Here is a 101,492-nt window from a genome sequence, read left to right as displayed (position 1 = left end):
AAGCCGTCGCCCGTGCTGGTGAAGGTCCACAGGGCCGTCTTGTACCGGCCGTCGGCCTGCTTGCCGTTGTTGTACAGCACGGCGATGTCGTCCTTGCCGTCACCGTCGAAATCACCGGCGACGGGCTTGCTGCTCGCCCAGTTCCAGCTGAAGCCGGCGGCGGTGCTGTCCCAGACGCGGACCGGGTTGGTGAAATCGTCACCGGTGCTGGTGAAGGTCCACAGGCCGGTCCGGTAGCGGCCGTCGGCCTGCCTGCCGTTGTTGTACAGCACGGCGACATCGTCCTTGCCGTCACCGTCGAAGTCACCGTGCACGGGCTTGCTGCTCGCCCAGGTCCAGCTGCTGCCGAAATCGGCGATGTTGTCCCACTTCTTCACCGGGTTGCCGAAGTCGGCGCCGGTGCTGTTGAAGGTCCACAGACCGGTGTGCCTGCGGCCGTCCTCGGCGGTCCCGTAGTCGTAGAGCACGCCGACGTCGTCCGCGCCGTCGCCGTTGAAGTCAGTGGTGCTCGGCCTGTTGACCGTGTCGTCGATCCAGTCGGCGATGTCGTCGGTGCGGGTGTTGACGGCGCCGGTGCGGGTCGCGTCGACGCCGAAGCATCCGCCCTGCCAGGAGCGGCTGTTGACGGCGACGAGTTCTGGTGTGCCGTTGACCGTGCGCAGGGCGGGCCCGCCGGCGTCGCCCGGACAGACGGCCGCGCCGTCCTTGCCCGTGATGTTCAGGTCGGCGCCGACCGGGGCGGCGTCGACGGTGAAGGCGCCGGTGTGCAGGCTCAGCGGCGCCCACTCGTCCTTGGTGCGGCCGTAGCCCGCCACGGTGAGCGTGTCGCCGGCCGCGGGCGGGGTGTCGGCGAGCCGGACGGGGGCGATGTCGTTCACCGGTGCGGAGAGCCGGGCGAGGACGAGGTCACGGTCGGCGCGGGGAACGAGTTCGACCACGTCGCGGACGGCGCCCTCGGTGGTGGTCAGGTCGGTGCGGCCGATGGTGGCGGTGGTGGCCTGAGCGGGCTTGCCCGCGGAGACCCCGGTGGGGTCGTCGGCGAAGCAGGCAGCGGAAGTGGCGATCCACATCGGCGCTATCAGCACGCCGGAACAGCCGCGGTCATGCTCGCCCAGGGTGAGCTGAGCGGTGTAGGCGTGGGTGGTGTCGGCAGCGTCCGATGCGGGGCCGGTCACGGCGGCCGCGGGTGCGGCGCTCAGCGCGAGAGGGCTCACTGTCAGGGCAGCGGCCAGCGCGGCGAGGCGCACGGGGCTGTTGTGTCGCATGAGTGGGTTCCTTGAGTGGCGGATCCGTCAGGATTCAGAATTCGGGGGCGGCGGTGACGCGCGTGGCGCCCCCAGGGGGCTACTTGGTGGTCCGGATCTCGACCAGGACGTGCTCCCGGCCGTCAACGGACTCGCCGACTCCCTCCCAGGTCTCCGCGGGGATGTCGTACTCGGCCTGGTCACCCTCGGCGGTCATTTTGAGGTGGGTGTTGTCGGAATCGTCGGTCCGCACCCCGTGCACCGAGTCGAGCTCCAAGGTCAGGAAGCCCTCCTCGCCGGTGACCTTGAAGCACACGTCCTCCCGGTCGCGGGCGAGGAACCTCAGGAGGTTCGCCTCGCTCGCGCAGTCGGCCAGCACGATGTGGCCGTCGCCGCGCTTGAGGAGGAAGCCCTGTTCCGCCAGAATCTTGTCGGCCTGCGGGTAGTTGTAGTCCTCGACGGCATATCCGGGCGCCTCGTCGGCGACGGGTTCGGCGGTGGCGCCGGCGGGCTGGCCCCCGGCCAGCACGGCCCATGCCAGGGCGCCGACGGCGGTCGCGGTGCCCAGAACGCGCGCCAGCGCGCTGCGTGGATTCATCACAGTCCTCCTGGAAATTGACAGTCGGCGGAAGCCGAATGAAGAAAGAAGAGAGAAGAGCGTCACGGCCCCAGCGTGACGTTGAACTCGATGACCTGGGTCTTGGGGGACATCGGCCCGGAGTCGCCGACGACGTCGTCGATGAACGAACCGACGTTGTCGCTCCACCAGTCCGTGTACCCGATGACGGGCGGGTGGGTCGCGGACTCGATGTCCGACTCGTTGAACGCGGTGTACCGCCACACCACGGAGCCGTCCGCGTTCTCGCGGATGGGAGTCATCCTGACGTAGTGCGAGCCCAGGAACGTGTACGCCAGGTTTCCGGTGAGCCCGGCCGTGGAGAGGGTCCCGTAGTCCTGGATGTACTTCCCCGCCCCCTCGAAGCCGCTGAGCGAGTAGTCGTACAGGTAGGTGTGGCCCAGCTCGTAGTTCCCGGTCCGCGTGCGGTCGGCGAAGTAGTCGATCGTCTCCTTCGTGTTCTTGTGATCACGGTAGATGCCGGTGAACTCGTCGTCCGGGCCGAAGCACTGCGAGTCGGGGCCGCCCCCGGTGAGCCAGCTCCACCCCAGCTCCCACGGGTTGGTGTCGTTGTCGGACGGGATGGGGTCGCCGAACGGCGTCAGACAGCTCTCGGCGCCCTCCGGGAGGCCGTTCTCCTCGGGCTTGATGGGAACGGTCGCGTTGTCCAGGGCGTTCTGGGCCGCCTCGCGTATCGCGGCCACGATGACGAGGACCTTGGCCTCAAGCGCTGCTTGGGCGGCGGCGGCAGCGTCCTTCCCCGCGTCGAGCGCCGCCCGCCGGGCAGCCGTCGCCGAGGACCGGGCGTCCGCGGCGTAGGACGCGGCGATCCCGGCGGACCGCACGGCCCGCGTCGCCGCCTGCCGCGCCACGCCGCTCGCCTGACGGGCCGCGGCGGCCGCCTTGCGTGCGGTCTCAGCCGACCGTGCGGCGTCGGCCGCGGACGCTTCGGCGGCCGCGGCGTTGTCGCGTGCCTTCTGCGCGGACTGCCTGGCGTCGTCCGCGTAGCCGTCGGCGCGTTTGGCCCACTCGGTCGCTTCGGCAGCGGCCTGCCGTGCGATGGCCGCCGCCTCGGAGGCCCGAGCCGCGTCCTCCTGCGCGTCCGCGGCGATCTTGGCGGCGCGTGCGATCGCCGCCTGGATCGCGCTGATGTGCGTGGCGTGATCGTGGTCGAGCCGCGCGAAGTGGTGCTGCGTGGTTCCGATGAACCGGCGCAGCATGTGGGTGTCGCCCTCAAGCGCGACCTTGGCCGCCGCCTGGACGTAGGGGCCTCCGTTCGCCAGGAGGGTGGTGGCCGCCACCCGGTCGTCCTCGCGGACGGCCGCGGCGCGTTCGACGTGCAGGAAGGTGTGCAGGGCCTCGGCGGTTCCCGCGTCCAGCGCGGCCTCGGCCTTGCGCCGCACCGCGGGGCCGGTGGAGTCGTCGGCCAGGAGCGTGGTGACCTCGACCTGGTTGTCCTCCTTGGCCGCCTCGACCGCACCGCCCTCGAGGAACGCCTTGATCTTGGCGGGGTCCTCGGTCTTCAGGACCTCCGCGGCCGCCTTGGCCACGTTCGCCGTCGACACCGCGGCGATCGCCGCGACGTTCTCGGCGTTGTCCTGCCGCAGTGCGATGACGCGGTCGGCCTCGATCCAGTGGACGACGTCCTCGTCCGAACCGGCCAGCGCGAACTCCGCGGCCTCCCGAGTCCAGGTACCCGACCGGTCGATGAGCTGAACCGCCGCCTTACGCCCGGCCACCACCGCCTCGGCGGTCTTTCCGCCCTGCAGCGCCGACTCCGCAGAGCTGATGAGCCCCCGGATCTCCTCGGACAGGCGGGCTTCCTGCGTCCGCTCCCGGTTGACCCGTTCGAGCTCGCCGGTCTCCTCGCTCGCCGCGAGCCGCGCCGCCTCGATCGCCTCGTCGGTCTCCTCGGCCAGTCTGGCGGTCTCGGCCTCGCGAGCCGCCTGCTCGACCTCACGTGCCTTGACGACCGCGTCGGCGGCCTTGTTCGCCGCCTCAACGGCGGCCTTGGCGGCGGTCGTGGACCGGTTGGCGTAGTCGACCGACTCACCCGCGTGGTCGGCCGCTTCCTCGGCGGCCGCCGCCGCCTTCTCCGCGTGATCGGCGGCGCTGTTGGCCGCGTCCCGCGCCAGACGGGCCGCGGCGGCCGACTGCCCGGCCAAGGACCGCGACCTCGCCGCGGCCTGAGTCGCCCTGGCCGCGGCGGCCTCCGCCACAGCGGCGGCCTGCCGCGCGGCGGCGGACTCGGACTTCGCCGCACCGGCGGCCACCGCCGCGTCGGCCGACGCACGAGCGGCGGCGGCCGCGTTGACCGCCGAGCTGGCGGCGGCCTCGCCCGCCCGATCAGCCTGGACGGCCGCCACCGCCGCGACCTCGGCCTTCAAAGCCACCGAACGCACGAAGTTGACCATCGTCTTGGCGGCCTGCGCCGCCGCCCTGGCCGCGGACGCCTGCGACGCGTCCTTGGAAGCGGCGATCGCGGCACGATACGCACGCGCCGCAGCCCGCCCCGCCGACGCCGCCGCCGCGGCAGCCGCCTGCGCCGCCGCCACCGCACGCCGCGAAGCGGCCTGCGCCGTCCGCGAGGCCGACACCGCCGTCGACGCGGCCGCGGCCGCGCCCCTGGCCGCCTGCGCCGCCTTGTTCGCCGCCCTCGCCGAAAGCTGGACATCCTGCTCGGCGGCCTCGGCCTCGGCCTTGGCCTCCAGCGCCGCCGCCTTCGCCTTCTGGGCGGCCTCGACCGCCTGCGCGGACAGCTCAACGGCCTCGTCGGTCTTCCGGCCGGCCCGGCGTCCCTCCGACTCCACCGTCTTGACCAGCTGCTGGATCGTCGCCGATTCCTCGTCCCGCGCACGGGCGATGTGCTGACCCGTCTCCAGGAACCACCGGATCGCCCTCGGCGACCCGTCGTCCAGCGCCCGCTCCGCGTACTCACGCACCTGCGGAGACGCCGAGAAGAGCATCGACGTCACCTGCACACGTTCGTCCTCCTCGTGGGCGGTGAACTGCCCGCCGCTGAGGAACGCGCGCAACGCGAAGTCCGAGTCGGCCTCCAGCGCGGCGGCCGCCTCACGCTTCACACCACGCCCACCGTGAGCCATGACCGTGGTCACCGCCACCCTGAGATCCTCACGCACCGCGGTCCGGAAACCGCCCTTCAGGAAAGTCTCGACCGCCGCATCGCCGCCGGACAGCGCCTGACCGATGCCGTCGCGCGTCGACTTGCCCGCCGTGCCCAACGCCTCGAAGAGGGTGAACTTGTTGTCCTCGGCCCGAGCCGCCGGCAACGTCTGGTCGAGGAACGCCGTCACCTCCGCCGCGCTGCCCGCCAGCGCCGCGGCCGCGGCCGTGCGCACGGCCCGACCGCCCGACCTGTACGCCCGGACCGCCTTGGCACGGTCGGTGTCCGGAAGACCAGACCCCTCAGACGTCGCGTTGACGCCCGCCCCGGCCACCGCGTACGCCGGACGGCCCCCGACCGTGACGGCGGACAACGCCGAACCCGCCGCCACCCCGGTGAAAACAGCCAGCATCTGACGCCTGCTGAACACCCTTCGCGAATTTCGTGAGCGCGGTGGCATCACGACTCCCCTCTACTCCACTGGTCCTGACCAGGGCGCGTTCCCGGCCGTCAACCGACTGTCAAGTTCCACATCAAAGACGGATCTTGGACGACGCGTCCAATTCAGAAATCGGACAGAAGCTCGACAACCACGGGAAAAGTACGGTGATCTACACCACGCGCCAGAGCAGTTGCGGCAGTGACGGTCGCGTGCACTTCAGGCGTAGACGCGGCTCGGGACGCGGCGCGCGCCCTGGAGCGCGGCGACGCGGCACGGGCCCGGCAGCTGGTCGGCGCGATGGCGCGGGAGCTCGACGCGCTTTGGTCCTTTCCCGTGGTCTTCGCCGGGTGTCGCAGCGTGCTCCCGAGCGGGCGGCGGCGCGCTGGCTACCGTCCGCGGATGGACACTCTTATCTTCGGCGGCCTGCTCGCCCTCTGGTGGGTGCTGCTCAAGGACCACGGCCGTCCGCTGACGCACCTGCTGTGGTGGGTGCTGCTCGGCGCGGTACTGCTGCTGCTCTCGCACCACATCACCAGCAGCCTGGGCCTCGGACTGAGTTACTGACGTGGCCGCCACGACCGCACCGCTCACGGACCAGGGTCGCCAGGGGGCCCTCAGCCGGGTCCAGTACTGGTTCGCCTGCTTCTTCGCCGCCGGCTGGACCGGCATCGTGTGCGCCGGACTCGGCGTGCAGTTCATCAGCTGGGACTATCCCTGCCCGCTCTGCATGATCCAGCGCATGTTCATGCTGCTCGCCGCGCTCGGCGCCGCGTACATCGTCCGCAGAGGGCTGACCGGCGCGGTCACCGGGCGCGACTACATGATGGGCTGGGGGCTCGCCCTGGTCGCCTGCATCGGCGGCGGCTTCGCGTCCTGGCGGCAGACCATGCTGCACATTCTGCCGGGCGATCCGGGGTACGGGGACCCGGTGCTCGGCCTGCATATGTACGTGTGGGCGTGGATCCTGTTCATGGCCTCCGTAGTGGCCGTCGGCGTCGTCCTCGCCTTCGCCCACCGCACGGCCGCGGACACAGTGCCGACCACCGGGCTCCACCGCCTGATCGGCCGGGCGGTGCTCTGGCTCATCGGCCTGGTGATCGCGGTGAACCTGGTCGCGGTCTTCTGCCTGGAGGGCTTCCACTGGTTCCTGCCGGACGACCCGACCCGGTACGAGCTCTTCTACCAGCTGGGCATCCTGGACTGACGGGGCGCACCCACGGCACCCATGACGCACAGAGGGCAATCGTGTCGCACGCCGACTTACCGTGTACGACATGAGCAACGATGAGTGCGACACCAGATCACGGTTCGCGACTTGCAGCGCAACGCCGCAGCCGTACTGAAGCGCCTCGACCACGAGAACGGCAGCCCAGACAGCCCAGGTCAAGCGCGAACCCGCCAGCCCCGACGGAGACGCCGCCAGCGACGCCCTGCACGCACTGCGCGCACTTGAGGGAGACCGGTGACACTGATCTACCTGACAGCGCCCTCATCCGCCTGCGCCCTAGCGTCTTCGGCAAGGCCGGGCAGCTCCCGCGCACCAGACGCCTGCGCTCACTCGACGCTCTGCACTGCGCCGCCGCGATGAGCCTGGGAAAGGCGCTCACAGCATTTGTGGCCTACGACCACCGGCTCGTCGAGTGCGCCCGGTCGCTGCACCTGCCAGCCGTGAGCCCTGGAGCATCTGACGGTCAGACGTGAGAGCGGTCGGCACCCGCCCCGCCATGCCGACTCGACGACGGTGCGGCGTTCGGCAGGTCCCTCTCGCCCACCACGTCAGGCCCGCTCGTCTCGCCCGTCAGCTCGAAGCCGAGCCCCCGGTAGAACTCCTCGGGCCCGCCCTCGCCCTGCCTCCAGGTGACGGTGATCCGCGTACCGCCCCGGCGGCGGATCTCCTCCCCCACTGCCTCCATAGCGAACCGGCCGTATCCCCTGCCCTGGCGGTCGGCCGCGATGTTCAGCCGCCACACGCCGTCGCGGGGACGGCCGTGAAGGCTGTTCTCCTCGGTGAAGGCGACACCGAAGAACGCCATCACGAACCCGACGACCTCACCGCCGTCCACGATGGCCCGCGGCCAGGCGAGATCCGGGTGCACATACGCCAACGCCAGGGACTCCGCCACCGGCTCGACGAACTTCCGCTGCTCCGGGGCGACCTGGACGCGCAGGACGTCCTCCAGGTTGTCCTCGGCGATCGCCGCCAGGCGAAGCGGGCGGGTCGCCGTCGTTGCGGTTGCCGTTGCCGTTGCCGTTGTCGCTGTCTGCTCACTCACGCGGCCGACCCTAACCGCGCGCGGCCCCGAACGCCGATGATTATTCCGCGCCCGAGTCCGCGTCCGCGTCCGCGTCCGCGTCCGGGTTCGGGTGCGGGTGCGGAGTACGGATGCCGTCGATGATCCGGGTCCACCCATCCGCGCCGCGGCCATCGGCCATGGCTCGGCGGTAGTGCGCCTGCACCGCACGCGGCAGGGCCGTGTCGATGCCCACGGCCTCGCTGGCCGCCTCGATATGGTCCGCCGTGGCGCCCATCATGGCGATGCTGGCGTCCTCCCCCGGATGCTCACCGGCGTCGATCTGTCGGCCGAGGCTGTCCATGCCGTCCGCGGCGACCATGTCGGGGATGGCCCGGAACAGCTGCATCACTTCGGGCAGGAAGGTCTCCGCGGTGATACCGGCGGAACCGACCAGCGCGGTCGCGTGCGTCAGCCCCGACAGCGTCGTGAGGAACACGTCGAGCTGCGCCTGGTACATCAGTTGGGCGCGGCCGGGGTCTTCTCCGAGGAACCGCGGTTCGCCGATGCGGGCGAGTGTCGCACGATGCGCGTCAAAGGCTTCCTCGTCGCCGCTGAAGTACACATACGCGTGGTCGGTGCCGACCATGGGTTCGGGAACCATCACCCCGCCGGTGAGGAACGCCGCCCCGTGCCTGGCGGCCCAGGCCGCGGCCTCGCGGGTGCGGTCCGGGGTGTCGGAGCTGAGATTGGCCAGGGTCCGCCCGGCCAGCGATGCCGTCACATCGTCCCGGCCGTCCAGGATGTCCCACATCGCCTGGTAGTCGGTCAGGCTGAGGATGATCAGATCGCTGGCCGCCAGGGCTTCGGACGGCGTCGCGGCGAGGCGCGCCCCGGCCGCGACGACGCTTTCGGCGCGGCTGGGGGTGCGGTTCCACACGGTGACCGGGTGCCCGGCCTTCAACAGGGCTCGGGCCATCGCCTGGCCCATCGGCCCCAGGCCGAGCACGGTGACGGATGCGCGAGTAGACATGTGTGAATCTCCTTGGAGAAGCCGGAACTTGATACCGCGTCGCTTGCGGATCCAGCCTCTCCACTGCCACCATCAATCGGAAGTACCCACTAAATAGTGGGGTACGTACCAGTTGGTAAGTACCCCGTGCCCCGAAACCGGACGAGGTGCGTATGCCTGACCGTCGCGGCCCCTACATCTGCGGGATCGACGCCGCACTGGACGTCGTGAGCGGAAAGTGGAAGGGCCTGGTCCTCTGGGAGTTGCACACCCATGGCACCCTCCGCTTCGCCGAACTCCGCCGGGCGCTCCCCGGAGTGAGCGAGAAGATGCTCACCCAGCACCTCCGCCAGATGGAAGAGGACGACCTCATCCACCGCGAGGTCTACGCGGAAGTACCGCCGAAGGTCGAGTACTCCCTCACGGAAGCGGGCGCCGCACTCAACGAAGCCCTGCGCCCCCTCGGCGACTGGGGACAGGAACGGCTCCGCCGAAACGGCCTCGAAGTCACGGCCCCCGCCTGAACGGCCCCGGCGCCCGCCTGGCGGCAAGGCGGCGAGGCGGCCTTACGTGCGAGTCGGCGGCCGTCACAAGCGAGACGGAACGACACCAGAAACTTACCTGTTAAAGATCTCCAGCAACGAGCCCTCCGTTGCTACCTCGAGGAGGGTAACGAGGACGAACACGAGAAGCACTCCGAGGGCAACGGCCCAGCCGGTTCCGAGCTCGCCTTCATCTGTGGATACTTTCTCACCGGTGGTGAGGTTCATTACGTTCTGCCGCGCCTTTCCGGGGTGGGTCACTTCGACCCAGTCGCCGTTGGACAGCGAGCCTTTGTGTTTCTCACCGCGGAGCTCGACGGGAACGAGAGGCAGCTTGGTGCCGTCGTCGCTTCGCTGCTCGACTCGGAAGGTGATGACGGTCAGCGGCGTCTTGCGCAGGCGTGGTTCTTGGCGTTGCTGGAGGCAGGTGATCTGGCCCACGACGCCGGTGCCGCTTGGTTGACGGGCCAGCGGCGGGGTGTCGCCCTGGCCGGGGCGGGTAGACGGATGCTGACCTGCGGGCGGGGTGGTGGACTGGCGCAGCCGCGCCAGCGCTTTCCGTGCCGAGGCGTTACCGCGGTCTGCGGCGTCGGCGTAGAACTTCAAAGCAGCGCTGGCGTCGCCGCGCCTTTCGGCGATGCGTCCCAGACCGGCAAGTGCTCGATCATGACCCGGCCGGGAGAGCAGGCAGCCGTTGAATCTCGCTTCCGCGTCCGCGAGGTCCCCGCCGACGAGCGCGACCATCCCCAGTCCGTACAGGCCCTCTGCCGCATGTGCGGAGTGGTCGGTGAGCTGGGCGAACAACGGTTTCGCCTCGGCATATCTCTTCTGGTGGAACAGCGTCCGGGCCTTGACGAGCACCTCGTCCAAAGTGCCGGAAATACCGTCTTCCGCGACCATGTGAACCTCGCTCAGAGCAACCGGCTAGGCCACGTCATTGTCCGTGGGGGAACCTAGGGGCCGGAATATCGTCAATATCGTCGTCGAACCCGCTGCCCGGTATCTGCCCGTAACCGCAGACGGGTATCTGAGGTTCACCGAATCCACTACCGGGTATCGAGTCGGACGCTGCCTCAGACGCCGACTCCAGCAGGTCGGGTCCGGCGCCGGCGATGTGGCCGAACTCCTCATGGAGCTCACCGAGGTCCTCCCCGCGGGGCTCGGGATACGGGGTGTGGGGCTGATAGAGGACAGTCAGGGCAATTCCCGTCAACAATCCACTAATTTGCCCGCCTCCGATCACGTAGCCCGCACTCAAGGGGACAAGGATTTCCTTGACGAGATCGTACCCTGGATCGTCAGGGCCGTTCTGGTCTGGAATGAAGAACGCCTCCTTGGGCATGCCGTTGTCGTCGGTGCTGACTCTGACGTAACCAAGCGGCTGCTCAGAAACTTGCCCTATACCCTTGGCGGTCACGTGGTAGGTGGGCGATTCAGACGATCCAGATATCTGTATGACATCGACCGTGGAATCACCGTAGCCAGCGCTTTCGATGGCATCCGCGAACGAGGACTCAAGGCACTGCTCGAAATGCGCGAAGAATTCGTGTGATGTTTGTGGCGCCATGGAGTTGCCACATCCCTAAGCAGGCCAAGCTCCTAGGCAGGGCCGGGGCCGTCGAACCCACCGAACCCACCGAACCCACCTGCGCCCATGTCCCCAGATCCGCCATCGACATCGGAACAGTCGGTGGCCGCGAAACCAGAGGTAGGATCGAACATCGCGGCACCTGTCATGTCTACTGGCATGTCCGGGAAAAGGTCTGCCCCGAGGTCCGAGTCGATATGAAGATCCGCAGCGTCCCGGCCCGGCGTCAAGTCGATACCAGTCGATTCTGCCGAGGTGCCGGAGTCCAGCAGATCTGCCCCCACGCCGCCACCGCCATCGATGTGAAGATCCGCAGCCCCAGAACCCGGATCACTGATGCGGATGCCAGACACGTCGAACTGCGCACCAAGATCCGCTTCCGGGCTGCTGTCACCGGTGTCTTGCCCCACCGTGCTCGCCACCAGATTCGCGGCCACCCCGTAGGGATCACCTTGCAAGGCGTCGAGCACCGCGTCCTGCAAATCCGGGTCAGGTTCGCCCGGCGGATCCGGACCTTCGACACGCGGCCTGTTGGACGGGCCGAACGCTGACTTGAATGACTGGGACCAGGGGTGGCTTCCTTGACCCATCACTACTCCGCCTCCACGCCCCCACGGACACAATTTCCATCCCCGCGCGACAGACTTACTACTAAAAATGAGCCTTGGGAACGGTTACTGTCAAGCATTGAAGATCCACTGCCGTGAAGTCGCTGGTAGCGGGGCGCATGCTGGGCGGCCGCCGCGACGGCGCCCCGGAACAGCTCAGCCCGACCTTGACCGTGCCCGGCGGCCACCAGCGCCTGCCGCCGCTTCAGCGCCAGGCGCTGGTACTGCGCTGCTACACAGATCTGCCGGTGGTGCGCCACGGGCGAGATCCGTCAGGTGGTGAGGGTGGCGTAGGCAGCGGTGGTGGTGTGGGGGAAGGCGGCCCACATGCGGGTGCCGGTGGTGGGGGCCGGGGCGGGGCCGTAGCCCCACTCGCCCGCGCAGGTGCGCACCAGGCAGGCCAGCAGCCGCAGACTGGCCCGGCGGCGCGCCTCGCAGTGCGCGGCCAGGCGGGGGTTGGCGTGGCGGGGATGGTCGTCGTACAGAGTGATCCGCAGGACCTCGCCGCGGTAGCGCAGGCAGAGGTAGACCTCGGGTGCGGCGGGGCCGGGGGTGCTTCCGCTGAACTTGCAGGCCGTGGCCGTCAGTTCGCCGACCACCTGGACGGCCGGGTCGGCCAGCTCGTGCAGGCCGTGCGCCTGGAGCAGGGTACGCGCCGTCACCCTGGCGATCGACGGAGTCACCAACACCGCGGGCAGCGTGAGGCTATAGGCCAGGGTCTCGGGCGTCGGCGCGACAGGATCCCGCACAGGCGGCGGACAGACGGTCACCCCGCCTCCGGGTACGGCGGGCGCGGCGGCCACGGCGGGCGGGTTGACGTTGAACTCAGACATGACGGACTCCCGTGCGGTGAGCAGTGATTGAGGTCCCACGCGTCAGCGGTCGGTGGCCTGTCTCCCTGGACACGGGACGCCCACCCCCAGGGCAAGGGGAAGCAGGGCACACCCGTGCGATGTGCTTCCACCACGCGATGCGTGAGTGTTGCACTACCGACTGTAGGGCATCACGGGCCCAAATTGGCCCCTGCTGGGGTAACTAGTAGCCCGATGGCAGACTGTCTGCCGTAACGAAGGGAGGGCCATGGCCGCAAGGACGTCACCGACGCAACGACAGAGGAGGCTCGGGGCCGAGATTCGTAAGTTGCGTGTGGCAGCTGACATTTCAGCTGAATACGCCGCTGGGCTGCTGGGAGTTGACCGCAGCAAGATCTCCGGCATTGAGTCCGGCAATCGCGCGATCAGCCCCGAACGGGTACGCACTCTGGCCTGCAACTGCGCGTGCCCCGACACGAAGTACGTCGAAGCGCTGGTCGACATGGCGAGGCCGAGCCCGCGTGGGTGGTGGGAGCGATACCGGGGCAGTCTGCCCAGCGGGCACCTGGATATCGCCGAGCTGGAGTGGCACGCGGTACGGATGCGCTTGGCCCACTCCGTGCACGTACCCGGACTCCTTCAGACCAGCGATCACGCGACTGCGGTCTTCCGCGTCGGAGTCCCCCAACTCCCGGAACACGAGATCGCTCTGCGCGTCGCCCACCGACTGGAGCGCCAGCAGGTACTGGATCGCGAGAACCCTCCCGAGTACGTGGCCATACTTCACGAAGCGGCACTGCGCATGCAGTTCGGTGGGCGGAAAGTCACTCGTGCCCAGCTAGAACACTTGCTCAAGATGTCCGAGCGCGACAACGTACGGGTGCACGTCATCCCGTTCGAGGCTGGAGCGTTCCCCGGAGCAGGTCAGAACGTGATCTACGCCGACGGACCCGTGCCACAGCTCGATACCGCCCAGGTCGACAGCACGCATGGTCCGGACTTCCTACACCAGGAAGCCCAGTTGTCGAAGTACCGAGGCCAACTGGACTGGATGGAACGCCTCGCCCTGCCGCGCACCGAATCACGCGACTGCATTCGTGCCGTCGCCCAACAACTGTGAGGACGCTCAGATGACCGACATCACGTGGGAAGAACCGTTCTGCGCTGAAGGCTCAGCCTGCTTCCGGCTCGGCACGGACACCGACGGCAACGCCTATATCGCCGTCGCCGGGCAGGAGGACCGCTACCTCACCGACACCCAAGACGCCCTGCGCACCATGATCCGCGACATCAAGGCAGGCAAAGCCGACCACCTGCTCTGAGGACCCGGCCGGGCCACCACCCGCGCCCCGTCACCCGTCAGGGCCGGACGGCGTCAACATCGCATGTGTCCAGCGGTGTTGTCACCGCTTCGGGCTTCCGCCCAGTCTTGTAGACCACGGTGAGGTAGCAGCGGGACACCAGGCTGGTGCTCGGGCCACGCCAGAGGCTTCCCGAGTCCTCGTACTCTTCGGCGAACGAGGTGACGATCACCAGTGACTCGCCGTCGGTCCGCGTGTAGGAGACCGTGCGACTGTCCGTGCCGTACTCCCGCACGATACGCGTCGTACGCTCCTTGCCGGGGTAGTCGTTGCGTGCCGTCCAGTCCACGAGGTCACGTGCGTAGGGGCGGGGCATGTCCTGTATGCGTTCGATGGCCGTCTGTTTGTTGCGCTCGGCCGCACGGTCTTGCCGGTAGAACCACAACCAGATGCCGCCTACAGCGAGTACGGGAATCAGCATCAAGGCTATGACGGCGATGATGCAGCCCCAGGACCGTGCGTCGTCACTCCTTGGCGTCTGGTCGGGTTCCAGAGGCGGGTCCGGTGGCGGCCTGTCGGTGAGCGCTGTCTCGGGAACACCCTGCCAAGACTTCCGCGCCCTGACCTGCCGTGTGACCGACCACCAGTTACGCGCCCGGGACCGTGCCCCGCTGGTAGGCGGGACACGGTCGTGGAAAGGGTCGGCCGGGTTCAACGTGCTCGTGCTCCCAACGTCTTCAGGGACGGAGGCCCGAGCGTCATGAACGCTGTGGCGTAAGCGCTGGTGCCGGTCTTGTTCGGGTGGTAGCTCTCCCGGCTGAAGCAGGTTTCTCCCCAGAACCACCAGCACTTCGCGCGTTCGTCGCCGTGGTGGAAGTCGCCGTCACCGTTCGGCCCGGAAACGATGCCGTTGATTCCCTCTGGGGAGTCGCAGAGACGTTTCCCGTCGAACGCGGACTGCGGGGAACGGTAACGCACGCCTTCTGCACTCATGGACATAGCGAGTTCGCGCTGTTTGTCCTCGAAGTACTCGGCCATCCTGTTCAGGATGACGCGCTGGGACGCGCTTACGGCAGTCTGGCATGCCTCGGTACGGCTGAACAGCAGTGGGTAGCCCATGAGAGCGATCGTTGCGTTCGGCGCCTGCTTGTGGATCGCCTCCAGCACGTCCTTGGCACCTGTCGTGTTCGTATCGCCGAACACCGCCAGGTCGATGTCCGCCTTCATTGATGCTTCTGAGGGACACCCGGAGATAACACAGTCAGTGATCTTCTGATCAAACTGTGCGTCGTTTCCACCGATGGTGAGCATGACCAAGGTGGTGTCATCGCTGAGTACCCCGGATTGGAGCTGGGGGTATTCATGGAAGAGACCGTCGGTCCCCCAGTTGGGGTTGTAGGTGTTCATCTGCCATGCCTTGGCTCCGGAGCAGGCGATGAACTGGAAGTCCAGCGCGGAGTCATAGCGGTCCGCCATAGCGCCGACCGTATCGGCCTGGCCCGGCAGCGTCACCTTGCGCGGCCAGGCGTTCTCACTGCGGCGGCAGGCGTTCCAGCTTTCCTCGCCGTGGTCGCGGTCGCTGGCCTTGTTGTAGTCGCCCGCTCCCTCACCGGAGGTGTAGGAGTCGCCCATGGCGACGACGATGTCTTTGGGCTTGCCGGGCAAGGGCTGGAAGGCGACGGCGTCCCATGCGATGTTGTCGTCGGCGGTGCCGTCGGCGGTGCTGTTGGTCAGCTCCACGCGCGGAGTGCCGGTGAACTGGTAGACGCCGAGATCGACCCAGGTGTTCTTGCTGTAGTGGGTGTTCAGGTAGCGGTCTCGGTCACCGCCCTTCACTCCCCTGATCACGTAGTGGGCCTGCTGGGTGCGGGCCCCGGTGTCGGGAAGGTGAACGAAGACCCGCGCCCACTTGTTGAGGCTCTGGCCCAGCGTCCAGGTGCCCTTGACGGTCATCCGGCCTCCCGCGCCGCCGAGGCGCTGGTAGTCGCGGGTGTGCGCGTACCAGAAGTGGCCTTCGTAACCACCGCCGATCTGGCGCAGATCACCCTTGGCCTCATACTCGCCCTCCTGGTCCTGGTAGAACGTGAACCCGAAAGTACCGGCCGACTGGACAGAACCGCACCTGGACCAGGTCGCCGTCCCCGCCGGTACCGATTCCACGACGAGCGCCCCGGACGGCAGATCACTGCCGGTTCCGGTGTCGCCCTTGCAGGTGGGTTCGCCGTACTTGAGGCGGTAGCCGCGTCCCGGCTCCTGACGTTCAGTCACGTACTTGATGTTCTCGTGCCCGCACGTCCGGTCGCAGTCCTCCTTCCACACCGTGTTGGGGTTGGTGTACCAGTACTGGGTGTAGCACGCTTCCGTCTTGCAGTCGGGCGGGCTGCCCGCGTCGCAGCCGTTGGAGTCGTTGCAGAACGTGTCGAGAGGCGGCTTGATCTCGGACCGCATCTCGTTGGTGAGCCACCAGGCGGGGCGGAACCCGGCCGAGGCGAACCCGGACTCGCCGGGCCAGTCCTGACGGCCGGAGGTGGAGTAGGAGTACCCGGCATCGATGGACCAGGCCGAGAAGCCCAGCGCCTTCTCCTCATAGGGCCAGTCCTGCGGGTGCGCCGCGTCGCGGTTGGCGTCCGGGTTCAGGCTGGTGTCCAGGAACGGGCGCCGGTTCGGCGGGTAGAGGGGGTTGGCCGGGTTGTTGTACCAGCCCAGCCCCCACGGGTCACTGGGAGGCCCGGCCGGGTTGAAGCCGAGGTTGTAGTTCCACAACGCGGTGAACCAGTTCTCCGGCTTGGACGGGTCGTCGTCGTTGACCGTGACCTTCTGGCCCTCGGTGTGGATCTCGTTCCACTTGTCCGCGAGGATGTACATGGAAGCGGCGATGTTCACGGTGTAGTCCAGGGCGACGGCCCGCTGCACCTTCGGGTTCAGGCCCGTCTCATGGGGCTTCTCATAGCCTGCGAGGCGCATGCCGTCGGTGACCTGGCCGACGCCGTAGCCGCAGTCGGCCTTGTCCCAGTTGATCTTCCAGTACTCGTCCGACGTTTCACCCTTGTGGCCGTAGAAACCGGCCACGGCGGCGAGCGGGTTGCCCATCTGGCCGGGAATCGTGCCGCGCTCGGCCTGCCACAGGTTCGACTCCTGGGCCAGGACCCCGAGCAAGACGTTGGCTGGGATGCGTCCGCCGCCTTCGAGCCTGGGGGCGGGGAACAGGCCCTGCGGGTCGATCGTGCCGAGCCCGATCTGCGTCCGCCAGCCGCCCTGGTCGACCAGCCCGGCGCGCAGCTTGCCGCGTACGGCCATGTCCACGGCCCACTCGACCTGGTTCGGAGTCGGCTGCAAGGCGAGGCTCTTGCGGTCATTGCGGGGGACGGAACAGCGCCGGTCGGTGTCGACCGGGTTGGTGGAGGACCCAGCGGCCACCAGCTGTACGCGCGCCCCACTGTCCTTCTTCCTGGTGCCGGTGAGGGCAGGAGAGAGCTGCCCGGAACCCGGACCGTCAGCATGCTCCGACGTGACAGGCTGGGTGACCTTCTCGCCCGTCCGGGCCGCCGTAGAGGTGACGGTCAGACGCTCACTGCCGGGCTGATGGCCCTTCTTCCTCGGAGCGGGCTCGGGCACCTGGAAGCTGTCCCGCCCGCTGGCCTTCAGACGCTCCAACCCCGCACGTACCCCAGGAGCAAGGACCGGATCGACAGCGAGACGCCCGTGGCTCGACACATCGGCGTCGACGGGCACGTCGAGCGGAGTGATGCCGGTCCCCTTGGTGCGTGGTGCGCCGGTGGGCTTCCCGGTGAGGAAGACCCGGCCCGAACCTCCCTGTTTCAGGGACAGGTCGCCCAGGTCGCCCGAGGCGACGGAGACCGGGCGGCCCTTCCCCTTCCGCCACAGCTTCGCGTGGGCCGTCCTGCTCCCCTCGCGGTCGAGAAACGCGACCTTCCCCTCACCCACCGCTCGGACCTGGAACGGCGCATGGCCCGTATCGGCGAGGTTCTTCACCTTCCCCGACCGGTTGACGTGCACCAGGTGACGGCCCCGCGCGGCCACCACACCGTCCCTGACGGGCACGGCCGAGGTCACCTGCCCGCGGGCGGTCGTGTCATCCACCGTCTTCCCGGACGTGTCCACGGTGACGAGGCGGCTCTTGCCGCCACGGAAGGCCGTGAACACCGCGGTGCCCGTGTCCGGGTTGCAAGCCGGGTCGAAGTAAGCGAGCGAAGCAGTGAACGCCAGCTTCACCACCTTGCCGGTCTTCACATTGACGACGGCCGCGAACGCCCCACCCCGCATCAGGTCCGGCTTGTTGGTGAACGTACGCGGCGCGTACACGACAGCGGCGTGATCGGCGTCCATGGAGCACTCGTTGCCGATCCACATGCCCGCTCCCATACCGGGCTCGGACAACATGGCCGCCGTCTTCCACGCATACGCCTTGCGCGCATCGGCGGTGAGGATACGCAGGCCCTCACTGTCAGCGGCAGCCGTGACAGCCCGGTCCGGGGACGACTCCCAGCCTCTTCCCAGCGTACTGTCCGGCCTGCTGACCCCAGCTGGGTCGTCTCCCTTCGGCACGGGCGCGGGCCGCACCGGAGGCGTGCCGGTTCCGGGAGCGGCGAGAGCGTAGGCCGGAGGCAGCAGCGAAGCGGCCACAGCGGTCACCGCCACAGCCACCCAACTCCATCTCCCTATTCGATGTCTCAACGGTTCTTCTTCCTTATCGGTGACACACGCGGCCCTGCCGCTCCCGGTGTTCGCCGGGAGCGGCAGGGCCGCGTGGTCAAGCGGGCGTACGATCGATCCTGGTTATCTCGATCCTCGGGTGTACGGGTGTGGGGATGCCGTCGCGAAGGTATTCGCGGAACCGGTCGGCCTCCTTGCGGAACTGCTCCCCCGGTTTGAGTGTTTCGGTGGGGTACGACTCTTCAGCGTCGAAAGCCCCGCCGTCAGCGTCGGTCACCCGCAGATTCACCCAGTACTCGGCAGGTTCGTTCCCGTTGTTCGTGATGACCGTGGTGACCAGAACACCGAGTCTCCTCGGCGCAGCCGCGACTCGTACGTCACGTCTGACCAGGTCCTCTTTACCTACCGCCTCATCAACTGCTGGGAGGTCGTATTCCTTGAACGGCAGGTTGTCCGGTGCCAGCGACGGTGTGGGCGGGGGCGGTTCGGGAGACGGGGAGCCCCGGCGCAGTTCCTCCTCGTCGGGTGCGGTCAGCGGCGGATACACAGGGCCGTTCCCCAGCTTGGCGTCATCCTGGGCTGCTCTGTGTCCCTTGATCCCTGCCATACCGGCTATAACCGCGAGGACGAGCACGGCTACGGTCCCGCAGGCCCATACCAGCCGATGGCCTGCGCGGCGTCGGTGACCAGCCATACCTGACGCTTAGTTGCACCACCCGACACGATTGATACGACTCACGACCATCTTCCCGTCGATCCACATGCGCGAGCGCATCGTCCCGCAGTAGCCGCGCTTCTGGTACACGGGACCGGCGTAGCTGGAGAACCAACCGGAGTTTGTGTCACACCCGTCGGAGGTGTAGTTGCTGCACAACCTGGCCTCCACCTTGTGCCGTTTTCCGGTGTCGTTCCACAAGGTCGCGCAGATCGCCTTGTCGTAGAAGTTCGGCCCGGTCGTCTTCCCCTGCCAGATGTAGACAGTGGCTTTGCGGTTGCTGGGGTACGGCAGGCGCTCCGCGTGCACGAGCGTGGGGTAGCTACTACCGCACACGACACCCGACAGCAGGGCTCGCTGCGGTTTCTGCTCTACGGCCTTCCTCGTCCCCTCCGAGGCCAGGCCAGACACCGGGACGTTCTCCGCGGACACAGTGATGTCGGCGGGAACATCCGGGGCCTCGGCGGCGATGGCCTGCGGCATCGCCGCCACCGCGAGCATGGCGAGCGCGGACGTGGCGAGTGCTGTACGTTTCGCGGTCCTAGTGGCGGACATGACGGGATCCCCTTCCCTGTGGCGGTCAGTGGGCCAGACACAAGAGGGGCGTTGAGATAGCCGCACCGGAAGCTCGACATGACGTTCACTCCCAGGTGGACAGGTAGTTGTACGGCATACGCACTGGCAGCCAGGCCACCAGCCCCTCCCCCTCATGCCACGCCCACCAGGTGTCAGGTCTGAACCTGCGGGCGCGGTAGACACACTAAGCGCACACGTTCGAGCACGCAGAGGAATTCGCCTGTGCACGGCGGGGGTTGGCTGAAACCGTGCAGTGAAGCGGAACCCCGACCAGCACGGCAAAGAGGCTGGTACATCGCGTGTTTTCTGTGTGCCAGCTGTGAAAGTGGCGGAGAAGCCGTGACGAGCCGCCCTGAAGCAAGGGGCTGAATCTACGCGCCCGGCAGCAGCTCTGCCACAAGCAGCTCCCAGCCTTCCGGCTGCCCTATGGGCGACGCGGCGCGCGGCGCATCGCCCACACCGTCGGGCCGTCCCCTGGCAGCCGTACCTCCGCGAGCGCGGTGAAGCCGAAGTGCTCGTAGAAGGGGAGGTTGGACGGCTTCGACGACTCCAGGTACACGGGCAGCCCGGCCGCGTCGGCCTTGGCCAGCCCGGAACGCAGCAAGGCCGCCCCCTGACCCTGGCCCTGGGCGGCCGGGTCGGCGCCGATGACGGCCAGATACCAGTGCGGTTCCTGAGGCGCGTGCTGGGCGGCGGCTTCGACGGTGTCCCGGAACAGCTCGGCCCGGTCGCCGAGGATGTCCCGCAACTCCTGGAGGGTCTCCGCGTCGGGAACGGCCTTGTCCGCAGCCTCCGGAGGCACCCAGAACGCGGCCGCGGCCCCGGCCTCGGCGCGCTCGCACACGCCGTGGCGGACGTACTGCCGGGTGAAAAGCGTGCTGAAGTAACGGCCCAGCGAGGCCTCGCGCGAGGCCTCGTCGGGGAAGAACCAGCACATCATCGGATCGTCGCCGAAAGCACGGGCCAGGATGCGGCTGACCAGCGGCGCGTCATCGATCGTCGCCGTCTTGGACGCGTTCCCCATAGGTATCGACATACAGGTCATTCTGCACCACGGTGATCTTGAGATGAGGTGCGGCCCTGCGAGCCCATACGCGGTTGACCGCCGGGCGATTCGGGGGAACGACTGCGTCCATGCGTACGCACGCACACAATCTGCGAAGTCACAGGTTCTCCGGGATCTCGACCTTGAGCGCCGCAGTGCGTTCGCGCCAGCAGTCGCCCCCTGGATAGCGAGCCGGTGCACCGCCGCCTACACAGCACTACTCACGATCTGTCACTAGGCGCGCGTCTCGCAATGCCCGCGCCACGGGCGGGTGCCGCCCGTCCGCCGCTGGGCCAGGGCACTGCGCCCAGGCGCGGTCGGGGCAGAGCTAGGCTGCGCGGTCTGCGTAGATGGCCGCGCAGCGGGCGAGGTCCGTTAGCCGGTGAGGGTGGTGTAGGCAGCGGTGGTGGTGTGGGGGAAGGCGGCCCACATGCGGGTGCCGGTGGTGGGGGCCGGGGCGGGGCCGTAGCCCCACTCGCCCGCGCAGGTGCGCACCAGGCAGGCCAGCAGCCGCAGACTGGCCCGGCGGCGCGCCTCGCAGTGCGCGGCCAGGCGGGGGTTGGCATGGCGGGGGTGAGCAGGGTACGCGCCGTCACCCTGGCGATCGACGGAGTCACCAGCGCCGCGGGCAGCGTGAGGCTGTAGGCCAAAGTCTCGGGCGTCGGCGCGACAGGATCCTGCACAGGCGGCGGACAGAGAGTCACCACACCCCCAGGCGCACCGGGGTGCACTGGACGTGCCGGACGCGTTGACATGGAACTCAGACATGACGGACTCCCGTGCGGTGAGCGGTACTTGAGGTCCCACGCGTCGACGGTCGGTGGCCTGCCTCCCTGACACGGGCCCACCCCTCCCGGGGAGAGAGGTTCCGGGCAGGCCCGTGCGATGCGCTTCCAACTCCAGCGCGTGCCTTTCTGGTTACCTACTGTAGGGCATGACGGAGTACGTGTACTACCTTTGCGGAAATCGGTTGGTGGACCGATCACTGACCGGCGAGGCAGACTGAACACCGCCGCCAGGCCGGAAGGGAGGGTCATGCCGCCGAGAAGCACGCCGACGGAGCGCCAACGCCGCCTCGGCTCGGAGCTGCGCAAAATGCGCATGGCCGCCGGGATGACAACCGAGTTCGCCGCTGGGCTACTGGGCGTCCCCCGCACCAACATCCCGAACATGGAGTCCGGCCGCTCCGGCATCAGCTCCGAGCGCGTACGCATACTGGCCACCAACTACGGCTGCGCAGACCAGGCGCACATCGAGGCCCTGACCGCCATGGCCGCCGAGCGCGGCAAAGGCTGGTGGGAGCGGTACCGAGGCCAACTCCCGGCCAGTTTCCTGGACATCGCGGAACTGGAGTGGCACGCCAGACGGGTACGCATCGCCCTGACCGTGCACATGCCGGGCCTCCTCCAGACCGAGGAGCACTCCCGAGCCGTGTTCCAGGCCGTCATCCCCCAGCTGCCCGCCACCGAGATCGACGTACGCACAGCTCACCGCATGGACCGCCAGCAGGTACTCGACAAGCCCGACCCGCCCGCCATCGATCTGCTCATCCACGAGGCGGCCCTCCGCATGGAGTTCGGCGGCGGGGCTGTCGCGCGGCGGCAGCTGGAGCACCTTCTGAAGGTGTCCGAGCGCGACACCGTGACTGTGCGGGTCATTCCGTTCAAGGCCGGGAGCTTCCCTGGAGCCGGACAGTCGGTCCTGTACGCCGAAGCCGCCGTACCCTCGCTCGACACCGTGGAGCTGGACAGCACACACGGACCGGAGTTCCTGGACACCGACATACAGCTCCAGAAGTATCGCGCGCAGCTCGAGACGATGGAGGCCGCCGTACTTTCCGAGGCCGCCTCGCGAGACTTCATCCGTACGCTCGCCAACGACCTCTAGGAGACGTCAGCCGTGCCCACCATCACCTGGGAACAGCCCTACTGTGGCGAAGGCGCGAACTGCTTCCGGCTCGGCACGGACACCGACGGCAACGCCTACATCGCCGTCGCCGGACAGGAGGACCGCTACCTCACCGACACCCACGAAGCCCTGCGCACCCTGATCCGCGACATCAAGGCAGGCAAAGCCGACCACCTTCTCTGACCTCACGGCTCCCGCCCGGCCCCCGTCACCCGTACGGGCGATCACCGCCCGTACGGGACACACTGGGGCACACCTGCCTACGATGATGCCCTCGACACCAGCCACCAGGAGGCCGCCATGTCTGCCACCGCAGTCGAGCACCCCTGCGACCGCGAGCCGCTGACCTTGCTCGAAGAGGCCGACAAGCTCATGGAGCAGAACCCTGGCCACCGCGTCGAGATCATCGGAGGCCTGCTCCTCGTGACCCCGCCACCGGACAATCCGCACGCCCGCGCGCTGACGAAGATCATGCGCCCCTTCGTCGCGGCGGGCCTGGACGATGACGGCGGAGCGACGGAGATCGTTCAGGGCATCGGCCTGTGGCTCCCCGACGGCCCCGAGGACTACGCCGTACCCGACTTCGCCGTGGTCGACGCCGACATCGACGAGCACCTCATCGAGAACAACTGCTACGACCCGGCAGCCTTCCAGCTCGTCCTGGAAGTCACCTCCAGCAACTACCAGCAGGACCTGCGCGCCAAGGTCGCCGCGTACGCCATCGCCAAGATCCCGGTTTATGTGATCCTCGACCGCAAGCACCAGCGCCTGCACGTCCTCACGGACCCCATCGCCAACGAGTACGACACCCACCGCGTCCACGCGCCGGGCGAACTGGCCACCCTCCCCGAGTCCATCGGCGCCAAGGTCACCCTCGACGTGGCCGCCCTCCTCAAGGCCGGACAGCCCCGCACCTGAGCCGCTCTCTCCCCGTCCGGGTGATCCGGATCGCCGCCGGGGCCTGGCACGCCGCGCGGCGCTACGGTGGAACCGGGAGCGCACCTCGTACGTCATGCGGAGGCGGAGGACCACGGTGGCAGCGATGACCGACCGGCCCATGACCATAGGCACCCCGAAAGAGGGGACGTTCGAGGCCATGCTCCGCACCGCCGAGGAGCTGGACACGCCAGACGGCTACAAGGCCGAGCTCATCCGGGGGAAGGTCGTCGTGTCATCGTGGTCCAAGCTTCGCTACCTCCGGCCCATGCGGATGCTGCGCAGCCACCTTGAGTCTCACGCTCCCGAGCGTCACATCGTCGAGACCTCCCCCTTCCTGTTCAGCGGGACCTTGCGAGGAACCCCGGTCCCTTTAGGGGTTCGGGAGGAATCGCATCTCAAGATAGGGGTGACCCGCACCGGGGCACGGGGTCTGCGCTGTTGACCTCAGTCGGGACGTTTCTGGTTCTCGATGTACTCCTTGATGGTCGACAAGGGCGCGCCCCCGCAGGAGGCGGCGAAGTGGGACGGGGACCAGAACCGGCCGCCCCACAGGTACTGCTTGATGTGGTCGGGGTACTCCTTGCGGAGGTAGTGGGCGGAGACGCCCTTGAGGCTGCCGACCAGGGCGGACAGCTTGACCTGCGGCGGGTAGTGGATGAGGAGGTGGACGTGGTCGGTCTCGCCGTTGAACTCGCGCAGCTCGGTGTTCGCCTTGGCACACACCTCCCGCATGATCTCTTCGCAGCGCGACAGGATCTCGTCGGTGAACACCTTCCGCCGGTACTTGGGGGTGAAGACCAGATGCGCGTGGAGGGTGCAGACGACGCTACGGCCCCTGCGGATATCGGGGTTTGGTTCCCAGGTGACATAGACGCGACGCTACGGTGATCCATATGAAGCTCGTTGTGCAGGTCAAGCTCACGCCGGATGCCGTGCAGGCACCGGCGATCGAGTCGACCCTGCATGCCGCGAACGAGGCAGCGAACCGGGTGTCCGAGGTGTCGTTCGAGCACTTCGGTCTCAAGGGCTCCGTCCGCGAGCTGCGGAAGCTGTGCTACGGCGAGCTGAAGGTCCGTGGTTTCGGTGCGCAGGCCGCGCAGCACATCATCAAGCGCGTCGCCGACGCGTACACGACGCTGCGGGCAGGCATCAAGGCCGGGAACCTCGGACCTGAGCACTCGAAGCGCCGTCGCAAGGCCGAGTCGAAGCCGGTCATCTTCCGCACGGACGCGGCGCACACGTACGACGACCATTGCCTGAGCTGGAACTACGACGCCCAGACCGTGTCTATCTGGACCTTGAGCGGTCGGGTCAAGAACGTGCAGTTCGCCTGCTCTCCGGCCGCGCTCAAGCAGCTCACCGAGCACCGCAAGGGCGAGTCCGATCTGATCAAGCGGGACGGCAAGCTGTTCCTGGTCGCCACCATCGACATCGCCGAGCCCGAGGTGTTCGAGCCGAAGGGCTGGATCGGAGTGGACCGGGGCATCGACAACCTCGCCACCACCAGCGACGGGGACAACCACTCCGGCCGCCGCCTGGGCCGGTACCGGCGCTGGCAGGCCCGTAAGAAGGCCCAGATCCAGGCCAGGAAGACCCGCTCCTCGAGGCAACTCCTCAAAAAACGTGCCCACCGCGAGGCCCGGCACGCGACCCACGTCAACCACAAGGTCTCCAGGACTGTCGTTGCTGTCGCCCAACGCACCGAGCGCGGCCTGTCCCTGGAACAGCTCCAGGGCATCCGCGAGCGGGTTACGGTTCCCCGCGACCAGCGAGCACGCCAGTCCTCCTGGCCGTTCCACCAACTCGGCTCGTTCATCGAGTACAAGGCCCGCCGTGCTGGCGTGCCGTTCATCGAGGTGGACCCGGCCTACACCTCGCAGCGCTGCCCGCGCTGCGGCCACACCGAGCGCGGCAACCGCCGCACTCGGGACCACTTCTCATGTCGTCGGTGCGGCCTCGCTGGGCCAGCCGACCACGTCGCCGGGGTCAACCTCGCACAGCGAGGGGCCACGGCGTGGGTATTCGTAAACATGCCCCAACCCGACCCCGCATAGCGGGGCCGGGCGATGTGACCCGTGACCGCCCTGCCGTAGGGGGCAGTCGGGAGCATAAGCGGAGCCCCACAGGGACCCAGAGCCTCAAAGCTCGGTCCCTTTAGGGGCCGAGTTGTTTACCTTCCCGTCCACAGAGCGCGCGTACGGTCCGGACCTCTACGTCGTCGACGAACGGGCCTTCGAGGCCGAGGGCAGGCACGCGGACGGAGCGGCGCTCTCGCTGGTCGCTGAGTTCACGTCCGTCTCGACGCGGGACGCGGACTGGATGGAGAAGCTGGAGGTATACGGGCGGGTCGTCCCCGTATACCTGGTGGTCGACATGCAGGCCGAGGAGATCACCGCCTTCTGGGACCCCTCACCGAAGGGGTACCGGTCGCGGACGACTGTGGCCTTCGGGCAGCCCGTCCACGTACCCGCGCCCTTCGACTTCGACCTCGGCACCAGCGGCTTTGCTGAGCCGCCGGACACCGAGGGCGAGTAAGCAACCCTTAGGCAGGCCGGTCCGACGGGCCCCGCCGACGGGAGGACCGGCCCGCCAGGGCGCACACGTGAACGGCGTCGACGCACACCACGAGGTGATGTCGCACCAGGCCTTACGATGTGCGACATGAGCGGCGAGGAGAGCGACACCAAGATCACGGTCCGCGACTTGCAGCGCAATGCCGCCGCCGTTCTGAAGCGCCTCGACCACGGCGAGACGATCACCGTCACCCGGCACGGCCGGACGGTCGCACGGATACTGCCCCCGGACCCCGCCGAGGAGGCACTCAACCAGGCGGTGACCGAGGGGATCATCGACCCCGCGGAACTCGCACGTGCCAGAACGGCAGCCCAGACCAGCCGGATCAAGCGCGAACCCGCCAGCCCCGACGGGGATGCCGCCAGCGACGCCCTGCACGCACTCCGCGAGCTTGAGGCAGACCGGTAGATGACACTGATCTACCTGGACACCTCAGCGGCGATCAAGCTGTTCAAGACGGAGACCGAGAGCCACGCCCTGGAAGTCTGGCTCTCGCGGCAAGGCTCACTCACCGTCCTGACCAGCGACTTGACGCGCACCGAGCTTCGACGTGCGCTCAGCGCCTGCGAGACGAAGCAGGAAACGCTCAGCGAAGCCGAGGACTGGCTGGAGGACAGCGCCCTCGTGCGTCTACGCCCCAGCGTCTTCGACAAGGCCGGGCAGCTCCCCCACACGGGGCGGCTGCGTCCACTCGACGCTCTGCACTGCGCCGCCGCGATAAGCCTGGGCAAGGCGCTCACAGCATTCGTGGCCTACGACCATCGCCTCGTCGAGTGCGCCCGGTCGCTGAACCTGCCAGCCGTCAGCCCCGGAGCGCCTGGCGATCAGGCATGAGGAGCGGTCAGCCATAGCCGTGATACGGCCCGACTATCCGTTCTCGGCCGGGGTCGGGGGGCGGGTTACAGCGGTCGGCTGGACGTGCCGCTCGAACCGGGATCCTAGCCGGGGCGGGCTCAGTCGCGGGGGAAGGAGATCTCGACGCGGCGGTTCTTTCTGCGGCCCTCTTCCGTGGAGTTGTCCGCGATCGGATAGTCCTCGCTGTAGCCGCGCACCTCGTACGTGACCGACGGGCCGAGATCCTTGGACAGCTGCTGGTGTACGGCGTCGGCGCGCTGCTTGGAGAGCTTCTTGCCGTGCTCGTACGAGCCCAGGTCGTCCGTGAACCCGAACACCCGGACCCTCGTGCCGCCTTGGGCCTCGACCTCCTTCGCGATCTCCTTGATGCGGGCGTTGGCCTTCGGGTCGAGCTTTGAGCTGTCCCTGGGGAAGAGGACTTCGGCCTGGAGGGAGAACTTCACGTTCTCGTTGGTGTCCTCGCGGCGCTCGTCTCCGCTGAGGTCTTCGACGACGGACTTGATGTTCAGGATTTTGGCGGGCGCGAGCGTCGCCCCGTCGGCCAGCTTCAGGCCCGGCGAGTTGGCGTCGACTTTGGGCGGGGCGCTGGTCGTCGTTGAGCCGGGGGGTGCTGTGGGGTCGTCGTCGGCGTGAGCCACACCGATGGTGAGGGTGGTCAGCAAGGCCACCGCTGTGGCGGTGGCCAGGGCTAGGCGTCCTGGCCAGTGAGGGTGAGCGAGGGTTGAATGGCGCATGGGTCACTCACCCTCGGAGATCTCAAGCGCGGCCGGGGGCATGTCGCCGATCTGAAAGTCGACCTTAGTAGTTCCCTCAGGGGGTGACGGGAACTGAGCGAAAAAGGGCCTCTCCTCTCCTGCCTTGAACCCGCCCTTAAATTGCGTGCAGAGGCAGCGCCCTTGAGTGTCGCGAAGTATGAAGTAACGCTTCTTGCCTGCCTTGTCGATTAGGCTCGCACCAGCCAGCGAAGCCCCATTCGCCTGCAACTCTTTCTCATCGCCGCGCCATGCCGTGAAGAGAGCCCGCTTCGATCCCCCGTTCCTGACCTTCCCAGTGACGGTGATAAATCCACCCTCATCGCGCGACGCAGAGTTGAACGTCAACGTGACGTTGTCCTGGCCAGTAACCTCCGCGATAACCGCGTCCTCCACAGGTACCTGAGTCTGACTCTCGTTGCCCTTCCCGCCTCTTTCCTGTTCTTCCTGGACGGAAGGGGACGGGGAAGAGCTCGTATCTCCCTTGCCACTGCTGTCGTCGCCGCCCCCACCACAGCCAGCCACCGCGAGAACCAAGCCAGTCGTGATCGCCACAGCGGTCAGTGCCCTGCGGACCTTCATGGTGTGCTTTATTCCCATCGAGCTGCTTCTTCCTTCTGTCGTCGTCACTCAGCCAGATACACCGAAAAGAGGTCCTTGGGCTTCGGGAGGTCATCGAGATCGAAGTCCTTGGGGTCGATCTCCCAGGAACCGCTGTCGTCGCAGGCGAACTCCACTACTTTCTTCGGGTCAATGGACAGCTCGAAGGTGCAGCGAGGCTCGATCACGGCCGTTGCGTCGGCCGTGGCCTGCATGTTCTCGGTGCCAGGAACCAGGGAGTCGCCCACCGTGTAATTGGTCTCGATGCTGGCCTCGAAGGCGATGTTGCCGTTCACCTGGGTCGGGGCGAGTGTCTGCAAAGTGGCGTCATTCGCGCCCGCGAGCGCTGCCGCGGACCCGAACGGGTCCTGGTCCCAGGGGCCTTGGCCGTCGATCCAGTCGACCCAGTCGCCGTTCTCGATGCCGTCGAGCATGCTGTCCGCCAACTGATCACGGACGTCTTGTGCAGCAGCGAGGGCCGCAGCATCGGCAGCGGACTGCGCTCCACTGCGCGCTACGGCCCCTTTGGCGAAGACGAAGAAGACGAACGCGACAAAGAGCAGAATCCCCACCAGCCAGATATACAGCGGGAGGGTCTGCCCTTTGTCGTCGCGTAGGTAAGACGGCGTCAGCCGCCAGTGATCGTGGCAACGGCATCGTCGATCGCGCCAGAGATCGTGGCGTCCAACCCCAACGCCACCACCGCCGTAACGATCGCCGCGATCAGCACCAGCAGGCCCGCGTACTCCACGAAGCCCGCGCCCGCGTCCGCCGCGTTTCCCCGCATCCGGGAGACCACGGTGTTCTTCCAGTTGCGGATGCTGTTCGCCATGATGATGTTCCCTTCCGGGTCCGGTGGCGCTTAGGGCACCGGGAAGGTAGTACGGCGCTGGGGCTTTGGCGGAGGGTCTGGGGGCCCAAGGGCGGGCCCAAAGTCTGGTGCGGTCAGGCATGGGTCTCCGGCCCCCTCCCCCGCGCCGTGCCCAGCCATGCGGCGATGGCTTCGCTGCGGCTGGCGGCGTGCAGTTTCGCGAAGATCCGGTTGATGTGGTTCTTGACGGTCTTCTCGCTGATGAAGCAGGTGGCGGCGATTTGCTGGTTGCTCATGCCCGATGCGATGAGGTCCATGACCTCCACCTCCCTCGAACTCAGCCCGAATTCCTGCCGGTTGCGCGATCCCTGTGGCGTGGGGCGGCCTGATGACGACTGTCTCATGACTGGTTGCAGATGCGAAGTAGTTGGTTGTTTGTGTGGGGAAGTCGAGACGTCTGGCCTTGGATTGGGGGGTCTTGTGTGCTGTGCAGTCGCATCCGGCGCCGACCGCGGGACGCCCGTCTCGGGGCTCGCGTACGTCGTCGCCCGGCCGCGCACCTGGTCCAGGAGTGCGCTCTGCGCGGTCGCCGTCAGGTGGGCGCGGCCGTCGCGTACGTCGCGTACCGCCGCTGCCAGCTGCTCGGCCGTGAACTCGCCGTGTACGAGATAGCCGCGGGCCCCCAGGCGTAGCGCCTCCTGCACGATGGCGCTCTCGCGGCTGTAGGTCAGCATCATCACGGGGGCGATCCGCAGCAGGTACGGGAGTGCGGAGATGCCGTCCATGCCTGGCATGCGTACGTCCAGCAGGACTACGTCCGGGCGGTGCCGTTCGGTGGCCGCCAGGGCCTCGCGGCCGTCGCCCGCCTCCTCGACGACCGCGATGTCGTCGCGGCCGTCGAGGAGTGCGGTGAGTCCGGCGCGTACGACCGGGTTGTCGTCGGCCACGACGATGCGCAGAGTGGCGGGCGGTGCCGCCGACGCGGCGGCGGGGGTGCCCGGCGGGGCGTGTTCGGTGTCCGGGCTCTGGTCTGGCATGGTCGGCCTCCTCTCGTGCTTGCTCGTCGGGACGGCTGGTCAGTCAGTCAGCGGGTCACCGCCGACAGGGGGAGGTCCAGGCGTATCTCCGTGCCGGTCGGGCCGTCTCCCCTGCCGATGCGGATACGGGCGCCGATGCTCGCCGCGCGCTCGACCATGCCGACCAAGCCGAAGTGGCCCGCCTTGCGGAGGTCTTCCAGGTCGACGCCGAGGGGCAGGCCCTTGCCGTCGTCGCGGACGCTGATGCGCAGCAGCTCGCCCACGGCGTCGGGCACGATGCCCGCCTCGACCGTGACCGCGTCGGGCTCGCCGTGGCGGTGGGCGTTCTCCAGGGCCTCGGTGGTGATGGCGAGCAGCTGGCGGGCCACGACGAGCCGGACCGTGGGGATGCCAGGGGTGCCAGGGGTGCCAGGGGTGCCAGGGGTGCCAGGGGTGCCAGGGGTGCCAGGGGTGAAGGTGGTGGGGATGCCGGTTCGGGTGGTGAAGTCGGCTACTCGGGCGGAGAGTTCGTCCACGATGTCTAGGCCGTCGGCGTCTCCGCCCAGGTCCGCGCGTCTGCGCAGGTCCGCGAGGAGTTCGCGGGACTCCGTCGCCGCGCGGCGGGCGCTGCGCGCGACCAGGGCAGCCTGTTCCCTGACCGTCCGCGGGTCCATGCGGTCCGCGCCCGCCGCGAGGCCGTCCGCGGCCAGGGCGACGCCGTGCAGGGTCTTGGCGACGGAGTCGTGCATCTCGCGCGCGAGCCTGGCGCGCTCCCGCTCCACGGCGTCCGCGACGGCGAGGCGGGCGGTCGCGGCGGAGAGCGCCTGGGTCGCGGCGCCGAAGCGGAACATCAGGTTGCGCAGGGTGACCCCGATGATCCCGGACGCCACGCAGAAGCCGGTGATCAGGAGCGTACTGGCGGGGCTGCGGATGGTGTCCTGCCAGGCCGTGTACGCGGCGGCGAGCAGGGCGATCTGGGCGGCCGTGTAGACGCCGGATCCGCGCCAGCCGTAGAGCAGTCCGGCCAGCAGGGGGGTGCACACGGCGGCGTAGCCGAGGGGTGAGTCGGGGGACGCGGTGAGCAGCAGGACCGCGCCGAAGAGCAGGTCCACGCCCATCAGCCAGCGGTGCCGGAGGACGAGCGGGCCCAGGGTCTCCCAGTCCCGCAGCATCGCGTACGAGGCCGTCAGGGTGAGGACGACGGCCGCGCCCACGAGCCAGGTGCCTACGGGGCCGTCGGCGCGGTTCAGGGCGAAGGGGGCGCCGATCGCGAGCAGGGCGAGACGGAAGCCGAAGACCTGGCGGCACAGGGCCTGGAGGGCGCTGAGCTGGATGGGGAGGCTGGGGGCGGGGGCGTCGTCGGCGAGCGCGGAGGCCGGGGCGTCGTCGGCGAAGGCAGAGGCAGAGGCGGAGGCGGGAGCGGTGTCGACGAGGGCGGGAGCGTCGTCGGCGAGGGCGGACGCGGGGGCCGCGCCGAGGGCGGACGCGGGGGCCGTGCCGAGGGCGGGAGCGTCGTCGGCGAGGGCGGACGTGGGGGCCGTGCCGAGGGCGGACGTGGGGGCCGTGCCGGGGGGCCCGAAGACGCCCTCAAACGCGGGACTGGCTGAAAGGGCCATCTCAGCCTCCCAGGATCGTGCCGAAGTCGGTGTCCGAGCCGAGGAACATGCCGCAGACGATCAGGATCAGGGTCGCCGGGACCATGAAGACGAGCGTGACCATCGTGGTCTTGGGGATGGTCTTCGCGGCTCTGCGGCGCGCGTTCTGGGCGTCGGTGCGGCGCATGTCGTTCGCGATCTGGATCAGGGTCTCGGCGATCGGCGCGCCGAGTTCCTCGCCCTGCTGGAGCGCGGTGACGAACTGGGACACCTGCTCGCTGGCGTTGCGGCGGCGGAGTTCCTCGAAGGCCTGGCGGCGGGACACGCCCATGTCCATCTGGCGCAGGGTGATGCGGAGTTCGTCGGACCAGGGTCCGGTGTAGCGCTCCGCCACGCGGTCCAGGGCCTGGCGGAAGCCGAGTCCGGCGGAGACGACGACGGCCAGGACGTCCAGGAAGTCGGGCAGGGTGCGCTCGATCTGCTCCCTGCGTTCGCGCGTCGCCTGCCAGATGAGCGCGTCGGCGGCGAACGCGCCGAAGGCCAGGGCGAAGAGCGCGAAGAGCGGGGCGCCGCCCGCGAACAGGGACAGCGCGCAGACCAGGCCGAAGACGCCGTAGACGGCGCGGCGGGCGGCGTAGCGGTCGATGGTGAGGCCGCCGGGGTTGCCCGCCTGGTCGATCTTGCGGCGCTTGTCGTCCACCCGCTTGGGGCCCATCAGGCGGAGCACGGTGGGCGCGAGGCGCATCCCGAGACGGTCGATCGCGGATGCGGGGGCGGAGGTGCGGGTCGCTCCCACCTCCAGGGCGAGGGCGAGGTCGCTGGGGAGTTCGGCTTCGGCGCGGTACATCCGTACGCCCTGGAAGACGCCCGCGATGGAGAGGGCGAGGAGGAGAGCGAGGGCGAGGCCAAGCACGGGGGTCGGCTCCTCTCAGGTCAGACGTCGATTTTTCCCAGGCGGCGGATGACCACGAACCCCGCCGCGTACAGGCCGAGCGAGATCAGGATCAGGGCCTGGCCGAGCGTGGTGCCGGTGACGCGGGACAGCGCGCCGTCGTTCATGGTGTTCAGCATGAGCATCGCGCCCACGCCCAGGCAGGGGATCGTGAAGGCGGTGGCGTTGACCTCGGAGAGCATGGTGCGGACCTCGCGGCGGGTCTCCTTGCGCTCCTCCAGTGTCTGGGTGAGGTTGCGCAGCGAGGCTACGAGGGTGCCGCCCGCCTTGTTGGACAGGATCAGGGTGGTGACGAGGACGGCCAGTTCGCGGGACGGCAGGCGCTCGGCGAGTTCACCGAGCGCGTCATCGAGGGAGCGGCCCATCGCCAACTGTGCGGAGGCCGTGGCGAGTTCGTCACCCGCCGGGCGCTCCAGCTCGTCCGCCGCCATGGACAGGGACGTACGCAGGGCCAGGCCCGCGGACGCGCCGTTGGCGAGGAGGCGGGCCAGGTCGGGGAGTTGGTTGATGAACGCCTCGATGCGTTTCTGGCGCTGCCAGTTGAGGAAGGTGTTCGCGCCCCAGAGGCCGACCAGGCCCGCGATCGGGCCGAAGAACGGCGCGAGGACGTTCGCGGCGATCACCCAGAGGGCGACGACGCTGGCGAGCATGTAGACGAGGAACTCGCCGGGGGTCAGGTCCAGGCCGGTCGCGGCGAGCTTGAGCTGGATCCTCCTGCCGACGCGGGTCTTGCGGACGCGGCGGTCCACGGCGGTGAACCGGCGGTGGCGGCCCGGCAGGCGCGGGCCGGCGGCGGCGAGGCGGTCCTCCAGGGCCTGGCGCTGGGCCTTGCCGGAGAGGTAGACGTGCAGGCCCGCGATGGCGAAGACGGCGCAGAGGAGGGTGGCGCCCAGGGCCAGCGGGGCGAGGTTCGCCGTCATCAGCCCGCCGCCTCTCGGGTGTTGCCCAGCAGGAGGTCCGCGCCGGAGCCCTCGCGGTCGTCGTACACGCCGAACGCCGGAGGTATCGGCTCGTTCGCCAGATACAGCCGGTCGGCGATGCGGCGGGGCAGCGGCAGGTGGCGGAACTCGCCCCGTACGATCCGGTCGGCCGCCATCGGCTGCGCCTGGAACGCGGACACCGTGGTGATCTTGAAGCGTTCGCGGCCGTGCGAGACGAGCAGCGCGATCTCGGTGATCTTGCGGGTGCCGTCCGCGAAGCGGGTCAGCTGGACGACGACGTCCACGGCCGAGTTGATCTGGTCCCTGAGCGCCTCGAAGGGGATCTCGACCTCGGACATCGAGCCGAGGGTCTGGAGGCGCATCAGGGCGTCCTCGGCGGTGTTCGCGTGCACGGTGGCGAGTGAGCCGTCGTGGCCCGTCGACATCGCCTGGAGCATGTCGAGGGTCTCGCCGCCGCGGACCTCGCCGACCACGATGCGGTCGGGGCGCATCCGCAGGGAGTTGCGGACCAGGTCGCGGATGGTGATCTGGCCCTTGCCCTCCACATTCGGGGGGCGGGATTCGAGACGGATGACGTGTGCTTGTTGCAGCTGGAGTTCGGCCGAGTCCTCAATGGTGATGATGCGCTCGTGGTCGGGGATGAGTGCGGAGAGCGCGTTGAGGAGGGTCGTCTTCCCGGTGCCCGTACCGCCGGACACGGTGATGTTGAAGCGGGCGCGGACGAAGCTGGAGAGCAGCATCAGCATCTGCTCGTCGAGCGAGCCCAGGCGGATCAGCTCGTTGAGCTTGTACGGCTTGGGGAAGCGGCGGATGGTGAGGGTCGCGCCGGTGAGGCTGAGCGGCGGAATGATGACGTTGACGCGCTCGCCTGAGGGGAGGCGGGCGTCGACCATCGGAGTCGACTCGTCCACGCGGCGGTTGACGGTCGAGACGATGCGCTCGATGGTCTGCATGAGCTGGTCGTTCGACGCGAAGCGGAGCGGGAGCTGCTCTACCCGGCCACCGCGCTCGACGAAGATCGCGTCGGGGCCGTTGACCATGATCTCGGTGATGCTGGCGTCTTCGAGGAGCGGTTCGAGTACGCCGAGGCCGAGGGCCTCGTCCACGACTCTGCGGATCAGCTGGGCGCGTTGCGAGGTGCTGAGTACGGGGCCTTCGCGGCTGATGATGTGGCCCAGTACGCGTTCCAGGCGGGCCCTGCGCTCGGCCGCGGCGAGGCTCGACATCTCGGCGAGGTCGATCTCTTCGAGGAGCTTGGCGCGGTAGACGGCGACGGTGTGGTCGTCCTCGCGGCCGGGGGCGTGGTCCTCGGGGGCGGCGATTCTGGCGCGGAGGCTCATGGTGCTCCTTTCTTTCCTCGCGGCCCTCGTCAGTCATTGCTGGGCATGGTGACGGTGCGGGTGGCTTGCCAGCCGGTGTCCACGAAGGGGATGAGGGTGGGGATGTCTACGGTGACCGTCGCGGTGACCAGGTCGTCGCCGCCGACGGCGGGGGCCGCGTCCAGCCAGTCGCTCATCGCGGCTTGGCCTGCTGCCTCGCCGGTGCCCGCTTCTCGCGCCTCGGCGCGGGCTGCGGCTCGGGCGCCGGAGCCCGCCTGTTCGTAGGCGTAGCCGACCAGGCCCAGTTGGATGGCCGCTAGGCCTACCAGGAGGAGGATGGGCAGGAAGCCGGTGAATTCGAGGATCGCGGAGCCGCGGTCGGTTCGGAGTCTGCGGGTGGGTGGGGGTGGGGGTCTCAGCTGGGTTCTCATTCGCCCTCCCGGACCGCGCCCGCGCTGCCGTCTACCGTCCAGCCCGCGTTGAAGCCTGGGAAGAACAGGGGGACGTCGACGGTGACGTCCGCGCGGTAGACGTCGCCTCCGCCGCCGCAGGTGATCTGGAAGCCGCCTGCCCAGGCGCCGGGCAGGTGGGCGCCCGCCGCGGTCTCGCACTCGGACGCCGGGTCCGCGCCCCGTACCGCCGCCACCGCGCCCGCTCGGGCGCCTTCGTCCGCCGCGTTGCCCGCGAGGGAGTACGTGTAGCCGTAGAGGACGCACTGCCAGAGGACGGCGATCACGGTGAAGATCAAGGGGGCCATTCCGGCGAACTCCAGGGTCACCGCGCCGCGGTCTCCGCGGTCGCCTCGGCGGCGGCGGAAGCCGATCGCACCCCGGTCGCCCGCCAGGCGGCCGCCGCCCTTCGAGGGCGGCGCGTCGGGGGCCGGGTCTCTGGTCGTCAGGCCCAGTTCGCCCGCCAGGCTCCACAGGGCCTGTTTGACCGTGCCGCGGGCGTCGAGGTCCTGCATGCGGCCCGCGTCCACGGCGGACTGGAGTTCCTTGAAGTTCGCGGGGACGGTGGCGCGGGCGACCGTGGTGCCGGTGATGCGTTCCACCAGGGCGGGCTGGATCTCCGTGTTGCGGGTGTGGCGGTTGAGTACCGTCACCGTCTCCTCCGCCTTGCGGATCTGGAGGCGGTCCCACATGCGGACCATGCGCTTGGCCGCGCGTACGGCCACCACGTCGGGGGTGACCAGCAGTACCGCCTGGTCGGCCATCTCGATCGCGGCGGCGTTGGCGCCGGTCATCTGAGTGCCGCAGTCGACGACGACCACGTCGTAGCGGTTGCGCAGGGCGCTGACCGCCTGGCGGGCGACCCGGTCGGTGACCTCCTCGCCCCGTTCGCCCTCGCCCGGCGCCAGGAGCAGGCCGATGCCGGTGGGGTGGGCGAAGACCGCGTCCTGGAGGACGCGCGGCGAGATGTCGCTGATTCCGGCCAGGTCGACGATCGAGCGGCGGAACTGGACGTCGAGGTAGGAGGCCACGTCGCCGGACTGGAGGTTCAGGTCGAGGAGCGCGGTCGAGCGGCCGGACGCCTTGGCGGCCAGGGCCAGTTGGACGGCGGTGAGCGTGGCGCCCACGCCGCCCTTGGCGCCGGTGACGGTCACGACCGTACCGCCGGGACCGGAGAACACGTCCGCGCCGCTGGTGAGGTGGCGGCGTACGCCGACGGACCAGGCGGCGGCCGTCTGGACGCGGGCCGCGACCTCCTCGTAGCCGAGCGGGAGGCCGATCAGGCCGCGCGCGCCGGAGTCCATGGCCGCCGTGAACAGGCCGGGGCTGGCGTCCGACGTGATCAGGACGACGCCCACGGCCGGGAAGCGGAGGGCTACTTCGCGGATCAGTTCGAGGGCGGGCACCGGGCCGATGCGCTCGTGGACGAGGACCGCCTCGGGCAGCTCGTCGACCGACTCGCTCGCCAGGCGGGCGAGGGTGTCGAGCAGCGCCGTCGAGTCGGTGACGGGGAGCGCGGGTTCGGCCTCGGGGAGCTGGCTGAGGAGGGTGCTCAGGGAGCGGGCCGCGTCCAGGTCGCCTACGGCGGGGAGTATGCGGGTGGTCACCAGGTCCCTCACTTGTCGTCGTCGAGGGTGTAGCTGCGGTCGCCCGGACTGACCGGGGTGCCGCCGCCCCGGTTGACCAGGGCGAGGCGTACGTGGGTGGCGAAGGACTCGGCGAACGCGACCCGTTGGGCGTCCAGGGTGTTCAGGGCGAAGGTGATCGGGACGGCGTCGGTCGGCCGGTTGCGGCGGCGGTCGTCGCTGGTCCGCTCCAGGGGCGTGAGCTTGCCGACGTCCAGGACCCTGGCGTTCTGGACGATGACCTTGGACTGGTCCTTGGCGCCTTCGCCGTCGCCTTTGCCGTCGCCCTTGTAGGTGGCGAAGATGTTGACCGTCGAACCCGGTGTGATCTTGCCCGCGACGCCGGTGGCCGCGTCGATCATGATGGCGATCTCCTGTTCGCCGTCGCCGAGTTCGGGGCGTTTGACGATCATGTCGCTCTGGAGGAGCGAGCCCTTGCGGAGCTGGGTGACGGCGATCTTGCCGCGGATCTCGGCCAGGTCGGTGACCGCGTTGTCCGAGAGCCAGCGCTCCGGCATCTCGATCTTCTCGAACTGCCCCGCGGTCAGCTCCTTGTACGGCGCGATGTCGCTCTTCAGCCGGTACGCCGGGACCTCGGGGCCGACCTTGGAGTTCACGTCGCGGATCACCGAGAGCACTCCGGCGAACGCGCCGACGGCGCACAGGACGGAGACGAGCAGCAGGATGATGCCGCGGCGCTGGCGAGAGTTCATCGGCGGAGCAACCTCGATCAGGGACGTGAGGGACGCTTGCGGGTCGGGCTGTGCGCTGAGCTGGGCTGGACTGCTCTGGGCTGAACTGCGCTGAGCTGAGCTGTGCTTGGCCGTTCTCGGTTACGTTCTTGCGTGACTGTCGGGTTGTGCTGTCGGGTTGTGCTGTCGAGTTGTACGGAGCTGTGACGCGTTACGTGCCGGTGGTCAGGGCCCTCCTGGAGGGTGCGGCGTGTTCGGGCGCGGCGAGGGGCGAGGCGCAGAATCCGCAGCGGTCTCCTATCAGCTCAAGGCCGCACCAACGGCACTCCTCGCGCCGGACGGACGCGACCAGTTGGTACAGCACGGAGATGTCGGGGATCGCCGCCGTGAACTCGACCAGTTTCCCGGTGGCCCACCAGCGGGCGGATTCGGCGGGCAGCGGCACCTCGCCGACGCCCTGCACCCGCCAGGACGGGGCGAGGGTCCGGGTGACCCAGTCGGTCGACAGCTGGCCGCTCGCGGCGGTCAGCAGGTGGGTGCTGAAGTCGGGTCCGGCCAGGGCGGCCTGGGCGGCTTCCGGGCTTCCGCCGCTCTTGGCGCTCTTGGCGCTCTTGGCGCTCTTGGCCGGGTTGCCGCCGAGTTTGACGAGCTGGGGCTCGGGGCTGGCCAGTACGGCGAACTGGGCGCCCGGAACCCAGGACTTGGCGTGCGCCTTGAGGCTCACCGGGACCCGGTCCAGCTTGGTGACCGAGCCCAGTACGGCGCCCGCGTAGACGTAGTGCGACAGCAGCCGGGCCGCCGACGCGAGCACTCCGGGGCTGAAGTCGCAGATGGAGAGCTGGCGGAGCTGGAGCGCGAGCGCGGCGACGCCGAGCGGCGGGAGATCCAGGGCGAGCAGGGCGATACGGTCGGACTCCAGGACGGAGCGGACCGCGTGCAGCCGGTGGACTACGGCGGCCGGGAGCGACGCGGGGTAGAGCACGATGACATAGCCGTGCCGTTCGAGGAGGCCGTGTGTCTCGGTGAGCGACTCCTCAAGGGAGCAATCGCCGTGCGGATCCCGGCTCTTGGCCGCCATCCTGGCGGGTTTGTCCGGCCGGGGTGCGCGCAGGACGACGGCGGGCGGCGTCTGCCGGTCGGGGGACGGCAGGGCCAGGCCCTCTCCGGTGACGGCTATCGCGGTCGGCACGCAGCACACCTCCTGACACCACACGTTCCGCACACCTTCTGTGTCACTCCGCCACTGCACCATATCCACGTGATGCGCCCCTCAACACTGGATCCGCGTAACTCCTGGTGAGTTCTTGATCAGCGGAGGGTGAAGTGCGCGACGGCGAGGGCGGGAGGCGGCGGAGCAATCGGCGGGCGAGTGTGTGAAGTCTTGACAGTTTTATTGGTCTGGACCAGATTGCTTCGGGAGGCCACCCCCCACACCCGGAGGCACTCGTGGACCGCAACTCACGTGCGCTCAGCAGACCTTGGAACAGTCGACCTTGGACCAGCACCCTGACCGCCCTCGTCGGGGCGACCGCGTTGGTGCTCACCGGACTCGCCACCGACGCTGACGCCACCGACGCCACAGCCACCGCCGCCGTTGCCGCCGCCGACGACGTCAACGTCGTGAAGAACGCGGGCTTCGAGTCCGGTCTCGCCGACTGGACCTGCGTGGCGGGCAGCGGCACGGCCGTCTCCTCCCCCGTACACGGCGGCGCGTCCGCGCTGCGCGCCACACCCGCCGGGCAGCAGAACGCCGAGTGCGTCCAAACCGTCGCCGTACAGCCGAACTCCACGTACGACATGAGCGCCTGGGTCCAGGGCGGGTACGCCTTCCTGGGCGCGCGGGACACCGGGACCACGGACGTGTCTACCTGGAGCCCCGGCTCAGGGGACTGGAAGGAGCTGACCACCTCCTTCACCACCGGGCCTTCGACCACCTCGGTGACGGTGTATCTGCACGGCTGGTACGGGCAGTCCGCCTACTTCGCCGACGACGTGTCCGTGTTCGGCCCTGACGGCGGGGACGGCGAGCCCGACCCGGACGTCCCGGCGACGCCCTCAGACCTGGCGGCGGGAGCGACCACCGCCACGTCCGTCGACCTGTCCTGGTCGCCGGTCACCGGGGCCGACGGCTACCACGTCTACCAGGACGGGACCCGTGTGCTGAAGACCAGCGGCGCATCGGCCACCGTGCCGGGGCTGACCCCGGACACCTCGTACTCCTTCCAGGTCACCGCGGTCAACGCGGCGGGCGAGTCGGAGAAGTCGGCGGCCGTGACCGCGCGTACGCGGCCGTCGGGCGACGGCGGAGGAGGCGAGGTGCCCAAGCACGCGGTGACCGGGTACTGGCAGAACTTCGACAACGGCGCGACCGTGCAGAAGCTCCGGGACGTCCAGGACGCGTACGACATCATCGCGGTGTCCTTCGCCGACTCGACGGCCACGCCCGGCGAGATCACCTTCAACCTCGACCCGGCCGTGGGCTACGGCTCCGTCACCGAGTTCAAGGCGGACATCCAGGCCAAGCGGGACGCGGGCAAGGCCGTGATCATCTCGGTCGGCGGCGAGAAGGGCAACGTCACGATCAACAGCGACGCGTCCGCCGCCGCCTTCGCGAACAGCGCCTACGCGCTGATGCGCGAGTACGGGTTCGACGGGGTCGACATCGACCTGGAGCACGGCATCAACTCGACCTATCTGACGAAGGCGTTGCGTCAGCTGTCCGGGCTCGCGGGCTCCGGTCTGGTGCTCACCATGGCCCCGCAGACCCTCGACATGCAGTCGACGTCGACCGAGTACTTCAAGACGGCGCTCAACGTGAAGGACATCCTGACCGTCGTCAACATGCAGTACTACAACAGTGGTTCGATGCTCGGGTGCGACGGCCAGGTCTACTCGCAGGGGTCGGTGGACTTCCTCACCGCGCTGGCCTGCATCCAGCTCGAAGGCGGCCTGGACGCGTCGCAGATCGGGTTCGGCACCCCGGCCTCGCCCCGCGGCGCGGGCAGCGGGTACGTCGACCCGTCGGTGGTGACGGCCGCGCTCGACTGCCTCGCCAAGGGCACCCGGTGCGGCTCCTTCAAGCCGTCCCGTACGTACCCGGACATCCGGGGCGCGATGACCTGGTCGACCAACTGGGACGCGACGGCGGGCGACGCGTGGTCGCGGGTCGTGGGCCCGCATGTGCACGGCCTCCCGTGACGCTCAGCTCCCGGCGGGCGGATGCGTCAGGTAGTAGTCGAGCACCGGGGCGATCTCGGTGAGCCACTCGTACAGCCGATCCTGGCGCTTGGCGTTCACCCGGCACTCGTAGAACCTGCCGTCGGTGAGCGCCACGCCCACCAGCAGCCAGCCGTACGGGCCGTTGGCGTAGTGGACGGTCCGGATCTCCGGCCAGGTGAACTCGATGGCGGAGCCGTGCTGTTCGAGCCGGACGCCGTCCTCGTCGATGACGACCCCGTTGTGCGGGTCAGCGGCCAAAAACTCCGGGAAGGGGGCGCCGTCCGGGCTCGGGACGCCGCCCGGCGCGTACGGGGGCGGGGGCGGAGCCGGGGCCTGGGCGGCTGGCGCGTACGCGGGCGGAGGCGGGCCGAAACCAGGGGCGGGTCCGGGGTGGGGTCCGGGATGGGGTCCGGGGGCGTGCGGGGGACGCTGCTGATCCATGGGGGGCCATCGTACGGGGGGCGGGTACGGCGGGCCGGGCAGGCCACCAGCCGGGGCGGGCGGGCCGTCAACCGGGGCAGGCGGGGCAGGCGGGCGGGCTCCTCATGGGTGCGCTGCGGGAGGTATGGGGTCCGTTGACCTGGTGTCGAGCCGGATGTTAGACACGGGGCAGCAACAGACGCAACGCACGTTGCAAGGAATGCGACACGAGGTGCGGGGCGGCACGAGGAGGAACCCGATGGCGGCAGCGGCACCCCCGGAGCGCACAGAACTCGGGCGACTCGGGGAACTCGCGAACGAACGCGTGGACTTCCGCTTCAAGGGGCTGCCGCCGGACGCCGACGGGCTGACCGTCGGCGAGCTCGCCGCCCAGCGCCGCAACCTGTTCACCGGCGGCTTCACCACGCCCGTACTGGCCCTGTCGGCCGAGCGCGTCGCGCACAACCTCGCGCTCCTTGAGACCTACGCGGAGCGGCACGGACTGGCCTTCGCGCCGCACGGCAAGACGTCCATGGCGCCCCGGCTGTTCGACCGGCAGCTGGCGCACGGCGCGTGGGGCATCACGGTCGCGGTGCCGCATCAGGTACGGGTCGCCCGCGCGTTCGGCGTCGAACGGATCTTCCTCGCCAACGAGTTGGTGGACGCGGCGGCGCTGCGCTGGCTGGCCGGTGAGCTCGCGGCCGATCCGGCGTTCCGGCTGATCTGCTATGTCGACTCGGTGCGCGGCGTCGAGCTGATGCACGCCGCGCTGCGGGACGCGCGCGCCGTCCGCCCGGTCGACGTCACGATCGAGCTGGGCGCGGGCGAGGGGGCGCGCACCGGGGTGCGCACCGAGGCCGAGTGCCTGGAGATCGCGGGCGCGGTGGCGGCGGCCGACACGCTGCGCCTGGTGGGCGTCGCGGGGTACGAGGCGCCGGTGCCCGACGCGGACGGCGAGCGGGTGCGCGCCTGGGTGCGGCGGCTCGTCGCGCTCGCCGTCGCGCTCGACGCGGACGGCCGGTTCAAGGACCTGGACGAGATCGTGGTCAGCGCGGGGGGCAGCGAGTGGTTCGACGCGGTCGCGGACGTCTTCGCGGAGATTCCCGACCTGTCGGCGCCGGTGCTGAAGTTGCTGCGCTCGGGGGCGTATGTCTCGCATGACGACGGCCAGTACCGTCGCCGTACGCCGTTCAACCGGGTCCCGGCGGAGGGCGAGCTGCGGCCCGCGTTCCGGCTCTGGTCACAGGTGGTGTCCCGGCCCGCGCCGGACCAGGCGTTCGTGAACGCGGGCAAGCGGGACGCGGCGCACGACCTGGATCTGCCGGAGGCGCAGGCCGTACGGGACGCCCGTACGGGCGAGGTGCGGGCCGCCGACGGGATCGCGGTGACGGCGCTGTCCGACCAGCACGCGTGGCTGCGTACGGAGCCGGGGGCGGAGCTCGCGGTCGGGGACTGGGTGGGGCTGGGTCTCTCCCACCCGTGCACATCCTTCGACAAGTGGCAGCTGATCCCGCTGGTGGAGGCGGACGGCACGGTAGTGGACTACGTCCGCACCTACTTCTGACGCGAGCCGCAACCCCGGCCCGGTCGAGGACCGTGGCCAGGCGCCGTGGCCAGGCGCCGTGGCCAGACGCCGCGACCCAGTCCCGCGGCCCGGTCCCGTGCCCCGGTGTCACACCTCAGGTGGCGCACCTCACGTCGCCGCCCGCCGCGACGGCACTTCCAAGCCCGCGGCCGACCCCGGACCTGCGTTCCGCGTGCGAACGCCGACGGCCGCATTGCGATGGAAGGCCCGGCCGGGGCTATGGCGGTCCGTATCCGGGCCCGGCGCGGCTCCGGAGCGGGAAACACCGCGCGCCGCCGGGAAGCGCGCCCGTAAAGTTGCCGCATGCAGGTGATCCAGTCGACGAAGCTCGCAAACGTCTGTTACGAGATCCGGGGCCCGGTGCTCGAGGAGGCGATGCGGCTCGAAGCAGCGGGGCATCGCATCCTCAAGCTGAACACCGGCAACCCCGCGGCCTTCGGGTTCGAGTGCCCGCCGGAGATCCTTGAGGACATGCTGCGCAACCTCGGTTCCGCGCACGGCTACGGCGACGCCAAGGGCCTGCTCGCGGCGCGGCGCGCGGTGACGATGCACTACCAGACGCTCGGCGTGGAGTCGGACGTCGAGAACGTCTTCATCGGCAACGGCGTGTCCGAGCTGATCGTGATGGCCATGCAGGGCCTGCTCGACGACGGCGACGAGGTGCTGGTCCCCGCGCCCGACTACCCGCTGTGGACGGCGGCCGTCTCGCTGTCCGGCGGCACCGCCGTGCACTACCGCTGCGACGAGCAGGCGGACTGGATGCCGGACCTCGCCGACGTGGAGCGGAAGGTCACCGACCGCACCAAGGCGATCGTGATCATCAACCCGAACAACCCCACCGGCGCGGTGTACAGCGACGAGATGCTGCGCGGGCTGACCGACATCGCGCGCCGCCACAATCTGCTGGTCTGCTCCGACGAGATCTACGACAAGATCCTGTACGACGGCGCGACGCACACCCCGACCGCCGCCATCGCCCCCGACCTGCTGACGCTGACCTTCAACGGCATGTCGAAGGCGTACCGGGTGGCGGGCTACCGCGCCGGATGGATGGTGATCTCGGGGCCGCGCGCGCACGCCGAGTCGTATATCGAGGGTCTGACGGTCCTCGCGAACATGCGGCTGTGCGCGAACATGCCCGCCCAGCACGGCGTGGTCGCGGCGCTCACCGGGCGTCAGACGATCAACGATCTGGTGCTGCCGGGCGGGCGGCTGCTCGAACAGCGGAACGCCGCGTATGAGCTGCTCACCCAGATTCCGGGCGTGACCTGCGTCAAGCCGAAGGGCGCGCTGTATCTCTTCCCGCGGCTCGACCCGAACGTCTTCAAGGTCAAGGACGACCGGCAGCTGGTGCTCGACCTGCTGCGCCGCGAGAAGATCATGGTGGTGCACGGCACCGGCTTCAACTGGCCGGAGCCCGACCACTTCCGGATCGTGACGCTGCCCCAGGCGACGGACCTGTCGGACGCGGTCACCCGTATCGGGAACTTCCTGGACGGCTACAGCCAGCCCTAGGGCGTGTCGTAGCAACGCAGCGCTGGCGCCCGGTCCGCGCGGCCACAGGTCGGCGCGGACCGGGGCCGGTCTCAGTGCGCGCCGGTCAGTTCCCGCGAGCCGCGGGGGCCGCTCGGCGCGAGCGCCGTCTCGTGCGCGTCCATGCGCTCGGCGGCGAGGATGGCCGCCGCCGTGTCCGCGCGGGACGCGGCGACGACGAGCGCGCGGCCCGCGAGGGCGTGGGCGCGTCGGTGCAGATCAGCGATGTGCGGCTCGTGGACGGCGGTGGCGACCGCGGCCCGTGCGGGGTGCTCGCCGCCGCGCAGCCGGGCGATCTGCCGGGCGAGGTCGTCCACGGCCGCCGTCAGGTCCGCCGCGCGGTCGGCGTCCGTGGTCAGCGCGCGCAGCTCGTCGGTGAGGGCGAGCAGGGCCGCGAGATGCCCGGCGAGCTGGATGTCCAGCTCCTCCTCGCGCGAGCGGTGCGGATAGTCGGAGTCGGGGCCGGGGCCGGAGCCCGCGGCGGAGCGTGCGCCGGTCGCCTTGTGGACCGACTTGGTGTGGATCGGTTCGTACATGGGGACGGCCTCCTACTCACGCGGTGAGACCATCCTACCTTAGATCGCGTCTAAAGTTGCGTCGGATCCTGGAGGGGCGCTGGAGCCCGGCGCCGGAGCCCGGCCCCGCCGCCCCTCCCGATCGGCTCAGCCCAGGCGCTTCACCAGGGCGCGGTACTCGTCCCACAGCTCAGTCGGCGTGTGGTCGCCGAAGGTGTTGAGGTGCTCGGGGACCAGGGCGGCCTCCTCGCGCCAGACCTCCTTGTCGACGCTGAGCAGGAAGTCCAGCTCGGATTCGGCGAGCTCCAGGCCCTCGGTGTCCAGCGCCTCCTTGGTCGGCAGGATGCCGATGGGCGTCTCGACGCCGTCCGCGCGGCCGTCCAGGCGCTCGACGATCCACTTCAGGACGCGGCTGTTCTCGCCGAAGCCGGGCCAGACGAACTTGCCCGCCTCGTTCTTGCGGAACCAGTTGACGTAGTAGATCTTCGGCAGCTTGGCCTGGTCCTTACCGGCGCCCACCTTGATCCAGTGGGCCATGTAGTCGCCCATGTTGTAGCCGCAGAACGGCAGCATCGCGAACGGGTCCCGGCGCAGCTCGCCGACCTTGCCCTCGGCGGCCGCGGTCTTCTCGCTGGCCACGTTGGCGCCGAGGAAGACGCCGTGGTTCCAGTCGAAGGACTCGGTGACCAGCGGGACGGCGGAGGCGCGGCGGCCGCCGAAGAGGATCGCGGAGATCGGCACGCCCTTGGGGTCCTCCCACTCGGGCGCGATGATCGGGCACTGCGACGCGGGGACGGTGAACCGCGCGTTCGGGTGGGCGGCCGGGGTGGTGGACTCGGGGGTCCAGTCGTTGCCCTTCCAGTCCGTGAGGTGCGCGGGCTTCTCCTCGGTCATGTCCTCCCACCAGATGTCGCCGTCGTCGGTGAGCGCGACATTGGTGAAGACGGAGTTGCCCCAGAGGGTCTTCATGGCGTTGGCGTTGGTGTGCTCGCCGGTGCCGGGCGCGACGCCGAAGAACCCGGCCTCGGGGTTGATCGCGTACAGGCGGCCGTCCTCGCCGAAGCGCATCCAGGCGATGTCGTCGCCGATGGTCTCGACCGTCCAGCCGGAGACAGTCGGCTCCAGCATGGCGAGGTTGGTCTTGCCGCAGGCGGACGGGAAGGCCGCGGCGACGTACTTCGCCTCGCCCTGCGGCGGGGTCAGCTTCAGGATCAGCATGTGCTCGGCCAGCCAGCCCTCGTCGCGGGCCATCACCGAGGCGATGCGCAGCGCGTAGCACTTCTTGCCGAGCAGCGCGTTGCCGCCGTAGCCGGAGCCGTACGACCAGATCTCGCGCGACTCGGGGAAGTGCGAGATGTACTTGGTGGTGTTGCAGGGCCAGGGGACGTCCGCCTCGCCCTCGGCCAGCGGCGCGCCGAGCGAGTGGACGGCCTTGACGAAGAACCCGTCCGTGCCGAGCTCGTCCAGGACCGCCTGGCCCATGCGGGTCATGGTGCGCATCGAGACGGCGACATACGCGGAGTCGGTGATCTCCACGCCGATCGCGGAGAGCGGGGAGCCGAGCGGGCCCATGCAGAACGGGACGACGTACATGGTGCGGCCGCGCATCGAGCCCCGGAAGACGCCGCCCTGCTCGTCCTTGCCCTGGAAGATCTCGCGCATCTCGGCGGGGTCCTTCCAGTGGTTGGTCGGACCCGCGTCCTCCTCCTTCTCGGAGCAGATGAAGGTGCGGTCCTCGACGCGCGCCACGTCGGAGGGGTCCGACGCCGCGTAGTAGGAGTTCGGGCGCTTGACCGGGTCGAGCTTCTTGAAGGTTCCCCTGGCGACCAGCTCCTCGGCCAGGCGCTCGTACTCCGCCTCCGAACCGTCGCACCAGACCACCCGGTCCGGCTGTGTGAGTGCGGCGATCTCGTCGACCCAGGAGATCAGCTCTTGGTGGTGGGTGGGAAGCACAGCGTCGCGCGCCACGATCGCTCCTGTATGAGGGTGTGTGGGAGGGACACCCCTGTCCAAGGTGTCCGCTTTCATTGACTGTCGCCCCATGGGGGCCGCGACCCGGACGCTTCGCTGCGGTGCTTCAGGGCGCTCATCCGGTGTCGACCTCACTCATTTGATCATCCGACGGTCGCGCCCATCTGTCCAGGGGTCGTCACACGTGAGCGTTACCACTCGCCGACCCGGAACTTACGGGCCCGTAGCTACCATGACAGCCATGACTTCTCGCGAGGCCGAGGCGCCGACCGACACGACCGAGACACCTTCGCCTCCGCCGGGCGCTCCGGACCCGGCGAGCGCCCTGAGCCCGGCGCCGCACGGGGTCAAGCCCCGGCTGCGGGGGTGGCTGCACGCCGGGATGTTCCCCGCGGTCCTGGTCTCCGGGCTCGTGCTGATCGTCTTCACCGACTCCACGCGCGCGCGGATAGCCTGCGGGGTCTACGTCCTGACCGCGTGTCTGCTCTTCGGCATCAGCGGGATATACCACCGGGGGAACTGGGGCCCGCGCGGCGAGGCCGTGCTGCGGCGGCTCGACCACGCCAATATCTTCCTGATCATCGCGGGCACCTATACCCCGCTGACGCTGCTCCTGCTTCCCGGTTCCACCGGACGGGCGCTGCTGTGGGCGATCTGGGCGGCAGCGGTGGCCGGAATCGCGTTCCGGGTCTTCTGGGTCGGCGCGCCGCGCTGGCTCTACACGCCCTGCTATCTCGCGATGGGCTGGGCCGCGGTGTTCTTCCTGCCGGACTTCCTGCGGGTGGGCGGCGTGGCCGTACTGGTGCTGGTGATCGTGGGCGGGCTGCTGTACAGCGCGGGCGGGGTGATCTACGGGCTGAAGAAGCCGAACCCGTCACCGCGTTGGTTCGGCTTCCACGAGGTGTTCCACTCGTTCACGCTGGCGGCGTTCGTCGTGCACTACGTGGGGATCTCCCTGGTCGCGTACGGCCAGCACGCGTGAGCGCGCTGGCCGTACGCGAGTCGGGCGCGGGCCGTACGCCGGGGCCGTCGCGCTAGCGAGCGCGCCGCACGTCGGCCTTCGTGCAGGCCTCGCCGTCCCCGTTCGGGTCCAGCTTCAGCGGGTCCTCCTGGCCGTTGACCCGGAGGCGGCCGTAGTCGTGGTCGGCCAGCCAGGTGCACCGGGCCGCGGTCGTCGCCGCGACGGACTTCGGGAAGACCGTCGGGACGCAGACGTTCGCGCTCCCGTAGTGCCGGTCACAGCCCGAGATCTGCGGACTGACCGGCTGCGAATCCCGCTTCTTCGGCAGCTTCTTCGCCTTCTTCGACTTCTTGGGCTTCTTTGACTCCTTGGAGTCCTTGGAGTCCTTGGACTTCTCCGTCGATTCCCCGACGTCCCCCGCGAAATCGTGGATGTGCGCCTTCGGCGTGTCGTCGGCCAGCGCCGCGGGGCCGCCCAGTTTGACCCACTCCGCCACCGACGGCACACCGTTCGCGTCGACCGCGAACAGCATGTACCAGCCGGGCGGGGCCAGGTTCGGGTTGGACGTCACATTCAGGTCGACGTTGTCGCCGTCGACCGAGAGCGGCAGATCGACGAACCGCTGGTTGGGGTCGGACGAGTGCGTCACGGCCGCTGGCTTGATCAGCTCGGCCTTGGCGATCGGCCGGTCCACGGTGATCCGCTGGGTGTCGCCGTACTTCCACTCCTTGTTGATCACCGAGGTGATCTCCGGGCGCTCGCCCTTGAAGAGGTACGGCGGGGTGTAGACCGACACATTGTGGTTCCAGGAGCCGTCACCCGGATTGTCGCCGGTGGTCATCACCCGGCCGTCCGGCAGCAGGAACGCCGACGAGTGGTAGCCGCGCGCCTCCGGGTCGACGGCGACCTGGTCGAAGGTCTCCGTCTCCGGGTCGAAGATCGACGTCTCGTACACCGGGTCGGCCCGGTTGTGCAGCGCGCCGCCGGTCTCCAGGACCTTGCCGTCGGGCAGCAGGACGGCCGACACGTACATCTTGCCCTGGTCGCCGGTCTGGTCCACCGGTCCGTCGCCCAGGTCGACCTTGCCCTGCGGGAGCAGCGGGCCGTTGCGGTAGGCCGGGTCGGCCTGCTTGAGGTCGATGATGTCGGTCAGCCGGTTGCCGTCCGGGTTGGTGTCGATGTTGCCGCCGCCCATGGTCAGCACCTTCTGGTCCTGCGCCGGGGGCAGCAGCACGCTCGCCGACTGGTCGCGTTCGTCCTTCCTTTGCAGACCGGGCACGTCGGTGATGGTGTTGGCGTCGTAGTCGTAGATCGACGCGCCGGTTCCGGGCAGGCCGTTGCCGAAGACATGGCTGCCCGAGTAGAACAGCCGCCCGTCCTGCATCAGGATCATCGAGGGGTACAGGCCCCAGAACGACCAGGTCTGGTTGACCTCGTGGGTCGGCAGCCACTTGTTCTGCTCCGCCGACCAGCGCTCGGTCGTCACCGAGCCCGAGGAGTCCTCGCGCAGGCCGCCGAGCGACAGCACGTCGCCGTTGCCCAGGATCGTCGCGGACGGGTACCAGTGTCCGTCGTTCATGTCGTTGGTCTTGACGTAGGACTCGGTCTCCGGGTCGAACAGGTACGAGTCCTTGTAGCCCTGGTAGCCGATGGTGCCGTCGTCGTAGCCGCTGGTGCCGCTCATCACCAGGACCTTGCCGTCGGACAGCTGCACATGGCCCGCGCAGAACATGTCGTCGGGCGTGTAGACGTCCTTGTACGTGCCGTCGGCCGGGTTGTAGAGCGTCGTCTCGAACTCGCCCCGCTCGAACCGCTCCGGGTCGTTGCCGGAGCCCGCGATCAGCAGCACCTTCCCGTTGTGCAGCACGACCGAGTGCATGGAGCGCACCGGGTTCTCAGTCGGCAGCACCTCCCACGCGCCGTCCGCGCACTCCGCCGCCGTGCCGGTGCATTCCGGGTCCGGCACGGGCTCCTCGACCCGCTCCATCACGTAGTCGTCCGTGGTGACCGCGCCGACGCCGAACACCGAGACGCCCCAGGTGATCTGTTCGGTACCGGCCGGGATCTGCGGTGTACGCACCTCGGCCGCGGCGTAGGCCTCGCTCACCGGTAGCGTCTTGAGGTCGGTCCAGTACTGCCAGCCGTCCGTGGCGTCCCTGCGGAAGAGCGTGATCGAGGCGTCCGGGGTGGTCGACTTGTACCAAAGAGACAGGTCGTACTGCGCGCCCTCGTCCACGGTCGGCGCGCACTCGGCCGATTCGGTGATCAGCGCCTTGCGGTCGCCGTCGACGCGGCGGGTCAGCTCGACCTTCATCGCCTTGGTCCCGGAGCGGGCGTCGGCGACGGTCTCGAAGGTGAAGTCGTTGTCGCCCCAGCCGGACTTGCTCCAGCAGGCGGGCATATCGCCCTCGCCCGCCGTCTCGAAGCCGGGGTTCTTGATGAGGTTGGGCGCTGCGGCGGCCTGCTGCTGCGGTACGGAGACCAGCAGCCCGCCGGTGAGTACGGAGACCGCCAGCAGGGCGGTGCGGAGTCTGCGCCGGGGTGTGGCGCGTCGGGGTATGCGGCTGGGTATCACTGGGTGTCCCCTCTTGTCGTACGCGTGATGCGGCTCGTTACGCCTTTCCTCTTACGGGTGTCGCGGGTGCGGCCGGTGCGGTCGGTGTGGCCGGTGCCGCCGACGGGTGGCTCGCGCGGGCGGCGCGACGCTCGCGGCGTCCGCGGCGTCCGCGGCGCGGCAGGTAGATCAGCGCCTCCGTGGCCGCGTACCGCAGGACGAACGTGATGAGCAGCGCGCTCACGGTCGCGGGCAGCACCGCGACCCCCCACGCCCCCACCAGCAGCGCGATCAGCGGCAGGCGCAGCACCAGGTCCGCGTTGGCGAGCAGCGCGAAGCGTGCCGTGCGGTCCGCCCAGTGCCGGTGCCGACGGCGTTCGCGGAACAGCAGCACCTCGATGAGCAGGAAGTTCCAGGCCACGCCGAGCTGGTTGGCGAGGAGTTCCGCGGGGAGGTAGTGCATCCCGGCGCGGGTGAGGACGTACAGCGCGGCCAGGTTCGGTACGAAGCCGGTGACGCCGATCAGCCCGAAGGCCGCCATGCGGGCGAGCGGCGACGCCGTACGCAGCTCCACCAGCCGCCGCAGGAACCGGGGGCACTCGCCAGCGGTCGGCCTGGACTCGGCCGCGTACCGGTCCTGGACGGTGTAGGGCACTTCGGCGACCGTGCCGGGGCGGCGGCGCACGGCGAGTTCGAGCAGGATGTCCCGACCGGGCGGTTTGAGCGCGTCCGTGGTCACGGCGCTGCGGCGGATCGCGAAGAAGCCGCTCATCGGGTCGCTGACGCCGCGCAGCGCGCGCGGGAAGAGGCCCTTGGCGAGCCAGGCGGCCGTACGGGACGCCGGGGCGCGGGTGGCGACGACGAGGTCGGCGCCGCGCTCCTCGCCGGTGGCGACCAACTCCGGTACCAGCGACGGCGGATGGCGGAGGTCGGCGCCCATGACCACGACCCAGTCGGACGTCGCGGCCTTCAGGCCCTCGACGACCGCGCCGCCGAACCCGTCGCCGGATCCGCCGCCGGATCCGCTGTCGGGGTGGTCGCGGTGGATGACGGTGACCGGGAACGGGCAGGTGCGGGCGGCCTCTTGGGCGATCCGCGCGGTGTCGTCCGTGGAGTCGTCGACGATGACGACCTCGCAGGGCAGCCGCGCCGGTATCGACTCGGTGATCCGACGGAGTAACTCCCGTACGCGGGCTGCCTCGTCACGGGTCGGAATGATCACGGTGACGGCACCGGGGTCGGGGACGTCGACGGCGGGGGCGTCGACGGCGAGCGCGTCCGTGGCGGGCAGGTCCGTCAGGGCGGCCGCAGCCGGGTCGGACACATCCGTCAGGGCGGCGGCGAACGTCCCCTCCGCGGGCGTGGGCACGGTACTGCTCATCGGCTCTCCCCGGTACCGTCGGTACCACTACCACCGGTCCCGCTACCACCGGTCCCGCTACCGTCGGTCCCTCCGTCGCCCGCCCCGGCGTCGCCCGCCCCGGCGTCGACCGCGCGGATCTCTATGCGGTCCGCGCCCTCGCCGAAGACGGCGACGGGCGTCGAGTGCTTCAGCGCCGCGCTGACCGTGGCCAGTTCGGGCGAGTCACGTCGTACCGTCGGCGACGACACCACATAGTCCAGGTCCCGCCAGCCGCCCGGCAGCGTCTTGGTGACCGCCGGGTCGAGGTCGGCCTTGTAGAACCAGATCGCGCCCAGCCCCGGCTGATAGCCCGCGTGCACCAGATCGAGCCAGAGCGAGTCATCGACCAGCACCCGCGTGTCGGCGCGGTCGGGCACCTCGTTGGCCATCCAGACGGCGGCCGCGCGATAGGGGCCGTTGGCGTCGACGGTCATCGCGGTGCGGTTGCCGTCGTACCAGCGGGGCGCGGTGTAGGCGAGCGCGAGAGAGGCGAGCGCGAGGGCGAGCGCCCAGCGCAGCCCGGTGAACACCCGCCGCTCGCCGGACGCGCGCGACCGCCGCAGGACGCCGTGGGCCACGCTGGCCGCCGCCCCGGCCAGCACCAGCGCGAGGAACGGCAGCGCCTGGATGACGTACATCGCGGGCAGATACCCCGAGGGGCGCATCGCCACCAGCGCCAGCACCGCCACCGTGAGCGCGGGCCCGGCCAGCGCCCGCGCGGTGACCGACCAGCGCAGCGCGAGCAGCAGCACCAGCGCCCCGGCGAGCCCGCCGAGCGGCAGCACCCGGTCGTAGTACAGCCAGGCCTGAAGGACCTCGTGCGACCCCGAGCCCGCGTCCAGGATGAACCCGGAGCCGGGGCGGGTCATCTGGTACGTGATGCCGTCCCACAGCGAGACATGCCCCTCACCTGAGAACAACTCGCCCTTGAGCAGGGCGTACAGCGGATAGCCGAGGCCGATCAGGGCGCAGGAGGTGACCGCGCCGGTGACGGCGAACTTGCGGGTGTCGCGGTGGCTGTGCCGCCACATGGTCACCAGCAGCGCGGGCAGCACGAGCAGCATGGTCTCCTTGGTGAGCACGCTGACCGCGGCGGTGATCCCGGCCGCGATGTGGTGCCACAGATGCCGGTTGGGGGACGCGGCCAGGCAGAACGCCAGCAGCATCCACATCACGGCGATGTTGTCCAGGAAGATCTCACGCTGGAGGACGACGGCGAGCGGCGACAGCCCGAAGAGCGCCATGGCCAGGGCCGCCGCCCAGCGCGGCAGCCACAGCCGACGGGCCAGGATGTAGAGCAGGGCCGCGCTCGCGGCGCTGACCAGCAGCATCGCGATCCGCATGGTGCCGACGGTCATCAGGTCGGGCGACAGCCAGGCGGGGATCCAGGTGAGCAGGGCGAGCTGGATCCAGCCGAGCGGCGGGTGGTCGTACCAGTACGTGTAGTGGGCGAGCCCCTCGCCCTGCTGGACGGCCCAGGCCTGGGCGAGGTAGGTGCCCTCGTCGTCGCTCAGGGTGGGGTAGGCGGCGATGTTCCAGCCCTGGACGACGAGGATCGCGGCGAGCAGGACGGCGCAGAGCGCCAGGTCGGCGGGCGAGCTGCGGAACCGTATGACGGGGCGTGCGGTGAGGACGCGCTGGGCGGATCGCGCACGGGTGCGCTGCGCGGGGACGCCGGACGTGCCCACCGCGGGAAGGGTGGAGGTCACCTGGCGGTCTCCTCGTGCTCCTCGTGGCTGAGATGCGCCCCTACATGGCTGGTCAGCTCCCACTCGCTACGGCCCCGCTGCTCCCGCCAGACCGCGCGGATCGCCGCGCCGGCCAGGAGCATCTGGTAGAAGGGGCCGCCGATGACGAGCTTCAGATAGTGCGCGAGGCGGACCCTCAGCCCGTACTGCTTGCCGAAGTCATGCAGTCCGACCACTTCGAAGACGAAGGTCACGATGGCGGTGATCAGCGGCAGGAAGGTGACGAAGGCGATGCCCACCGGGACGTCGAGGAAGAGGGCCACGGCGACGTTGAGCGGGATGACCACGCCGGTGAACGCCTGGAGGAAGGGGGTCATCAGGGTGTAGCGGGCCAGCATCCGCTGGCCGCGGCCGGGGAGCCGTTTCCAGTCCTGTTTGCGGTACACCTGCAGGAAGCCCTGGTTCCAGCGGGTGCGCTGCTTGAGCAGGGATATCAGGCTGCCGGGCGTCTCCTCGCGGGTCACCATGTCGCTGTCGTACGCGACGACGACGCGCTTGCCCGCGCTGGACAGGCGTACCCCCAGGTCGCAGTCCTCGGCGAGGCAGTCGGGGTCCCAGCCGCCCGCGTCCCGCAGCACGTCCGTGCGGACGAAGACGGTGTTGCCGCCGAGCGGGATGAACCCCTTCTGGGCGTGCAGGTGCAGCCGGGAGCGGAACCAGAAGAAGTACTCCAGGCAGTTGCGCAGGCTGTACCAGCTGGAGTGGAAGTTGATCAGCTGTACTCCGCCCTGGACCACATGCGCGCCGGTGGAGCGGAAGGCGTGGTCCACGTGGGTGAGCAGCTCGGGGTGCACCTGGTCCTCGGCGTCGAAGACGCCGACCACGTCGCCGCGGCACTCGGGCAGCGCGGTGTTCAGCGCCTTGGGCTTGTTCTTGGTGGCGTGGGTGTCGGTGACGACCCGTACGCGCGGGTCGCGGGCCGCCGCGCCGTGGGCGACCTCGGCGGTGTCCGGGTCGTCGTGGCCGACGATGACGATGATCTCGTAGGCGGCGTGGCTGGATTCCAGCAGTCGCTGGATGGTGTGGTCGAGCACGGCCTGCTCGTGGCGGGCCGGTACGAGGAGCGAGAAGGAGAGGCCGGTGCCGCCCCTGGGCGGTGCGAAGCGGGTCGCCGCGAGTGTCTCCGGCGTGCGCCAGGCGTGCATCTGCCACCACAGGGTGAAGGCAGCCATCCAGAACAGCGTCAGCGAAACGCAGACGATCAGTACGGACGTGAACAAATGAGTCCCCCCAGACCCTGAAACACGCAGAGCCCTGAAGCGCGCGCCCCTGAAGCACGCAGTCCCCTGGGGCGCGGCCGGACGGCCGCGCCACCCCCATTACTGCACCGAGGATAGAGGGATCATGTGAATCTCAGACAGAGTTCGGGGAAATGCCATGTTTCGCTGTCGTGCCGCGGCTATGCCTGACCCACCCTCACCTTGCGATCTGCCGCTCCCTCACCTTGAGGTCCGCGTCCTGAGGTCCGCCACGTCCGTCACGGGTGCGTCGCAGGTGAAGTTCCGGCACACGTAGGCGGCGCTGCGGCCGTCGACCAGCGGCCGGTCCCGCGTCAACGGCAGCTCTCCGCCGCCGGGTTCGCCGAGCGCCACCACCGCGCCGGGCGCTGTGGCCAGCAGCGCGGCGCGGTGCAGGGCGCGGGTGGCCGGGTCGTCTGCGTGGCCCACGACGGCGATCTCGCGGGGGCCGTCGAGCAGCGCCTCGGCCACCGCCAGACCGTGGCCGAGGAAGCGCGGGGCGCGCGGTCCGAGCGTCGCCACGATGCCCAACGCCCGCTCGGCGGCGGTGCGGTGCGGCTCGGCCCCGGTGTGGGCGGCGTAGCCGAGGAGAGCTCCGGCGGCCGCGCACCAGCCGGACGGGGTGGCGTTGTCGGTCGGGTCCTGGGGGCGGCGGATCAGCTGTTCGGCGTCGCGCGCGGTGTCGTACAACTCCCCGCTCTCGCCCGTGAACTGGTCGAGCACGATGTCCAGCAGGAACCCGGCGAACTCCAGCCAGACGCCCTCGCCGGTGACCGACGCCAGCGCCAGGAACCCGTCGGCGACGTCCGCGTAGTCCTCCAGCACCCCGGCGGTGGCCCCGCGGCGGCCGTCCTTGGACGTACGGACCAGGCGCGCGTCCGGGCCCATGTGCAGCCGTACGAGCAGGTCGCCCGCGGTCAGCGCGGCGTCCACGAGATCGGGCCGCTCGAAGTACGCGCCCACCTCGGCGAGTGCCGCGACGGCCAGACCGTTCCAGGCGGCGACCACCTTGTCGTCCCGCTCGGGGCGCGGCCGCTCGGCGCGTGCGGCGAGCAGCCTGGCCCGTACGCCGTCGAGCCGGGCGCCGTCCACCGCTCCCTCGTCGGCCGCCTGCTCGTTCACCGCCTGCTCGTCGGCCAGGAGCCGCAGCACCGAGGTCCCCTCCTCGAAGGTGCCCTCCTCGGTCACCCCGAAGCGGTCAGCGGCGAACGCGGCGTCCGCGTCCCCCAGCGCTTCCCGCAGCTGCGCGGCCGTCCAGACGTAGTAGGCCCCCTCGGCGTGTCCGCCGAGCCCGTCATCGCTGTCCGCGTCCAGCGCGGACGCGAAGCCCCCTTCGTTGGTGCGCAGCTCCCGCACCATGAAGTCGGCGGTCTCCAGGGCGACCCGCTTGGCCAGCTCGCTTCCGGTGGCCCGCCACAGATGCGCGTAGGCCCGGCACAGCAGCGCGTTGTCGTACAGCATCTTCTCGAAGTGCGGCACCAGGACCCCGCCGGGCCGCTGGCGCAGCACATACCGGTGGAAGCCCCCGCCGAGCTGGTCGAAGAGGCTGGAGCGGGCCAGGGCCGCGCAGATCCCCTCGGCCATCTCCAGCGCCCCTTCGGACTCCGTCCGGGCGTGGTGCCGCAGCAGGAACTCGATCACCATGCTCGGCGGGAACCGGGTGTCTCCGCCCCCGAGCCACCCGCTCTGCGGGTCGTACTCCCTGCTGACCGCCAGCAGCGCCTGCGCGAGCTCCGCCTCACCGGGAAGCCCGCCCCCGCCCTGGTCGATGCTCCGCCCGGCCAGGTCCCGCGTGATCTTCCCCGCGACCTCGCCCACCTCGTCACGCCGAGTCGTCCACGCACTGTGCACGCCTTCGAGCACCTGCCGGAAGGACGGCATCCCGTGCCGCGCCTCGGGCGGAAAGTACGTACCGAAGTAGAACGGCTCCCCGTCCGGCGTCATGAACACGGTCATGGGCCAGCCCCCCTGCCCCGTGGCGGCCTGCACGGCCTCCATATACACCGCGTCCACATCGGGCCGCTCCTCGCGGTCCACCTTGACGGACACGAAGTGCTCGTTCATGACCGCGGCGGTGCCCTCGTCCTCGAAGGACTCCCGCGCCATGACGTGACACCAGTGGCACGCGGCGTAACCCACCGACAGCAGTACGGGCACATCGCGCCGCCGCGCTTCCTCGAACGCCTCCGGCGTCCAGGGCCACCAGTCGACCGGATTGTCAGCGTGCTGAAGGAGATAGGGCGAGGTCACACCAGCCAGCCGGTTCATGCGAGCCAGCCTCTCACAAGGCTTGGCCTCGGCGGTGAGGCCACACAAGCCCTGCCGATGACCGGCCAGCTACACCACGCTGGGCACGCCGCTTCCGGTCCCGGCAACAGGGCCTCCACTGCACTGCCCGGACCCGTGCCGGTGCTCGGCTCGGTGGACCGCTACGACCCGCACAAGGCACTGTGCGACCGACCACATCGTCGAAACAGCCAGGGGTGGGGCGGACGCCCGCGACAGCATCGTCCTCACACACCAGTACCGCAACGCCGGCCGCTCCAACGACGGACGGCGAGCAACTCAACGTGCCGCTCACTCACCGCTTCCGCGGCCAGCTCGACGACCAGCTCCGCCACGGCCTCCTGCTCGGTGGTGGTCTCGCTCATCGCCCGCCGTTGGCTATGGTCTCGGCACCGGACGCCTAGCCCGCCGTGTCGGCCAGGGCGGTCATCCAGACCGTTACAGCGACGGCCCCTGGATCGGGGTATCCCATCGCGCGTTCTCCCAGGTAGCTGGAGCGGCCTCGGCGCGGGAGCAGTTCGGTGGTGGAAGCGGCTCCCGCGCGTGCAGCCTCGACCGCTTGCCCCAGTGCGTCTTTGTCGGACATCCCGCCAGCGAGGGCGTGCTCCCATGCCTGCGCCGGGTGCAGATCCTGGAGCTCGGCGCCGCTATCCCCTGGAACACCTGTGCACTCGGCAAGGCCATGGTCGCCTTTCTGCCGCAGCCGGAGCGGGAGGCTCTGCTCAAGGGTGAACTGGCCACGCTGACCGGACAGAGTGTGGTGGATCCCGCCGTCCTAGCAGGCCAGTTGGAGGAGATCAGGCGGCTCGGCTACGCGCGGGAGGACCAGGAGAGCGCGCTCGGCGAAGCCGGCATCGCCTCATCCGTGTTCGAGCGGAACGGACAGGTGGCAGGTGCCATCGGCGTCGTCGGCCCCGTCGAACGGCTCCTCACCGAAGAAAGCCAGCAGCATGCCGTCGCCGTGCGCGAGGTGGCGACTCTACTCTCGCGTGAGCTTGGGGCCGGGCGGGGCGTCGCTTGGCGGACATCGGGCTGAATCCCGCCGGTACGCCCTGCCGCACACGGTGAGAACCGCGCTGCCCCGAGCGCGTGGGCCGCTCGGGGCAGGAGAACAGGTGGCCCCGCGCCCCTGCGGCCGTCACCGTGGATCAGGCGTGGGATCCCAGCAGTCGTACGACATCGACCAGGCGGTGGGAGAAGCCGGACTCGTTGTCGTACCAGCCGAAGACCTTCACGTGACGGCCGTCGCCGGTGACCGTGGTCAGCTTCGAGTCGAAGATGCAGGACGCCGGGTCACCGACGATGTCGGACGACACGAGCGGGGCGTCCGTGTAGCGCAGGACACCGGCGAGCGGGCCGGCCGCCGCCTCGGCGAAGAGCCCGTTGATCTCCTCGACGGTGGTCGGCCGAGACAGGTACACCGACAGGTCGGTCATCGACCCGACCGGTACCGGAACACGCAGCGACAGGCCCGCGAGCTTGCCGTTCAGCTCGGGCACGACGAGGCCGATGGCCTTGGCGGCACCGGTCGACGTGGGCACAACGTTGACCGCGGCCGAGCGCGCACGCCTGGGGTCCTTGTGCGGACCGTCCTGCAGGTTCTGGTCCTGCGTGTACGCGTGCACTGTGGTCATGAGCCCGTGTTCCACACCCAGTCCGGCGTGCAGCACCTTGGCAAGGGGCGCCAGACAGTTCGTCGTGCACGACGCGTTCGAGACGATGTGGTGGGTCGCCGGGTCGTAGGCGGTGTGGTTGATGCCGTAGGCGAGCGTGATGTCCTCGTTCGACGCCGGCGCCGAGATGAGAACCTTCCGCGCCCCCGCCTCGAGGTGAGCGGAGGCCTTCTTGCCGTCGGTGAAGATGCCGGTGGACTCCACCACCACGTCGACACCGAGCTCACCCCACGGCAGCTTGCTCGGTTCACGCTCCGCGTACACCGCGATCTTCCGGCCATCGATCACGAGGGAGTCACCGTCGGCCTCGACCTCAGCGTTCAGGCGGCCCATGGTGCTGTCGTACGACAGCAGGTGCGCGAGGGTCGCCGCGTCCGTGAGGTCGTTCACCGCCACCACTTCAAGATCGGTCTCGTGGGTGAGTGCCGCACGCACGAAACCGCGCCCGATGCGGCCGAATCCGTTGATGGCGATCTTGATGCTCATGTCGTTTCTCTTCTCTATGTCGTTCGATGGCGTCGCGGGCGGTATACCGGGGGACGGCCCTGACTACTTGCGTGCCGCGAGCAGGGCGATCCAGGCCAGAGAGCCGCCGAACGCGCCCCAGTCGGAAATCTTCGACTCCTCCAGGGCCAGGGCGATCTGCTCATCACGGCGATGACGGCTTGCCGCTTCCCGGCCGACGGCTCGACCGTGGCGAGTTCTGGGGCAGCGCCTTGCATCGCAGAGGTGACCTCTCACTGAGAAAGTAACCAGATCAGTAGGTTACTAGAACACTACAGACATCTCGACGAACCAGTCAATGCGGTTACTCTTGGGGGATGAACTTCGCATTCGTCAGCGGCAGCGTGGCCCTTGACTTCGTCGGTACGGTGCAGAGCCGACGGGATGCCCCGCTGGATCTGCTCACCTCATCCGCCGATCTTTCCGAGTGGACCTCCGCCTCCGGGCTCCTCGACGACCCCGCGACAGCGACCCAGGCAGACCTGGCCGCGGCGGTACGCCTGCGCGAGGCGGTCTACCGCCTCATGCTCGCCTCGGCCGACCGCTCGCCGTACCCCCTTGAGGACTGCGCCGCGGTCAACCGCGCCGCCGTACCCAACCCGGTACGCGCCGAACTCCGGCCCGACGGCACGGTGAAGCACCAGGGCACGGTCGACGCCGTCCTGTCGACAGTGGCCCGCGACGCTGTCCAACTGCTAGCCGAGACGCCCGAGCTGGTGAAGGAGTGCGCAGCACCGCACTGCACGCGGCTCTACGTCGACCGCTCTCACCGCGGCTCTCGCCGTTGGTGCGACATGACCCGTTGCGGCAACCGCGCCAAGGCGGCCCTGTACCGCTCCCGCCACGCCTGACCCCGTCGCCACCGACGCCCCGGCAGGCTAAGCAGGTCACGCGTACATGGGAACAGACGAGGTCACACAGGCCAGGGAACGGAAAAGCAGTTCGGTGGAAGCGGCTCCGAGGTCCATATATCCGATGCTGCGATGACCGAGATACGACGCCCTCCCCTTGCGCGCCAGCAACGGAATCGTGGACTCGGCACCGACCTGTGCCGCCGTTGCCGCGACGGATGTGGTGCGGCGCAGACACTCCGCGTCGTCGCAGGAGCCTCGGAACGCCGCCAGGGCGGGCGCGAAGGCATCCACCATGGTCTTGTCCCCAGTGGCAGCGGCTCCCAGCTCGACGATGACGGCGAGCCCGGCGTCAAGAGCGTCCGCGAACCGATGGGGATCGACCTCGGCGGTCGGCAGCTCACGTCCGATCGCCTGGAAGGCGCTGCCATACAGCACCCCCGAAGCGCCACCCACCCGAGCCAAGAGCAGCACTCCCGCCTCGCTCAGCACGTCACCTGCGGCGTCCGGTACGTCGCCCTCGAAGCTCCGCGGGAGCCATGTGTCGACACGGTCGTCGGCAGGCAGAAGGGCAAGGCGAGGTCGCACTGAGCGACTCATGCACCCAGGATTCTCGCAGCGCCCGATCCGTCCGGGGATGCCCGCACAGGCCCCGTCGGAGCGGGCATCCCGAGACGATCAGGCCCCGACTCCGTCCCCTCAAGTCGACGGGCCTACATCAGAATCCGTCCGTAGGAGGGTCATTACCCTCGCCATGGCAGTCAGGTGCCCCAACGCCCCAGGAGCGAGTGAGGGGAGCAGCGGGATCGTGCGAGTCCACGCGTCGGATTGCAAGAGCCCCAGCGCGATGTCCCAGGCCGTCTCCTCGGCGGGGGGCCTGTCCTGGTCGACGGCTCGGGCGAGTGCCAGGCAGGTCCGGATCACCCGGTCGTGGGCGCCGCTGTCCGCTGCCGGCGCCACCCGGGCGCCCGCCAGGTGCGCGGCAGCAGTACCGAGCGCCATCGCCCGGTCGTCCGGCGTCCGCGCCGCGTCGGCGTGCCGCCACACGGAAGCGGTGTCGCCGTTCACCGCTGCCAGGAGCGCCAGTTCCGTAGCTGGCTGTGATCCCGGCTGACGGGCGCGCCGCCATCTGCCGACCGAGCTCTCGGCGGCGTTCACGGCTTCCTCCGGAAGGCAGCGGAGCCGTTCCAGCAGGGCTAGGACGGCCATCGACCGTTCCGGCGTCGCCATGGAAGGGGCGGCCACGCGCAGCGCAGCCCGGCCGAGCGTGTCGCTCAGCCGGGGGGCAGGGTTCCGGACATCGGGGAAGGCAAGGAGCAGCGCCGCCAGCGCGGGGAGAGGGACGCGCGGGCTGCCCGTCTCCATCCGCCGTGCGAGGACCTCCACCAACGGCTCGGCGACGCGTGCCGCCGCCTCCGGGCAGTGTCGTACGAGACCGGCGGCGACGGCCGTCAGTGCCTGCAGCCGTTGTGCGGTGTCTCCCGTCACCATCGCCGTGGCCGCATCCTCGTCCCCGGCGTGAGCGAGGGCTTGGGCCACGACGTTGGTCAGACCAGGGGTGGCTCCGGTGGGCAGCAGCCGGGCCGCCGCCCGGGCGTGACGGGTGCCCGGGTCGTCGTGTCCGGCGAGGGAACAGCCGAGGGAGAGGGCCGCCAGGTGCCACGCGCGGGCATGTGTGCCGGGTAGGCGCCGCACGAGCGCTTCGACTTCGTCCGATGCGCCTGCCACGCCCATGGCCTGGCAGAGTTCCGCAGTCCAGCCTTCAGGGAGATACGGGGTGCTCGCGGGCTGTGCCGCAGGTCGGCTCCGCAGGGCCGCCTCCAGAAGTTCCCGGCCGCGGAGGAGACGTCCCGCAGCCACCTCGTCGTCCACTTCCAGAAGCAGGGGGAGGAGAGGCTGTTCCGGACGGTCGGGGTACGGGCCGTCGCCGGGGCGCAGCAGGCCGGTCGATCGCCGGTGCGGGTCGGGGCGGCGGGACGGGGTGGAGGCCCGCGTGTCCTCGGGTTCTGTTTGTGTGGGCTGTGGTGCCCGGGTGGCTTGTGCGCCGCGGGTCATCCGCGCTGCGTTCAGCGCCGCCCGCTCGGCGTCAGCTTTCCTGCGCTTCGCCTTGCGCTCCGTCTCGCTCTTCTCGACGGCCTCCTGCGCTGCCTCGCGGGCCCGTCGAGCCCTCTCGTTCCCATCTGCGTCAAGGATCGATTGCGCCCGTTCCAGCAGGGGGTCTCCGAGGATCCCAACGCGCTGGTCTTCCGGTACTGCCTCTATCTGGCGTCTGACGCCGTCTGGGTCGCCTATCGCTTTCATGGCCACTGTGGCCTCGGCCAGGCGCTCCAGTGTCCCGGCGAGCTCGCGACGCAGGTGGGCGCGATCGGCTTCGGACAAGGCATCGGACGGGGAATCGGACGGGAAATCGGAGTCCCTCATCGCCTCGATCGCCCGATGCGTCCGGGCTCGGGCCCTGCGCAGCTGCTCGGCCGCTCGGCGGTGTCGCTTCGCGGGCAGAGCGACGAGCACCGACGCCGCGGTGGCCAGGACGTCGACCGCTCCCAGTCCTTCCGTGTCGCCGAGTTCCTCGCAGACGGCCTCGACGCGATCACCGGCGTACGGGCCAAGGTCGGGCGCCACCTGCGCCAACGCTCCGTAGAGTTCCACTGCCGCGGTCCGGGCGCGCAGGTCTCCCGCGCTGAGCGTCTCCGCCCGGGAGTGCAGCGTCATGACGGCGTCCAGTTTCCCTGCCGCCTCGGTGATCGCCGCCGTCCCGGCCGCCGGGTCCTGGAGCACCGCGCGGAATACGGGCCGGGCGGCGTCGGGACCGTTCAGCCGGGCGAGCGTCCCGGCGGCGCAGAGGAGTCGTACATACGGCTCTGGTTCTCGGAAGGGACCGGGAAAGCCCTGATGCGCACGGTCCCGGGCCAGCCACTCCGCCGCCTCCCGCACGAGAGCGTCGACATTCGGGTGGGTCCGTCCCACGGAGGGCTGCCCCGCGTACGCCAGTTCCACCGCTGTGTCCGCCAGGTGTACGGCCCTGTCGACGGCCGTGGGCGCGGAGCGCGCTAGGCCGCGTGCGCGCTCCGCGTCCCCGAGCCGGACGTGAAGAGCCGGGGCTCCGTCGGGCACGTACGTGTCGTGCGTCCGGCGCAGTAGGGACCGCGCACCGTAGAGGGAGGTGAGTGCCGCCAGACGGTCGGCGGACGTGATATCCACCGCCGCACCGATCTCCTTCTCGAAGGCGTCCAGCTGGGCGAGCGGGATGTCCGGCCCGGCCGCGCGGGCGAGTCGACGGAGGCGGAGCAAGTCGATGACAAACGAGGCGCGTTCGGCGGTACCGGTCAGCAGGCGGAGCTGATGTGCCAAGGGGTACGGAGGAGTGTCGTCCGGCCAGCCGGCCGCGCGCCACCTCCGCGACCAGAGCAGCAGTTCCTCGGTGTACCGCAGGACCGCTGCCCCTCCCACGTCCTCGCGCACCGCGCGTACGAGACGGGAGTCCGCCAAGGCGTACGTCCCGAGCACCGGATCCTCGGTCACGAGGGCGCGCCCCGTCGGGCCCTGTACCAGGTGGTCGAGGTGGTCCGCGGAGAGCCCGGTCAGCTCCGCCAGGTCCGTGATCCGCAGGCCGCCGTCCGCCACGGCCAGCAGCCCCGCGACCTGCTCGCCCAGCGCCATGGCGTCGGGTGGTGGCCGTCGGAGCCTCGGTATCCCGGCAATGGGCAGGAGCGTTCGCAGATGACGGCTCTGACGCAGTGGATGCCACTGCTCGGGAACGTCGCAGGGAACGGGGGCGCAGCGGCGGAGAGAGACGATGACGCGCATGTTGGGCGGTGGGCGGGAGGGCAGAAGCGCGGCGATGCTCTCGCGCGCGGATCCCCGTACGGCTCGGTCCAGGCCTTCGGGTTCACCACCGGAGCGGGCCCCGGACTTCGGAGCCCCGCTCTTGTCTGCCCGACCCGGCCCGGCCAAGTCGCCCGACCAGGCCACGTCGTCGTCGAGTCCGTCGACCACGAGCAGGAGGTTCCGTCCATGGCTCGCGCTCTTCTTGGCGGCCTTGGCGAAGCGGACGTTCCACGCCTGGGTGTCCTTGGGCACCGGTCTCCTGGACCTGCCGAGAAGACGGTCGATCTGGCCGGCGATCTCGTTCTCGAACTCGGCTCGTGTGTCCGTGCCGTGGGCCGCGGAGACGAAGAAGGTCAGGATGTCGCTACCGATCGGGGGCTTCTGACGGACGTAACCGGCGAGCAGCGTCGTCTTGCCCACGGGGCCGTCGGCGTGCCAGCACAGGTAGGACGGTGCCTCGGGACGGGAGTCCTGGGCAAACGCCTTCATCTCCGTTCGTTCGTTCGCCCGCATGCGGACCTCGGCCGCGGAAACGTCAGGGGCCGAACCATGCAGCCCGATGAAGCGAGGGCAGGGGTCCGCCCGCCGCCGGTTCACGGAGATCTGCCCGCGCTGCGCGCTCCTTGCCTCCTCCTTCGCCGCCCGCACGGCGGCTTCCCACTCTGCGTCCGAGTACGTCGGAGTGATGTGCCCGCTCCGCGACCTGGCCACTACGGCCAAGAAGTCACGCAGTCGATCCGGCGAGGGGACCGTCTTCCCCTCGATCCAGCTTTGCAGCGTCGAGCGAGAGACGCCCAACTCCTCGGCCACGCCGCCATAGGTGAGCCGCTCAGGGGGCCACACCTCCTGCAGCATTCTGCGCAGCTCGTTCCTCGCGCGTCTGGCTGAACCCTTCACCGGCCCGCTCCCGTCCGTGATCGCTGCGCGGAAAACGCGGCGCCGCCGTACGACTTCAGGCGTTCGACCTGCGGAAACCGTGGTGCGATGGTCGGCGCAACTTCCCGGCACAAGCCCGCCGCCGTCAGTCTGGAGCCTCACGCCAGCAGCCGTAACCGGCTCCCGACAGAAGGACGTACTATGTCGCACCTCCCCGAACTCCTGCCTTACACGCTGCTCTTGAGCGGAGCAGCCGGTCTACTCTATGTGATCGCCCTGCTCGCCGTGACCCTCGTCTCCGTCCTCGCCTCCACACAGGATCGCCGCAAGGACGCGCGGACGACGCTCAGCATCCTGGTGCGTCGGCGACCGCGCTGAGGGCAGGGAAGGCATCCGATGCCGCGCACACCGGCGCTCGTGACGCGCCCTGATCACGTGAAACGAGCGCATGGCTTTGAGCGGGAACTCGGGTGCCTGAAGTGCACTTCAGTGAAGCACTGCTTCACCATCATGGATGGCCTGAAATCGTTTGTCAGGAGCGGGAATTACCCGAGAGAATCCTGTGTGCTGTCCCCGCTCAAGCCGTGGCGTTGCCTGCAGCTCCGCGACCGCCGAGCGCGGTCATGGCCAAGGCGGTCGAGTGTTTGAACCAGCGAGGACCGTCAAGGCCGGCGAAGCGTTTCCCGCTCGTCGCGGGGGTGGCCCGTCGGGAGCCTGCAGAGCCCTGGAATGGGCTTTCCCCGCGTGGGCGGGGACGTCCCGCACTTCTGGTCCCCACGGACCGGCCCGGAGTGCGGCTCCATCCAGGGGCACAGCCCTCGTCCAAGCCGCCACGTGTTGGTTTTCCGGCTATTGAACAGAAGGAGGTGGCACGGACTTGCCCGAGGCCCGACCACCGGTTCCTGCCGGACAGCGCGCCAGCTGGGATCCTCGCTTGCAGCCGTGCATCCCCGCCGTCGACCTCGACGGGGCGACCGCGCACCACTCCCTGAGCGCGGTATTCAACCGGGCCGACGAGCTGGCCGCCCTCGACTGCGCCTCGCCGGGCGAGACAGTCGCCGTCATCGAGTATTTGTTGGCCATCTGCTTCGCCTCCGGCACCTGTCCGTCCTCCGACGAGGACTGGAATGCCTGGGTCCTTGACCAAAAGCCCCTCGCACCGGCCGCTGAGTGGCTGTTGAAGCAACCGGCGGACGCCTGGGACATGTTTCATCCCACTCATCCCCTGGCACAGAATTCCGACCTGTCGAAGGATCTTCGCAAAAGCGGCACCGGAACCGCTCAGTTGATCATCGAGCACTCCGGTGACTACAACCAGCACTTCGACCACCATCATCTCGAACGCCACAACCCTCTCCCGGCAGCGGACGCGTTCCGCGCCACCCTCACACAGCACGTCTACGGCCCTTACGGACGGGCACGCATGTCCGGGGGCGAGCTCGGCGCCAGGGTCACCAATCTCGCTGCGGGCCGTCTGACAGGCAGGATCCGGGTCGTCGCCCTGGGGGGAACGCTCGGCGAGACGCTGCGCCTGAACCTCTATCCGCCCGACGGACCGGGGCAGACGCTCAACACCTCCTGGACCACATCCGTCCTTGAGCAGCGCAGGTTCGAAGAGAAACGGAAGCCCCGGGCACCGCGGAGCTCCGCGGACCTGCACAGCGCCCTGGGGCGTTCCGTGCTGCTGCGTCCAGCACACGGCCCACACGGGCAGATCATGGTCGACCGGGTTCTCATCGGCGCCGGTGAGGTACTGGATCTCGACCCGACGCGTCATCTTCAGGACGCCGTGTACAGCACGACGACGAACGGCGTGTCCAAGCCCCTGTGGCCCTCGCCCAGCCGAGCCCTCTGGCAACAGGCCCATGCCCTGTACGGCGCCGTCAACGACGGCCGGGGAGGGATGTACGCGCGCCTGCGGTCCCTTCTCCCGTGCCGGCGACCGGAGCCGGAGGGGCAGGACCCGGAAGAGCAGCAGGGTGCCCCGTACCACCTCTGGGCTGTCGGCCTCCTCGCCAACAAGGCACTCCCCGTCATCTGGACCCACGGCGCCTACCCCTATGCCCCGGGCATGGCCGCGCACCTCTACCGCGCTTCGCGCCGCGGCTCGGACATCGCCGAATACCTGGCGCAGACCCTCAAGAACGCGGCGATCGTGGCTGCGGAGACCGCGTTCCCCGCCATGAGGGCCGCGGACGAGGCCAGTCAGGTGGCACGTCTCGACGCCCGTTACGGCTTCTGGCCCGCAGCCGAGGACCCCTTCCTCGAACTGCTTGACGAGGTGATCGACCGGGGGTTCGAGGACGACGACCCGGTGTCCGCTCCCTTGGTCGCCTACGCACTGAAGTTGATGATCACGGCTCGCACCCGGTTGCTCCAACTCCTCGACACCCTGCCACCCGGCGACCGCTACAACCGAGCGCGGGCCCGGGCCGTACGGCTTTTCGAGGAGGCTGTTTCCGGCGACCGGGCCCCGGCCGAACTCCGAGGGGAGACAGCACTTGACTGAGCAGGATCCGTCGGCCGGTACGGAGGCACCCGACTTCCCGCACGACAGCGCGGCACTCACCACTTGGCTCACCACCCTCGTCCGCAATCGCGAGTACGGGACGCTCGCCGAACTCCGCCGGTCCCGGGTTCGTACCAACGCGCACATCCGCGCGGGCTGGTACGGAGGCGACGACCACCGTGACCTCTTCGAGCGGGTGGCCTTCCTGTTCGCGATCTACCACCAGGGGCGCCCCACACCCTCCTACGGCCACGGCAGTCTCGGCGCCGCGGCCCGCAGGATCGGGGACGGGACCGGGCGCGGGCCGGACAATCCCGGCGCCCAGAGGCTTCTGGACCGTGTCGTCGCGAGCCGACGGGTTCCCTGGCGGCACCTCCAGCACGCGATCACTCGGCTCCGTTCCTGCGAACAGCCCCCACCGTCCTGGACCACCCTGACCGAAGACCTCATCCGGTGGAACGACCGCAAGGCGCGCATCGCCTACGAGTGGTCGGTCCACTTCCACACCCCTCCGGGAACAGCCGGGAAGCGCGGAACGAACCCATGACGTGAGCGACTCCTCCACCAGCGATTCCATCGACGACTCGAAGGGACACCACCTCGTGACCGAGCCACCTCGGAGCCAGTTCCTCTCCTTGCACCTCATCGAGACCCTGGCCGCCGTCCTTCCGGTACGCGACGAGAACGGGCAGCCCAAGTCCCTGGTCTTCGGCGGTGTGGAACGCCACATGATCACGAGCCAGGCCCGCAGGCGCGCCGAGCGGGTCCACGCCCGCAACCGGGCCAACGCCGGTTTGGGGGAGCTCAAGGGACGAAGCATGGGCGTCCGTACCCGGGAGTGGGCCCTTCTGGCCGGCCGTGAACTCGAGTCCGCCCACGGCTGGGACCGGGACAGGGCGCTGGTCACGGCCCGCGCGGTGATGGAAGCCAGCGGTCTCAAATTCGGCGATCCGAAGAAGAAGACCGTGGCCAGTCTGACCAAGGTGCTCATCTTCGCGCCGTCCGACGCCGGAGCGAAGATCGCACGCCACATCGTCGACCGGTCGGCGGAGATCGAGGAGTGGCGCGACGCCTATCTCGAAGCCCAGGCTCGTATCGAGGCGACGAAGAAAACCCGCCGCGGGGCGAGGAACAAGGACACGGCAGAGAAAACCCGCCGCGGGGCGAGGAACAAGGACACGGCAGAACCGGATGTGGAGGAGACACCGGCGGAAACCGCCAGGGCCGTCGCCCTGCCGCCGCTGCCCAAGGCCACCCGCGATGCCGTTCTGCTGGCCCTCGCACCCCGGGACGCCGTGGACATCGCTCTCTACGGTCGGTTCCTCGCCGAGATCCCCGACTCACCCAATGTCGACGGCGCCGTCCAGACGGGACATGCCTTCACGGTGCACGAAGCAGAACAGATCGAAGATTTCTATGCAGCCGCCGATGACGCAAAGCTTGATCGCAAACGCAATGCTCTCGATTTCCTCGACGCCGCAGACGACGCGGGCGCGGGTATGACCGGGTACCAGTCCCTGATCTCCGGCACCTTCTACCGACACGCAGTCCTCGACCGTACGCAGCTTCGCGCCAATCTGAGGGTTGCCGGAATGGACGAGGCCGAGGCCGAACAGGTGGCGTCCGAGGCCGAGAAGGAGTTCGTGAACTCCTTCGTTGAGGCGTTTCCGGAAGCGAAGAAGAACTCCACCGCGTCCACCGGATCACTGCCGGCGCTCGTCCTCGCCTTCGAAGGGGAACGTCCCTACAACTACGCGTCCGCCTTTCAGAGGCCGGTCGACGAGGGGCCCTTGTCGACCGGCGGGGAAGGACCGGCGGGACCCGCCGCCGTACGCAGACTGCTGCGCCACCACACCTTCGTCAGCCGCCGTCGCGGCGATCTGCGCACCACGCGGTTGCTCACGTACGACCCCGAGATCGATCTGCTCCTGGGAGAGCTGGAACTGCCGGAACCGCTGTCCGTGGTGGAGCGGGCCGAGGACCTCACCCCGTGAGCGGCACGAACGACTCGCACGTCCTCCTCATCCGGTTGGCCGGCCCCCTGCAGTCCTGGGGGATCGCAGGAAGGTTCGCCCGTCGCGACACACACAGCCGTCCGACGAAGTCGGGCGTGATCGGCCTGTGCGCCGCGGCCCTCGGACTGCCCCGGGAAGAACCCCTCGGGGAACTCGCCGAGGTGCGCTTCGGGGTGCGGGCCGACCGGCCCGGCACGCCGCTTCGCGATTACCACACGGTCGGCGGCGGAAAGTACCCGCTGCGTCCGCGGGACCTGATCACCGACCACCAGCGAGCCGCCAAGGCGACCACGGACTCGTTGCCGACGCCACCGCAGGACGACGCCCTGGAGCCCGGTCCGTTCGGACGTGCCGAACTCCATGCCTGGTACGGCTCGCCGAAGTACGTCGTCGCCGACCCGAGGTCAGGGGCGCTCGTCTCCGGAGAGGTCCGCCGCCACAGCCTGATCACAGAGCGCTGGTATCTCACCGACGCCGCCTTCCTCGTCGGACTGGAGCACCAGGACAGACACCTCCTGGAGCGTGTGGCCCACGCCCTGGAGCACCCGAAGAGGCTGCTCTGGCTCGGCCGCAAAGCATGTCCGCCGTCGGGTGACCTCGCCGTCGGTATCGCTCCGGGCTCGCTCAAGGAGGTCTTCGAGACACACTCCCTGCTTCCCGATGCTGTCGGTCCCGAAGCCGAGCCGTCGGCAACCACGCAGCGCATACGCCCGTGGGCCTGGATCGAGAGCAAACGGCCGCTCCCCGCCGTCGGCCCCCTGCCCGACCAGCCCGTGCAATTCAGGGCGGACGGAGGGACCCACAGCCTCCGCTGGGAAACCCGCCACCGCATCACCATCGCCGCACACGCTCGTGGATGGGACATCATCCTGTGAACACGAACACCACCACGTCGGATGCTTCGTCGGGCGCGGGACGGGCCGCCAGGTTCGTCGCCGCGCAGACTCTGTTGGCTCTGGACGCCCGGCATCCTTTCGTCAGCAAATCGCTCATCAACGCACAGGACATGCACCGAACCGTCATGAGCGGCTTCCTCGGCTGGGTGGACGACGGCAGCCCGGATCCCCGTGCCCAGATGGGCATCCTGTCGACCTGGACCGTCGACCTCCGGCAGGCGCGGCTCAACCTGGTGGTCCAGTCGTCGCTCCCCGCCGACTGGAGCGGCATTCCCCGTGCGGCCCTGGCCGAGAGGCCGGAACCCCTCACCGTCGATCGGACCTTCCGCTTCGGCGACAGGGTCACCTTCCGCACGGTCGTCAATCCCGTCCACAGCGTTCCGCCTCCACAGGGCTCTCCGCCGAGGACCCGGGGCATCCGCGTCCCCCACACGCGCCCCGAACACGTAAAGGGATGGTTCGTACGGCGCCTCCAACCGCCCGGAGAACCCGCGATCGCCCCGGACGGCGTCACCCGCATCGGAGCGGACGCCGATACCGAGCGGATCGCCGTACGCATGCTCCCGAACGCCTCGAGCCCAGCACCGCAGAAGGGCCTGCGCATCGCCCGTGCGGAAATCAAAGGCGCCCTCACGGTCACCGACCCCAAGACCTTCGTCTCAGCCCTCGCTCAGGGCATCGGCCACGCGCGCGCGTACAGCTGCGGGCTGATTCTCGTACGCTGAACCATTACGAGAACGGCACGAGCCGGACGGCCGCTCGGTCGGACGGATCGGCGTCCCGGAACAGCGGGCCAGGGTGCGGCAGCACCGGACCTGCCGTACGCTCAGGCTTGCGGCTGAACAGTTTTGAGCATCTGCAGAGCGACCTGGATCTCCTCGACCGCACTGATGCGGTCATCGTCACTCGTGTGGAAGTGCATGGTCTCGTTACGGATCTTTCGAGTCTCCTTCACCTGCATCAGAGCCTTCTTGAGCGCTCGACGCAGGCGCAGTTCCAACTCTTGGATGAGGGCGTACGGGCGCAGTTCCTGCTCGAATCTGTGAGCCAGGTCGTGACCGGTCACGATCCCGGAGAGGCTGCCGTCGGGGTTCAGCACGAATACGCAACCGTGGTCGGCTACATCCGCCAGGCAGTCCACCATCGGCTCGTCGGTACGTATGGACCGGACCTTCAACACGGCAGCATCTTCGACAAGTGCGGCGCGCACCATCCAGGCCCGTATAGCACCCACGTCGCCCCCGAACCTGTCGTAACTGAATATCGAAGTGCGATTCGTCGGGCCTAGCCCGCGATTATCGATCATGAAACGCGGGTCATCGCCCGGCTCACCGCAACCGCACCGCATGAACGACCATCGCAGTGTAATAGAGCTTGTCCTATACTTTGAACATGAAGTCAACCCGTGCGGGAACCACCGAGAACATCTCCGTGTCCATGCCCGCCGAGCTGGTCAGCGAGCTCCGCTCCCGAACCGGCCGCCGCGGGCTGTCCAGCTACATCACCGAAGCCGTCAGGCACCAGCTCGCCATGGACGGACTCGCCGAGATCGTGACGTCGCACGAGGAGGAGCACGGCGCGCTCACGGAGCAGGAGATCGAAGCGGCTCGTCGCGAGCTGTTCGGAGACGTGAACGCCGAAGTCGTCGAGCGGGGCGCCGCATGAAGGAGCAGCCGGCCCACTCGCTGGTGCTCGACTCCGAGGCGCTCTCTCTGCTGCTGCGCAACGACCGCGGCATGGTGGCTCGCATCGAGGCGTCCCGACAGGCCGGAGTTCCCGTTCTCGTGTCCGCGCTGACCATCGTCGAAGCCGCACACGGGAAGACCGATCTGGCGCGCTTGAAGTGGGTGCTCTCCCGACTGCGAGTGGAACCGGTCAACCAAGAGGACTCCCTGACCGCAGTGAAGCTGCTTCAGGACGCAGGCGGACTGCACGGACACAAGTACGCGATCGACGCCCTCGTCGCCGCGCTCGCGCTCCGTGTACCGGCCCCCGTGATCGTTCTGACTTCCGACCGTGACGACTGGTCGAAGCTCTGCGGGAAGCGCGTGATCATCAGAGACGTGTAAGCACTGTCGACCACTGGGTCAGTGAGTTCACCGGCACCAGTAGCACGCGGCCTAACCCACCGACAGCAGTGCGGGCACATCGCGCCGTCGCGCTTCCTAAGCCTCCGGCGTCCAGGGCCACCAGTCCACCGGATTGTCAGCATGCTGCAGCAGATAAGGCTAGGTCACACCAGCCAGCCGGTTCATGCGATCCAGCCTCTCACAGCGCCTCGCCCGACCGGCGAAACCCTCACGCGCCCGCCTCACGCGGCCGAATTGCACCCTGACCTTCACCTACGTCTCAGGCGCGGGCACCGACAGCACGGAAAAGGGCTACTCGATGCGAGCCATCCGCTCGCGGAGTCATCCGGCTCGCGGAGTGATCCGCGTGACCGCATCGGTTCAGGAGGGGGTGCGCCTCCGTTCGAGGCCGTCGAGGATCAGGTCGAGTCCGAAGGCGAACTCGCCCCCGTCGTCCCGGTGCGTGAGGTGATGGCGGATGTGCCCGGCCAGGTCGGGGTAGCGCTCGGCGGGGAAGGACCGCAGGAAGCTCTCGCCCGTCTGCTGCATCTGGCCGTGGTCGAGGGGGAAGCCGAGTGACTGCAGTGCGTGCCCGACGATGTGGTTCTCGACCGTGTGGAAGGCCCGGTCGAGCAGGTCCGGCGGGAAGTCCGCCTCGCGCAGGTTGCGCAGGGCGCTGTCCAGATAGCGCATCCGCGACGGCCCCAGGCTGACACTGGACGTCCACAGCGGCGCCGACCAGGGGTGGCGCATGAGCGCGGCGTGCGCTGAGACCGCGCGCTGCCGCGCGTGGTCCTGCCAGTCCGCGCCGACGGCGGGCAGCTCGATCTCCGCGGCGACGAGGTCGAGCATGCCGTCGAGCAGGTCTTCCTTGTTGTCGACGTGGTTGTACAGCGCCATGCCCTCCACGCCGAGTTCCCGCCCGAGTCGGCGCATCGTCAGCGCGCCGATGCCTTCGGAGTCGGCCAGGGCGATACCGGCGCCGAGGACGCGCTCTCGGTTCAGCGGTGCGCGGCGTCCTGAGCGGGGCGGCCTCCCCTGCCCAGGGCTTCCCGGAGAGCTTGGGGAGGGGGGGTTCTGCGTCGGCACGGGCGGCTCTCATCTCCTCTTGACGGTCGGTGACCCGCAGCGTAACGTACGGCGTAAATATTTACGCCGTAAACACCCAGGCGAGGTGCCATGAAAGCGATCGTGCAGCGCGGCTACGGCGATCCCCGCGACGTGCTGGAGCTCCGGGACGTCGGCCGGCCGGAGCCGGGCGGCCGCGAAGTCCTGGTGCGCGTCCACGCCTCGTCGGTGAACCCGGCGGACTGGATACCGCTGGTCGGCCGCCCTTACGTCCTCCGGCTCGGGTTCGGCCTGACGCGGCCGAGAAGCCGAGTGCGGGGCAAGGACGTGGCGGGGACCGTGGAGGCGGTCGGCCCCGAGGTCACCCGGTGGCGTCCGGGTGACGCGGTGTTCGGCGAGCTGCCCGCCGGCGCCTATGCCGAGTACGCCGTGGCGGCCGAGGACGCCCTGGCGCCCAAGCCCGCCAGCCTCGGCTTCCCGGAGGCCGCGGCCGTCCCGCTCGCGGGAGTCACCGCCCTGCAGGGACTGCGGGACGCCGCCGGCGTCCGACCCGGCCACCGGGTCCTGGTCAACGGCGCCTCAGGGGGCGTGGGCACGTTCGCGGTCCAGATCGCGAAGTCGCTCGGCGCGCACGTGACCGGCGTCTGCGGCGCCAGCGGCCAAGACCTCGTGCGCTCGCTCGGCGCGGACGAGACCGTCGACTACGCCGCCGAGGACTTCACACGGGGCGAAGCGTCCTACGACGCCGTTCTCGACCTCGTCGGGAGCCATCCCCTCTCGGCCTACCGGAGGGTGCTGCGCCGCGGCGGGGTCTGCGTCGTCGCCACCGGCATGCCGGGCGGCGAGTTCCTGGGCCCCCTGCCCTACCTCCTGCTGGCCGCGCTCTCGCCCGCGCGCTCCGGCCGGAGGGTGAAGTCGTTCGTGGCGAAGCCGAACTCCGACGACCTCACCGCGCTCGCGAAGCTGATCGAGGCCGACGAGGTACGGCCCGTCATCGAGCGCGCCTACGGGTTCGCGCAGACCGCGACGGCTCTCGCCGGGCAGGGCGAAGGGCACGCGCGCGGCAAGACCGTGGTGACCGTCGGGCCCTGACCCGGACCGCGCGACTCGTCGGCAGGACCCCGTCGGCAGGGGCCCATCACGCCCTTAAGTTTACAGCGTAAATACATGCGAGGGATATCTGCCGCCGACCGCCCGGCTCACGACCTCGACCTCACGACCTCGCGACCTCGCGACCTGGAGAGCAGACATGACCCCGTACGCGATCCATACCGAAGGGCTGCGCAAGCGGTTCGGCGACACCGTCGCCGTCGACGGCGTCGACCTGACCGTCCCGGAAGGCAGCGTCTACGGCTTCCTCGGCCCCAACGGGGCGGGCAAGACCACCACCATCCGCATGCTCGCGACCCTGACCCGGCCTTCCGGCGGGCAGGCGCGCGTCTTCGGCCACGACATCGTCGCCGAAGCCGACGCGGTACGCGCCCTCATCAGCCTCACCGGCCAGTACGCCTCGATCGACGACGACCTCACCGCGCTGGACAACCTCGTGCTGATGGGCCGACTGCTCGGCTACCGGCGCCCCGCCGCCGCCAAGCGCGCCCGCGAACTCCTGGCCGCCTTCGGCCTCGAAGCGGCCGCGAACCGGCGGGTCGGAAGCTACTCGGGCGGCATGCGCCGTCGGCTGGACATCGCCGCGAGCATCGTGGTGACGCCCGCCCTGCTCTTCCTCGACGAGCCGACCACCGGACTCGACCCGCGAAGCCGCACACAGGTGTGGGACGTCGTGCGGGCGCTGGCCTCCGGCGGCACCACGGTCCTGCTCACCACTCAGTACCTGGAGGAGGCCGACCGGCTGGCTGACCGGCTGGCAGTCATCGACCAGGGCCGGATCATCGCCGAGGGCACGCCCGCCGAACTCAGGGGATCCGTCGGCGCCGGGGTGGTGCGCGTCCGGCTGCGACACCCGGCCCGGCGAGAACACGCGGTACGGATCCTGGCCGAAACGCTCGCCGTGGCAGTCCACCGCGAGGAGGACCCGGCGGCTCTGTCAGCCCGTCTGGACGATCCGGGGAGAGCGGGAGCGGCACTGAGCGAACTCGCCCGCGTCGGCATCGAGGTCAGTGACTTCACCGTCGGCCAGATCAGCCTCGACGAGGTCTTCCTGGCCCTGACCGGCCACAACGCCACAGCCACAGCCACAACCGCAACCGCCGTCACACCCCCAGCCCCAGCCGCAGCCGCCGTCACAGCCGCAGCCACAGCCCTAGAGGAGATCAGCTGATGAGCGCCGCCCCGGCCCCGTCGGCCACCGACGTCGAGCCGCTCCGCCCGGCGCTCTCGGCACGCACCCGCCCCGGCCGCGCCAGCGCATCGGCGGCGACCCTCGCCTTCGGCTGGCGAGCGGTCCTGCGGATCAGGCGCCTCCCGGACCAGCTCTTCGACGTGACCGTGTTCCCCCTGCTGATGCTGGTCATGTTCACCTACCTGTTCGGCGGTGCGCTGGCTGGTTCCACCGGCCAGTACCTGCAGACGGTCCTGCCCGGCATCCTGGTCATGACGGTCACCATGACCACACAGTCGACGGCGATCGCACTCAACACCGATATCGCCAAGGGGGTGTTCGACCGGTTCAGGTCGCTGCCCGTCTGGCAGCCCGCCGCCCTGGTCGGGGCGCTGCTGGCCGACCTGGGCCGCTACGCGATCGCGGCCACGATGATCGTCAGCGTCGGGGCGCTGCTGGGCTTCCGCCCCGACGCGGGCCTGCCCGGCCTGCTGGCCGGGGTCGCCCTGGTGCTGCTGTTCGCCTGGAGCCTGTCGTGGGTCTGGACGAGCCTCGGGCTGCTGGCCCGCACCCCCGAGTCAGTGATGTTCCTCGGCATCCTCGTGACGTTCCCGCTGAGCTTCGTCAGCAACGTCTTCGTCGACCCCGCGACCCTGCCCGGCTGGCTTGAGGCGTTCGTCAGCGTCAACCCGATCACGCACCTGGTCACCGCCGTGCGCGGCCTGATGCACGGCGAGCCGGTCACCACCGAGATCGGCTGGGTGCTGATGACCTGCGCCGGACTCGTCGCCGTGTTCGGCCCCGTGACGATGCGGCTCTACCGCCGCGAACGGTGAAGCACCCCGCCCGGCCCCGGTCAGTGTCCTGACTCGCCGCCGTCACCGAGGACGGTCTTCTCCGTCGGCCGGTCCCCCCAGACGGACCGGGCGATCAGGTCGTGCCAGTCGGGCAGCGCGCCTTCGGGCAGCTGGCGGCGCAGCACCTGGCCGGGGAAGCTCAGCGGGCTGGCCTTGGCCGGGTTTCGCAGGGCCTGCGCGACGATCGCGTCGGTGATCGCGTAGGCCAGGTCGCCCCGAGGGAAGGCGGCGTGGACGCGGTCCGCGAAGCCGGGCGGCAGCTGTTCGCCGCCGCGCCCCAGTACGTCGACGGCCGCGCCCGCCTGGGTCAGCGCGACCTCCGGGCCCTTGCGGTGGGCGATCCCGTCCGATGTGTGCAGCGCGACGGCGTCCCACACCAACGCGACCCGGTCCTCCTCGCCCCCGTGTTCCCGCAGGAACCGGGCGGCCAGGTCGGCCCCGTCCACCTCGAACCGCTGGTCTCCGTTACCCCGCTCGGACAGCCCCAGGTCGTGCAGGACGCAGCCGAGGAACACCACCTCGTCGTCGTAGTCGGCGCCGGGCCGCAGCCCCCGCGCCTCGGCCAGGGCGCGGGCGAACAGATAGCTGCGCACGCTGTGCCGGTACAGGAAGCCGGGCTCGGCGTCCGCGACGAACTCCAGGGCACGCGAGGTCAGTTCGGTGCGCGGCAGGTCGAAGTCCGCGCACGGGTCGAAGTCCGCGCACGGGTCGGGGAGGGAAAGGGGTTCCACGGTGGGCTCCTCGGCAGAGATCGGGGTCGCCCCGATCCTGCGGCAGCCCTCTCCGCCCCCGACAGTGGCCAAAATGCCATGCTGCGCTAAGTTCTAGCCATGCCCGTCGTCGCCGTTCTCGCTCTCGACGGCGTCCTGCCCTTCGAGCTGTCCGTGCCCGGCCAGGTCTTCGGCACCGCCAACGAGGTCGCCGCCGCCCGGCACTACCGGCCGCGGGTGTGCGCTCCCCACCGGACCGTCACCACCTCGCCGGAGCACGGGGCGTTCCAGATCCAGGCCCCGTACGGGCTGGACGCCCTGGTGGCGGCAGACACCGTCGTCGTCCCCGCCCACGAGGGTTTCCTCGATCCTCCGCCCGATCCCGTGCTGACGGCCCTGCGCGACGCGGCGGCCCGCGGCGCCCGTATGGCCTCGGTGTGCGTCGGCGCGTTCACCCTGGCCGCCGCCGGACTCCTCGACGGGCGCCGGGCCGCCACCCACTGGCGGTACGCGGACGAACTCGCCCGACGCCACCCGCGCGTAGCCGTGGACGGCGACGTCCTGTTCGTCGACGACGGCGACCTGATCACCTCGGCCGGGGTCGCCGCCGCGCTGGACCTGTGCCTGCACCTGGTCCACCGCGACCTGGGCGCGGACCGTGCGGCCGCCACCGCCCGCCGCACCGTGATGCCGCTGCGACGCGACGGCGGGCAGGCCCAGTTCATCGAACACCCGCAACCCGCGGCGGCCGAGACCGCCACGCTCGGCCCGACCCTGCACTGGATGGCGGGCAACCTGCACCGCCCGCTCACCCTGCGGGACATCGCGGGCCACGCGGCGATGAGCGTACGCAGCCTCAACCGGCACTTCCGCGCGCAGACCGGCACCACGCCGCGACAGTGGCTGCTGCGCGCCCGCGTCCACCGAGCCCAGCAACTCCTGGAGACGACCGGCCTCCCGGTCGAGCGCGTCGCCGCCGCGAGCGGCTTCGGCTCCACGGCGACACTGCGCCACCACTTCGCCCGCATGGCGGGCACGTCACCGCACGCGTACCGCACCGCGTTCCAAGGCGGCCGGACCGGCCAGCGGTGACGTGTCCGTGTGGGACGGGCCTTACGGGCGGGCCGTACGGACAGACCACCTCCTCCCTCCGCGCCCTCAACGAACCAGCTGCTCCGCGTTCGTGAGGAACGGGATGCTCGGTACGAAGAAGTACTCGCCGCCGCGCAGGGTCACCGACTCCTCGATGCCCTTCGGGAACGTGGCGCCGGGCGCGCCATACGTCCTGGGCCAGCGGGGCTCGGGGGTGGGACGGCCCTGGCCGACGACCGGATCCTGGCCCGTCTTGGGTTCGCCCTTGTTCTTGCCGACGACGAAGTCGACGTCGTTGCACCAGCTTTCCTGCATGAACTCGAACTGGTCGCGGATACTCCGCTGGGCGCACAGGAACAGCAGCCCCACCTCCTTCCCGCCCCTGACGGTCGGCTGCTCGTAGCTGATGGCGCGGCGCGTGATCCGGCGGAGCCGCTCCTTCTTCAGATCCGCGCGGAACCGCCACACGGTGTCGCCGCGCGGGTTGGTCTTACGGGTGTGCGCCTGGAACGGGCACAACGCGCCCTTCTTGTCGTGCAGGTAGTCGAAGTCGTTGACGATGGGGTCGTCGACTCCGTGCTCCGTGGCCGGTTCGCCGACCGGCATGCCGTTGCGGAAGCGGCCGACCATATACGCACCGGCGAGTTCGAGGTCGCCCTCGTGCGTGTGCGTGCGGCCGTCCGCCTTGGCGATCTCCTGTGCCAGCAAGAGGCGTTGCTCGTTGAAGCGGTCCAGGTCCTGCTCCAGCTTGCGGTAGACGACGTACGTGCCGTAGCCGGTCATCCCGTCGTGCGCGTCGTGCGCGTCGTGCGTGAGATCGAACGGCCCTTCCGTCCGGGCGACCGGGTCCGCGGCCAGGATGAGATGAAGCGGCGCCGCCGGGTCCCACCTGGTGGTCCCCTCCCGCTTCCCGGCCTTCTTGATGTCCTTGGTGAGGAAAAGCGGTTCGCTGACGCCGTCGGCGAAGCCGAAGTGCTCGCGCACCGGGCCGTCGGGGCGCAGGCGGAGCACCTTTCCGATCTCCTCGTGCGAGACCGTTCCGAACGGGTCGGTGCCCGCCTGCACGTCTTCGCGGATCTTCTTGGCCATGGCCTCGGCGACCTGGGGGCTGTCGTCCGCGACGATCACCAGCGCGTGCAGGGCTTCGCGGAACCCCTCCTCCCACTCCGACGGGGGCGGGTCGCCGAGCTTCTTGCGGATCGTCTCGCTTCTCATCCCCGCCTTGAAGGAGTCCTCGGCTGACGGCGTCTCGTATCCGAGGGCCCGGTAGCCCTCGTAGGTGAGCATCAGACCGATGAAGGGCGGGCTGGGGTTCGCGCCGAGCTCGATGCCCAGATACGCGTCGGGGTCCGGCTCCTGCCGCGCGGCGGCGAAGATGCCGGCGCGCTTGGCGGACTGCTCCCACTGGGCCTTGGCCGAAGTCACCTTGCCGCTCATCGCCTCCAGCCAGCGCCTGCCTCCCTTCGCCTTGCCCTGGGTGAACCGGATGAAGAGGTGGCGGCTGTGGTCGCGTCCATGGCTCTTGAGGATGTTTCCCTGCAACTCCCGCATGAGGTTTTCCTCTTCGGGAGTGAACTCCCCGTGCTGGTAGTCCTCCGGTCCGACTCCGGTTTCCTTGCCGAAGTCGATCGGGGCGAGTTGGGTGGTCACTCGGCCTCCTGTGGCTGGGCGGTGTGGGGGGACGCCCGTCATCCTTGGCCACCCGATCGAGCGATCAAGGCTTCACACGTTCGATTCACCCGACTGCGAGAACGCGTCACCCGCCCGGCTCTCCGCCATGGCGTTCACGCGCCGGAGTGCACGCCGGGCGCACACGGAAAACAGATAGAACACCGACGGAAACGGGTAGAAAAAACAATTCCGCTCCCCCTCGCGACTCGCCGAAATGACGCGGAAACGTTTCTCGCCACCCCTCGATACGAATATGAGGAAAGCCCTCTGACATGCGGATTCCCGCGCTTTCAGGCAGCCCTCATTCCCCCTGCTAGCGTGCAGCCGAGAACACCGGAAAACTACCCGGAGTGCGAGGTTCGCGATGACACGATCATCCCGGCTGCCCGAAGAAAGTCCCCCCGAAGGAATTCCCGAGGCGAGTCCGGTGGGGCGGCGCGCCCTGCTGGCCGGAGCGCTTTCCGCGACAGCCTCCGGGCTGCTCGTCAAAGCCGCGCCCCAGGCATCCGCCGCCGGGGCGCTCGGCCCCCTCGAACCCCGCGAGCCCCTCGACCTCGCCGCCCCGGACGTGCTCCTGGGGCGGCGCTGGATCCACCTGAAGCTCGACGAGAACGGCCACGGCGCGCCGGTACGCGTACCCCTGCGCACCCCTGAGCCCGCGTCAGCCCTGTCCGCGGCGATCGCCGCGGCGGCCGGCACGCCCAGTGCGCCCGGTGCGCCCGGTGCGGGCGAGATCCGGATCAGCAGCACCACCGGACTCACCCGGATCGGCGCCGCACCCGACAAGCCCGAGGACGGCGCCGTCACACTGCGCGCCACCGCCGCAGGCGGCCCCGGCGCGTTCTGGGTGACCCCGCGTCGGCTCGGCTCCCCCGGCGTGCCCGCCAACCAGCTGGAGATCCGCACCCGTCAGGCCACCATGCTGGTGGACGTCTGGATCGAGCCGTCCGGAGGGCGCTGGTACGGCGCGGACCGCGACCATCAGCTCCTCGACCTGGAGATCGTCGCCGTACACGCCGCGCTGGTCCGCAAGGGCGACGGCGTCGAGGTCATCATGTGGTCCCCGGCGCGCGACACGGACACGGCGGGCAACCTGATCCAGAACCCCGAACGGCCGGACAAGTGGGTGTGGACGACGTACCGCATGGGCGCCCTCGAAGCCCGCGCGCTCGACCTCGACACCCTGCGGACCCGCGACCGGCCCATGACCGGCGGCGACGTGAAACCGCTGAACATCTTCTGCGGAGGCCACGCCCATCTGCCGAGCGGCAAGCTGCTCGTCGCCGGAGGACACGTCCACCCCGGCCACCAGGAACTCGCAGACGGCCGGGGCATTCACCTGTACGACCCCAACGCCGCGAACGGCTGGCGCAAGGGACCGGCGATGGGCCTCAACCGCTGGTACCCGACCGTCACCACGCTGCCCGACGGCCGGATGCTGATCGCCGGCGGAAGCCGCACCAACCCCGCCCACAACAGATCCAAGGACGAAGAAGAGAAGGGCTACTGGAACAGCATCAACAACGACTACCAGATCTACGACCCCGCCGGCGGCGACGGCGGCGGCACGCTGAGCCCCCTCGACCGGGAGCGGACGCTGATCGACACCACCCTGATCCCGTCGAACGAGCGGCTGGCCACCTACCCCAACATCTTCGTCCTCCCCGGCAAGACCGCCGCGTCGAAGCCGCTGATCGCCATGGTCGAGAGCAACCGGGCCTGGCTCTACCAGTACGACACGACCAAGGGCGACAGCCCGCTGGTGCGAGAACGCGTCGTCTACCCCATGCACGGGGCGGGCTCTCGCAGCTATCCCACGTACGGCTCGAACGTCCTGCTCCCGCTCCGTCCCGGCATGCCCCGGCACCGGATCCTGGTGACCGGCGGCCAGCACGAGGAACAGACGGACCATCACGACGTCACCTTCAAGCAGAAGTCCACGGCCACCGCGGAGATCCTGGACGTCGACGCGCACCAGCCCCTGAAACGCCAGACGGGCTGGCGGCGGGTCGGCGGCATGACGCACGCGCGGGTGCTGTGCGACTCGACCCTCATGGCCGACGGCAAGGTCCTGGTGAGCGGAGGGTCCGCGCGGGGCTGGGGCGACATGAACAAGGTCCCGGTCCTCGCCTCCGAGATCTTCGACCCGGACACCGAGACCTTCAAGCCAGCCGCCGAGGCGCTGACCGACCGGCGCTACCACTCGACGGCCCTGCTCCAGCCCGACGGAACCGTACTCAAGGCGGGCAGCACGGGCGGCTTCGCCAAGGACCCCGAGACGAACGAGTCCCTGATGGACGAGCACACCACCGCCGAGCGCTACTACCCGCCGTATCTCTACCGCGGCCCCCGCCCCGCCATCACCGCCGTAGCCGGGGCCGACACCAGCTGGACCGACCTCGGCTACAACGAGACGATCGGACTCCAGGCCAAGGGCCCCGGTCTCGACGGCCGCACCTCGGTTGCGCTCATCCGGTTCGGTTCGACCACCCACGGCAACAACATGGACCAGCGCTACGTGTGGCTGCGCACGGGACTCCAGGACCCCGACGGATACGAACAGTGGACCATCCAGTTCCGCACCCCCGACACACCGGCGGTGGCGCCACCCGGCGACTACCTGCTCGTCGTGGTCGACAGCCGCGGCATCCCGTCCAAGGCCCGCTTCGTCCACCTGCCGACCGTCAGCACGCGATAGACCCGCCCAAGCCCCCGCGCACCCACCACGACTAACCCGCGACAGACCGCGACTGACCACCACGGTCGCCGCCAAGGCCCGGATCCACACCTCCGGGCCTTCTCCCTGCCGTGACGCGGGTCGGGACCCGTTCCCCGCGCGCTGAGCGATATCCCTCGACATCGGTCGCGTGATCGGAGACGCTTCACGCGATGACCAGGATCGACGACACGCCTCCCGCGTGGGACGAGCGCACCCAGCTCACCACGTTCCTCGACTACGCCCGTGACACCGCCCGCGCCAAGTGCGACGGCGTCTCCGCGGAGCACGCCCGCAAGGCGCTGCTGCCGGGTTCGCCGCTGATGACCATGAGCGGGGTGATCAACCACCTGCGCTGGGTCGAGTACTACTGGTTCCAGGTGGTGTTCCTCGGCGAGGAGGACCAGGGTCCCTGGACCGAGGAGGACCCCGACCGCGAGATGCGTATCGCCGTCGACTTCCCGCTCGCGCGGTTGCTCGACGAATACGCCGAACAGAGCGCGCGCTATCGCGAGCTGGTCGCCGGGAACGACCTGGACCGGCGGGCCGTGCGGACCGTCCGCGGCGGCCTGCGTGTCGACCTGCGCTGGATCCTCCTCCACCTCGTCGAGGAGACGGCCCGCCACAACGGCCACCTGGACATCCTGCGCGAGATGCTCGACGGCACGACCGGCGACTAGGCCGTCCGGGTCGGCGGGCTTGGCGGGGCCGTCGGGCTGGGCGACGGCCGGGCGCTGGTCGGCGACGGCCGGATGGGCACGGGCTCAGTGTGCTGCCCCGCGCGGGGCAGCACACCGGGCCAGGCCTCGCGGGTCAGTCCCGCCGGGGCTCCTCGTCGGCCTTCCCCTGCCGGTCCTCGCCGGAGGCGGCGGCCGGGGCGGGAGCCGGGGCGGAGGCCGACGCGGCGGCCGAGCCGGGGGCCGGGGCCTCCTCGAAGGAGACCCTGCCCATGCTCCGGTTCATTGACTTCATCAGCAGCCACACACCGCCCGCGAGCGCCGCGAAGACGATGAAGCCGAGCACGCCCGGCGTCACCTTGTCCTCGTCGAGCTCATCGGCGAGTGTGACCAGCTGCGTAAGTGCCAGATTTACGTTCACATCAGGCATTGTCGCGGATGCCCGCGAAGAGGTCGTCCTCGGGGAGGGAAGTAGCCACCAGAGACTTGGCGAGCTCGTACTCCTCCGTGGGCCAGACCTCCTTCTGGATCTCCATCGGCACCCGGAACCAGCCGCCGTCGGGGTCGATCTGCGTGGCGTGCGCGATCAGCGCCTTGTCCCGGATCTCGAAGAAGTCGCTGCACGGCACATGCGTGGTCAGGGTGCGCTCGGTGCGCTCGAACTCGTCCCAGCGCTTGAGCCAGTCCTCGTACGGCGACTCCATGCCGCGGTCCAGGAGCGCCTGGTGCAGGGCCTCGGTGCGCGGCCGGTTGAAGCCCTGGTTGTAGTACAGCTTCTGCGGCTGGAACACCGGGCCGAACTCGGACTCGGGGTACTTCTCGGGGTCCGCCGCGCCGTCGAAGGCCACCATCGTGATCTCGTGGGTCATGATGTGGTCGGGGTGCGGGTATCCGCCGTTCTCGTCGTACGTGGTGATCACCTGCGGCCGGAAGTCGCGGATCAGCCGGACCAGGGCGCCCGCCGCCTTGTCGACGTCCTCCAGCGCGAAGCAGCCCTCGGGCAGCGGCGGCAGCGGGTCGCCCTCCGGCAGCCCGGAGTCGACGAAGCCGAGCCACTCCTGCTTGACGCCGAGGATCTCGCGCGCCTCGTCCATCTCCTTGGCGCGGACCTCGTGGATGTTCTCCTCGATGTAGGCGTCCCCCTGGAGCTTGGGGTTCAGGATGGAGCCGCGCTCACCACCGGTGCAGGTGGCGACCAGCACGTCCACCCCCTCGGACACGTACTTGGCCATCGTGGCCGCGCCCTTGCTCGACTCGTCGTCGGGGTGGGCGTGCACGGCCATCAGTCGCAGCTGCTCAGTCAAGACTCGATCCTCGTGTATCGGGCGCGCCTCGGCGGGCCCTCGGTGATTCGGCGCGTGGGGCGAGCTTCTATAGTGACCGTATCGACGGGCGGAAAATTCCCCGGAACGCTACGAAGGCACCCACGAAGACGCCACGAGGACGCACAGGGCAATCCGGGAGAAGCCCCCACGGGCTCGTCCGGCGAACCGTCCGGCGAACTGTCTGGCGAACCGTCTGAGGCCCCACGGAGAGGACGATCATGAGCGCCGTGCCCGACGCGGACACGCGCGGCTCCGACGCAGGGCCGCCCGACGGCCGTTACGGACGGTCCGCCGAGGCCCGCACGGACCGCAGGCTGAAGGTCGTGGGCGCCGCGCTCGGCGCCGCGCTGCTCGGCGTGGTCGGCTGGCTCGGCTATCACTACGTCTCAGCGGGCAACGCCTTCAGCGGCGAGATGATCACGTTCGAGGTGGTCTCGGACTCCGAGGTCACGGCCCGGCTGGAGATCCGCAAGGACCCGGCGACACCCGGCGTCTGCACGCTGCGCGCGCTCGCCGAGAGCGGCGCCGAGGTCGGCCGCAAGGACTTCTCGTTCGACGAGCGCGAGAAGCTGCTGGTCGAGCGCGTCGGGATGCGTACGACCACCCGCGCCACCAGCGTCGAGCTGCTCGCGTGCGACGCGGCGGCTCACTGACCCGTACGGCACCCGCCGCCCGTACGGCACCGCCTGACCCGCGTGGCACCGCCCGCCCCGTACGACACCGCCTGACCTGCGCGGACGCGAAATCAGCGGCTGACGTCCTCCCCCTTTCCCGGCTGAATTGTTAGGCTCGTGGTTTCGCCCGCCCATGAGGGAACATCCTTGGGGGTAGGGCGATGATTTGTATTTCCCAGCACCGACGAGGAGCACCTGTGACCCAGACCAGCGACAACGTCACCTGGCTGACCCAGGAGGCGTACAACCAGCTCAAGGCCGAGCTGGAGTATCTGTCTGGTCCTGCTCGCACCGAGATCGCCACGAAGATCGCGGAGGCTCGCGAGGAGGGCGACCTGCGGGAGAACGGCGGGTACCACGCGGCCAAGGAGGAGCAGGGCAAGCAGGAGCTCCGCGTGCGCCAGCTCACGCAGATGCTCGAGCACGCCAAGGTGGGCGAGGCTCCGGCGGCCGACGGCACGGTCGCGCCGGGCATGGTCGTGACGATCGCCTTCGACGGCGACGAGGACGACACCCTGACCTTCCTGCTGGCCTCCCGCGAGTACGCGTCCGAGGAGATCGCCACCTACTCGCCGCAGTCCCCGCTCGGCGACGGTGTGAACGGCCAGAAGGTCGGCACGATGGCCGAGTACGAGCTGCCCAACGGCAAGATGGCCTCGGTGAAGATCCTCGACGCCAAGCCGTACCAGGGCTGAGCCCCGGCTCCCACCCCGCCGTCACCCACCATCCGTACGACGAAGCCCCCGGCCGGGAAAACGGCCGGGGGCTTCGTCATGCGGCATGCGGCACGCGGCACGCGGCTCAGGCGGTCGCGTTGCGGTACTTGCGGACCGCGAGGGTCCGGAAGATCAACCTCCGTCAGAGACTGCCACTCCCCGATGGCTGGCCCATGCCTGTGCTGCCTCCGCCATCGACTCAAGCCAGACCTCCGTCGGCTTCCGAGCGGAGACAGCACGGTTCATCCGGAGGGTGGCGGAGGCGAACGCGTCGAGCGCCTCCGTGCTCGCGCTGCCCCACGCCGGGCATTGGGCCGCCCAGGACTCGGCGGACTCAGGATTGTGTCCCGCCGCGATGAGCTGCACCACGAGACAGGCGGGGTCGATGAAACCCGCTCCCTTGGTCGGCCACGACCAGTCGACAGCCCAGGCGTCATGGCCGCCAATGATGATGTTGCTCTCGTTGATGTCCGTGTAGAGCAGTGAGCTGCCCCGGAACTGAGACGCTTCGGACTCGTCAGCAGCGAAGCGGTCCCAGCGGTTCTCTGGCCAGTCCTCAGCGACCTTGGGGAGCTCCAGTGCCCCAATGCGGATCAGCGTGTCGATGACGGCCGGGAGATCGGGAGATCCAGGTGTGAAGTCCGCCTTCCTGCCATCGACCACGGCGAACCCCAGGACGATCCACTCCTCGTTTTCCGTGCTCCAGCGCAGGGCCGGGGAGATCGGTTGTACGTACGGATTGACCTCCCTTTCCCGGATGATCGAGTTGCGGCGGCCCCCAGGGTGGTTCCGCATGGCCTTGACGAAGAACGGTCCACGCTCGCAGTCGACCACCGCCGTCAGGTCCGATCCGAACCCGTGCTCGGCAGGTCGCGAGTTCACCAGTTCTCCGGTGTACGGGCGGATCAGCGCCCAGAACTCAGGGCCGGGAAGTTCGACCTGCATGGAGCCCTTCAGTTCCTCGGCGTGCACCCACTGCCCGGATACCCCGGAGTGCACTCGTCGTTGGGGCTGCAACTGGGGTCGCACCCCATCGTGGGCGCGGGGACCGCAGCACGGATGGACCGGTGAGCCCGCGCTGCGCTGCGCGGATGCGGTCCTCGTCATCGCCGATCACTCCGACACGTAGCGGGACACCGAGCCGTACAGCCTTGCTGATGTTCGCGCGAGTCCGGCCGTGGCTGCGGCGGCCGGTCATGGCGTTGTGTTCCTCGGCCCGATCCGAGTAGTACGACGTGGCGAGCGACATGCCGTCACGCTGGAGTAATTCCCACCAGGCGTCCGACACGTGAACGAGGTTGCTGAAGACTTCGACCCGCAGGCCGACCTCCCATGCCCGCTTGGCCAGCTCGATCGCGTGGGGATGCAGGGTCACTTCGCCGCCGATGAGCTGCACCCCGCTCACCCCCAGCTTGCACGCCTGGGCCAGGACCTCAAACCAGTGCTCGCGGGTCATCGTGCCGTGGTCTCCGTCAGGTCCCGACGCGTTGTAGCAGTGCGCGCACTGAAGCTGGCACTTCCGCGTCAGGTCGAGCCACAGGAACCGGAGATCGGTCAACGCCTCCGGCATTTCGCCAGTAGCTGTTGTCACTGTGCTTCCCTTCAGTCGGTGAATGGTGTCTGCGTCCCTGCCCGGACTGCGTCACTGCCGCCTCCTCTCGGCGCACACCGTGCACGGGAACGGGCAGGGCCTCGGGGTAGCTCTCTGGGGCAGGTAGACCACGCCAGAGATCACGTCCAGCGCTCCCTCGTACGGGTCCCACCATCCGGGCGGGGAGTCGGCGTACGGGCCGTCAGGGTCGACCAGCAGCGTCACCAGCTCCGGGGCGGGTACCGCTGCCGCCCGCTGCCTGCGTACTGCGGGGGCGTTCATCGCGTGGTGCATGGGTTGGCGTGCCGGTACACGGTGACCGGCTCCCCGGAGGCGTGTTCGACGCGGCCGCGCCGCGCAAGCTCGTACTCGCTGATGGGGCGTGAGCACAGCGAGCACCGCTCGCCACCGCGCGTGTAGGTGGCGTATTCGTACTCCCACGCTGGGGTTGCGCCTCGGGCCTGCGGCGCGTTCACAGCTTCCTCCTGAGCCTCGTCGCAACGGCTGCCAGAACGCGGGGAGTTGATACGTATCCGCCGCGAGGCACCCAGTCAGGGGCGAGCCGCCAGAAGCCGCCAGCCTCTATCAGCGCGTACAGCTCGGCCGCGCCATCGGCCAGGGTCGCATCCTGACCGAGCTTGAATTCCGAAGGAAGTTGCCCCTGTGCGGCACTCATGATCCTTGCTCCTGAGGGGAGTTGAATTCCGTTGTTGCTCATTCAGAGTGCCCCTGCCCGGCTACGCTCACTAGAAGGGGAGTACCGGAGCACGATCGAGGTAACTGGCATATGCCACGAGTCAATGAGCCCGATCCCAGCGCGAGCCTGGAGCAGTACATCGGGAACATGGTCCAAGAGGCCCGCTTAATCAGGCAGAAGAACAAGTCCGGGGCAGCGGACTGGTCGCAAACGTTCCTGGCTGGGCGGGTCTTTGTCAGTCAGTCCCGCGTCTCTGACGTAGAGACGGGCAAGGTGCCGCCTGACAGAGATCTTGCGAGCAAGCTGGAACAGGTCCTCGAACTACCTCGCGATTCCATCGTGAACCTGGTCAGACTCTTGGAGCATCAGACGGTCAAGGACTATGCGAAGCCGTTCCTGCGCAGGCAGGATGAGGCGAACACGTTCCACGCCGCATCATTCGTAGTGCCTGGCCTGCTCCAGACGCCCGACTATGCCCGCGAATTGCTCTTAGCAGGGCAGGCCGGAGACCCTAGAGACATCGACTCGTACGTCGAGCAACGCATGCAGCGGCAAAGGGTGTGGGAGCGCGGTGATCCTCCGTGGATGTCGCTCGTCCTGTCAGAGGCAGCGCTGTATCAAACCACCGCACCTCAACTTGATCGGCTCCTCCAACACCAGGAAGCTCCCAATGTCAGCATCCAGATCCTGCCCTTTGGCTCGGGGCACATCGTGGGCACCCTCTACGTTCTCACGCTCCCTGATGGGTCACGCGGTGCCTACACGGAAGGGTTCCTAACCGGCAGCTACTCCGAGGACGTTGAGACGTCGTTGCAGTTCCAGCGGGTCTATGATCGGCTCGCAGCCAGCGCGTTGACGGCTGAGGCGTCCACGGCCAAGATCCAAGCAGCACTGAAGAGGTTGAAGTGAGTACACCGAACTGGCACAAGTCCTCGTACAGCGGTGGGGCCGCCAACGACTGCGTTGAGGTCGCTGACAACCAGCCGTTCGTCATGGTCCGCGACACCAAGGACCACAGCAAGGGAACCCTGAGGGTCTCCAACCCCAACTGGGGTGCCTTCGTGGGCTTCGTCACGCGGCATGCGGCATGCCGCACGCGGCTCAGGCGGTCGCGTTGCGGTACTTGCGGACCGCGAGGGTCCGGAAGACCACGATGATCAGTACCGACCAGAGGATCGAGGCCAGCACCGGCTGCTCCATCGGCCAGGCGCCGGTCACCGAGGTGGGCGCCCCTTCGATGGTGTTGCCGAACAGTTTCCTGGCCGCTGCCACGGTGGCGCTGAAGGGGTTCCATTCGGCGACGTGCTGGAGGAACGTCGGCATGCCGTCCACCGGCACGAAGGCATTCGAGATGAAGGTCAACGGGAAGAGCCAGATCAGACCGCCTGAGGTGGCCGCCTCCGGGGTACGGACCGAGAGGCCGATCAGCGCGCCGATCCAGGAGAAGGCGTATCCGAGCAGGAGCAGCAGGCCAAAGCCAGCGAGAACCTTGAGGATGTTCTCGTGGGCGCGCCAGCCGATGAGCAGGGCGACGCCCGCGAGGACTACCAGGGTGAGCGCGGTCTGCGCGAGGTCGGCGATGGTCCGGCCGGTGAGGACCGCACCGCGTGCCATGGGCAGCGACCGGAAGCGGTCGATCAGCCCCTTGTGCATGTCGTCGGCGATGCCCGCGCCCGCTCCGGCGGTGGCGAAGGTGACCGTCTGGGCGAAGATGCCCGCCATCAGGAATTCACGGTAGGTCTGCGGGTCCGTGGACCCTCCGACGCTGATGGAGCCGCCGAACACATACGTGAACAGCACCACGAACATGATCGGCTGGACCAGCCCGAAGATCACCATTTCCGGGATCCGGCTCATCCGGATGAGGTTGCGCTTGGCGACGACGAGCGAGTCCCGGACCGACTGGCCGGCGCCGCCGCGTGTCGCCAGGGGGGCCCGTGGCTCGGCGGCTTCGGTTACGGCACTCACTTCGCGTCCTCCTTCGCGCCCCGGCGGGGCTTGGCGTTCTCGGTCTGCTCGCTGTCGGCGTCTTCGGCGGCCGTCTCGGCCGCGTGGCCGGTCAGCGAGATGAAGACGTCGTCCAGGGTCGGGCGGCGCAGCCCGATGTCGTCTATCTCGATGCCGCGGGCGTCCAGCTCGCGGATCACCTCGGCGAGCAGCTTGGCCCCGCCGACGACCGGGACGGTCAGCTTGCGGGTGTGCTCCTCGATCGTGGTCTCGCCCCTGGCGAAGCCGCGCAGCACCTCGTCGGCGGTCGGCATGTGCTCGCGGTCGTGCACGACGACCTCGACGCGCTCGCCGCCGGTCTGGGACTTGAGCTGGTCGGATGTGCCGCGGGCGATGACCCGGCCGTGGTCGATGACGCAGATGTCATGCGCCAGGTTGTCGGCCTCTTCGAGGTACTGGGTGGTCAGCAGGAGGGTCGTGCCGCCGCCGACGAGCTCCCTGATCACGTCCCACAGGGCCTGGCGGTTGCGGGGGTCGAGGCCGGTGGTCGGCTCGTCCATGAACATCACGGGCGGCGAGACCACGAGGGCCGCGGCGAGGTCGAGTCTGCGGCGCATGCCGCCGGAGTACGTCTTGGAGGGGCGGTCGGCGGCGTCCGCGAGGTTGAACCGCTCCAGCAGCTCGCCCGCCCGCTTCTTCGCGTCCCGCGCGCTCATCTGGTAGAGCTGGCCGACCATCTGGAGGTTCTCGCGGCCGGTGAGGTACTCGTCGACGGCCGCGAACTGGCCGGACAGGCCGATGGAGTGCCGTACTTCGTTGGGGTGCTTGAGGACGTCGATGCCCGCCACGACCGCCTTGCCGCTGTCGGGGGTGAGCAGCGTGGTCAGGCAGCGCACGGTGGTGGTCTTGCCCGCGCCGTTCGGACCGAGGAGGCCGAGTACGGTGCCTTCGGGGACATCGATGTCGACGCCGTCCAGAGCCTTGACGTCGCCGAAGTGCTTGACCAGCCCTTCGGCGTAGATGGCGCCTGGCATATGAGTTCTCCCAGCGTTTCAGGTGGTTCCGCGTTAAATCGTAGGTTCGGCGGACGGGCCTCGCCTGGTGGAACAGCAGCGCCCGTCCAGCGTAACGCGATACATCGCGTTACGTCAGGCGATCGGGTGAACTGGTGAAGGCGAACTGGTCAGTTCAAGGTCACGCCATGACGGTGTAGCCCGCGTCCCGCAGCGCCGCCCCCACCTCGGCGCAGTGCTCGGGCCCCTTCGTCTCCAGATGCAGCTCCACCTCCACCTCCGTGAGCCCGAGTCGCGGGTCGGTCCGTACGTGGCTCACGTCCAACACGTTCGCATCCACCACTGACAACACCCCGAGGAGCGTGGCGAGCGCACCCGGCCGGTCGGTGAGACGCAGCCGCAGGGACAGATATCTGCCCGCGGCCGCCATGCCGTGCCGCAGGATGCGCTGCATCAGCAGCGGGTCGACGTTGCCGCCGGACAGCACCGCGACCACCGGGCCCGCGAACGCCTCCGGCTCGCCGAGCAGCGCCGCCACCGGGCTGGCCCCCGCCGGCTCGACCACCAGCTTGGCCCGCTCCAGGCAGAGCAGCAGCGCGCTGGAGAGCGCGTCCTCGGAGACCGTACGGACCTCGTCCACCAGTCCGCCAATGATTTTGAACGGGACGTCGCCGGGGCGGCCGACCTTGATGCCGTCCGCCATCGTGACCGGGTTCTCGATCGCCACCGGCCGCCCGGCCGCCAGCGAGGGCGGGTACGCCGCCGAGCCCGCGGCCTGCACGCCGACGAGCCGCACATCGGGCCGCAGCGCCTTGACCGCGACCGCGATCCCGGCCGCCAGACCGCCGCCGCCGACGCCGACCACGATGGTGCGCACCTCGGGGCACTGCTCCAGGATCTCCAGGCCCACCGTGCCCTGGCCCGCGATGACGTCGGCGTGGTCGAAGGGGTGGATGAACACGGCGCCGGTCTTGCGGGCGTACTCCTGCGCGGCGGCCAGGGTCTCGTCGACGACCTGCCCGTGCATCCGCACATCCGCGCCGTAGTCACGGGTGGCCGCGACCTTCGGCAGCGGGGCCCCGACGGGCATGAACACCGTGGAGCGCACCCCGAGCAGCGAGGCGGCCAGGGCGACGCCCTGGGCGTGGTTGCCCGCGCTGGCCGCGACCACCCCGGCCGCGCGCTCCTCGGGGCTGAGCCCGGCGATCCGCACATAGGCGCCGCGCAGTTTGAACGAGCCTGTGCGCTGGAGGTTCTCGCACTTGAAGTGCACCGGGGAGCCGACCAGTTGGGTGAGGTGGCGGCTGCCTTCCATCGCGGTCACGCGCGCGACCCCGGCGAGCATCTTCTGCGCGCCGCGCACATCGTCGAGCGTCACCGCGGGGAGGGGCGACGCCGTCCGCCGGATCGGCCGCGGTACGGGTCCCGGTGTGGGCTCCGATGCGGGAAAGGAGTCAGATGGGCGGTGGCTCATGACACAAGTCTGGCAGCAGACGGCCGCCGCGGCGCGGGTGTCCGAGGGGCGGACCACGGGTTTGCCCCACGCCGGTACGGGCGGGCCGCGGGCCGCGTACTCTGTCCCCCATCCCACCCGCCGTCGCATGAAGTGAGCCCCCGGCCATGCCCACACCTTCGGACATGACGACCGCCGGCAGCCCCGGCCTCCTCGACAGCCTGCAGCACGAGGTCGCCGTGTTCGCGCGCCGCGCCGAACAGACCCGGCTGGGCGGGGTCGGCCAGGTGCGCAACTCCATGGACCGTGCGGCGTATCTGCTGCTCAACCGGCTCGGCAACGAAGGCCCGATGGGCGTCAAGGCGCTCGCGGCCAGCATGGGCATCGACTCCTCGACGGTCACCCGGCAGGTCGCCCCGCTGGTGGAGAGCGGACTCGTCAGCCGCGCCTCGCACCCGGAGGACGGCCGCGCGGTCGTGCTCCAGCTCTCGCCGCGCGGGCTGGCCAGACTCGACGAGGTGCGGTCATCGCGGCGCGAGCTGATGGCGCGGCTGACCGAGGACTGGACGCCCGAGGAGCGCGAGGCGTTCTGCGCGCTCCTCACCCGCTTCAACTCCGCGCTCTCGGCCCGGCAGGCCGGTGCGTCCGCGAGCGGCGACGCGGCGGGCGGCCCGGCGGGCCAGCCGTCGTAGGACGTATGCCGTGCCGTACTGGGTGCCGCCCGCTCTGTACTGGGTGCCGCCCGCCTCTTGACCCGAGTCCGGTACCTGGCCTGATATGAGATCAGGCCCTCGGCACTCGGTAGGCGCGGGCCCGATGGAGGCTCGGTGCGACAGCGGCAGGCGGCTCAGGACGCCCACCGCGCTCGGGAGTTCGAGGCATTCGTCGCGGGCGCGGCAGGGCGGCTGCTGCATGCCGCGACCCTGCTGACCGCGGAGCCGCCCGCCGCCAACCCCCGCGCGCGTCGCCTGCTGACCGCCGCGTTCGCCAGCACGTACGCCGGTTGGGACCGGCTGCGCGGCGACGACCCGTACGAACACGCCCGCCAGGAGCTCGCCGCGCGCTTCGCCCGCGGCGGCTGGTACGCGGAGCACACGGCGGCGCTGCGGCGGCGGCGCGGCGACGCGGGGGTGCTGGCGCCGCTCAGTCCGCGGGAGCGGCTGGTCTTGGTGCTGCGGTTCTCCGAGGGCGTCGCCGAGGAGCAGACCGCGGCCCAGCTCGGGCTCCCGGTGGAGCGGGTCCGCGCGCTCACGGTGCGCGGCATGGCCGCGTTGCTGAGCCGTCCGCGCGCGGACGGCACGGGAACCCCGGTGAAGGCGGCGCCGTCATGAGCCCGCCCGACCGCAAGGAGCTCCAGATACGCCGCGTCCTGGACGCCCCGCCGCCTCCTGTGCCGCCCCAGCTGTACGCGGAAGCGGTGCGCCGCGGTGACCGCCTGCGGCGGCGCAGGCGGTGGGCACGGCGCCTGACCTGGCTGGTCGTGGCCGCGGCGCTGACGGCCTTCCTGCTCTGGGCGTCGCTCGCGGAGCCCTGGGCGGTGCCGCCGTCGGAGACGACCCCGCCCCTGACCGGCTGGTGACCCGACCGGCTGGTACCCCGACCGGCTGGTGACCCGACCGGCTGGTGACCCGACCGGCTGGTGACCGGCTCGTACCGCCGGTCACCAGGGTGTCGCGCGGTCGTCAGCCGAGCGCCTGCCGCAGGTCGGCGAGCAGGTCGTCCACGGACTCGATGCCCACCGAGAGGCGTACGAGATCGACCGGGACCTCCAGGGCCGAGCCCGCCGCCGACGCGTGCGTCATCCGCCCCGGATGCTCGATCAGCGACTCGACGCCGCCCAGCGACTCGCCCAGCGTGAAGAGCTTCGCCCGGTCACAGACCCCGACCGCAGCCTCCTCGCCGCCGTCGACCTGGAAGGACACCATCCCGCCGAAGGACTTCATCTGCTTGGCGGCGATCTCGTGGCCGGGGTGCTCGGGCAGCCCCGGATAGAGCACCCGCGTCACGCGCGCGTGGCCGCTGAGCATCTCGGCGATCCGCTCGGCGTTCTCGCTGTGCCGGTCCATGCGTACGGCGAGGGTCTTGATGCCGCGCAGCACCAGCCAGGCGTCGAACGGCCCGGCGACCGCGCCCATCGCGTTCTGGTGGAACGCCAGCTCCTCGCCCAGCTCCTGGTCGTCGACGACCAGCGCGCCGCCGACCACGTCCGAGTGGCCGCCCATGTACTTGGTCGTCGAGTGCACGACGACGTCCGCGCCGAGCGCGAGCGGCTGCTGCAGATACGGGCTGGCGAAGGTGTTGTCGACGACCAGCCGCACCCCGGCGGAGCGGGCCACGGCCGCCAGCGCCGCGATGTCGGTGATGCCGAGCAGCGGGTTCGACGGGGTCTCCACCCAGATCGCCTTCGTACGGTCGGTCAGCGCCGCCCGCACCGAGGCCACGTCACTGGTGTCGGCGACCGAGAAGTCCACGCCCCAGCGCGAGACGACCTTGGCGAACAGCCGGAAGGTGCCGCCGTAGGCGTCGTTCGGGATGACGACGTGGTCGCCGGGGCTGAGCAGGGTGCGCAGCAGGCAGTCCTCAGCGGCGAGCCCGGACGCGAACGCGAGCCCGCGACGGCCGCCCTCCAGGGCCGCGAGGTTCTCCTCCAGGGCGGTCCTGGTCGGGTTGGCGCTGCGGCTGTACTCGTAGCCGCCGCGCAGCCCGCCGACGCCGTCCTGCTTGTACGTCGAGACCTGGTAGATGGGGGGCACGACGGCGCCCGTCAGGGGGTCCGCGGTGTTGCCCGAGTGGATGGCGAGCGTCTCGAAACTCTGCCCGCTGTGGCTGTCTGTGGTGTGCCTGTCGCTCATGCGTCCCGAGCGTAGTCGTGCCGAGGCCCCCTCTGGTTCGCGGTTTGTCACACCCGTCTGGTTCGCTTGGAGTCATGGAGATTCTCTGGGCCCTGATGGCGGCGATGATGCTGGGGGCGGCCGTCATGATGATCGTGCGCCGACGCGGCGCGGGCGGCATCAAGCTGGCCGCTCCGGGCGCGCCGGACGCCGCGGACCCGGCGGCGTACGGATTCGTGCGCCAGGAGGAGCTGGACATCCGGATGCCGGGCCCCGACCAGGACCTGCTGGACGTCCTGGACGTGGTGCAGCAGACCCAGGACTGGCGGGCCGCGTCCCAGCTGCTGTCCGGCACCGAGCGGGAGGGCGAGCGGCGCTGGCAGCGTGTGCAGGCCTTCGCGGGCGCCGCGTCGCTGGAGCTGGCGCGGAAGCCGGGCGGCGGCCTGCTCGACCCCGGCGCCCAGTGGCTGCGGAACTGGCGCGCCGCGGAGCCCGAGGACGCGGGCGGCGCGGCCGTGCACGCGGAGTTCCTGGTGCAGCAGGCGTTCCGTACGGCCACGCCCGGCACCGACGAGCACCGGATCATCCTGGAGGAGGCGCGCGCGGCCGTCGCCGACGCGGCGCGGCTCGCGCCCGACGACCCGGTCCCGCACCTCACCGAACTGGCGATCGCCAGGGCCCTCGGCTATCCCCGCGATGACTTCGACCGGCTCTGGCTGAAGGTCCTGGACCGCGCGCCGCAGCACATGGGGGCGCATCTGGCCGCGCTGCCGTACGTGAGCGAGAAGTGGCACGGCTCGCGCGCCGACGCCTACGAGTTCGCGGAGGCCGCGGCGGCCCGCGCGCCGCACGGCTCGCTGCTCGCGGCCCTCCCGCTGTTCGCGGTGTACGACCACCTCCCTGAGGTGAACATGGTGCGCGGCTTCTGGGAGAGCGAGGTCGTGCGCAACGCCATCGAGGGCGCGCGGTTCGCCGTGGCGTCGGCCCGCGCCGACGACCCGATGCTCGCGCACGTACGCCACCTGCTGGTCTTCTTCCTGGTCAGCTCCGAGCGCTGGGGCGAGGCCATGCAGCAGCTGGTGGCGGTGGACGGCCACGTCGGCGCCCTGCCGTGGACGCTGTCGGCCGACCCGGCCGCCGAGTACACGGTGTTCCGCGCCCTGGCCGTGGCGGGCTACGAGGCGAACGGCGGCAGCCCGGCGACACTCCCGCACTGACCGCCCGCCGCGCCGCTCCCTGACCGGTCCCTGTCCGGTCCCTGTCCGGTCCCTGTCCGGCTGCCCCTACCCTGCCGGAGCGCCGCGCCCGGAATCCCGCCGCCCGCTCGAACGTTGTACGAGTCCCACGCCCGCCGTCCGCGTCACGAGGAGATCCCCATGCTGTTCGGCCGCACCCCCGTGCTCCCCACCCCCGAGGAGGCCCTGAGCGGGCGCGCCGAGCCCGCGTTCTCCGTCCCCGACCGCCACACGGTCCTGGGCAACCCGCTGCTCGGCCCCTATCCCCCGCACCTGGAGGTCGCCGACTTCGCCCTGGGCTGCTTCTGGGGCGCCGAGCGGAAGTTCTGGCAGGCGGACGGCGTCTGGACGACCCTGGTCGGCTACCAGGGCGGCCACACCCCGAACCCCACCTACGAGGAAGCCTGCTCGGGCCTGACCGGCCACACCGAGGCGGTCCGCGTGGTCTTCGACCCGGCCGTGGTCTCCTACGCCACGCTCCTGAAACTCTTCTGGGAGTCCCACAACCCCACCCAGGGCTTCCGCCAGGGCAACGACGTGGGCACCCAGTACCGCTCGGCCCTCTACCCCCACACCGACGCCCAGGCCGCGGCGGCGGAGGCCTCCCGCGACGCCTACCAACAGATCCTGACCGCCTCCGGCCACGGCACGATCACCACGGAGATCCTCCCGGCGGAGGGCCGCCCGTTCTACCCGGCCGAGGCGTATCACCAGCAGTACCTCGACAAGAACCCAGGCGGCTACTGCGGCATCGGCGGCACGGGCGTCAAACTGAGCAGCCCTTCCGAGACGAACTGGGGGCGGGCCTGCCCGACGGGGATCGCGCCGGCCGACGACTGATCGCCGATGACGGGCCGTCAAGAGGCGTCCTAGGGTTCGGTTCATGACCTGTTCGATTGATCCAGCCTTGTCCACCACGGTCGTTCCGGACGAGGCCGAAAACGTGATGGCCGTCCCCGAGTCCTGGCGGGACCAGCTGCATCCGCGCCGCGACATCGGCCCCGTTCCGCCCGCCGAGCCCGACCCCGCGGCGGGAGCGCGGTGGCGGCAGCGGCTGGCCGCCGAGCGGGAACAGATCGAACGGGATCTGGACGCCATCGAACTCGGGCCTGGGGTCGCCGACGCCGCCCGCGCCTACCTCGACGGCGCCGCCGACCCCTTCGGCGCGGCCGCGGTCGCCACCCTCGCGCTCGCCCGCGAGGGCGACGAATCGCGCCACGAGGGACGCCTCGCGGTAGACGACGCGGGAACCGTCGCGGTGTGGACCGGCCTGGTCGACGCCTGGGCCGGGGAACACGGCGTCGTCTTCGCCGCGTGCGCCTACACCGAGCTGCACGCCCTCGTACTGACCCGCGACACCACCGAGGGACCCCAGTACCGCCAATGGGGGCGCGTCCTCGCCCTGCGCGCCGAAGAACCCGACGGCCCGACGTACCGCTATCTGCGCGGCTGGTGCGCGGGCCGCAGGATACGGGCGCTGCTCGCCGCCGCCCCACAGGCGAAGTACGACCGGGCCGTGGACCGTCTGGCCGCGCTGCGCACCACCCCGCAGCGGCGTTTCACCGCCGCCTACCTCGTGCCCACCCAGCGGGCGTGGGTGGACGCGCTGTGCGTCGAAGGGCCGCCCGCGATGCACTACTCCTGGGAACAACCCGCCCGGATCATGCTGCTCTGCTCGCTCAGCACCGCCGAGCAGCTGGAACTGCTCGGCGACGCGGCCTTTCTCGCCGACGAGAGCGGCGAGTTCCCCGTGCTGGCCACGATGGCGGTGGGCCTGGGCGCGGGACTCACCCCGCTGCTGCGGAAACTGAGCGACCGCCACGCCATCGACCCGGAGGACATCGATCCGGAGGAGATGGACCCGGAGGAGGTCGCCCCCGGCTTCCCCGATCCGCGCACGGTGGAGGTGCTGTCCGCGCTGCCGTGCGACGACGCCTTCCTGCTGCTGCTCGACTGCCTTCAGACCTACGAAGTCTGGGCGGAGCTGCGGGACGCCCTGCACCGGTACCCGCTGCGGGCGGTGCGCCTGACGGTCCAGACCCGCCTCCGGGACGACCGCATCGGGGTGTTCGCCTCCGACGTCCTCGACGACTGGGCCAGGAACCGCCCCGACGCGCTGCGCGCCGCTCTGCCCCGGCTGGCCGAGCAGACCCGGCAGACCGTGTCGGACCACCTGGCCGCCGCCGCGCCACGCCCCGCCGCCGCGCCCGCGTCGCTGCCCGCGGCGCTGGCCGCCGACTCCCCAGTGCCGGACACCGCGGTTCCCGGCTGGCTCAACCCGGCCGAGCTGCCCCAGGTGCTGCTCCGCGACCGCCGCACCAGCCTGCCGGACCAGGCGGTCGCCCGGCTGATCGGGCTGCTGGCCGCCGACGAACCGGACGCCCGTGCGCTGGCCGAGCTGCGCCACGCGTGCGACCCGGCCTCCCTGGCCGGGTTCTCCTGGGCGCTGTTCCGTGTCTGGGAGTCATCCGACTCGCCCGACCGCGGCAGTTGGGAGCTCGCCCAGCTCGGCCTCATCGGCGACGACGACACGGCCCGCCGCCTGACGTCCCAGCTCTGCCACTGGCCCGGCGAGGGCTGGCAGGAAGTCGCCGTACTCGCGCTGGACGCGCTGGTCGCGCTCGGCACCGACGCCGCCTGGTACGACCTGGACCGGATCGCCCGGCGGACGCCGTTCCGGCAACTGGCGGACGAGGCCCGGTCCAGGTTCCAAGCGATCGCCGACAGTGAGGAACTGACCGCCGACCAGCTCGCCGACCGGCTGGTGCCCGGCCTCGGCCTCCCGCTGACCGGCTCCCCCGCCCTCTCCTGCGGCGACACGACGCCCACCGGCACCATCGACGAGCGCCTGCGCCTCCACGTCACCGACCACACCGGCGGCGGGGACACGGACGCTCAGGGCGAGCGGAAGGCCTGCGGCGGCGGGATACCCGACCAGGGGGCGGCGTGGTGTCCGCACCGGCTGGACAGGGAGCTGCGTGCCCTCGCCGCCGACCAGCTGCCGCGCCTCGAACACGCCATGACCACCGGACGACGCTGGAGCCGACGGGAGTTCGCCGAACGGATCGTCGGCCATCCGCTGCTGCGGCGCGCCGGGCGCGGCCTGGTCTGGATCGCCGAGGACGCCGAGGACGCTGAGGACGCCGAGGACACCGGTAAGCGTCCCTCCACGCAGACCTTCCGCATCACCGAGGACGGCGCCTTCACCGGCCTCGACGGCAGCGCCGTCACCCTCCCCCAACGCGCCGGGATCAGCATCGCGCACCCCATCGAACTCGGCGCGGAGTGCCGTGCGTGGGCCGGGCTGTTCGCCGACCAGGGGATCGGCCAGCCCTTCCCCCAACTGGACCGGGACGTCCACCGCCTCACCGAAGAGGAACGCGGCGGCACCCTCCTGGAACGCTTCGTCGGTGCGTCGCTCACCCCCGACGCGATCCTCGGCCTGCTGGAGCGGGGCTGGCAACGCGGCCACGTGCAGATCGCCACCATCGAGTACGGCCCCTACCTGCGCCTCGCCGACGACCGGTACCTCGTCCTCTCGCTGGACCCCGGAGTCATCCGCGGCGAATTCCGCGCCTTCGACTCCCAAGAGATCGCGCACCTCTGGCTGACCCACGAGATCGAGGGCTCCCCGGTCCACACCCCCAGTCGGCTCGGCGACCTCGACGACATCACCGCGTCCGAGGTGCTGCGCGACCTGACCGCCCTGACCACCCGGACCACCACGACGGACTGACGTCCGCGCCGCGCCGCCCGCGCCGTCCGCGCCGTCCGCGCTTCGACAATGGCCGGACAACGCCCTAGGCGCGCCCCTGAGAGGTCCGTACCATCCTGCTCGATCCGTTGTATGGGCATGCGCATGCCGTCGCACGTCGCACGAGGCGACAACCCAACCCCCCACTCTCAACGCACGCGATGGGAGACCCATGTACGGCGGAATACTCAAGGGCGGTGTGGCGATCGGCCTGTTCGCCGCGACGCTCGCCCCGCACTCGGCGTCGGCGCAGGACGCGTCGCGGATCACCGATCCGCCCGCCGACAAGATCGTGATCGAGATCGCGACGGTGAACGGTTCGGGCTGCCCGGAGGGAACGGCCGCGGTGGCCGTGTCCGAGGACAACACCGCCTTCACCGTCACGTACAGCCAGTACCTCGCCCGCGCGGGCGGGGCGTCCGACCCGATCGACTTCCGGAAGAACTGCCAGCTCAACCTGGTCGTGTACGTCCCGCACGGCTTCACGTACGCGATCGCCAGCGCCGACTACCGCGGGTTCGCGTCACTGCAGCCCGGCGCGAAGAGCCAGCAGAAGGCGTCGTACTACTTCCAGGGATCGCCGGACACCGCGTCCGCCACCCACCCGTTCTCGGGACCGTACAACGACAACTGGCAGGCCACCGACGAGACCGACTGGGGACAGCTGGTCTGGGCGCCCTGCGGGGTGCAGCGGAACTTCAACATCAACACCGAACTCCGCGTCGACACCGGCACATCGGACCCCGCCAGGACCAGTTTCATGACCATGGACTCCACGGACGGAGACATCAACACCGTGTACCGACTCGCCTGGAAGGAGTGCAAGAAAGGCTGACCGCGCGCCTTCCCCACCGGTAGCTACTGACAGTGAACAATCGCTGCATGTCAGTTACCGAACGTGAGAACGCGGCGGTGGCGCGGCCCGCCCCCGCGCCACCGCCGCCCCCCCGGCCGCCCCCGCCCCCGCCGACCC

The 101,492-nt window shown here is 69.8% G+C and carries 99 protein-coding genes and 1 pseudogene; 44 read left to right on the top strand and 56 right to left on the bottom strand.

Annotated features, from left to right (window positions below; genetic code table 11):
- The 3 genes from ACX6XY_RS11895 to ACX6XY_RS11885 form a co-directional block, all read right to left on the bottom strand.
- Nucleotides 1-1,265, bottom strand: a 1,265-nt coding sequence (locus ACX6XY_RS11895) for a S1 family peptidase (protein ID WP_460329082.1), incomplete at its 3' end; no start/stop codon positions are given.
- 79 nt (nt 1,266-1,344) lie between these two features.
- On the bottom strand, nt 1,345-1,842 hold the full coding sequence (locus ACX6XY_RS11890) for a hypothetical protein (RefSeq protein WP_460329080.1): 498 nt from the start codon (nt 1,840-1,842) through the stop codon (nt 1,345-1,347).
- A 62-nt stretch (nt 1,843-1,904) separates the two neighbouring features.
- Nucleotides 1,905-5,396 (bottom strand): ALF repeat-containing protein, encoded by a 3,492-nt coding sequence (locus tag ACX6XY_RS11885; RefSeq protein ID WP_460329078.1) that lies wholly within the window; start codon nt 5,394-5,396, stop codon nt 1,905-1,907.
- 228 nt (nt 5,397-5,624) lie between these two features.
- Here ACX6XY_RS11885 and ACX6XY_RS11880 point away from each other — a divergent pair, with 228 nt between their 5' ends.
- Nucleotides 5,625-5,990: a DUF5993 family protein gene (locus ACX6XY_RS11880; RefSeq protein ID WP_460329075.1), complete on the top strand. Its 366-nt coding sequence runs from the start codon at nt 5,625-5,627 to the stop codon at nt 5,988-5,990.
- Between the two features lies 1 nt (nt 5,991).
- Nucleotides 5,992-6,630 (top strand): disulfide bond formation protein B, encoded by a 639-nt coding sequence (locus ACX6XY_RS11875; RefSeq protein ID WP_460329073.1) that lies wholly within the window; start codon nt 5,992-5,994, stop codon nt 6,628-6,630.
- A gap of 487 nt (nt 6,631-7,117) precedes the next feature.
- On the opposite strand, the gene ACX6XY_RS11870 is transcribed toward ACX6XY_RS11875, so the two are convergent.
- Nucleotides 7,118-7,699, bottom strand: a complete 582-nt coding sequence (locus tag ACX6XY_RS11870; RefSeq protein ID WP_460329072.1) for a GNAT family N-acetyltransferase — start codon at nt 7,697-7,699, stop codon at nt 7,118-7,120.
- A 40-nt stretch (nt 7,700-7,739) separates the two neighbouring features.
- A complete protein-coding gene (locus ACX6XY_RS11865) occupies nt 7,740-8,690 on the bottom strand; it encodes an NAD(P)-dependent oxidoreductase (protein ID WP_460329070.1) in 951 nt (316 codons plus the stop codon).
- A gap of 152 nt (nt 8,691-8,842) precedes the next feature.
- On the opposite strand from ACX6XY_RS11865, the gene ACX6XY_RS11860 reads away from it, so the two are divergent.
- A complete protein-coding gene (locus ACX6XY_RS11860; protein ID WP_460329068.1) occupies nt 8,843-9,193 on the top strand; it encodes a winged helix-turn-helix transcriptional regulator in 351 nt (116 codons plus the stop codon).
- A 93-nt stretch (nt 9,194-9,286) separates the two neighbouring features.
- Here the strand turns inward: ACX6XY_RS11860 and ACX6XY_RS11855 are convergent, their stop codons facing one another.
- The 4 genes from ACX6XY_RS11855 to ACX6XY_RS11840 all read right to left on the bottom strand — a co-directional run bounded on the left by ACX6XY_RS11855 (nt 9,287) and on the right by ACX6XY_RS11840 (nt 12,240).
- Complete coding sequence (locus tag ACX6XY_RS11855; protein ID WP_460329066.1) at nt 9,287-10,111, bottom strand: tetratricopeptide repeat protein; 825 nt, start codon at nt 10,109-10,111, stop codon at nt 9,287-9,289.
- Nucleotides 10,112-10,145: 34 nt separating this feature from the next.
- On the bottom strand, nt 10,146-10,778 hold the full coding sequence (locus ACX6XY_RS11850; RefSeq protein ID WP_460329064.1) for a hypothetical protein: 633 nt from the start codon (nt 10,776-10,778) through the stop codon (nt 10,146-10,148).
- A 32-nt stretch (nt 10,779-10,810) separates the two neighbouring features.
- The gene (locus ACX6XY_RS11845; RefSeq protein ID WP_460329063.1) at nt 10,811-11,269 is read right to left on the bottom strand and encodes a hypothetical protein; all 459 of its coding nucleotides are present in this window, start codon (nt 11,267-11,269) and stop codon (nt 10,811-10,813) included.
- A 410-nt stretch (nt 11,270-11,679) separates the two neighbouring features.
- Nucleotides 11,680-12,240 (bottom strand): ATP-binding protein, encoded by a 561-nt coding sequence (locus ACX6XY_RS11840; RefSeq protein WP_460329059.1) that lies wholly within the window; start codon nt 12,238-12,240, stop codon nt 11,680-11,682.
- 247 nt (nt 12,241-12,487) lie between these two features.
- Here ACX6XY_RS11840 and ACX6XY_RS11835 point away from each other — a divergent pair, with 247 nt between their 5' ends.
- The gene (locus tag ACX6XY_RS11835) at nt 12,488-13,339 is read left to right on the top strand and encodes a helix-turn-helix domain-containing protein (protein ID WP_460329057.1); all 852 of its coding nucleotides are present in this window, start codon (nt 12,488-12,490) and stop codon (nt 13,337-13,339) included.
- A 10-nt stretch (nt 13,340-13,349) separates the two neighbouring features.
- A complete protein-coding gene (locus tag ACX6XY_RS11830; protein ID WP_460329055.1) occupies nt 13,350-13,541 on the top strand; it encodes a hypothetical protein in 192 nt (63 codons plus the stop codon).
- Nucleotides 13,542-13,578: 37 nt separating this feature from the next.
- On the opposite strand, the gene ACX6XY_RS11825 is transcribed toward ACX6XY_RS11830, so the two are convergent.
- The 5 genes from ACX6XY_RS11825 to ACX6XY_RS11805 form a co-directional block, all read right to left on the bottom strand.
- Complete coding sequence (locus ACX6XY_RS11825; protein WP_460329053.1) at nt 13,579-14,001, bottom strand: hypothetical protein; 423 nt, start codon at nt 13,999-14,001, stop codon at nt 13,579-13,581.
- Between the two features lie 230 nt (nt 14,002-14,231).
- A complete protein-coding gene (locus tag ACX6XY_RS11820; protein ID WP_460329050.1) occupies nt 14,232-17,921 on the bottom strand; it encodes an SGNH/GDSL hydrolase family protein in 3,690 nt (1,229 codons plus the stop codon).
- 370 nt (nt 17,922-18,291) lie between these two features.
- Complete coding sequence (locus ACX6XY_RS11815) at nt 18,292-18,828, bottom strand: hypothetical protein (RefSeq protein ID WP_460329048.1); 537 nt, start codon at nt 18,826-18,828, stop codon at nt 18,292-18,294.
- A gap of 69 nt (nt 18,829-18,897) precedes the next feature.
- Nucleotides 18,898-19,464: a hypothetical protein gene (locus ACX6XY_RS11810; RefSeq protein WP_460329045.1), complete on the bottom strand. Its 567-nt coding sequence runs from the start codon at nt 19,462-19,464 to the stop codon at nt 18,898-18,900.
- A 445-nt stretch (nt 19,465-19,909) separates the two neighbouring features.
- Nucleotides 19,910-20,530: a GNAT family N-acetyltransferase gene (locus tag ACX6XY_RS11805; protein ID WP_460329043.1), complete on the bottom strand. Its 621-nt coding sequence runs from the start codon at nt 20,528-20,530 to the stop codon at nt 19,910-19,912.
- A 1,035-nt stretch (nt 20,531-21,565) separates the two neighbouring features.
- Here ACX6XY_RS11805 and ACX6XY_RS11800 point away from each other — a divergent pair.
- The 4 genes from ACX6XY_RS11800 to ACX6XY_RS11785 all read left to right on the top strand — a co-directional run bounded on the left by ACX6XY_RS11800 (nt 21,566) and on the right by ACX6XY_RS11785 (nt 23,819).
- Nucleotides 21,566-22,417, top strand: a complete 852-nt coding sequence (locus ACX6XY_RS11800) for a helix-turn-helix domain-containing protein (RefSeq protein ID WP_460329040.1) — start codon at nt 21,566-21,568, stop codon at nt 22,415-22,417.
- Nucleotides 22,418-22,429: 12 nt separating this feature from the next.
- On the top strand, nt 22,430-22,621 hold the full coding sequence (locus tag ACX6XY_RS11795; RefSeq protein WP_460329038.1) for a hypothetical protein: 192 nt from the start codon (nt 22,430-22,432) through the stop codon (nt 22,619-22,621).
- A gap of 117 nt (nt 22,622-22,738) precedes the next feature.
- Nucleotides 22,739-23,356 (top strand): Uma2 family endonuclease, encoded by a 618-nt coding sequence (locus tag ACX6XY_RS11790; protein ID WP_460329036.1) that lies wholly within the window; start codon nt 22,739-22,741, stop codon nt 23,354-23,356.
- Between the two features lie 124 nt (nt 23,357-23,480).
- Nucleotides 23,481-23,819: a hypothetical protein gene (locus ACX6XY_RS11785; protein ID WP_460329034.1), complete on the top strand. Its 339-nt coding sequence runs from the start codon at nt 23,481-23,483 to the stop codon at nt 23,817-23,819.
- Nucleotides 23,820-23,821: 2 nt separating this feature from the next.
- Here the strand turns inward: ACX6XY_RS11785 and tnpA are convergent, their stop codons facing one another.
- Nucleotides 23,822-24,220, bottom strand: coding sequence for an IS200/IS605 family transposase (gene tnpA / locus ACX6XY_RS11780; RefSeq protein ID WP_460329096.1), 399 nt, complete (start codon nt 24,218-24,220; stop codon nt 23,822-23,824).
- A gap of 50 nt (nt 24,221-24,270) precedes the next feature.
- On the opposite strand from tnpA, the gene ACX6XY_RS11775 reads away from it, so the two are divergent.
- From ACX6XY_RS11775 to ACX6XY_RS11760, 4 genes are all read left to right on the top strand, one after another.
- Nucleotides 24,271-25,431 carry an RNA-guided endonuclease InsQ/TnpB family protein gene (locus ACX6XY_RS11775; protein ID WP_460329031.1) on the top strand — a complete coding sequence of 387 codons (1,161 nt, stop codon included), beginning with the start codon at nt 24,271-24,273 and terminating at the stop codon, nt 25,429-25,431.
- Nucleotides 25,432-25,543: 112 nt separating this feature from the next.
- Entirely contained in the window at nt 25,544-25,912 is a 369-nt protein-coding gene (locus tag ACX6XY_RS11770) for a Uma2 family endonuclease (protein ID WP_460329028.1), read from the top strand.
- A gap of 126 nt (nt 25,913-26,038) precedes the next feature.
- Nucleotides 26,039-26,359, top strand: a complete 321-nt coding sequence (locus ACX6XY_RS11765; protein WP_460329026.1) for a type II toxin-antitoxin system Phd/YefM family antitoxin — start codon at nt 26,039-26,041, stop codon at nt 26,357-26,359.
- A complete protein-coding gene (locus ACX6XY_RS11760; protein ID WP_460329024.1) occupies nt 26,360-26,785 on the top strand; it encodes a type II toxin-antitoxin system VapC family toxin in 426 nt (141 codons plus the stop codon).
- Nucleotides 26,786-26,904: 119 nt separating this feature from the next.
- On the opposite strand, the gene ACX6XY_RS11755 is transcribed toward ACX6XY_RS11760, so the two are convergent.
- The 13 genes from ACX6XY_RS11755 to ACX6XY_RS11695 form a co-directional block, all read right to left on the bottom strand.
- Complete coding sequence (locus ACX6XY_RS11755) at nt 26,905-27,540, bottom strand: OmpA family protein (protein WP_460329022.1); 636 nt, start codon at nt 27,538-27,540, stop codon at nt 26,905-26,907.
- A gap of 3 nt (nt 27,541-27,543) precedes the next feature.
- Nucleotides 27,544-28,158, bottom strand: a complete 615-nt coding sequence (locus tag ACX6XY_RS11750; protein WP_460329020.1) for a hypothetical protein — start codon at nt 28,156-28,158, stop codon at nt 27,544-27,546.
- Nucleotides 28,159-28,184: 26 nt separating this feature from the next.
- A complete protein-coding gene (locus tag ACX6XY_RS11745) occupies nt 28,185-28,790 on the bottom strand; it encodes a pilus assembly protein TadG-related protein (RefSeq protein WP_460329094.1) in 606 nt (201 codons plus the stop codon).
- The gene (locus tag ACX6XY_RS11740; RefSeq protein WP_460329092.1) at nt 28,787-28,990 is read right to left on the bottom strand and encodes a hypothetical protein; all 204 of its coding nucleotides are present in this window, start codon (nt 28,988-28,990) and stop codon (nt 28,787-28,789) included. The genes ACX6XY_RS11745 and ACX6XY_RS11740 overlap by 4 nt, the downstream gene beginning before the upstream one ends.
- A 113-nt stretch (nt 28,991-29,103) precedes the next feature.
- The gene (locus ACX6XY_RS11735; protein WP_460329017.1) at nt 29,104-30,006 is read right to left on the bottom strand and encodes a response regulator; all 903 of its coding nucleotides are present in this window, start codon (nt 30,004-30,006) and stop codon (nt 29,104-29,106) included.
- A gap of 47 nt (nt 30,007-30,053) precedes the next feature.
- Entirely contained in the window at nt 30,054-31,601 is a 1,548-nt protein-coding gene (locus tag ACX6XY_RS11730) for a sensor histidine kinase (RefSeq protein ID WP_460329015.1), read from the bottom strand.
- 1 nt (nt 31,602) lies between these two features.
- Nucleotides 31,603-32,493, bottom strand: coding sequence for a DUF5936 domain-containing protein (locus ACX6XY_RS11725; protein WP_460329012.1), 891 nt, complete (start codon nt 32,491-32,493; stop codon nt 31,603-31,605).
- Nucleotides 32,494-32,513: 20 nt separating this feature from the next.
- The gene (locus ACX6XY_RS11720) at nt 32,514-33,452 is read right to left on the bottom strand and encodes a type II secretion system F family protein (protein WP_460329010.1); all 939 of its coding nucleotides are present in this window, start codon (nt 33,450-33,452) and stop codon (nt 32,514-32,516) included.
- Nucleotides 33,452-34,813 carry a CpaF family protein gene (locus ACX6XY_RS11715; RefSeq protein ID WP_460329009.1) on the bottom strand — a complete coding sequence of 454 codons (1,362 nt, stop codon included), beginning with the start codon at nt 34,811-34,813 and terminating at the stop codon, nt 33,452-33,454. The genes ACX6XY_RS11720 and ACX6XY_RS11715 overlap by 1 nt, the downstream gene beginning before the upstream one ends.
- A gap of 29 nt (nt 34,814-34,842) precedes the next feature.
- Nucleotides 34,843-35,223: a TadE family protein gene (locus ACX6XY_RS11710; RefSeq protein WP_460329007.1), complete on the bottom strand. Its 381-nt coding sequence runs from the start codon at nt 35,221-35,223 to the stop codon at nt 34,843-34,845.
- A complete protein-coding gene (locus ACX6XY_RS11705; RefSeq protein WP_460329005.1) occupies nt 35,220-36,848 on the bottom strand; it encodes an AAA family ATPase in 1,629 nt (542 codons plus the stop codon). The genes ACX6XY_RS11710 and ACX6XY_RS11705 overlap by 4 nt, the downstream gene beginning before the upstream one ends.
- 8 nt (nt 36,849-36,856) lie before the next feature.
- A complete protein-coding gene (gene cpaB, locus ACX6XY_RS11700) occupies nt 36,857-37,579 on the bottom strand; it encodes a Flp pilus assembly protein CpaB (protein ID WP_460329003.1) in 723 nt (240 codons plus the stop codon).
- A 190-nt stretch (nt 37,580-37,769) separates the two neighbouring features.
- Nucleotides 37,770-38,810: a hypothetical protein gene (locus ACX6XY_RS11695; RefSeq protein WP_460329089.1), complete on the bottom strand. Its 1,041-nt coding sequence runs from the start codon at nt 38,808-38,810 to the stop codon at nt 37,770-37,772.
- Between the two features lie 194 nt (nt 38,811-39,004).
- Between ACX6XY_RS11695 and ACX6XY_RS11690 the strand changes: the two genes are divergently transcribed.
- On the top strand, nt 39,005-40,756 hold the full coding sequence (locus ACX6XY_RS11690) for a chitinase (RefSeq protein ID WP_460329000.1): 1,752 nt from the start codon (nt 39,005-39,007) through the stop codon (nt 40,754-40,756).
- 3 nt (nt 40,757-40,759) lie between these two features.
- Here ACX6XY_RS11690 and ACX6XY_RS11685 read toward each other — a convergent pair whose 3' ends face one another.
- Complete coding sequence (locus ACX6XY_RS11685; protein WP_460328997.1) at nt 40,760-41,218, bottom strand: hypothetical protein; 459 nt, start codon at nt 41,216-41,218, stop codon at nt 40,760-40,762.
- A 238-nt stretch (nt 41,219-41,456) separates the two neighbouring features.
- Here ACX6XY_RS11685 and ACX6XY_RS11680 point away from each other — a divergent pair, with 238 nt between their 5' ends.
- The gene (locus ACX6XY_RS11680) at nt 41,457-42,761 is read left to right on the top strand and encodes an amino acid deaminase (RefSeq protein ID WP_460328993.1); all 1,305 of its coding nucleotides are present in this window, start codon (nt 41,457-41,459) and stop codon (nt 42,759-42,761) included.
- A 324-nt stretch (nt 42,762-43,085) separates the two neighbouring features.
- Entirely contained in the window at nt 43,086-44,297 is a 1,212-nt protein-coding gene (locus ACX6XY_RS11675) for a pyridoxal phosphate-dependent aminotransferase (RefSeq protein WP_460328991.1), read from the top strand.
- A 71-nt stretch (nt 44,298-44,368) separates the two neighbouring features.
- On the opposite strand, the gene ACX6XY_RS11670 is transcribed toward ACX6XY_RS11675, so the two are convergent.
- Nucleotides 44,369-44,851 carry an SCO4983 family protein gene (locus ACX6XY_RS11670; RefSeq protein WP_460328989.1) on the bottom strand — a complete coding sequence of 161 codons (483 nt, stop codon included), beginning with the start codon at nt 44,849-44,851 and terminating at the stop codon, nt 44,369-44,371.
- A 126-nt stretch (nt 44,852-44,977) separates the two neighbouring features.
- The gene (locus ACX6XY_RS11665; protein ID WP_460328987.1) at nt 44,978-46,858 is read right to left on the bottom strand and encodes a phosphoenolpyruvate carboxykinase (GTP); all 1,881 of its coding nucleotides are present in this window, start codon (nt 46,856-46,858) and stop codon (nt 44,978-44,980) included.
- 184 nt (nt 46,859-47,042) lie between these two features.
- On the opposite strand from ACX6XY_RS11665, the gene trhA reads away from it, so the two are divergent.
- Nucleotides 47,043-47,783 carry a PAQR family membrane homeostasis protein TrhA gene (gene trhA, locus ACX6XY_RS11660; protein WP_460328984.1) on the top strand — a complete coding sequence of 247 codons (741 nt, stop codon included), beginning with the start codon at nt 47,043-47,045 and terminating at the stop codon, nt 47,781-47,783.
- A 52-nt stretch (nt 47,784-47,835) separates the two neighbouring features.
- Here trhA and ACX6XY_RS11655 read toward each other — a convergent pair whose 3' ends face one another.
- The 7 genes from ACX6XY_RS11655 to ACX6XY_RS11625 all read right to left on the bottom strand — a co-directional run bounded on the left by ACX6XY_RS11655 (nt 47,836) and on the right by ACX6XY_RS11625 (nt 57,618).
- The gene (locus ACX6XY_RS11655; protein WP_460328982.1) at nt 47,836-50,337 is read right to left on the bottom strand and encodes a galactose oxidase-like domain-containing protein; all 2,502 of its coding nucleotides are present in this window, start codon (nt 50,335-50,337) and stop codon (nt 47,836-47,838) included.
- Between the two features lie 37 nt (nt 50,338-50,374).
- Nucleotides 50,375-51,697, bottom strand: a complete 1,323-nt coding sequence (locus tag ACX6XY_RS11650; RefSeq protein ID WP_460328980.1) for a glycosyltransferase — start codon at nt 51,695-51,697, stop codon at nt 50,375-50,377.
- Nucleotides 51,694-53,427, bottom strand: a complete 1,734-nt coding sequence (locus ACX6XY_RS11645) for an ArnT family glycosyltransferase (RefSeq protein WP_460328977.1) — start codon at nt 53,425-53,427, stop codon at nt 51,694-51,696. The genes ACX6XY_RS11650 and ACX6XY_RS11645 overlap by 4 nt, the downstream gene beginning before the upstream one ends.
- Nucleotides 53,424-54,686: a glycosyltransferase gene (locus ACX6XY_RS11640; protein ID WP_460328975.1), complete on the bottom strand. Its 1,263-nt coding sequence runs from the start codon at nt 54,684-54,686 to the stop codon at nt 53,424-53,426. Before ACX6XY_RS11640 ends, ACX6XY_RS11645 begins: the two co-directional genes overlap by 4 nt.
- A 219-nt stretch (nt 54,687-54,905) precedes the next feature.
- Complete coding sequence (locus tag ACX6XY_RS11635; RefSeq protein ID WP_460328973.1) at nt 54,906-56,972, bottom strand: thioredoxin domain-containing protein; 2,067 nt, start codon at nt 56,970-56,972, stop codon at nt 54,906-54,908.
- A gap of 245 nt (nt 56,973-57,217) precedes the next feature.
- A complete protein-coding gene (locus ACX6XY_RS11630) occupies nt 57,218-57,355 on the bottom strand; it encodes a hypothetical protein (RefSeq protein ID WP_460328971.1) in 138 nt (45 codons plus the stop codon).
- Nucleotides 57,356-57,390: 35 nt separating this feature from the next.
- On the bottom strand, nt 57,391-57,618 hold the full coding sequence (locus ACX6XY_RS11625; protein ID WP_460329087.1) for a DAK2 domain-containing protein: 228 nt from the start codon (nt 57,616-57,618) through the stop codon (nt 57,391-57,393).
- On the opposite strand from ACX6XY_RS11625, the gene ACX6XY_RS11620 reads away from it, so the two are divergent.
- Nucleotides 57,613-58,026: an IclR family transcriptional regulator domain-containing protein gene (locus ACX6XY_RS11620; RefSeq protein WP_460328968.1), complete on the top strand. Its 414-nt coding sequence runs from the start codon at nt 57,613-57,615 to the stop codon at nt 58,024-58,026. The two genes, ACX6XY_RS11625 and ACX6XY_RS11620, sit on opposite strands and share 6 nt — an antisense overlap.
- 112 nt (nt 58,027-58,138) lie before the next feature.
- On the opposite strand, the gene gap is transcribed toward ACX6XY_RS11620, so the two are convergent.
- Nucleotides 58,139-59,149, bottom strand: coding sequence for a type I glyceraldehyde-3-phosphate dehydrogenase (gene gap, locus ACX6XY_RS11615; RefSeq protein ID WP_460328966.1), 1,011 nt, complete (start codon nt 59,147-59,149; stop codon nt 58,139-58,141).
- 335 nt (nt 59,150-59,484) lie between these two features.
- Between gap and ACX6XY_RS11610 the strand changes: the two genes are divergently transcribed.
- A complete protein-coding gene (locus tag ACX6XY_RS11610) occupies nt 59,485-60,018 on the top strand; it encodes a CGNR zinc finger domain-containing protein (RefSeq protein WP_460328964.1) in 534 nt (177 codons plus the stop codon).
- A gap of 36 nt (nt 60,019-60,054) precedes the next feature.
- Here the strand turns inward: ACX6XY_RS11610 and ACX6XY_RS11605 are convergent, their stop codons facing one another.
- Together ACX6XY_RS11605 and ACX6XY_RS11600 are read right to left on the bottom strand one after the other, a co-directional pair.
- Nucleotides 60,055-60,618 carry a DAK2 domain-containing protein gene (locus ACX6XY_RS11605; protein ID WP_460328962.1) on the bottom strand — a complete coding sequence of 188 codons (564 nt, stop codon included), beginning with the start codon at nt 60,616-60,618 and terminating at the stop codon, nt 60,055-60,057.
- Nucleotides 60,619-60,717: 99 nt separating this feature from the next.
- On the bottom strand, nt 60,718-64,701 hold the full coding sequence (locus ACX6XY_RS11600) for a helix-turn-helix domain-containing protein (RefSeq protein WP_460328960.1): 3,984 nt from the start codon (nt 64,699-64,701) through the stop codon (nt 60,718-60,720).
- Nucleotides 64,702-64,923: 222 nt separating this feature from the next.
- On the opposite strand from ACX6XY_RS11600, the gene ACX6XY_RS11595 reads away from it, so the two are divergent.
- From ACX6XY_RS11595 to ACX6XY_RS11570, 6 genes are all read left to right on the top strand, one after another.
- Nucleotides 64,924-65,100 carry a hypothetical protein gene (locus ACX6XY_RS11595; RefSeq protein WP_460328957.1) on the top strand — a complete coding sequence of 59 codons (177 nt, stop codon included), beginning with the start codon at nt 64,924-64,926 and terminating at the stop codon, nt 65,098-65,100.
- A gap of 499 nt (nt 65,101-65,599) precedes the next feature.
- A complete protein-coding gene (casA, locus tag ACX6XY_RS11590; protein ID WP_460328955.1) occupies nt 65,600-67,231 on the top strand; it encodes a type I-E CRISPR-associated protein Cse1/CasA in 1,632 nt (543 codons plus the stop codon).
- Nucleotides 67,224-67,778 (top strand): type I-E CRISPR-associated protein Cse2/CasB, encoded by a 555-nt coding sequence (casB, locus tag ACX6XY_RS11585; RefSeq protein ID WP_460328954.1) that lies wholly within the window; start codon nt 67,224-67,226, stop codon nt 67,776-67,778. The genes casA and casB overlap by 8 nt, the downstream gene beginning before the upstream one ends.
- Before the next feature lies 1 nt (nt 67,779).
- Entirely contained in the window at nt 67,780-69,225 is a 1,446-nt protein-coding gene (locus ACX6XY_RS11580) for a type I-E CRISPR-associated protein Cas7/Cse4/CasC (protein WP_460328952.1), read from the top strand.
- Entirely contained in the window at nt 69,222-70,121 is a 900-nt protein-coding gene (cas5e, locus tag ACX6XY_RS11575; RefSeq protein WP_460328949.1) for a type I-E CRISPR-associated protein Cas5/CasD, read from the top strand. Before ACX6XY_RS11580 ends, cas5e begins: the two co-directional genes overlap by 4 nt.
- A 74-nt stretch (nt 70,122-70,195) precedes the next feature.
- Nucleotides 70,196-70,867, top strand: a complete 672-nt coding sequence (locus tag ACX6XY_RS11570) for a type I-E CRISPR-associated protein Cas6/Cse3/CasE (protein WP_460328947.1) — start codon at nt 70,196-70,198, stop codon at nt 70,865-70,867.
- 101 nt (nt 70,868-70,968) lie between these two features.
- On the opposite strand, the gene ACX6XY_RS11565 is transcribed toward ACX6XY_RS11570, so the two are convergent.
- Nucleotides 70,969-71,355: a hypothetical protein gene (locus ACX6XY_RS11565; RefSeq protein ID WP_460328944.1), complete on the bottom strand. Its 387-nt coding sequence runs from the start codon at nt 71,353-71,355 to the stop codon at nt 70,969-70,971.
- A 179-nt stretch (nt 71,356-71,534) separates the two neighbouring features.
- Here ACX6XY_RS11565 and ACX6XY_RS11560 point away from each other — a divergent pair, with 179 nt between their 5' ends.
- Both ACX6XY_RS11560 and ACX6XY_RS11555 read left to right on the top strand, forming a co-directional pair.
- Entirely contained in the window at nt 71,535-71,807 is a 273-nt protein-coding gene (locus tag ACX6XY_RS11560) for a hypothetical protein (protein ID WP_460328943.1), read from the top strand.
- Nucleotides 71,804-72,211: a type II toxin-antitoxin system VapC family toxin gene (locus tag ACX6XY_RS11555; RefSeq protein ID WP_460328941.1), complete on the top strand. Its 408-nt coding sequence runs from the start codon at nt 71,804-71,806 to the stop codon at nt 72,209-72,211. Before ACX6XY_RS11560 ends, ACX6XY_RS11555 begins: the two co-directional genes overlap by 4 nt.
- Before the next feature lie 54 nt (nt 72,212-72,265).
- Here the strand turns inward: ACX6XY_RS11555 and ACX6XY_RS11550 are convergent.
- Together ACX6XY_RS11550 and ACX6XY_RS11545 are read right to left on the bottom strand one after the other, a co-directional pair.
- A pseudogene (locus ACX6XY_RS11550) lies at nt 72,266-72,397 on the bottom strand (DUF255 domain-containing protein); the annotation flags it as partial.
- A 195-nt stretch (nt 72,398-72,592) separates the two neighbouring features.
- A complete protein-coding gene (locus tag ACX6XY_RS11545) occupies nt 72,593-73,300 on the bottom strand; it encodes a TetR/AcrR family transcriptional regulator (protein ID WP_460328939.1) in 708 nt (235 codons plus the stop codon).
- Nucleotides 73,301-73,390: 90 nt separating this feature from the next.
- Between ACX6XY_RS11545 and ACX6XY_RS11540 the strand changes: the two genes are divergently transcribed.
- The 3 genes from ACX6XY_RS11540 to ACX6XY_RS11530 all read left to right on the top strand — a co-directional run bounded on the left by ACX6XY_RS11540 (nt 73,391) and on the right by ACX6XY_RS11530 (nt 76,396).
- The gene (locus tag ACX6XY_RS11540; RefSeq protein WP_460328937.1) at nt 73,391-74,371 is read left to right on the top strand and encodes an NAD(P)-dependent alcohol dehydrogenase; all 981 of its coding nucleotides are present in this window, start codon (nt 73,391-73,393) and stop codon (nt 74,369-74,371) included.
- A gap of 157 nt (nt 74,372-74,528) precedes the next feature.
- Nucleotides 74,529-75,560 carry an ATP-binding cassette domain-containing protein gene (locus ACX6XY_RS11535; protein WP_460328935.1) on the top strand — a complete coding sequence of 344 codons (1,032 nt, stop codon included), beginning with the start codon at nt 74,529-74,531 and terminating at the stop codon, nt 75,558-75,560.
- Complete coding sequence (locus tag ACX6XY_RS11530) at nt 75,560-76,396, top strand: ABC transporter permease (protein ID WP_460328932.1); 837 nt, start codon at nt 75,560-75,562, stop codon at nt 76,394-76,396. The genes ACX6XY_RS11535 and ACX6XY_RS11530 overlap by 1 nt, the downstream gene beginning before the upstream one ends.
- Before the next feature lie 20 nt (nt 76,397-76,416).
- Here ACX6XY_RS11530 and ACX6XY_RS11525 read toward each other — a convergent pair whose 3' ends face one another.
- Nucleotides 76,417-77,148 carry an HD domain-containing protein gene (locus ACX6XY_RS11525; protein WP_460328930.1) on the bottom strand — a complete coding sequence of 244 codons (732 nt, stop codon included), beginning with the start codon at nt 77,146-77,148 and terminating at the stop codon, nt 76,417-76,419.
- Between the two features lie 99 nt (nt 77,149-77,247).
- Here ACX6XY_RS11525 and ACX6XY_RS11520 point away from each other — a divergent pair, with 99 nt between their 5' ends.
- Nucleotides 77,248-78,219: a GlxA family transcriptional regulator gene (locus ACX6XY_RS11520; protein ID WP_460328928.1), complete on the top strand. Its 972-nt coding sequence runs from the start codon at nt 77,248-77,250 to the stop codon at nt 78,217-78,219.
- 66 nt (nt 78,220-78,285) lie between these two features.
- Here ACX6XY_RS11520 and ACX6XY_RS11515 read toward each other — a convergent pair whose 3' ends face one another.
- Complete coding sequence (locus ACX6XY_RS11515; protein WP_460328926.1) at nt 78,286-79,869, bottom strand: Dyp-type peroxidase; 1,584 nt, start codon at nt 79,867-79,869, stop codon at nt 78,286-78,288.
- Nucleotides 79,870-80,254: 385 nt separating this feature from the next.
- On the opposite strand from ACX6XY_RS11515, the gene ACX6XY_RS11510 reads away from it, so the two are divergent.
- Nucleotides 80,255-82,588 carry a glyoxal oxidase gene (locus tag ACX6XY_RS11510; RefSeq protein WP_460328923.1) on the top strand — a complete coding sequence of 778 codons (2,334 nt, stop codon included), beginning with the start codon at nt 80,255-80,257 and terminating at the stop codon, nt 82,586-82,588.
- A gap of 191 nt (nt 82,589-82,779) precedes the next feature.
- Nucleotides 82,780-83,286, top strand: a complete 507-nt coding sequence (locus tag ACX6XY_RS11505) for a DinB family protein (RefSeq protein ID WP_460328921.1) — start codon at nt 82,780-82,782, stop codon at nt 83,284-83,286.
- 133 nt (nt 83,287-83,419) lie between these two features.
- Here the strand turns inward: ACX6XY_RS11505 and ACX6XY_RS11500 are convergent, their stop codons facing one another.
- Both ACX6XY_RS11500 and mca read right to left on the bottom strand, forming a co-directional pair.
- Entirely contained in the window at nt 83,420-83,713 is a 294-nt protein-coding gene (locus ACX6XY_RS11500; protein ID WP_460328919.1) for a hypothetical protein, read from the bottom strand.
- Entirely contained in the window at nt 83,706-84,587 is an 882-nt protein-coding gene (mca, locus tag ACX6XY_RS11495; RefSeq protein WP_460328916.1) for a mycothiol conjugate amidase Mca, read from the bottom strand. The genes ACX6XY_RS11500 and mca overlap by 8 nt, the downstream gene beginning before the upstream one ends.
- 239 nt (nt 84,588-84,826) lie before the next feature.
- Here mca and ACX6XY_RS11490 point away from each other — a divergent pair, with 239 nt between their 5' ends.
- Both ACX6XY_RS11490 and greA read left to right on the top strand, forming a co-directional pair.
- Nucleotides 84,827-85,261, top strand: coding sequence for a DUF4307 domain-containing protein (locus ACX6XY_RS11490; RefSeq protein WP_460328914.1), 435 nt, complete (start codon nt 84,827-84,829; stop codon nt 85,259-85,261).
- Nucleotides 85,262-85,479: 218 nt separating this feature from the next.
- Nucleotides 85,480-85,977, top strand: a complete 498-nt coding sequence (gene greA, locus ACX6XY_RS11485; RefSeq protein WP_460328911.1) for a transcription elongation factor GreA — start codon at nt 85,480-85,482, stop codon at nt 85,975-85,977.
- Between the two features lie 153 nt (nt 85,978-86,130).
- Here the strand turns inward: greA and ACX6XY_RS11480 are convergent, their stop codons facing one another.
- The 4 genes from ACX6XY_RS11480 to ACX6XY_RS11465 all read right to left on the bottom strand — a co-directional run bounded on the left by ACX6XY_RS11480 (nt 86,131) and on the right by ACX6XY_RS11465 (nt 88,265).
- On the bottom strand, nt 86,131-86,943 hold the full coding sequence (locus ACX6XY_RS11480; protein WP_460329084.1) for a protein kinase: 813 nt from the start codon (nt 86,941-86,943) through the stop codon (nt 86,131-86,133).
- A complete protein-coding gene (locus ACX6XY_RS11475) occupies nt 86,918-87,568 on the bottom strand; it encodes a radical SAM protein (RefSeq protein WP_460328909.1) in 651 nt (216 codons plus the stop codon). Before ACX6XY_RS11475 ends, ACX6XY_RS11480 begins: the two co-directional genes overlap by 26 nt.
- A 72-nt stretch (nt 87,569-87,640) precedes the next feature.
- Nucleotides 87,641-87,871, bottom strand: a complete 231-nt coding sequence (locus ACX6XY_RS11470; protein WP_460328907.1) for a hypothetical protein — start codon at nt 87,869-87,871, stop codon at nt 87,641-87,643.
- A gap of 190 nt (nt 87,872-88,061) precedes the next feature.
- Nucleotides 88,062-88,265 carry a hypothetical protein gene (locus ACX6XY_RS11465; protein WP_460328906.1) on the bottom strand — a complete coding sequence of 68 codons (204 nt, stop codon included), beginning with the start codon at nt 88,263-88,265 and terminating at the stop codon, nt 88,062-88,064.
- 111 nt (nt 88,266-88,376) lie between these two features.
- Here ACX6XY_RS11465 and ACX6XY_RS11460 point away from each other — a divergent pair, with 111 nt between their 5' ends.
- Nucleotides 88,377-89,195 carry a helix-turn-helix domain-containing protein gene (locus ACX6XY_RS11460; protein ID WP_460328904.1) on the top strand — a complete coding sequence of 273 codons (819 nt, stop codon included), beginning with the start codon at nt 88,377-88,379 and terminating at the stop codon, nt 89,193-89,195.
- Nucleotides 89,192-89,443 (top strand): DUF397 domain-containing protein, encoded by a 252-nt coding sequence (locus ACX6XY_RS11455; protein ID WP_460328902.1) that lies wholly within the window; start codon nt 89,192-89,194, stop codon nt 89,441-89,443. Before ACX6XY_RS11460 ends, ACX6XY_RS11455 begins: the two co-directional genes overlap by 4 nt.
- On the opposite strand, the gene ACX6XY_RS11450 is transcribed toward ACX6XY_RS11455, so the two are convergent.
- The 3 genes from ACX6XY_RS11450 to ilvA all read right to left on the bottom strand — a co-directional run bounded on the left by ACX6XY_RS11450 (nt 89,388) and on the right by ilvA (nt 92,720).
- The gene (locus ACX6XY_RS11450) at nt 89,388-90,254 is read right to left on the bottom strand and encodes an ABC transporter permease (protein WP_460328899.1); all 867 of its coding nucleotides are present in this window, start codon (nt 90,252-90,254) and stop codon (nt 89,388-89,390) included. The genes ACX6XY_RS11455 and ACX6XY_RS11450 overlap by 56 nt on opposite strands.
- A complete protein-coding gene (locus tag ACX6XY_RS11445) occupies nt 90,251-91,267 on the bottom strand; it encodes an ATP-binding cassette domain-containing protein (protein WP_460328897.1) in 1,017 nt (338 codons plus the stop codon). Before ACX6XY_RS11445 ends, ACX6XY_RS11450 begins: the two co-directional genes overlap by 4 nt.
- A 160-nt stretch (nt 91,268-91,427) precedes the next feature.
- Nucleotides 91,428-92,720 carry a threonine ammonia-lyase gene (gene ilvA / locus ACX6XY_RS11440; RefSeq protein WP_460328895.1) on the bottom strand — a complete coding sequence of 431 codons (1,293 nt, stop codon included), beginning with the start codon at nt 92,718-92,720 and terminating at the stop codon, nt 91,428-91,430.
- Between the two features lie 146 nt (nt 92,721-92,866).
- On the opposite strand from ilvA, the gene ACX6XY_RS11435 reads away from it, so the two are divergent.
- The 3 genes from ACX6XY_RS11435 (at nt 92,867) to ACX6XY_RS11425 (ending at nt 94,278) form a co-directional block, all read left to right on the top strand.
- On the top strand, nt 92,867-93,391 hold the full coding sequence (locus tag ACX6XY_RS11435) for a MarR family winged helix-turn-helix transcriptional regulator (protein WP_460328893.1): 525 nt from the start codon (nt 92,867-92,869) through the stop codon (nt 93,389-93,391).
- Between the two features lie 135 nt (nt 93,392-93,526).
- The gene (locus ACX6XY_RS11430) at nt 93,527-94,030 is read left to right on the top strand and encodes a sigma factor-like helix-turn-helix DNA-binding protein (RefSeq protein WP_460328891.1); all 504 of its coding nucleotides are present in this window, start codon (nt 93,527-93,529) and stop codon (nt 94,028-94,030) included.
- Entirely contained in the window at nt 94,027-94,278 is a 252-nt protein-coding gene (locus ACX6XY_RS11425; RefSeq protein ID WP_460328889.1) for a hypothetical protein, read from the top strand. Before ACX6XY_RS11430 ends, ACX6XY_RS11425 begins: the two co-directional genes overlap by 4 nt.
- Before the next feature lie 103 nt (nt 94,279-94,381).
- Here ACX6XY_RS11425 and ACX6XY_RS11420 read toward each other — a convergent pair whose 3' ends face one another.
- Nucleotides 94,382-95,551, bottom strand: a complete 1,170-nt coding sequence (locus ACX6XY_RS11420) for a cystathionine gamma-synthase (RefSeq protein ID WP_460328887.1) — start codon at nt 95,549-95,551, stop codon at nt 94,382-94,384.
- Between the two features lie 74 nt (nt 95,552-95,625).
- Between ACX6XY_RS11420 and ACX6XY_RS11415 the strand changes: the two genes are divergently transcribed.
- The 4 genes from ACX6XY_RS11415 to ACX6XY_RS11400 all read left to right on the top strand — a co-directional run bounded on the left by ACX6XY_RS11415 (nt 95,626) and on the right by ACX6XY_RS11400 (nt 101,354).
- Nucleotides 95,626-96,747: a hypothetical protein gene (locus tag ACX6XY_RS11415; protein ID WP_460328885.1), complete on the top strand. Its 1,122-nt coding sequence runs from the start codon at nt 95,626-95,628 to the stop codon at nt 96,745-96,747.
- A 159-nt stretch (nt 96,748-96,906) separates the two neighbouring features.
- Nucleotides 96,907-97,605, top strand: coding sequence for a peptide-methionine (S)-S-oxide reductase MsrA (msrA, locus tag ACX6XY_RS11410; RefSeq protein ID WP_460328883.1), 699 nt, complete (start codon nt 96,907-96,909; stop codon nt 97,603-97,605).
- A 43-nt stretch (nt 97,606-97,648) separates the two neighbouring features.
- A complete protein-coding gene (locus ACX6XY_RS11405; RefSeq protein ID WP_460328881.1) occupies nt 97,649-100,501 on the top strand; it encodes a DUF4132 domain-containing protein in 2,853 nt (950 codons plus the stop codon).
- Between the two features lie 190 nt (nt 100,502-100,691).
- Nucleotides 100,692-101,354 carry a DUF4360 domain-containing protein gene (locus tag ACX6XY_RS11400; protein WP_460328879.1) on the top strand — a complete coding sequence of 221 codons (663 nt, stop codon included), beginning with the start codon at nt 100,692-100,694 and terminating at the stop codon, nt 101,352-101,354.
- Nucleotides 101,355-101,492 lie beyond the last annotated feature (138 nt).

The sequence above is a fragment of the Streptomyces sp. O3 genome (assembly GCF_054788135.1).
The sequence above is the reverse complement of the archived record's forward strand: the minus strand, read 5'-3'. Positions and strand labels throughout refer to the sequence as shown.

What these genes read in the sequence shown, in the direction of transcription:
- ACX6XY_RS11890 (WP_460329080.1), bottom strand. Translation starts at nt 1,842, where the DNA reads ATGAATCCACGCAGCGCGCTGGCGCGCGTTCTGGGCACCGCGACCGCC.
- ACX6XY_RS11885 (WP_460329078.1), bottom strand. Translation starts at nt 5,396, where the DNA reads ATGCTGGCTGTTTTCACCGGGGTGGCGGCGGGTTCGGCGTTGTCCGCC.
- ACX6XY_RS11865 (WP_460329070.1), bottom strand. Translation starts at nt 8,690, where the DNA reads ATGTCTACTCGCGCATCCGTCACCGTGCTCGGCCTGGGGCCGATGGGC.
- ACX6XY_RS11860 (WP_460329068.1), top strand. Translation starts at nt 8,843, where the DNA reads ATGCCTGACCGTCGCGGCCCCTACATCTGCGGGATCGACGCCGCACTG.
- ACX6XY_RS11855 (WP_460329066.1), bottom strand. Translation starts at nt 10,111, where the DNA reads ATGGTCGCGGAAGACGGTATTTCCGGCACTTTGGACGAGGTGCTCGTC.
- ACX6XY_RS11850 (WP_460329064.1), bottom strand. Translation starts at nt 10,778, where the DNA reads ATGGCGCCACAAACATCACACGAATTCTTCGCGCATTTCGAGCAGTGC.
- ACX6XY_RS11840 (WP_460329059.1), bottom strand. Translation starts at nt 12,240, where the DNA reads ATGTCTGAGTTCAACGTCAACCCGCCCGCCGTGGCCGCCGCGCCCGCC.
- ACX6XY_RS11835 (WP_460329057.1), top strand. Translation starts at nt 12,488, where the DNA reads ATGGCCGCAAGGACGTCACCGACGCAACGACAGAGGAGGCTCGGGGCC.
- ACX6XY_RS11830 (WP_460329055.1), top strand. Translation starts at nt 13,350, where the DNA reads ATGACCGACATCACGTGGGAAGAACCGTTCTGCGCTGAAGGCTCAGCC.
- ACX6XY_RS11825 (WP_460329053.1), bottom strand. Translation starts at nt 14,001, where the DNA reads ATGCTGATTCCCGTACTCGCTGTAGGCGGCATCTGGTTGTGGTTCTAC.
- ACX6XY_RS11820 (WP_460329050.1), bottom strand. Translation starts at nt 17,921, where the DNA reads ATGTTGTCCGAGCCCGGTATGGGAGCGGGCATGTGGATCGGCAACGAG.
- ACX6XY_RS11810 (WP_460329045.1), bottom strand. Translation starts at nt 19,464, where the DNA reads ATGTCCGCCACTAGGACCGCGAAACGTACAGCACTCGCCACGTCCGCG.
- ACX6XY_RS11805 (WP_460329043.1), bottom strand. Translation starts at nt 20,530, where the DNA reads ATGACCTGTATGTCGATACCTATGGGGAACGCGTCCAAGACGGCGACG.
- ACX6XY_RS11800 (WP_460329040.1), top strand. Translation starts at nt 21,566, where the DNA reads ATGCCGCCGAGAAGCACGCCGACGGAGCGCCAACGCCGCCTCGGCTCG.
- ACX6XY_RS11790 (WP_460329036.1), top strand. Translation starts at nt 22,739, where the DNA reads ATGTCTGCCACCGCAGTCGAGCACCCCTGCGACCGCGAGCCGCTGACC.
- ACX6XY_RS11785 (WP_460329034.1), top strand. Translation starts at nt 23,481, where the DNA reads ATGACCGACCGGCCCATGACCATAGGCACCCCGAAAGAGGGGACGTTC.
- ACX6XY_RS11775 (WP_460329031.1), top strand. Translation starts at nt 24,271, where the DNA reads ATGAAGCTCGTTGTGCAGGTCAAGCTCACGCCGGATGCCGTGCAGGCA.
- ACX6XY_RS11765 (WP_460329026.1), top strand. Translation starts at nt 26,039, where the DNA reads ATGAGCGGCGAGGAGAGCGACACCAAGATCACGGTCCGCGACTTGCAG.
- ACX6XY_RS11760 (WP_460329024.1), top strand. Translation starts at nt 26,360, where the DNA reads ATGACACTGATCTACCTGGACACCTCAGCGGCGATCAAGCTGTTCAAG.
- ACX6XY_RS11755 (WP_460329022.1), bottom strand. Translation starts at nt 27,540, where the DNA reads ATGCGCCATTCAACCCTCGCTCACCCTCACTGGCCAGGACGCCTAGCC.
- ACX6XY_RS11750 (WP_460329020.1), bottom strand. Translation starts at nt 28,158, where the DNA reads ATGGGAATAAAGCACACCATGAAGGTCCGCAGGGCACTGACCGCTGTG.
- ACX6XY_RS11740 (WP_460329092.1), bottom strand. Translation starts at nt 28,990, where the DNA reads ATGGCGAACAGCATCCGCAACTGGAAGAACACCGTGGTCTCCCGGATG.
- ACX6XY_RS11735 (WP_460329017.1), bottom strand. Translation starts at nt 30,006, where the DNA reads ATGCCAGACCAGAGCCCGGACACCGAACACGCCCCGCCGGGCACCCCC.
- ACX6XY_RS11730 (WP_460329015.1), bottom strand. Translation starts at nt 31,601, where the DNA reads ATGGCCCTTTCAGCCAGTCCCGCGTTTGAGGGCGTCTTCGGGCCCCCC.
- ACX6XY_RS11720 (WP_460329010.1), bottom strand. Translation starts at nt 33,452, where the DNA reads ATGACGGCGAACCTCGCCCCGCTGGCCCTGGGCGCCACCCTCCTCTGC.
- ACX6XY_RS11715 (WP_460329009.1), bottom strand. Translation starts at nt 34,813, where the DNA reads ATGAGCCTCCGCGCCAGAATCGCCGCCCCCGAGGACCACGCCCCCGGC.
- ACX6XY_RS11710 (WP_460329007.1), bottom strand. Translation starts at nt 35,223, where the DNA reads ATGAGAACCCAGCTGAGACCCCCACCCCCACCCACCCGCAGACTCCGA.
- cpaB (WP_460329003.1), bottom strand. Translation starts at nt 37,579, where the DNA reads ATGAACTCTCGCCAGCGCCGCGGCATCATCCTGCTGCTCGTCTCCGTC.
- ACX6XY_RS11695 (WP_460329089.1), bottom strand. Translation starts at nt 38,810, where the DNA reads ATGGTGCAGTGGCGGAGTGACACAGAAGGTGTGCGGAACGTGTGGTGT.
- ACX6XY_RS11685 (WP_460328997.1), bottom strand. Translation starts at nt 41,218, where the DNA reads ATGGATCAGCAGCGTCCCCCGCACGCCCCCGGACCCCATCCCGGACCC.
- ACX6XY_RS11680 (WP_460328993.1), top strand. Translation starts at nt 41,457, where the DNA reads ATGGCGGCAGCGGCACCCCCGGAGCGCACAGAACTCGGGCGACTCGGG.
- ACX6XY_RS11675 (WP_460328991.1), top strand. Translation starts at nt 43,086, where the DNA reads ATGCAGGTGATCCAGTCGACGAAGCTCGCAAACGTCTGTTACGAGATC.
- ACX6XY_RS11670 (WP_460328989.1), bottom strand. Translation starts at nt 44,851, where the DNA reads ATGTACGAACCGATCCACACCAAGTCGGTCCACAAGGCGACCGGCGCA.
- ACX6XY_RS11665 (WP_460328987.1), bottom strand. Translation starts at nt 46,858, where the DNA reads ATGAAAGCGGACACCTTGGACAGGGGTGTCCCTCCCACACACCCTCAT.
- trhA (WP_460328984.1), top strand. Translation starts at nt 47,043, where the DNA reads ATGACTTCTCGCGAGGCCGAGGCGCCGACCGACACGACCGAGACACCT.
- ACX6XY_RS11650 (WP_460328980.1), bottom strand. Translation starts at nt 51,697, where the DNA reads ATGAGCAGTACCGTGCCCACGCCCGCGGAGGGGACGTTCGCCGCCGCC.
- ACX6XY_RS11635 (WP_460328973.1), bottom strand. Translation starts at nt 56,972, where the DNA reads ATGAACCGGCTGGCTGGTGTGACCTCGCCCTATCTCCTTCAGCACGCT.
- ACX6XY_RS11630 (WP_460328971.1), bottom strand. Translation starts at nt 57,355, where the DNA reads ATGAGCGAGACCACCACCGAGCAGGAGGCCGTGGCGGAGCTGGTCGTC.
- gap (WP_460328966.1), bottom strand. Translation starts at nt 59,149, where the DNA reads ATGAGCATCAAGATCGCCATCAACGGATTCGGCCGCATCGGGCGCGGT.
- ACX6XY_RS11610 (WP_460328964.1), top strand. Translation starts at nt 59,485, where the DNA reads ATGAACTTCGCATTCGTCAGCGGCAGCGTGGCCCTTGACTTCGTCGGT.
- ACX6XY_RS11605 (WP_460328962.1), bottom strand. Translation starts at nt 60,618, where the DNA reads ATGAGTCGCTCAGTGCGACCTCGCCTTGCCCTTCTGCCTGCCGACGAC.
- ACX6XY_RS11600 (WP_460328960.1), bottom strand. Translation starts at nt 64,701, where the DNA reads ATGCTGCAGGAGGTGTGGCCCCCTGAGCGGCTCACCTATGGCGGCGTG.
- ACX6XY_RS11595 (WP_460328957.1), top strand. Translation starts at nt 64,924, where the DNA reads ATGTCGCACCTCCCCGAACTCCTGCCTTACACGCTGCTCTTGAGCGGA.
- ACX6XY_RS11565 (WP_460328944.1), bottom strand. Translation starts at nt 71,355, where the DNA reads ATGGTGCGCGCCGCACTTGTCGAAGATGCTGCCGTGTTGAAGGTCCGG.
- ACX6XY_RS11560 (WP_460328943.1), top strand. Translation starts at nt 71,535, where the DNA reads ATGAAGTCAACCCGTGCGGGAACCACCGAGAACATCTCCGTGTCCATG.
- ACX6XY_RS11555 (WP_460328941.1), top strand. Translation starts at nt 71,804, where the DNA reads ATGAAGGAGCAGCCGGCCCACTCGCTGGTGCTCGACTCCGAGGCGCTC.
- ACX6XY_RS11540 (WP_460328937.1), top strand. Translation starts at nt 73,391, where the DNA reads ATGAAAGCGATCGTGCAGCGCGGCTACGGCGATCCCCGCGACGTGCTG.
- ACX6XY_RS11535 (WP_460328935.1), top strand. Translation starts at nt 74,529, where the DNA reads ATGACCCCGTACGCGATCCATACCGAAGGGCTGCGCAAGCGGTTCGGC.
- ACX6XY_RS11530 (WP_460328932.1), top strand. Translation starts at nt 75,560, where the DNA reads ATGAGCGCCGCCCCGGCCCCGTCGGCCACCGACGTCGAGCCGCTCCGC.
- ACX6XY_RS11520 (WP_460328928.1), top strand. Translation starts at nt 77,248, where the DNA reads ATGCCCGTCGTCGCCGTTCTCGCTCTCGACGGCGTCCTGCCCTTCGAG.
- ACX6XY_RS11510 (WP_460328923.1), top strand. Translation starts at nt 80,255, where the DNA reads ATGACACGATCATCCCGGCTGCCCGAAGAAAGTCCCCCCGAAGGAATT.
- ACX6XY_RS11505 (WP_460328921.1), top strand. Translation starts at nt 82,780, where the DNA reads ATGACCAGGATCGACGACACGCCTCCCGCGTGGGACGAGCGCACCCAG.
- ACX6XY_RS11500 (WP_460328919.1), bottom strand. Translation starts at nt 83,713, where the DNA reads ATGCCTGATGTGAACGTAAATCTGGCACTTACGCAGCTGGTCACACTC.
- ACX6XY_RS11490 (WP_460328914.1), top strand. Translation starts at nt 84,827, where the DNA reads ATGAGCGCCGTGCCCGACGCGGACACGCGCGGCTCCGACGCAGGGCCG.
- ACX6XY_RS11480 (WP_460329084.1), bottom strand. Translation starts at nt 86,943, where the DNA reads ATGCAGGTCGAACTTCCCGGCCCTGAGTTCTGGGCGCTGATCCGCCCG.
- ACX6XY_RS11475 (WP_460328909.1), bottom strand. Translation starts at nt 87,568, where the DNA reads ATGCCGGAGGCGTTGACCGATCTCCGGTTCCTGTGGCTCGACCTGACG.
- ACX6XY_RS11470 (WP_460328907.1), bottom strand. Translation starts at nt 87,871, where the DNA reads ATGAACGCCCCCGCAGTACGCAGGCAGCGGGCGGCAGCGGTACCCGCC.
- ACX6XY_RS11465 (WP_460328906.1), bottom strand. Translation starts at nt 88,265, where the DNA reads ATGAGTGCCGCACAGGGGCAACTTCCTTCGGAATTCAAGCTCGGTCAG.
- ACX6XY_RS11460 (WP_460328904.1), top strand. Translation starts at nt 88,377, where the DNA reads ATGCCACGAGTCAATGAGCCCGATCCCAGCGCGAGCCTGGAGCAGTAC.
- ACX6XY_RS11445 (WP_460328897.1), bottom strand. Translation starts at nt 91,267, where the DNA reads ATGCCAGGCGCCATCTACGCCGAAGGGCTGGTCAAGCACTTCGGCGAC.
- ilvA (WP_460328895.1), bottom strand. Translation starts at nt 92,720, where the DNA reads ATGAGCCACCGCCCATCTGACTCCTTTCCCGCATCGGAGCCCACACCG.
- ACX6XY_RS11435 (WP_460328893.1), top strand. Translation starts at nt 92,867, where the DNA reads ATGCCCACACCTTCGGACATGACGACCGCCGGCAGCCCCGGCCTCCTC.
- ACX6XY_RS11425 (WP_460328889.1), top strand. Translation starts at nt 94,027, where the DNA reads ATGAGCCCGCCCGACCGCAAGGAGCTCCAGATACGCCGCGTCCTGGAC.
- ACX6XY_RS11420 (WP_460328887.1), bottom strand. Translation starts at nt 95,551, where the DNA reads ATGAGCGACAGGCACACCACAGACAGCCACAGCGGGCAGAGTTTCGAG.
- ACX6XY_RS11415 (WP_460328885.1), top strand. Translation starts at nt 95,626, where the DNA reads ATGGAGATTCTCTGGGCCCTGATGGCGGCGATGATGCTGGGGGCGGCC.
- msrA (WP_460328883.1), top strand. Translation starts at nt 96,907, where the DNA reads ATGCTGTTCGGCCGCACCCCCGTGCTCCCCACCCCCGAGGAGGCCCTG.
- ACX6XY_RS11405 (WP_460328881.1), top strand. Translation starts at nt 97,649, where the DNA reads ATGACCTGTTCGATTGATCCAGCCTTGTCCACCACGGTCGTTCCGGAC.
- ACX6XY_RS11400 (WP_460328879.1), top strand. Translation starts at nt 100,692, where the DNA reads ATGTACGGCGGAATACTCAAGGGCGGTGTGGCGATCGGCCTGTTCGCC.